The 102418-nt window shown below is 69.5% G+C and carries 94 protein-coding genes and 3 tRNA genes (1 of these 97 only partly in view); 46 read left to right on the top strand and 51 right to left on the bottom strand.

The annotated features are described in order from the left end of the window. Window positions 1-305 carry the 3' end of a hypothetical protein gene (locus tag H036_RS0103730; RefSeq protein WP_017933435.1) on the top strand. It extends 715 nt beyond the left edge of the window, so 305 of the gene's 1020 nt are visible here — the last part of the coding sequence; its start codon lies off the left edge, out of view; the stop codon is at window positions 303-305. A 35-nt stretch (window positions 306-340) separates the two neighbouring features. Here H036_RS0103730 and H036_RS0103735 read toward each other — a convergent pair whose 3' ends face one another. From H036_RS0103735 to H036_RS0103745, 3 genes are read right to left on the bottom strand one after another with little or no spacing between them, the layout of a single operon-like run. Beyond that, a complete protein-coding gene (locus H036_RS0103735; RefSeq protein WP_017933436.1) occupies window positions 341-1324 on the bottom strand; it encodes an adenylate/guanylate cyclase domain-containing protein in 984 nt (327 codons plus the stop codon). Continuing rightward, complete coding sequence (locus tag H036_RS0103740) at window positions 1321-1695, bottom strand: Crp/Fnr family transcriptional regulator (RefSeq protein ID WP_017933437.1); 375 nt, start codon at window positions 1693-1695, stop codon at window positions 1321-1323. The genes H036_RS0103735 and H036_RS0103740 overlap by 4 nt, the downstream gene beginning before the upstream one ends. Before the next feature lie 56 nt (window positions 1696-1751). After that, window positions 1752-2351, bottom strand: coding sequence for a TMEM165/GDT1 family protein (locus tag H036_RS0103745; RefSeq protein WP_017933438.1), 600 nt, complete (start codon window positions 2349-2351; stop codon window positions 1752-1754). A gap of 72 nt (window positions 2352-2423) precedes the next feature. Between H036_RS0103745 and H036_RS0103750 the strand changes: the two genes are divergently transcribed. Beyond that, window positions 2424-3218 (top strand): VOC family protein, encoded by a 795-nt coding sequence (locus H036_RS0103750; RefSeq protein WP_017933439.1) that lies wholly within the window; start codon window positions 2424-2426, stop codon window positions 3216-3218. Between the two features lie 9 nt (window positions 3219-3227). Here H036_RS0103750 and H036_RS0103755 read toward each other — a convergent pair whose 3' ends face one another. Beyond that, a complete protein-coding gene (locus H036_RS0103755) occupies window positions 3228-4109 on the bottom strand; it encodes a prephenate dehydratase (RefSeq protein ID WP_232421788.1) in 882 nt (293 codons plus the stop codon). Window positions 4110-4134: 25 nt separating this feature from the next. Here H036_RS0103755 and H036_RS0103760 point away from each other — a divergent pair, with 25 nt between their 5' ends. Next, window positions 4135-4533, top strand: coding sequence for a DUF4446 family protein (locus H036_RS0103760; protein WP_017933441.1), 399 nt, complete (start codon window positions 4135-4137; stop codon window positions 4531-4533). A 102-nt stretch (window positions 4534-4635) separates the two neighbouring features. Here H036_RS0103760 and H036_RS0103765 read toward each other — a convergent pair whose 3' ends face one another. After that, window positions 4636-6204 (bottom strand): YegS/Rv2252/BmrU family lipid kinase, encoded by a 1569-nt coding sequence (locus tag H036_RS0103765; protein ID WP_017933442.1) that lies wholly within the window; start codon window positions 6202-6204, stop codon window positions 4636-4638. Window positions 6205-6297: 93 nt separating this feature from the next. Between H036_RS0103765 and serS the strand changes: the two genes are divergently transcribed. From serS to H036_RS0103780, 3 genes are read left to right on the top strand one after another with little or no spacing between them, the layout of a single operon-like run. Further along, window positions 6298-7581, top strand: coding sequence for a serine--tRNA ligase (serS, locus tag H036_RS0103770; protein ID WP_017933443.1), 1284 nt, complete (start codon window positions 6298-6300; stop codon window positions 7579-7581). An 8-nt stretch (window positions 7582-7589) separates the two neighbouring features. Next, a complete protein-coding gene (locus tag H036_RS0103775) occupies window positions 7590-8555 on the top strand; it encodes an HAD family hydrolase (protein ID WP_232421789.1) in 966 nt (321 codons plus the stop codon). Further along, a complete protein-coding gene (locus tag H036_RS0103780) occupies window positions 8546-9049 on the top strand; it encodes a GNAT family N-acetyltransferase (RefSeq protein WP_017933445.1) in 504 nt (167 codons plus the stop codon). The genes H036_RS0103775 and H036_RS0103780 overlap by 10 nt, the downstream gene beginning before the upstream one ends. A gap of 26 nt (window positions 9050-9075) precedes the next feature. Here the strand turns inward: H036_RS0103780 and H036_RS0103785 are convergent, their stop codons facing one another. Beyond that, window positions 9076-10077, bottom strand: coding sequence for a sensor domain-containing diguanylate cyclase (locus H036_RS0103785; protein WP_017933446.1), 1002 nt, complete (start codon window positions 10075-10077; stop codon window positions 9076-9078). A 21-nt stretch (window positions 10078-10098) separates the two neighbouring features. On the opposite strand from H036_RS0103785, the gene H036_RS0103790 reads away from it, so the two are divergent. Further along, window positions 10099-10890, top strand: coding sequence for an HAD family hydrolase (locus H036_RS0103790; RefSeq protein ID WP_017933447.1), 792 nt, complete (start codon window positions 10099-10101; stop codon window positions 10888-10890). Window positions 10891-10907: 17 nt separating this feature from the next. Continuing rightward, on the top strand, window positions 10908-11468 hold the full coding sequence (locus H036_RS0103795) for a hypothetical protein (protein ID WP_017933448.1): 561 nt from the start codon (window positions 10908-10910) through the stop codon (window positions 11466-11468). Window positions 11469-11482: 14 nt separating this feature from the next. Here the strand turns inward: H036_RS0103795 and H036_RS0103800 are convergent, their stop codons facing one another. The 3 genes from H036_RS0103800 to H036_RS0103810 are packed head-to-tail and all read right to left on the bottom strand — an operon-like array spanning window position 11483 to window position 16117. Further along, complete coding sequence (locus tag H036_RS0103800) at window positions 11483-12688, bottom strand: MFS transporter (protein ID WP_017933449.1); 1206 nt, start codon at window positions 12686-12688, stop codon at window positions 11483-11485. Between the two features lie 4 nt (window positions 12689-12692). Further along, complete coding sequence (locus H036_RS21735) at window positions 12693-13415, bottom strand: SWIM zinc finger family protein (protein ID WP_017933450.1); 723 nt, start codon at window positions 13413-13415, stop codon at window positions 12693-12695. After that, complete coding sequence (locus H036_RS0103810) at window positions 13412-16117, bottom strand: DEAD/DEAH box helicase (RefSeq protein ID WP_017933451.1); 2706 nt, start codon at window positions 16115-16117, stop codon at window positions 13412-13414. Before H036_RS0103810 ends, H036_RS21735 begins: the two co-directional genes overlap by 4 nt. Before the next feature lie 74 nt (window positions 16118-16191). Between H036_RS0103810 and H036_RS0103815 the strand changes: the two genes are divergently transcribed. The 4 genes from H036_RS0103815 to H036_RS0103830 all read left to right on the top strand — a co-directional run bounded on the left by H036_RS0103815 (window position 16192) and on the right by H036_RS0103830 (window position 20587). Next, window positions 16192-16662: a GNAT family N-acetyltransferase gene (locus tag H036_RS0103815; RefSeq protein ID WP_017933452.1), complete on the top strand. Its 471-nt coding sequence runs from the start codon at window positions 16192-16194 to the stop codon at window positions 16660-16662. Window positions 16663-16683: 21 nt separating this feature from the next. Beyond that, window positions 16684-17166, top strand: coding sequence for a glutathione peroxidase (locus H036_RS0103820; RefSeq protein WP_017933453.1), 483 nt, complete (start codon window positions 16684-16686; stop codon window positions 17164-17166). A 90-nt stretch (window positions 17167-17256) separates the two neighbouring features. Then, entirely contained in the window at window positions 17257-19002 is a 1746-nt protein-coding gene (locus H036_RS0103825; RefSeq protein WP_157416974.1) for a hypothetical protein, read from the top strand. Between the two features lie 94 nt (window positions 19003-19096). Next, window positions 19097-20587, top strand: a complete 1491-nt coding sequence (locus H036_RS0103830; protein WP_017933455.1) for a DHA2 family efflux MFS transporter permease subunit — start codon at window positions 19097-19099, stop codon at window positions 20585-20587. Between the two features lie 76 nt (window positions 20588-20663). On the opposite strand, the gene H036_RS0103835 is transcribed toward H036_RS0103830, so the two are convergent. From H036_RS0103835 to H036_RS0103850, 4 genes are all read right to left on the bottom strand, one after another. Then, a complete protein-coding gene (locus tag H036_RS0103835) occupies window positions 20664-22808 on the bottom strand; it encodes a RecQ family ATP-dependent DNA helicase (protein ID WP_017933456.1) in 2145 nt (714 codons plus the stop codon). Window positions 22809-22949: 141 nt separating this feature from the next. Next, the gene (locus tag H036_RS0103840; RefSeq protein ID WP_017933457.1) at window positions 22950-24878 is read right to left on the bottom strand and encodes a M13 family metallopeptidase; all 1929 of its coding nucleotides are present in this window, start codon (window positions 24876-24878) and stop codon (window positions 22950-22952) included. Window positions 24879-24910: 32 nt separating this feature from the next. After that, complete coding sequence (locus H036_RS0103845; protein ID WP_017933458.1) at window positions 24911-26152, bottom strand: M15 family metallopeptidase; 1242 nt, start codon at window positions 26150-26152, stop codon at window positions 24911-24913. Between the two features lie 52 nt (window positions 26153-26204). Further along, window positions 26205-26954 (bottom strand): maleylpyruvate isomerase family mycothiol-dependent enzyme, encoded by a 750-nt coding sequence (locus H036_RS0103850; protein ID WP_017933459.1) that lies wholly within the window; start codon window positions 26952-26954, stop codon window positions 26205-26207. Window positions 26955-27005: 51 nt separating this feature from the next. Here H036_RS0103850 and ppgK point away from each other — a divergent pair, with 51 nt between their 5' ends. Next, the gene (gene ppgK, locus H036_RS0103855) at window positions 27006-27755 is read left to right on the top strand and encodes a polyphosphate--glucose phosphotransferase (RefSeq protein ID WP_017933460.1); all 750 of its coding nucleotides are present in this window, start codon (window positions 27006-27008) and stop codon (window positions 27753-27755) included. A 92-nt stretch (window positions 27756-27847) separates the two neighbouring features. Here the strand turns inward: ppgK and H036_RS0103860 are convergent, their stop codons facing one another. Further along, a complete protein-coding gene (locus tag H036_RS0103860) occupies window positions 27848-28462 on the bottom strand; it encodes a nitroreductase family protein (RefSeq protein ID WP_017933461.1) in 615 nt (204 codons plus the stop codon). A 103-nt stretch (window positions 28463-28565) separates the two neighbouring features. Between H036_RS0103860 and H036_RS21740 the strand changes: the two genes are divergently transcribed. Beyond that, complete coding sequence (locus H036_RS21740; RefSeq protein WP_017933462.1) at window positions 28566-30377, top strand: phosphatidylglycerol lysyltransferase domain-containing protein; 1812 nt, start codon at window positions 28566-28568, stop codon at window positions 30375-30377. Between the two features lie 461 nt (window positions 30378-30838). Here the strand turns inward: H036_RS21740 and H036_RS0103870 are convergent, their stop codons facing one another. Both H036_RS0103870 and H036_RS0103875 read right to left on the bottom strand, forming a co-directional pair. After that, window positions 30839-31231: a hypothetical protein gene (locus H036_RS0103870; protein ID WP_157416976.1), complete on the bottom strand. Its 393-nt coding sequence runs from the start codon at window positions 31229-31231 to the stop codon at window positions 30839-30841. Between the two features lie 554 nt (window positions 31232-31785). Continuing rightward, window positions 31786-31869: transfer RNA gene (locus tag H036_RS0103875), tRNA-Leu, on the bottom strand. Between the two features lie 167 nt (window positions 31870-32036). On the opposite strand from H036_RS0103875, the gene H036_RS0103880 reads away from it, so the two are divergent. From H036_RS0103880 to pknB, 7 genes are all read left to right on the top strand, one after another. Continuing rightward, a complete protein-coding gene (locus H036_RS0103880) occupies window positions 32037-32732 on the top strand; it encodes an FhaA domain-containing protein (protein ID WP_017933464.1) in 696 nt (231 codons plus the stop codon). Further along, window positions 32725-33207 carry an FHA domain-containing protein FhaB/FipA gene (locus H036_RS0103885; RefSeq protein ID WP_017933465.1) on the top strand — a complete coding sequence of 161 codons (483 nt, stop codon included), beginning with the start codon at window positions 32725-32727 and terminating at the stop codon, window positions 33205-33207. The genes H036_RS0103880 and H036_RS0103885 overlap by 8 nt, the downstream gene beginning before the upstream one ends. Continuing rightward, the gene (locus H036_RS0103890) at window positions 33204-34502 is read left to right on the top strand and encodes a PP2C family protein-serine/threonine phosphatase (RefSeq protein ID WP_017933466.1); all 1299 of its coding nucleotides are present in this window, start codon (window positions 33204-33206) and stop codon (window positions 34500-34502) included. Before H036_RS0103885 ends, H036_RS0103890 begins: the two co-directional genes overlap by 4 nt. Window positions 34503-34583: 81 nt before the next feature. Continuing rightward, a complete protein-coding gene (locus tag H036_RS0103895; RefSeq protein WP_017933467.1) occupies window positions 34584-35978 on the top strand; it encodes an FtsW/RodA/SpoVE family cell cycle protein in 1395 nt (464 codons plus the stop codon). Continuing rightward, entirely contained in the window at window positions 35975-37450 is a 1476-nt protein-coding gene (locus H036_RS0103900; protein WP_017933468.1) for a peptidoglycan D,D-transpeptidase FtsI family protein, read from the top strand. Before H036_RS0103895 ends, H036_RS0103900 begins: the two co-directional genes overlap by 4 nt. Further along, window positions 37447-38982, top strand: a complete 1536-nt coding sequence (locus H036_RS21750) for a serine/threonine-protein kinase (RefSeq protein WP_017933469.1) — start codon at window positions 37447-37449, stop codon at window positions 38980-38982. The genes H036_RS0103900 and H036_RS21750 overlap by 4 nt, the downstream gene beginning before the upstream one ends. Beyond that, window positions 38982-40769, top strand: coding sequence for a Stk1 family PASTA domain-containing Ser/Thr kinase (gene pknB, locus H036_RS0103910; protein ID WP_017933470.1), 1788 nt, complete (start codon window positions 38982-38984; stop codon window positions 40767-40769). Before H036_RS21750 ends, pknB begins: the two co-directional genes overlap by 1 nt. 3 nt (window positions 40770-40772) lie before the next feature. Here the strand turns inward: pknB and H036_RS0103915 are convergent, their stop codons facing one another. Then, the gene (locus tag H036_RS0103915; protein WP_232421790.1) at window positions 40773-41546 is read right to left on the bottom strand and encodes a DUF881 domain-containing protein; all 774 of its coding nucleotides are present in this window, start codon (window positions 41544-41546) and stop codon (window positions 40773-40775) included. Between the two features lie 69 nt (window positions 41547-41615). Here H036_RS0103915 and H036_RS0103920 point away from each other — a divergent pair, with 69 nt between their 5' ends. Continuing rightward, complete coding sequence (locus H036_RS0103920) at window positions 41616-42068, top strand: cell division protein CrgA (protein ID WP_017933472.1); 453 nt, start codon at window positions 41616-41618, stop codon at window positions 42066-42068. Window positions 42069-42273: 205 nt separating this feature from the next. Here the strand turns inward: H036_RS0103920 and H036_RS0103925 are convergent, their stop codons facing one another. Then, on the bottom strand, window positions 42274-42978 hold the full coding sequence (locus H036_RS0103925; protein WP_017933473.1) for a rhomboid family intramembrane serine protease: 705 nt from the start codon (window positions 42976-42978) through the stop codon (window positions 42274-42276). Here H036_RS0103925 and H036_RS25850 point away from each other — a divergent pair. Beyond that, on the top strand, window positions 42959-43123 hold the full coding sequence (locus H036_RS25850) for a hypothetical protein (RefSeq protein ID WP_232421791.1): 165 nt from the start codon (window positions 42959-42961) through the stop codon (window positions 43121-43123). The two genes, H036_RS0103925 and H036_RS25850, sit on opposite strands and share 20 nt — an antisense overlap. Window positions 43124-43186: 63 nt before the next feature. Here the strand turns inward: H036_RS25850 and H036_RS0103930 are convergent, their stop codons facing one another. From H036_RS0103930 to H036_RS0103945, 4 genes are all read right to left on the bottom strand, one after another. Continuing rightward, window positions 43187-43696: a peptidylprolyl isomerase gene (locus tag H036_RS0103930; RefSeq protein ID WP_017933475.1), complete on the bottom strand. Its 510-nt coding sequence runs from the start codon at window positions 43694-43696 to the stop codon at window positions 43187-43189. 98 nt (window positions 43697-43794) lie between these two features. Then, window positions 43795-44154, bottom strand: a complete 360-nt coding sequence (locus tag H036_RS0103935; protein WP_017933476.1) for a DUF3817 domain-containing protein — start codon at window positions 44152-44154, stop codon at window positions 43795-43797. Next, window positions 44151-44966: an SURF1 family protein gene (locus H036_RS0103940; protein ID WP_017933477.1), complete on the bottom strand. Its 816-nt coding sequence runs from the start codon at window positions 44964-44966 to the stop codon at window positions 44151-44153. Before H036_RS0103940 ends, H036_RS0103935 begins: the two co-directional genes overlap by 4 nt. 88 nt (window positions 44967-45054) lie before the next feature. Then, window positions 45055-47226 carry a hypothetical protein gene (locus H036_RS0103945; RefSeq protein ID WP_157416978.1) on the bottom strand — a complete coding sequence of 724 codons (2172 nt, stop codon included), beginning with the start codon at window positions 47224-47226 and terminating at the stop codon, window positions 45055-45057. Window positions 47227-47294: 68 nt separating this feature from the next. Here H036_RS0103945 and H036_RS21755 point away from each other — a divergent pair, with 68 nt between their 5' ends. The 3 genes from H036_RS21755 to H036_RS0103960 all read left to right on the top strand — a co-directional run bounded on the left by H036_RS21755 (window position 47295) and on the right by H036_RS0103960 (window position 51382). Further along, on the top strand, window positions 47295-48434 hold the full coding sequence (locus H036_RS21755; RefSeq protein ID WP_198289879.1) for a S1C family serine protease: 1140 nt from the start codon (window positions 47295-47297) through the stop codon (window positions 48432-48434). A 136-nt stretch (window positions 48435-48570) separates the two neighbouring features. Further along, window positions 48571-50613 (top strand): putative bifunctional diguanylate cyclase/phosphodiesterase, encoded by a 2043-nt coding sequence (locus H036_RS21760; protein WP_017933480.1) that lies wholly within the window; start codon window positions 48571-48573, stop codon window positions 50611-50613. Window positions 50614-50725: 112 nt separating this feature from the next. Then, window positions 50726-51382, top strand: coding sequence for an alpha/beta fold hydrolase (locus tag H036_RS0103960; protein ID WP_157416979.1), 657 nt, complete (start codon window positions 50726-50728; stop codon window positions 51380-51382). Between the two features lie 72 nt (window positions 51383-51454). Here H036_RS0103960 and H036_RS0103965 read toward each other — a convergent pair. The 12 genes from H036_RS0103965 to H036_RS0104020 form a co-directional block, all read right to left on the bottom strand. Continuing rightward, window positions 51455-51530: transfer RNA gene (locus H036_RS0103965), tRNA-Ala, on the bottom strand. A 17-nt stretch (window positions 51531-51547) separates the two neighbouring features. Then, window positions 51548-51673, bottom strand: a complete 126-nt coding sequence (locus H036_RS25855) for a DLW-39 family protein (protein ID WP_017933482.1) — start codon at window positions 51671-51673, stop codon at window positions 51548-51550. A 53-nt stretch (window positions 51674-51726) separates the two neighbouring features. Then, window positions 51727-51800 (bottom strand) — tRNA-Ile (locus H036_RS0103975). Between the two features lie 88 nt (window positions 51801-51888). Further along, a complete protein-coding gene (locus H036_RS0103980; RefSeq protein WP_017933483.1) occupies window positions 51889-52437 on the bottom strand; it encodes a DUF3566 domain-containing protein in 549 nt (182 codons plus the stop codon). Then, the gene (gene gyrA, locus H036_RS0103985) at window positions 52437-55088 is read right to left on the bottom strand and encodes a DNA gyrase subunit A (RefSeq protein WP_017933484.1); all 2652 of its coding nucleotides are present in this window, start codon (window positions 55086-55088) and stop codon (window positions 52437-52439) included. The genes H036_RS0103980 and gyrA overlap by 1 nt, the downstream gene beginning before the upstream one ends. A gap of 21 nt (window positions 55089-55109) precedes the next feature. Beyond that, entirely contained in the window at window positions 55110-57227 is a 2118-nt protein-coding gene (gene gyrB / locus H036_RS0103990; protein WP_081615422.1) for a DNA topoisomerase (ATP-hydrolyzing) subunit B, read from the bottom strand. A gap of 223 nt (window positions 57228-57450) precedes the next feature. After that, window positions 57451-58035, bottom strand: a complete 585-nt coding sequence (locus H036_RS0103995; protein WP_017933486.1) for a DUF721 domain-containing protein — start codon at window positions 58033-58035, stop codon at window positions 57451-57453. Further along, window positions 58025-59185, bottom strand: coding sequence for a DNA replication/repair protein RecF (gene recF, locus H036_RS0104000; RefSeq protein WP_017933487.1), 1161 nt, complete (start codon window positions 59183-59185; stop codon window positions 58025-58027). Before recF ends, H036_RS0103995 begins: the two co-directional genes overlap by 11 nt. Window positions 59186-59249: 64 nt before the next feature. Then, entirely contained in the window at window positions 59250-59906 is a 657-nt protein-coding gene (locus H036_RS0104005) for an HAD family hydrolase (RefSeq protein WP_332308781.1), read from the bottom strand. Next, window positions 59867-60757 (bottom strand): phosphogluconate dehydrogenase (NAD(+)-dependent, decarboxylating), encoded by an 891-nt coding sequence (gene gnd / locus H036_RS0104010; protein WP_017933489.1) that lies wholly within the window; start codon window positions 60755-60757, stop codon window positions 59867-59869. The genes H036_RS0104005 and gnd overlap by 40 nt, the downstream gene beginning before the upstream one ends. A gap of 51 nt (window positions 60758-60808) precedes the next feature. Further along, window positions 60809-61948: a DNA polymerase III subunit beta gene (dnaN, locus tag H036_RS0104015; RefSeq protein WP_017933490.1), complete on the bottom strand. Its 1140-nt coding sequence runs from the start codon at window positions 61946-61948 to the stop codon at window positions 60809-60811. A gap of 443 nt (window positions 61949-62391) precedes the next feature. After that, window positions 62392-62811 carry an organic hydroperoxide resistance protein gene (locus tag H036_RS0104020; protein ID WP_017933491.1) on the bottom strand — a complete coding sequence of 140 codons (420 nt, stop codon included), beginning with the start codon at window positions 62809-62811 and terminating at the stop codon, window positions 62392-62394. A gap of 53 nt (window positions 62812-62864) precedes the next feature. On the opposite strand from H036_RS0104020, the gene H036_RS0104025 reads away from it, so the two are divergent. Next, window positions 62865-63317, top strand: coding sequence for a MarR family winged helix-turn-helix transcriptional regulator (locus H036_RS0104025; RefSeq protein WP_269745902.1), 453 nt, complete (start codon window positions 62865-62867; stop codon window positions 63315-63317). Here the strand turns inward: H036_RS0104025 and dnaA are convergent. Beyond that, window positions 63308-64813 (bottom strand): chromosomal replication initiator protein DnaA, encoded by a 1506-nt coding sequence (gene dnaA, locus H036_RS0104030; RefSeq protein ID WP_017933493.1) that lies wholly within the window; start codon window positions 64811-64813, stop codon window positions 63308-63310. The genes H036_RS0104025 and dnaA overlap by 10 nt on opposite strands. A gap of 542 nt (window positions 64814-65355) precedes the next feature. On the opposite strand from dnaA, the gene rpmH reads away from it, so the two are divergent. From rpmH to H036_RS0104060, 8 genes are all read left to right on the top strand, one after another. Continuing rightward, entirely contained in the window at window positions 65356-65493 is a 138-nt protein-coding gene (rpmH, locus tag H036_RS0104035) for a 50S ribosomal protein L34 (protein ID WP_017933494.1), read from the top strand. Window positions 65494-65516: 23 nt separating this feature from the next. Then, window positions 65517-65852 (top strand): ribonuclease P protein component, encoded by a 336-nt coding sequence (rnpA, locus tag H036_RS24795; RefSeq protein ID WP_081615423.1) that lies wholly within the window; start codon window positions 65517-65519, stop codon window positions 65850-65852. Next, window positions 65849-66121 (top strand): membrane protein insertion efficiency factor YidD, encoded by a 273-nt coding sequence (gene yidD / locus H036_RS24800; protein ID WP_081615424.1) that lies wholly within the window; start codon window positions 65849-65851, stop codon window positions 66119-66121. Before rnpA ends, yidD begins: the two co-directional genes overlap by 4 nt. Window positions 66122-66124: 3 nt before the next feature. Beyond that, window positions 66125-67093, top strand: a complete 969-nt coding sequence (yidC, locus tag H036_RS0104040; RefSeq protein WP_017933495.1) for a membrane protein insertase YidC — start codon at window positions 66125-66127, stop codon at window positions 67091-67093. 43 nt (window positions 67094-67136) lie between these two features. Then, window positions 67137-67616: a Jag family protein gene (locus H036_RS0104045; protein WP_198289880.1), complete on the top strand. Its 480-nt coding sequence runs from the start codon at window positions 67137-67139 to the stop codon at window positions 67614-67616. A 55-nt stretch (window positions 67617-67671) separates the two neighbouring features. Continuing rightward, on the top strand, window positions 67672-68358 hold the full coding sequence (rsmG, locus tag H036_RS0104050; protein WP_017933497.1) for a 16S rRNA (guanine(527)-N(7))-methyltransferase RsmG: 687 nt from the start codon (window positions 67672-67674) through the stop codon (window positions 68356-68358). Between the two features lie 167 nt (window positions 68359-68525). Continuing rightward, entirely contained in the window at window positions 68526-69461 is a 936-nt protein-coding gene (locus tag H036_RS0104055; protein WP_017933498.1) for a ParA family protein, read from the top strand. A gap of 56 nt (window positions 69462-69517) precedes the next feature. Further along, window positions 69518-70492 (top strand): ParB/RepB/Spo0J family partition protein, encoded by a 975-nt coding sequence (locus tag H036_RS0104060; RefSeq protein ID WP_081615425.1) that lies wholly within the window; start codon window positions 69518-69520, stop codon window positions 70490-70492. Between the two features lie 148 nt (window positions 70493-70640). Here the strand turns inward: H036_RS0104060 and H036_RS0104065 are convergent, their stop codons facing one another. Further along, entirely contained in the window at window positions 70641-71960 is a 1320-nt protein-coding gene (locus H036_RS0104065; protein WP_017933500.1) for an aminotransferase-like domain-containing protein, read from the bottom strand. An 83-nt stretch (window positions 71961-72043) separates the two neighbouring features. Between H036_RS0104065 and H036_RS0104070 the strand changes: the two genes are divergently transcribed. Beyond that, window positions 72044-72700, top strand: coding sequence for a GNAT family N-acetyltransferase (locus H036_RS0104070; protein WP_232421792.1), 657 nt, complete (start codon window positions 72044-72046; stop codon window positions 72698-72700). 66 nt (window positions 72701-72766) lie between these two features. Here the strand turns inward: H036_RS0104070 and trxA are convergent, their stop codons facing one another. From trxA to H036_RS0104095, 5 genes are all read right to left on the bottom strand, one after another. Next, a complete protein-coding gene (gene trxA / locus H036_RS0104075; protein WP_017933502.1) occupies window positions 72767-73096 on the bottom strand; it encodes a thioredoxin in 330 nt (109 codons plus the stop codon). Window positions 73097-73183: 87 nt separating this feature from the next. Then, the gene (gene trxB / locus H036_RS0104080) at window positions 73184-74215 is read right to left on the bottom strand and encodes a thioredoxin-disulfide reductase (RefSeq protein ID WP_017933503.1); all 1032 of its coding nucleotides are present in this window, start codon (window positions 74213-74215) and stop codon (window positions 73184-73186) included. Window positions 74216-74324: 109 nt separating this feature from the next. Further along, window positions 74325-76118, bottom strand: a complete 1794-nt coding sequence (locus H036_RS24210; protein WP_157416984.1) for a protein kinase family protein — start codon at window positions 76116-76118, stop codon at window positions 74325-74327. Between the two features lie 14 nt (window positions 76119-76132). Beyond that, window positions 76133-77794 (bottom strand): murein biosynthesis integral membrane protein MurJ, encoded by a 1662-nt coding sequence (murJ, locus tag H036_RS0104090; protein ID WP_017933505.1) that lies wholly within the window; start codon window positions 77792-77794, stop codon window positions 76133-76135. Continuing rightward, entirely contained in the window at window positions 77791-80049 is a 2259-nt protein-coding gene (locus tag H036_RS0104095; RefSeq protein ID WP_017933506.1) for a DUF6049 family protein, read from the bottom strand. Before H036_RS0104095 ends, murJ begins: the two co-directional genes overlap by 4 nt. Before the next feature lie 124 nt (window positions 80050-80173). On the opposite strand from H036_RS0104095, the gene H036_RS0104100 reads away from it, so the two are divergent. Both H036_RS0104100 and H036_RS0104105 read left to right on the top strand, forming a co-directional pair. Next, window positions 80174-81640 (top strand): CCA tRNA nucleotidyltransferase, encoded by a 1467-nt coding sequence (locus tag H036_RS0104100; RefSeq protein WP_017933507.1) that lies wholly within the window; start codon window positions 80174-80176, stop codon window positions 81638-81640. Window positions 81641-81650: 10 nt separating this feature from the next. After that, on the top strand, window positions 81651-82103 hold the full coding sequence (locus H036_RS0104105; protein ID WP_017933508.1) for an SRPBCC family protein: 453 nt from the start codon (window positions 81651-81653) through the stop codon (window positions 82101-82103). 161 nt (window positions 82104-82264) lie between these two features. Here H036_RS0104105 and H036_RS0104110 read toward each other — a convergent pair whose 3' ends face one another. From H036_RS0104110 to H036_RS0104120, 3 genes are all read right to left on the bottom strand, one after another. Beyond that, on the bottom strand, window positions 82265-83272 hold the full coding sequence (locus H036_RS0104110; RefSeq protein WP_017933509.1) for a type IV toxin-antitoxin system AbiEi family antitoxin domain-containing protein: 1008 nt from the start codon (window positions 83270-83272) through the stop codon (window positions 82265-82267). Between the two features lie 271 nt (window positions 83273-83543). Continuing rightward, a complete protein-coding gene (locus tag H036_RS0104115; RefSeq protein ID WP_026145763.1) occupies window positions 83544-84626 on the bottom strand; it encodes an inositol-3-phosphate synthase in 1083 nt (360 codons plus the stop codon). Further along, window positions 84626-85216: a PadR family transcriptional regulator gene (locus H036_RS0104120; RefSeq protein WP_017933511.1), complete on the bottom strand. Its 591-nt coding sequence runs from the start codon at window positions 85214-85216 to the stop codon at window positions 84626-84628. Before H036_RS0104120 ends, H036_RS0104115 begins: the two co-directional genes overlap by 1 nt. 199 nt (window positions 85217-85415) lie before the next feature. On the opposite strand from H036_RS0104120, the gene H036_RS0104125 reads away from it, so the two are divergent. Both H036_RS0104125 and H036_RS0104130 read left to right on the top strand, forming a co-directional pair. Beyond that, window positions 85416-87746, top strand: a complete 2331-nt coding sequence (locus H036_RS0104125; protein ID WP_026145764.1) for a transglycosylase domain-containing protein — start codon at window positions 85416-85418, stop codon at window positions 87744-87746. Between the two features lie 106 nt (window positions 87747-87852). Beyond that, on the top strand, window positions 87853-89286 hold the full coding sequence (locus H036_RS0104130) for a glycosyltransferase family 87 protein (protein WP_017933513.1): 1434 nt from the start codon (window positions 87853-87855) through the stop codon (window positions 89284-89286). Here the strand turns inward: H036_RS0104130 and H036_RS0104135 are convergent. The 5 genes from H036_RS0104135 to H036_RS0104155 all read right to left on the bottom strand — a co-directional run bounded on the left by H036_RS0104135 (window position 89247) and on the right by H036_RS0104155 (window position 94466). Next, entirely contained in the window at window positions 89247-90287 is a 1041-nt protein-coding gene (locus H036_RS0104135; protein ID WP_017933514.1) for an alanine racemase, read from the bottom strand. The two genes, H036_RS0104130 and H036_RS0104135, sit on opposite strands and share 40 nt — an antisense overlap. Then, on the bottom strand, window positions 90284-91420 hold the full coding sequence (locus H036_RS0104140; RefSeq protein ID WP_026145765.1) for a lipid II:glycine glycyltransferase FemX: 1137 nt from the start codon (window positions 91418-91420) through the stop codon (window positions 90284-90286). The genes H036_RS0104135 and H036_RS0104140 overlap by 4 nt, the downstream gene beginning before the upstream one ends. Window positions 91421-91556: 136 nt before the next feature. Next, window positions 91557-92582, bottom strand: coding sequence for an LLM class flavin-dependent oxidoreductase (locus H036_RS0104145; protein ID WP_017933516.1), 1026 nt, complete (start codon window positions 92580-92582; stop codon window positions 91557-91559). Between the two features lie 26 nt (window positions 92583-92608). Then, complete coding sequence (locus H036_RS0104150) at window positions 92609-93397, bottom strand: deoxyribonuclease IV (protein WP_017933517.1); 789 nt, start codon at window positions 93395-93397, stop codon at window positions 92609-92611. Between the two features lie 100 nt (window positions 93398-93497). Continuing rightward, window positions 93498-94466 (bottom strand): serine/threonine-protein kinase, encoded by a 969-nt coding sequence (locus H036_RS0104155; protein ID WP_051068579.1) that lies wholly within the window; start codon window positions 94464-94466, stop codon window positions 93498-93500. Window positions 94467-94510: 44 nt separating this feature from the next. Between H036_RS0104155 and H036_RS0104160 the strand changes: the two genes are divergently transcribed. The 5 genes from H036_RS0104160 (at window position 94511) to rplI (ending at window position 97638) form a co-directional block, all read left to right on the top strand. Continuing rightward, window positions 94511-95758: a D-arabinono-1,4-lactone oxidase gene (locus H036_RS0104160; protein ID WP_017933518.1), complete on the top strand. Its 1248-nt coding sequence runs from the start codon at window positions 94511-94513 to the stop codon at window positions 95756-95758. A 121-nt stretch (window positions 95759-95879) separates the two neighbouring features. After that, window positions 95880-96167, top strand: coding sequence for a 30S ribosomal protein S6 (gene rpsF / locus H036_RS0104165; protein ID WP_017933519.1), 288 nt, complete (start codon window positions 95880-95882; stop codon window positions 96165-96167). Window positions 96168-96245: 78 nt separating this feature from the next. Continuing rightward, window positions 96246-96869 carry a single-stranded DNA-binding protein gene (locus H036_RS0104170; protein ID WP_017933520.1) on the top strand — a complete coding sequence of 208 codons (624 nt, stop codon included), beginning with the start codon at window positions 96246-96248 and terminating at the stop codon, window positions 96867-96869. Between the two features lie 68 nt (window positions 96870-96937). Next, complete coding sequence (gene rpsR, locus H036_RS0104175; protein WP_017933521.1) at window positions 96938-97174, top strand: 30S ribosomal protein S18; 237 nt, start codon at window positions 96938-96940, stop codon at window positions 97172-97174. 14 nt (window positions 97175-97188) lie between these two features. Then, window positions 97189-97638, top strand: a complete 450-nt coding sequence (gene rplI / locus H036_RS0104180; RefSeq protein WP_017933522.1) for a 50S ribosomal protein L9 — start codon at window positions 97189-97191, stop codon at window positions 97636-97638. A gap of 152 nt (window positions 97639-97790) precedes the next feature. Here the strand turns inward: rplI and H036_RS0104185 are convergent, their stop codons facing one another. Together H036_RS0104185 and H036_RS0104190 are read right to left on the bottom strand one after the other, a co-directional pair. Further along, a complete protein-coding gene (locus H036_RS0104185) occupies window positions 97791-98402 on the bottom strand; it encodes a DinB family protein (protein WP_017933523.1) in 612 nt (203 codons plus the stop codon). 9 nt (window positions 98403-98411) lie between these two features. Then, window positions 98412-99755: an MATE family efflux transporter gene (locus tag H036_RS0104190; RefSeq protein WP_017933524.1), complete on the bottom strand. Its 1344-nt coding sequence runs from the start codon at window positions 99753-99755 to the stop codon at window positions 98412-98414. A gap of 497 nt (window positions 99756-100252) precedes the next feature. On the opposite strand from H036_RS0104190, the gene dnaB reads away from it, so the two are divergent. Continuing rightward, complete coding sequence (gene dnaB / locus H036_RS0104195; RefSeq protein WP_017933525.1) at window positions 100253-101641, top strand: replicative DNA helicase; 1389 nt, start codon at window positions 100253-100255, stop codon at window positions 101639-101641. The last annotated feature ends 777 nt before the right edge of the window (window positions 101642-102418 follow it).

Here is a 102418-nt window from a genome sequence, read left to right on the forward strand (position 1 = left end):
TCGCGCGTCGCACGAGCGGCGGCAAGGAGTTCCGTGACCAGGAGTACCTGGATCTCGGCGTCGTCATCGAGCTCGACGGACGGCTCAACCACGACTCGTGGGAGGCCGAGAACCGCGATGCGGCCCGCGACCTCGCCGACCAGGCAGCCGGCAAGGTCGCGGTCAGGCTGCGGTGGCGGCAGGTGTTCGGGACTCCCTGCGACACAGCCGCCCAGCTCGACCGGCTCCTCCGCCGCCGCGGTTGGCAAGGACAGCTACGACGATGCGGCCCCGGATGCACGTTGCCGGCGGGAACCGTGGAGTGAGATGCGCATCAGGTGCGCATTCCGCTCCACGGTCCTCACGTACGCCGCTCCGGCCGCACCACGAACGGCTGCAGTCGCGAGTAGCCCTTCACCGACGTACGCCGCAGACGCGTCACGTCCAGCCCGCCCACGTCACGCAGTGCGTTCGCGGCGTGCTCGTCGACCAGCAGCGCATCCGGCCGGGCGATGGAGGTCAGCCTCGAGGCGATGTTGACCGTCGGCCCGAAGACGTCGCCGAGCCGGCTGACGACCTCGCCGTACGCCAGGCCGGCACGCACCTGCGGGAACGGGCTGTCCTCGTCGGCGCCGAGCGCGCAGATGGCCAGGGCCGTCATGGCGGCGTCCAGCACGGTGTCGGCGACGAAGAGCACCGCGTCGCCGAGGGTCTTGATCACCCGGCCGCCGCGCTCGACGATCAGCGCCGTGCAGGCGTCCTCGAACTCCTCCAGCCAGGCCACCAGCTCCTCCTCGGTCAGCGACTTGCTGCGCGAGGTGTAGCCGACGATGTCGACGAAGCAGACCGCCGAGGGTGCCGCGGGGGCGCCGGAGAAGGCGACCAGGCCGCGGTTGCTGGCCGAGAGCAGGTGCCGGCGCCAGATGTAGGTCTGGAGGTACTCCACCCGCGGCAGCACCTCGCCGGCCAGCATCGCCAGCGACTCGACATCGGTCAGCGCGCGCTCGCGGGCCAGATCGGCCAGCAGGGCGGTCTGCCACTCGGCGAGCCGCGCGAAGGAGCGCCCCCACGTCCGGACCAGCGCCGCCTGCCGGTCCTCGTTGAGCACCCCCTCCTCGCGCAGGTCGGCGCTCATCCGCAGCGCCTTCACGTCGGCCTGGGCGAAGGCGACCACGTCGTCCTCGACGTGGGCGAAGCCGAGCTCGCGCCAGAGCTCGAGGGCGAGGTCGATGCTCACGCCCGCCTGCTCGGCCACCTGCCGCCGCGTCAGGCTCGGCGTCTCCCCCAGCAGGTAGCCCTCGACGAGCTCGACGAGACTGTCGAGCTCGGCCGCCTCCTCGCTCACTGACCGCCGAAGCGCTCGGCCGCGACCTTCTCCAGCGCGTCGTGGAACGACGGCATCTCGACGGAGAGCCGCTGCAGGACCTGCGGGGTGAGGTGGATCAGCTCGAGCGGCGTGAGCGCAACGATCGAGGCGTTGCGCAGCTTCTGGTTGAGGATCGCCGCCTCGCCGATGATGTCGCCCGGGCCGGCCTGCGCGATCTCCTCGCCGTCACGGCGCACGCTGACGGTGCCTTGCAGGATGATGTACGCCTTGTCCGCCGGGGTGGACTCCCAGATCGGGGACCAGCCCTGAGGGAGGTTCACCACGGTGCCTGAGCCGCTGATCTTGGCGATCTCGGCCGGCTTGAACATGGAGAAGAAGGTGTCGCCCACGGATGCCCCTTCGTGTGACTCGGAGTTACAACTCCAACGAAGCATGCCGGTCGGGGCTACGAGGCGACAACCTCCACGAGCGTGTAGATGCCGAGAACCAGGCAGATCCCGGCGCCGATGAAGTGCAGCAGGTGGAGCGAGATCCACCTCAGCAGCTGCTTGCCGACGATCACCGCGAGGCCGCTGACCGCCAGCAGCGCGGCCAGCGAGCCGATGAAGATCGACAGCGGCTCCTTGTACTTGGCGACCAGCGAGATGGTCAGCAGCTGCGACAGGTCGCCCCACTCGGCGGCGAAGAGCACCATGAAGGCGGCGAGGATCTGGCGGGCGCCGTTGGTCGGCTTCGCCTTCTCGGCGTACTCCTCCTCGTCCTCCTCGGCGTTCTGGTGGCTGCGGCCCTCCTTGAACAGCAGCACCGCGCCGGCGAGGAAGATCAGGCCGGCGATGGTGTGGATCAGGTCCTTGGGCAGCAGCGAGGCGACGCCACCCGCGACGACCGCCAGGATCGTCTGTACGGCGAAGGCCAGGCCGACGCCGATCCACACGTAGAGCGGCTTGTACTTCGTGGCCAGCACGAGGGTTGCCAGGAAGGTCTTGTCGGGCAGCTCGACGATGAAGATGGAGAAGAAGGCGAGCGCGATCAGGCCGATGTCCACCGCCATAACCTAGAGCCCGGACTTCACCTTCACCCCATTGAGGTTGTCAGACCTCGGGTGTGAACTGGCCTCATGCCCACTTTCGACTCCTACGCGCAGGGAACGCCCTGCTACGTCGAGCTCACGACCCCCGACACGAGTGCCGCCAAGGCGTTCTACGGCGAGCTCTTCGGCTGGTCGCTGGCCGACAGGCCAGTGGGCGAGAACGGCGAGACCTATGTCACCGTCGCGGTCGAGGGCGATGCGGTCGCCGGCATCTCCAGCCAGATGCCCGAGCTGGCCGGCCACCCCGCCTTCTGGGGCGTCTTCCTGGCGGTCGACGACGTCGACGCCACGGTCGCGGCCGTGCCGACCGCTGGCGGCAAGGTCGACGCCGAGCCGTTCGACGTGAGGGACCTCGGCCGGATGGCCGCGATCCAGGACCCGACCGGCGCGCGGGTCAACCTGTGGGAAGCGCGCAGCGCCATCGGCACGGAGCGGGCCAACGAGCCCGGGACGCCGATCTGGAACGAGCTGGTCAGCCCCGACATCGAGACCGCGACCGGGTTCTACGCCGAGCTGCTGGGCGTGACCTGGGAGGACGCCCCGGTGGCCGAGGACTCGGTGCTGGCGTCCTACAAGATGCTGCAAGTCGACGGCCGAGCCGTCGCCGGGGCGGTCCGGCCGCCGATGGAGGGACTGCCGCCCCACTGGAACGTCTACTTCAACGTCGCCGACGTGGAGGAGAGCGTCGCCAAGGCCGAGTCGCTCGGGGGCAGGACGATGGTCCCCACCTTCGACGTACCCGACGTGGGGCGGATGGCGATGCTCGCCGACCCGCAGGGCGGCAGCTTCTGGCTGATGGGAGCCTCACCCGAGGCCGCCTGAGCCGCTGCGCTACAGCAGCCGACCGGCGCGGTCGGGGCTGGCCGGGTAGACGCCGAGCACCTTGATGTCGGTGGTGAAGAAGGCCAGCTCCTCCAGCGCGCGCTTCAGACCGGGGTCGTCGGGATGGCCGTCGACCTCGGCCAGGAACTGGGTGGCGATGAACTCCCCGCCCACCATGTAGGACTCGAGCTTGGTCATGTTCACGCCGTTGGTGGCGAAGCCGCCGAGTGCCTTGTAGAGCGCCGCGGGCAGGTTGCGCACGTTGAAGATGAAGCTGGTGACCACCGGACCGTTGTTCGCCGGGGCTCGGACGAACTCGCGGGAGAGCACCACGAAGCGGGTGGTGTTGTGGTCCTCGTCCTCGACGTCCTCGGCGAGCACGTCGAGACCGTAGATCTCGGCGGCCATCGGCGGGCTGATGGAGGCCATGCTCGGATCGCCCGCCTCGGCGATCTCGCGAGCCGCGCCGGCGGTGTCGCCCGAGATCACCGGGATCAGGCCGTGCTCGCGGATGATCTTGCGGCACTGGCCGAGCGCGTGCACGTGGCTGTGGACGGTGCGGATCTCGGAGAGCGGTACGCCGGGCAGCGCCATCAGGTGGAACCGGATGCGCAGGAAGTGCTCGGCGATGATGTGCAGGCCCGAGGTGGGCAGGAAGTGGTGGATGTCGGCGACCCGGCCGGCCAGCGAGTTGTCGATCGGGATCATCGCGAGATCGGCCGCCCCCGACTCCACGACTGCGAAGACGTCCTCGAACGAGGCGCACGGCACCGGCTCCAGCTCGGGGTACTCGCGTCGGCACACCATGTCGGAGTTGGAACCGGGCTCGCCCTGGTAGGCGATCCGACGGGCGCGGCCCGTTGGCGGCTGTGTCTTCGGGGTGGGAACCACGGGTCGAAGTCTAGGGTTGGGCACCATGCTGGCCGTGCTGAGTCTCGTCGTCGCGATCCTCGCCCTCATCGGGGTGGCTCTGCTGTGGCGGGAGCGAGCCGTGCAGCGCAATCGGGCCAACTCGGCAGGCGCGCCGCTGCCCGAGGATGTCCTCGGCCTGCGCCAGGAGGTCGCCGCGTTGCGCGCCGAGGGCGCCCAGGCGCTCCGGCACCTGGCGATGGTGCGCTACGACGCCTTCGGCGACATGGGCGGCCACCTCTCCTGGAGCCTCGCCCTGGCCGACGACGCCGGCGACGGGGTGCTACTGACCAGCATCCACGGCCGCAACGACGCTCGGTCCTATGCCAAGACGATCAGCGGCTGGCGCTGCGACGTACAGCTCTCGCCGGAGGAGGAGCAGGCACTGGGCCAGCTGCGTCGTTGAGTCGTTAGTTTTGCAGGCTCGAATCGGGCTTTTTGCAGGGCGAAATGCCCGATTCGAGCCTGCGAAATCCCGGATTCGATGCTGCGGAACTCACGATTCGGGTCAGCGCGGGACGCGCACCAGCAGCCGGGCGTGGAGGCAGGTCATCCGCAGCTCCCGTCCGGCGCCGAGCGAGTCGCCGTCGAGCTCGCGCGGGGTGTCGCGGTCGGCGCGGATGACCACGCTGCTGCCACGCATCCGGTTGACCAGCTCGTCGGTGTGCGGACGCTTGGACAGGATCCGCCAGGCCAGCGGCAGCCAGGACAGGAACCGCTGCGGATGCAGGAGTACGACGTCGAGCAGTCCGTCGTCGATCCGTGCGTCCGGGAGCAGCGGCATCCCCGCGGTGAGGGTGCCGACGTTGCCGACGATGACGGTGCGGGCGCGGTGCTTGGTGGTGGGGCCGCCGTCGATGGAGATCTCCAGCCGGACAGGCGGGAACATCAGTGCCTTCACCCCCGAAAGCACGTAGGCGATCCAGCCGACCCGCTTCTTGATGTCCTCGTTGACGCCCTCCATGATCGCCGCGTCGAAGCCCATCCCCGCCATCACCAGGAAGTGGGTGTCCTCGATGCCGTCGCCGCCGACCTCGACCAGGTCGACCGCGCGGTCCTGGCCGGTCAGGGCGACGTCGATCGCCGCGCGCAGGTAGAGCGGGATGGAGAGGTTGCGGGCGAGCAGGTTGCCGGTGCCGGCGGGGATGATCCCGACCGGGATGCCAGTGCCGGCCAGCTCGGCACAGACCTCGCGGACGGTGCCGTCACCGCCACAGACCATCACCAGGTCCGCCCCGGCGACCGCTGCTGCCGACGCCATCCCGGTGCCGGGATCCTCCACGGTGGTGAAGTGCCAGGTCGGCCGATCCCAGCCCGCCTCGGCCGCCATCGCGGTGACGATCGCCTGGAACTGCCCGACCGACTCGACCTTGATCGGGTTGAGCACCACGTGCAGCGAGCGCCCGCCCGGCACCGAGGCGACCAGCGGCAGCTGGTGCACGGCGTGGCTGCGCGGCACCGGGCTGTAGACGGCCAGCGCGACCAGGACGAGCACCATGCCGAGCAGGAACCCCCCGATCACGTCGGTCGGATAGTGCCGGCCGAGCAGGATCCGGTCGGCCGCCACCGCGAGCACCACCAGGACCAGTCCGGTGTACACCGCCCGGCGTACGCCGGCGCGGCGGACGAACATCGCCACGGTGACCGCGACCGCCCCCGCCAGCGCCGTGGTCCAGGTGACGTGGCCGCTGGGGTAGCCGGGGCCGCCGATCAGGTGGGCGTTCTCCTGCCACGACGGCCGGGACCGGTCGAAGACCCAGGCGATGAGCGGGCGCAGTACGACGGCGGCCAGCGTCGTACCGACCACGAAGATCGCGGCGCGACGGTAGCTCCGGGCCAGTCCGCCGCCCACGATCAGCGCGATCACGATGATCCCGTAGCCGCTGAAGACCAGCTCGATGCCGCGCAGGACGTGGTGCAGCATCCGGTGGCCGGCGGCCCAGTGGGCGGCGTGCTCGGCCCACTGGTCGACGGGCGGGACGCCGTTGACCGCGGAGACGTAGATGCCGAGCAGGACGAAGAGGACCGCGCCGATGGCAGCCCACACCAGGACGGAGCGACGGGGGTGGGCGGACACCCCCTGATTATGCCCGGACCCCCGCGGACAGATCGCGCTGCCCGCGCCTACCTCGCTCTCGCTGCCACGCGCTCGGTCGCCTAGGCTCTGACCGTGATCGACCCGCGCATCCTCCGTGACGACCCCGACCGTGTCCGCGCCTCGCAGCGCAAGCGGGGGGCGAGTGAATCAGCGGTCGACGACGCGCTGGCCGCCGACAAGGCCCGCCGCGAGGCGATCGCGACCTTCGAGAACCTGCGCGCCGAGCAGAAGAAGATGGGCAAGCAGGTCGCCCAGGCCAAGGGCGAGGAGAAGGCTGCCCTGCTGGCCCAGGTCAAGGAGCTCGCCGCCGCGGTCAAGGAAGCCGAGGCCGCCCAGGTTGTGGCCGAGGAGTCCTGGGCCACCGCGCTCAAGGCGATCCCCAACCTGACCGCCGAGGAGACCCCGGCCGGCGGCGAGGACGACTTCGTCCTGATCGAGACCGTCGGCGAGATCCCCACCTTCGACTTCGAGCCGCGTGACCACGTCGAGCTCGGCCGGATGCTGGGCGCGATCGACCTCGAGCGCGGCGCCAAGGTGTCGGGCTCGCGGTTCTACTTCCTCACCGGTGTCGGCGCCGAGCTGGAGTTCGCGCTGATCAACCTGGCGATGGAGCAGGCCCGCGAGGCCGGGTTCACCCAGGTGATCGCGCCCGCGCTGGTCCGCCCCGAGGCGATGGCGGGCACCGGCTTCCTGGACCAGGTCGACGACGGCGTCTACCGGATCGAGGGCGACGACCTCTATCTCGTCGGCACCAGCGAGGTGCCGATGGCGGCCTACCACTCCGACGAGATCCTCGACGCCGCCAGCCTGCCCCTGCGCTACGCGGCCTTCTCGTCCTGCTTCCGCAAGGAGGCCGGCTCGGCGGGCAAGGACACCAAGGGCATCATCCGCGTCCACCAGTTCGAGAAGGTGGAGATGTTCGTCTACACCACCCTCGAGGAGTCGTACGCCGAGCACGCGCGCCTGCTCGCCTGGGAGAAGGCGTTCCTGGACAAGCTCGAGCTGGCCTACCGCGTCATCGACGTCGCCGCCGGCGACCTCGGGCCGTCCGCGGCCCGCAAGTTCGACTGCGAGGCCTGGATCCCGACGCAGGGCAAGTACCGCGAGCTCACCTCCGCCTCCAACTGCACCGAGTTCCAGGCGCGCCGCCTCGACATCCGTCAGCGGGCCTCGACGGGCTCGACCACCGGGACGGCGACGGCTCCGGTCGCGACGCTGAACGGCACGCTGACGGCCATCACCCGCGCGATCGTGGCGATCCTGGAGACCCACCAGCAGGCCGACGGCTCTATCCGGGTGCCGAAGGCACTGCAGAAATGGCTCGGCCGCGAGGTGCTCACCCCGATCGCGGGCTGAGCCGGACCATGGCATCGAGCGAGGCGGACGACGTCCTGGACGAGCGTGCCGGCGACCGGCGGGCGAACGACCGTGAGGCGGACGACCGACGGGCGAGCGACCCGCGGCGGGCCCGCCGGCTGCGCCGCCGTGCGGCGGCCCGCGGCGGCATGCCGGCCGACTGGCGCCCCAAGGTCATCGCCCTCGACATCGACGGCACCCTGCTCAAGTGGGTCGAGGGCACCGGGGCCACCTCGGAGGTGATGACCGAAGCGGTGAAGGAGGCGGTCCGCCGCGCCTACGACGCCGGCGCCCACATCGTGCTGGCCTCCGGCCGCTCACCGCACGGCATGACCCGGGTCGCCGACCTGCTCGACCTGCCCCGCGACGGCGAGGACCGGCTCTGGATCGTCGCGTCCAACGGTGCGGTGATCGTCCGCTACCCACCGCTGGACGTGGTGCACGAGGAGCTCTTCGACGCCGGCCCGGCGGTGCGGGCCATCATGGCGGACCAACCCTCCGCGCTGGTCGCGGTCGAGGAGCGTGGCGTCGGCTACCGGCTCAACGACCACTTCCCGCCCGGTGAACTCAGTGGCGAGATGACGCTGGTCGACGTCGAGGAGCTGGTCAAGGAGCCGGTCTCCCGCGTCATCATCCGCAACCCGGCGGCGAGCGCCGAGGAGTTCATGGAGATGGGCCGGCGGATCGGCCTGCAGGGCATCTCCTACGTCGTCGGCTGGACGGCCTGGCTCGACCTGACCCCGATCGGGGTCTCCAAGGCATCCGGGCTCTCCTACGTCGTGGATCAGCTCGGGCTGGAGCCCTCCGACGTACTCGCGATCGGGGACGGGCGCAACGACCTGGAGATGTTCGCCTGGGCCGGCCGATCGGTGGCGATGGGCCAGTCGATCCCCGAGGTGCTCGAGGCCGCCGACGCGGTGACGCTCTCGGTCGAGGAGGACGGCGCGGCCGTGGAGATCTCGCGGTGGTTCTGAGCCTCGCGGCCATCCGTACCGAGCGACTGGTGCTGCCGCTGTGGAGCGCCGCGGATGTTGCAGCGATCCGCGCCGGAAGCCGGGACGCCCGCGACAGCGACTCGCGCGGTGAGTGGCATCCCGAGTTCCCCCGGCCCGACGACGTCGCGGCCGCCTCGCTGTGGCACGCCGACGACGCCTGGGGACCGCGCTCGATCGCCCGCGGCCGGACGGTGCTGGGCTCGATCGGCTTCTTCGGACCGCCCGACTCAGGTGTTGCCGGCGCCGAGGTGGAGGTGGGCTACGGCCTGGTCCGTGAGGCGTGGGGCTGGGGCTTCGCGACCGAGGCGTTGCAAGGTCTGCTCGCCGAGCTCGACGCCGGCGTCGCTGTGCGCGCCTCTATCCGGCCGGAGAACGCCTCGTCGCTGCGGGTCGTCGCCAAGTGCGGCTTCACCCAGTTGCGAGGCACCACCGACGACGGCGAACTGGTGATGGTCCGGCCCGCTCAGGGTTGAGAGGTCACCTTCCGCGGGCCGAGAGGTCACCTTCCGCGGGCCGAGAGGTCACCTTCTGCGGCGTGAGTGGCCGCTGCGACCTTCTCGGCGTACATCCGCTCGTCGGCGAGGTTGACCAGCTGGGCCGCCGAGAGCTGCGAGTGCGGCCCGACCTCGACGTACCCGATCGCGGCGGAGACACCGCGCAGCGTCAGCTCTTCGAGGATGCGCTTCTTGATCGCCTCACCCGGGATCGGCGGGTCGATGGCGAGCGCGCAGAACTCGTCCCCACCCATCCGCGCGACCAGGTGGCCCTCTCGCGACAGCCCGGCGAGCACGTCGGCGGCCGCCCGGATGTAGGCGTCCCCGGCCTCGTGTCCGTCTCGGTCGTTGACCGTCTTGAGTCCGTTGAGGTCGACGTACGTCATCACCGCGTCGAGGTTGGCGGAGCGCGCGGCGTCGATGGTGGCCTGCGCCGAGAGCGCGAACCCGCGACGATTGAGCAGGCCGGTCAGCTCGTCGGTGGTCGCCCTGACCTTGGCGGCGGTGAGCTCGGCGAAGATGGCGACGTTCTCCATTGCGACCGATGCTGAGTCGGCGAGCGCCTGCAGCAGCCGGACCTCGGCGTCGGTCGGCTCATGCTGATCGGCCCAGTAGTTGCCGATCGCGCCGATCGGGTCGACCGAGCGGATCGGCACCATCGCCAGCGACTTCACGAACGTGGGGCGGTAGGCATCGTGCGGGATGCGCGGATCGGCGTAGATGTCACGGATGGTCGCGGGCTGCCGGTGCAGCATCGCCCAGCCGCTGATGCAGGTCTCCAACGGGAAGCGCATCCCACTCCACAGCGGTGCGATCGCGTCCTCGTCGACGTAGTAGCACGCGCCGTCCTCGCGCAGGATGAAGGTCGCGCCGTCGGCGCCGCAGAGGTCCCGCGCAGCGTGCCGCACGATCTCCACGACCTGCTCCAGCGTGCGCGCCATGGAGAGCTCCTGGACCGCGACCAGGAGGCGGTCCACTCCGTGGAGGGGCAGGTTGCCGGAGATCATCGCCAACAGGATAGGGAGACAATGGCTCTCGTGAAACCCAAGCTCGTGGCCACCGACCTCGACGGCACGCTGGTGCGCAAGGACGGCACCGTCTCGCCGTACACCCGGGAGGTGCTCACGCGGCTCGAGGCGTTGGGCGTGCCGGTGATCTTCGTGACCGGCCGGCCGCTGCGCTGGACCACCCCGGTCTTCGAGCACGTCGGATCACACGGACTGGCGATCGTCTCCAACGGCGCGCTGGTGTGGGACGTCGCCGAGAACGTTCCGCGGTTGTCGCACGCGCTGGAGAGCCAGGTGTCCTTCGAGGTCGCCTCGCGGATCCGGGAGGCCCTGCCCGGCTCGTTCTTCGGTGCCGAGCGGATCGACGGCTTCGCCCTCGAGCCCGGCTTCCCCGCGGGGCGCGAGGAGGCGCCCCAGCAGGAGCTGGCCGAGCTCACGGCCACGCCGATGCTCAAGCTGCTCAGCCTGCACCCCGAGCACCAGCCCGACGATTACGGCAAGCGAGCCCAGGAGGCTGTCGGCGAGCTCGCCACCGTCACCCACTCCTCCACCTTCGCGCTGCTGGAGATCAGCGCGTACGGCGTCACCAAGGCCAGCACGCTGGCGCAGGTCGCCGAGTCGCTCGGCGTCAGGGCCGCGGACGTGATCGCGTTCGGCGACATGCCCAACGACCTGGCCATGCTGACCTGGGCGGGTCGGTCGTTCGCGATGGCGGACGCTCATCCGACGGTCCGGGAGTGCGCCGGCGGCCTCGCGCCCTCGCACGAGGAGGACGGTGTCGCACGCGTGCTCGCCGAGGTGTTCGACCTGTGATCTGGTTCGATGGGCGCATGCGTCGCACCGTTCCGGGCCTCTTCGCCGTGCTCCTCGGCACCCTCGCCCTCGTGGGCGCGCCCGCCACCTCGTACGCCGCCACCGCGTGCACGCCGCTCGCCCCCACGGCAGCGGCGCAGGAGGCCGATGCCGTCTTCACCGGTGTGCTGGCGGGCGCCGGGCAGACCGACGACAGCGTCAAACCGAAGCGATTCACCTACCCGGTGACGGTGCAGACCAGCCTCAAGGGCAGCGCCACGGGCCGGGTCACCGTCATCACCCGCGGCGGCAGCTGCGGCATCGGCCGGCTGCAGCCCGGCACGCAGTACCTGTTCTTCGTCAACGCGCACGGCCAGGCCTGGCTCGCCCCCGGCACGCTCGGCACCACCTCGCAGAACGTGCCGGCCACCGAGCAGCAGGTCGTCGCGGCCCTGGCACCCCCGACCGTGACCTTCGGCGAGCCGAAGGTCGGGGCCCCGGAATCCCTGCGCCGCATCGCCGCACCGGGCGTGGCACTGGTGCTGATCGGGCTGCTCGGGCTGCTGTTCGTGCGGCGCAGTCCGCGCACGCACGTCTGAGCCGGGTCTCGGGGTCAGGCCGCCCGCGCGGTGCCGGCGGCTCGCCGTGACCGCAGGCCCGAGAGCCAGACGCCGAAGCCGAGCAGCGGCAGCACCGCGCCGAGCCAGCACACGCCTGTCCAGCCGCTGCGGCTGTGCACGAAGCCTGTCAGCAGCGAGGCCAGGGTGCCGCCGACGAAGATCGTCGTCATGTAGACGGTGTTGATCCGTGCGCGTGCCTCGGGTCGCAGGCCGTAGACGACGTACTGCCCCATCACCTGGTGGGACTGGACGCCGAAGTCGAGCACCACGGCAGCGATCGCGAGCAGCAGGATCGAGCCGTGGCCGAGGCCGGCGAGCAGGAACGTGGTGGAGGCGAGGAGGAGCGCGATCCCGCTGCAGACCTCGCCGTACCCCTTGTCGGCGAGCCTGCCCGCCACCGGGGCGGCTGCCGCGCCGCCGGCTCCGACCAGCGCGAAGAGGGCGATCTGACCCTGGCTCAGGCCGTGCTCAGCGATCAGCTCGTAGGCGATGGCGGTCCAGAAGGCGGTGAAGGCGCCGAACATCGAGGCCTGGGCCAGCGCCTTGCGGCGCAGCGCGGGCTCCTCCCGCGCGACCTGTACGACGCCGGCCAGCATCGCGCGGTAGCTGGTCCGCTGCGGGGGCCGGTGGGTGGGGAGCGTGCGCCGCAGCACCACGGAGAGGAGCACCATCAGCACGGCCGAGATGAGGTAGATGGCGCGCCAATCGAGGAACTGTGCGACGGCGCTGGCGACGCTGCGCGCCAGCAGGATGCCGAGCAGCAGCCCGCTCATCACCTTGCCGACGAACTCGCCCTGCTGGCCCTCGGGCGCCAGGTGGGCCGCCATCGGCACCAGGATCTGCACCACCACGGAGGTGATCCCGACCAGGACGGACAGCGCCAGGAACGCACCGAAGACCGGCGAGAAGGCCGCGAGCGCTAGCGCAACAGCGGTGCCGAGCAGCATCCTGGTCACGAGCGCCCTGCTCTCCAGCAGGTCGCCCAACGGAACCAGGAAGAGCAGCCCGAGCGCATAACCGGCCTGGGTGAACGTGACGACCAACGAGGCGGTGCCCTCGCTGACCCCGAAGTCGTGCGCGATCAGGTCGAGCAGCGGCTGGGAGTAGTAGATGTTGGCGACCGCGAGCCCACACGCCGCCGCCATCACCACGTTGAGCAGGCGTAGCGAGATGGGCGACTCGGTCGTCAGGGTGGTCACGGACCTACTCAACGGCACCCGACGGTGGATCCATTCCGAATGCTTCGCGCGGATCCTCCTCCTCGCTCGCGTCCGCCTCGGCCAGGAGCAGGGCGGCTCGCAGCGCTGCGTCGGCCGCGATCTCGACCTCCTCGGCCACCCGGTCGCGACGATGCGGCGCGGGCCCCGGCTCGGACGCCCGACGTGCAGTCAGCTCCTCGCGCCCGATCCCGCGTAGTTGCAGCAGCACGAGCGGGTCCTGATCGAGCAGGTCCGTCACCTGGACGAGTACGCCGATGACGTGCTCGCACACATCTCCGTGCCGGCTCGCGCGCTGCCAGTGCGGGCAGCTGCACGTGGCACCGAGCTCGACGCCATAGGGCACCAGCTCGACCCCGGCCTCCTCGGCGTGCTCGACCAGGTCGTGCGGCAGCTCGCCGGACAGCAGGGCGTCCGCGTGGCCGGTGACGACCTCCAGGAAGGCGGCACGGCCGTCCTCGTCGAGCGGCGGCACCGTCCCGGTGATCGTCCAGACGCCCGGATCCTCCGCGACTCCGGCGGCGAACCGGCCGATGTCGACCACCACACCACCGATCCGACCCGAGCGGGCCAGTGCTCGCGCGTGCAGCAGCTGGGTCTCGTCGTAGGCGATCTCCTCCACCGCCCGCCAGAACGCACGGCCCCACCACGACCGCAACCGGCGGGAGGCCCGACGGTGTGGCTCCTGGGGGAAGATCAGAGCGGTCATGTCAGCGCCACCAGGCTGCGCAGCTCAGCGTCGGTGAGCTCGGTCAACGCGGCCTCGCCGCTGCCCAGCACCGCGTCGGCGAGGGCGCGCTTGCGGGTGAGCAGCTCTGCGACCTTCTCCTCGACGGTGCCGCGGGTGATCAGGCGGTGCACCTGCACGGGCTTGGTCTGCCCGATCCGGTAGGCGCGGTCGGTGGCCTGGTCCTCGACGGCGGGGTTCCACCAGCGGTCGACGTGGATGACGTGGTCGGCGCGGGTGAGGTTGAGCCCGACACCGCCGGCCTGCAGCGAGAGCAGGAAGACCGGCGCGCTCTGCGGATCGTGGGGATCTTGGAAGCGCCGCACCATCCGCTCGCGCTCTGGAACCGGAGTGCCGCCGTGCAGGAACTGATACGGCACCCCCGTGGCCGCCCAGTGCGCCTCCAACAGCCGCGCCATCGCGACGTACTGGGTGAAGACCAGCACCGCGCCGTCCTCGGCCAGCACCGTCTCGAGCAGCTCGTCGAGCAGGTCGATCTTCTGACTGCGGCCCGCGATCCGGCCGCTCTGCTGCTTGAGGAACTGGGCGGGGTGGTTGCAGATCTGCTTCAGCCCGGTCAGCAGCATCAGCACCAGACCCCGCCGCGTGGCCGGGTCGGCGCGCTCGATCCGCTCCATCGAGTCGCGGACGAAGGACTCGTAGAGGACCGCTTGCTCGCGGGTCAGTGCCAGCGGGTGGTCGGTCTCGGTCTTCGGCGGCAGCTCGGGTGCGATGCCGGGGTCGGACTTGCGCCGGCGCAGCAGGAACGGTGCGATCAGGGCGGCGAACAGTTGCGTCATCCGCTCGTCGACGCCGGCTTCGATCTGGCTGGCCCAGGCCCGCCGGAAGGCCAACCGGCTGCCGAGCAGTCCGGGCACGCACCAGTCGAGGATCGCCCAGAGCTCGGTGAGATTGTTCTCCACCGGCGTGCCGGTGAGCGCCACCCGTGCGCGGCTGGTGATCGTGCGGATCGCCTTGGCCGTCGCGGAGGCGGCGTTCTTGAGGTGCTGAGCCTCGTCGGCGACGACCAGGTCCCACGGCACCTCAGCGAGGACGGCAGCGTCGCGCCGCATGGTGCCGTAGGTGGTCAGCACGAACCCGGCTCCTACGCCGTCGAGGTCCCGCGCGGCCCCGTGGAACCGCCGCACCGCCACCCCGGGTGCGAACCGGGCGATCTCCGCCTCCCAGTTGCCGAGCAGGCTGGCCGGACAGACCACCAGGGTGGGGCCGGCCGCCCGGTGCAGGTGCAGCGCGACGAGCGTGATCGTCTTGCCGAGCCCCATGTCGTCGGCCAGGCAGCCGCCGAGTCCGAGCCCGGTGACCTCGGCGAGCCACGTCAGGCCACGGCGTTGGTAGTCGCGTAGATCGGCCCGCAGGCCCGGCGGCACAGGGACCAGTGGCGCCTCCACCACGCCGGCCACCCGGTCGCGCAGCCGCCCGATGCTGGCACCCACGACGACCTGCTCGCCCGGCGCCTCCTGCGCCACCTTCTCGGCCACCTTCTCCGGCAGCGTCCCGGTCAGCGCTGTGGCCAGCGCCTCCGTCGCCGTCACCCGCCGCAGCAGCCGCTTGCGTGCCTTGCGGGTGATGCTGGGATGGACGACGGTCCAGGAGCCGCGCAGCTTGAGCATCGGTGAGGCGGCGCTCGCCAAGGCGTCCATCTCGGCCGAGGTCAGCTCTGCGCCGTCGATCGCGAGCTCCCACTTGAACGCACAGGTCTGCTCGACGCCGAACAGTCCGTCCTGCATGAGGTCCTCGTGCGGTGCTTCGCTGCGATCGACGACGACGCGCGCTGTCAGCTCGCCGGTGAGCGAACGCGGCCACAGGACGTCGATGGCACGGCTCTTCAGCGCTCCGACGCCGTCCTCGAGGAGGCTGCCCAGCTCCGCCGTGTCGAGCGTGATCTCGTCGGGGACCGGCAGGTCGAGCAGCCTGTCGAGCACCGGCCACGCTTCCGCGGCACCCCGCAGCGCGACGAGGGCGTGCGTGCGGGCCCTGTCACCGAAGCCGTGCTCCTCCCAGCTCTCCCGCCACAGCCTGGCCAGATCGACCACGTGCAGCGGGTCGTTGTCGTCGTGCGCCTGCGGCACCAGTCGGATCGATCCGCCGACCAGCTCCTCCTCGTCCGCCTCGACGCGCAGGGAGACCGAGACCAACTGCGGCAGATCCGCGCCCGCGGGCGCCGTGACGTGCCGGGCCAGTCGGGCGCGCAGCCGGTCCTGGAAGGCGTCGTCGGTCGAGGAGACCGCACTGGTGACCCCAGCCGGTCGAGAGCCGGGCGCGGGCGCCGCTCGTGGCACCGCATCGGCCACCGCGTCGAGGACGGAGCGGACGATCTCCTCGGCGCCGGTCACGTCGACCTCGGCGTACGCACGGGACCTGGCCAGCATCAGCACCCGGTCCTCGTCGTCGCCCTCGACCACCGCGCGCCAGCCCGGCTCGAGGCCGTCCCCCGGCTCGATGCGGCCGGCGGCGACCAGCCGGAGGCCGAGCATGACCGCACCCGTGAGCAGGGCGACCGAGGGATGCAGATCCTCGCGGCGATGTGCCTTGCTGAGCACCGGGATCGCCGCCGCCATCGGCATCGCGACCGTGCGGCCGCCGCCGAACTCCACCACCGAGGCACGCGGCGGCCGTGCGGCCCGGAAGGCCGCGGCACCGGTGAGGGAGTAGAGCGAGCTCATGGCCAGAACCTAACCGCCAGCCCCGACAGTCCCCATCTCCTCACCGGCCGAGGGGCTGGTGCAGGATGTGCGCCATGACAGCCACGACGCTGCGCTTCGAGCTCGACGACCTCACCCGCCCCTCCGTCCACCGGCTCCTCGAGCAGCACCTCGACGACATGTACGCGACCTCGCCCGCAGAGAGCGTGCACGCGCTCGACCTGGCGGCCCTGCGTACGCCGGAGGTCGAGTTCTGGTCGGTCTGGGAGGGCGACGAGGTCCGCGGGACCGGAGCGCTCAAGCGGCTCTCGGCCACCGACGCAGAGCTCAAGTCGATGCGTACGACGGCGCAGGCCCGAGGCGCCGGCGTCGGCACAGCGATGGTCGATCACCTGCTCGGCCGTGCTCGCTCCGCGGGCTACACGACCCTGTGGCTGGAGACCGGCACCGAGGATTTCTTCGCACCCGCGCGCCGCCTCTACGCCCGGCACGGCTTCGTCGAGTGCGGACCGTTCGGCGACTACTCGCTCGACCCGCACAGCACGTACATGACACGGGCGTTGTGAGCCGGCGCTAGGCTCGCGGACATGAGCATCCTCGACGCCCCCATCGCTCGGCTCGACGGCACGTCTGCGACCCTCGGCGAGCTGACCGGCGGCCGCCCCGCGCTCCTCGTCAACGTCGCCAGCAAGTGCGGCCTCACCCCGCAGTACGAGGGCTTGGAGAAGCTCGCCGAGTCCTACCCGGGCCTTGCGGTGATCGGGTTCCCCTGCAACCAGTTCATGGGGCAGGAGCCGGGCTCGCCGGAGGAGATCGCCGAGTTCTGCTCAGCGACGTACGGCGTGACCTTCCCGCTCACCGAGAAGATCGAGGTCAACGGAGAGGGCCGGCACCCGATCTACCAGGAGCTCACCAAGGCCGCGGACGAGGCCGGCACCGACGGCGACATCCAGTGGAACTTCGAGAAGTTCCTCGTCTCCGTCGACGGTGAGGTGCTGCAGCGGTTCAGCCCGCGCACCGAGCCCGAGGACCCGCGCGTCGTCGACGCGATCACCGCGCTGCTCGACTGAGCACGCCCCCGCGGGGGGCGAACCTAAGGAGTCCCTGGCAAAGCGGGCGCCTCTCATCAGATCGCGCCCGTCATAGTCGACCATGTCAATATGGCACAGGTACGACGGGCACGGGCCGTGCTCGCCTCCGCAACGCTGCTGACGATCGCGTTGGTCGGGGTGCTGCTCGCAGCGCCGTCCCCCTCGGTCGCCGCGACCTCCGAACCGGTCGGCTGCAACGTCGACGTGCTGCCCGGCCAGGCGCGCTGCTACGCGACGATCCAGCGCCCGACCGTCGCGACGACGCCGGGCGGTGTGCGCTCTTTTACGACCGCGCCGGACGTGGCGCACGGGATCACGCCGGCGGACATCGCCACGTTGTACGACCTGCCGCCCGCGTCTGAAGCTGACACGCCCGGCTCGGGTCCCGCCGTCGCACTGGTCGAGGAGGGTGACGTGCCCGAGCTCGACGCGGAGTTGGCCACCTATCGGACCCAATACAACCTCGGCGCCTGTTCCGTCACCTCCGGCTGTCTGTCCGTGGTCAACCAGCAGGGCCGCACCTCACCACTGCCCGCCGCCGACCCCGACTGGGCGTGGGAGACCATGATGGACGTCGAGGCTGTCGCAGCAGCGTGCCCCGCCTGCAAGATCCTCGTCGTGGAGGCCGCCTCGACCTACACGGACGACCTCGACATCGCAGCCGCCACCGCAGCCGCCAGTGCCGATTACGTGTCGATGTCGTGGGGCTCCTCCGACGATGGCCTACGAGCTCGGGACGTGGCGGCCTCCGAACGAACCTTCAGCACAGCCGGCGTCACCTTCGTCGCCGCCACCGGTGACTTCGGGTGGCACACCTACATTCCCGCCGACGACGGCAATCCCCAGGACAGCCTCGCCTGCGGGGCAACCAGCATGCCGTCGACGCCCGGCGACACCCACTCCTGCACCAGCTACCCGGCCAGCTCGACGCACGTGATCGCCGCCGGCGGCACCACGCCGGTGCTGGCGAGCGACGGCAGCCTGTCCGAGCAGATGTGGGGCGATGCGGACGACGACGGCTCCCCGAACGCCGGCGGCGTTTCATCGGGCTGCTCCGGCTGGACCAAGATGAACGCCGCGCAGGCGTTGAACGGGCGCGCCCGGGGTGCGTGTGGCACGGCGCGCGGAACGGCCGACATCTCCGCACTGGCCGACGGCTTCTCGATGTACCACCACGACACCGACACCGACCGGAACTGGTGGATCGGCGGCGGCACCTCGCTGGCCGCGCCCCTCCTGACCGCGATGTACGCCCGGGCCGGCAACCACACCAGCCCGTTCGAAATCTACGCCCGCGCGACCGCCCAGCCCGACGCCTTCAACGACATCACCAGCGGAACGGCGACCCGTGGTTGCCCGATCTCCGATCGGTGGCACCTGTGCAGCGACGGCGTCGGTTGGGACGGACCCACGGGACTGGGCACTCCGCATGGCCTCGAGAGCCTCGAGCCCTACGACGGTCCGATCCTCGACGACCCGATCCCGGCCGACTACCTCGTTCCCATCACCGCCTCCGCCTCGCCGTCGACCTCGCCGTCGCCCGTTGCTCTCAGGCCGATCCGGCACTCCGGCAAGGTCAAGGTCAGCGGCAAGGCACGGGTGCGCGCCAGGCTGAAGGCGGCGTACGGGAGCTTCGACGCAGGCACCACCGCGACCGTCACCTGGCTGGTCAACGGCAGGCCGGTCGCGCACGGCAAGCACCTGCGGGTGAAGAAGGCGTGGCTCAAGCACAGGATCAGGTACGTCGTGACGGCCACCGGGGCCGGTCGCACGCCGCTTTCGCTGACCTCGCCGACGGTGAAGGTGAAGCGCTGACGCGAGCGGCGACCGGCCCGGTTGTGAGGGCTGTCACCTGCTGATCAGGTTTATCGACTCTGAGACTGTCGGTGGTCCCACCTAGTCTTTACGGGTGACCACCGATCTCTCACCTCAGGCCGAGCCCGGCGCCTCGGAGAAGCTCGACGCCCGCGTGCTCATCGTCGCCGGCGTCGTCGTCCTGGGCTCGATCATGTCGATCCTGGACATCACCGTCGTGAACGTCGCGATGGCGACGTTCATGAAGGCGTTCGGCAAGACCCAGGCCCAGGTCGCCTGGGTCGCCACCGGCTACACGCTCGCCCTGGCGACGGTCATCCCCCTGACCGGCTGGGCGGCCGAGCGGTTCGGCACCAAGCGCCTCTACATGCTGGCGATCCTACTCTTCGCGCTCGGCTCGGCGCTGTGTGCGACCGCGCCCAACCTCGAGACGCTGATCGTCTTCCGCGTGCTGCAGGGTCTCGGCGGCGGCATGCTGATGCCTCTCGGCATGACGATCCTGACCCGCGCTGCTGGTCCCGAGCGGATCGGCCGCGTGATGGCGGTCCTGGGGGTGCCGATGCTGCTGGGTCCGATCCTCGGGCCGATCCTCGGCGGCTGGCTGATCGACGTCGCCTCGTGGCACTGGATCTTCCTGGTCAACGTCCCGCTCGGGGCGATCGCCCTGATCTACGCCTGGCGCGTGCTCGACAAGGACAACCCGCAGTCCTCGGAGAGCTTCGACTTCGTCGGCATGCTGCTTCTCTCTCCCGGCCTGGCCTGCTTCCTCTACGGCGTCAGCTCCATCCCGGCCGCCCAGGCGAATCACGGCACCATGTGGACCGCCGGCGTCCTCTGGCCGGCTGTCATCGGCCTGGTTCTCGTGGTCGCGTTCGTGCCGTGGGCGCTGCGCAAGGCCAACATCCACCCGCTGCTGGACCTGCGCCTCTTCCAGGACCGCAACATGAGCGTCTCCGTGATCGCGATCTCGCTGTTCGCGATCGCCTTCTTCGGCGCGAGCCTGCTGCTGCCGACCTACTTCCAGGAGGTCCGCGGGGCCTCGCCGCTGAAGTCCGGCGTGCTCCTGGCACCGCAGGGGATCGGCGCGATGATCACCATGCCGGTGGCAGGCGTGCTGGCCGACAAGCTCGGCGCCGGCAAGGTCGTGATCCCCGGCATCGTGCTCATCACCGTCAGTATGGCCATGTGGATCCCCGTCTCGGACACCACCTCGACCGGCTATCTCCTCGGCGCGCTGTTCATCATGGGGCTGGGCATGGGCTGCACGATGATGCCGATCTACTCCGCTGCGATGGCGACGCTCCGCGATCACACCATCGCGCGCGGCTCCACCCTGATGAACATCGTGCAGCAGATCGCCGCCTCCATCGGCACAGCGCTGTTCTCGGTGCTGCTGACCAACTACGTCAAGAACAACGTGACCGTTCCCGCGACGGACCCCAAGTGGGCCGGACAGATGGCTGAGGCCTTCGGCGCCGTCTTCGTCGTCGCCACGATCCTGGTCGCTGTCGTCCTGATCCCGGCGTTCTTCCTGCCCCGCAGCAAGAGCCAGGAGCTGGGCACCAAGCCGGTCGTCATGCACTGACGCCGACTTTGCAGAAATGGGCGTCGAGTTTGCACCTCCCGGGTGCAGACTCGGCGCCCATTTCTCATGATTCGGCTCAGCTCTCCACGGCCAGCGTCAACGGCAGTACGCCGCCAGCGCCGGCCCGACGGAGCGCGCGAGCCGCGAGCGTGAGGGTCCATCCGGTGACCACCCGGTCGTCGACCAGCAGCACGCGGGCACCATCCGGCACCTCCGCACGCAGCGACGAGCGGCGTGAGACCGCTGCGACCCGCTGGGCGGAGTTGGCAGCTCCGGCACCCGGCGGCACGCTCGGGTCGACCAGCGCGAAGGTGCCGACGATCGGCCGCTGCAGGTAGCGCGAGAGGCCGGCGGCGAGATCATCGACCAAGCTCGGGCGGGTGGCCGACTCCACCGTCACGATGGCATCGATCTGCGGTCGCCAGTCGCCCAGGATCTCGACCACGGCCCGCACGAGAGCATCAGGCACCCGGTCGACGCCCACGCCACGGTCGGTCCCCTCACCCGAGCCGCCCGAGCCCTCACCCGAGCCGCCCGAGCCGCCCGTGCCGCGGAACAGCTCACGAAGCGCCTGGCCGTGACCCAGGTCGGTGAGCCGAGCGATGGCACGACCGGGCTCGGCCGCGTCGGCGATCTTGCCGCGCAGGTCGATGCCGAGGTTGGGCAGCGCCTGGGGCCACATCTTGCGTGGCTCGATGACCACCCCGGGCCGGGCAAGTCGGGCGCCGGCCTCCTCGATCGCGGCCTGCGAAATGTTCGCGGAGAGCTGGATTCCGCCACAGTTGTCGCAGCGGCCGCAGTCGACCGCGTCCGGGTCATCCAGCTGCTCGCGCAGGTAGCGCATCCGGCACTCGCCCGTCGCGATGTAGTCGAGCATGGCCCGCTGCTCGCGGGCGCGCGCCTCCGCCACGCGGGCATAGCGGTCGGCGTCGTAGGACCATGCCTGCCCGGTCGATTCCCAGCCGCCCTGCACCCGGTGGACGGCACCGTCCACGTCGAGCACCTTCAACATGGTCTCGAGCCGGGAGCGGCCGAGCTCGACGTACGACTCGAGGGTGGGTGTGGAGAGCGGACGGTCTGACTCCGAGAGCACCTCGAGGGTGCGACGGACGAGCTCCTCGCGCGGGAAGGCCAGCGAGGCGAAGTAGGCCCAGATGTCGCGGTCCTCGGTGCCGGGCAGCAGCACCACCGACGCGTCGGCGATCGCCCCGCGGCCGGCACGGCCCACCTGCTGGTAGTAGGCGACGGGCGAGGACGGCGCCCCGAGATTGACCACGAAGCCGAGCGCGGCATCGAAGCCCATGCCCAGAGCGCTGGTCGCGATCAGCGCCTTGATCCGGCCCGAGGCCAGATCGGCCTCCAGCGCCTGCCGCTCGGTGGTCTCGGTCTGTCCCGAGTAGGCGGCGACGTGATGCCCACGGGATCGCAGGTAGTCGGCGACCTCCTGGGTGGCCGCCACGGTCAGGCAGTAGACGATGCCGGAGCCGGGCTGCTCGGCGAGGTGATCGGCGAGCCAGGCGAGTCGCTGCTCGATCGTCGGCAACCTGACCACACCCAGCCGCAGCGACTCGCGGTCGAGCGAGCCGCGCAGCACCAGGACACGCTCACCCAGCTGCTCGGCGACATCGGCCGTGACCCGGGCATTGGCGGTGGCAGTGGTGGCGAGCACCGGGATGCCGGCCGGGAGCTCGCCGAGCAAGGTGCGGATGCGGCGGTAGTCGGGACGGAAGTCGTGACCCCAGTCGGAGATGCAGTGCGCCTCGTCGATCACCAGCAAGCCGCAGGTGGCCGCCAGCCGAGGCAGCACAGCGTCCCGGAAGCCGGGGTTGTTGAGCCGCTCCGGCGAGACCAGCAGCACGTCGATCTCGCCGGCATGCACGCCCCGCTCGATGGCCGACCAGTCCTCGATGTTGGTGGAGTTGATCGTCGCGGCCCGGATGCCGGCCCGCTCCGCCGCCTCGATCTGGTTGCGCATCAGCGCCAGCAGCGGCGAGATGATCACCGTCGGGCCGGCTCCCTCGGAGCGCAGCAGCAGCGTGGCCACGAAGTAGACGGCCGACTTGCCCCACCCCGTCTTCTGCACGACCAGCGCCCGACTGCGCTGCTCCACGAGCGCGGAGATCGCCGTCCACTGATCCTCGCGCAGGACCGCGTCGTCGCGGCCGACGAGCGCGCGCAGGTGACCTTCAGCAGCGGCCCGGACGTCGGTGGTGGTGGTCATGCCTCGTGTCTATCAGGCGTCGACGACATTTCCGCTTCCGCTATCCACAGGTGGTCATCAGGCCGCTGGCGAGTCGGTCGAAATGGCCGTCGAGTCCGCACCCCAGGGGTGGGGACTCGACGGCCATTTCTGCGAACTCGGCTACCAGATGCGGACGCGAGACTCCGGCTCCAGCCACAGCCCGTCGCCGGGCTCGGTGGCGAACAGCTCGTGGAACTCATCGAGGTTGCGCACGATGTTGGCCCGGAACTCCGCGGGGGAGTGCGGGTCGACGGCCAGCAGCTGCTGCAGCTGCTCGGGCCGGCGCTTGGCACGCCAGACGTAGGACCAGTTGAGGAACAGGTCGCGCCGCTCCTCCGCGCTCGCCTCGCCGCCGCACGCGATCAGGAACGCCTTGAGGGCGATCGTCAGACCGCCCAGGTCGCCGATGTTCTCGCCGACCGTCAGCGAGCCGTTGACCTTCTCGCCGGGCAGGTCACGCAGCTCGAAGCCGTCGTACTGGCTGATCAGCGCCTTGGTCTTCACCTCGAACGCGGACCGGTCCTGGTCGGACCACCAGTTCTCCATGTTGCCGTCGCCGTCGTACTGAGAGCCCTGGTCGTCGAAGCCGTGGCCGATCTCATGGCCGATCACGGCACCGATGCCGCCGTAGTTCTCGGCGGCGCTCGCCTCGGGGCTGAAGAACGGCTTCTGCAAGATGCCGGCCGGGAAGCAGATCTCGTTGGTGCCGGGGTTGTAGTAGGCGTTCACCGTCTGGGGCAGCATGTGCCACTCGTCGCGATCGACCGGTCCGCCGAGCTTGCCCAGCTCGCGGTCGGTCTCGAAGATCGACGCCGCCTGCACGTTGCCGAGCAGGTCACCGCGCGAGACCGCCAGCGCGGAGTAGTCGCGGAACTTCTTCGGGTAGCCGATCTTCGGGGTGAACTTCTCCAGCTTGGAGAACGCCCGCTGCTTGGTCTCCGAGCTCATCCAGTCGAGGCTCTCGATGGAGGTGCGGTAGGCGGCCAGCAGGTTGGCGACCAGCTCGTCCATCATCGCCTTCGACGCAGGCGGGAAGTGCCGGGTGACGTACTCCTGGCCGACCTCCTCGCCGAGGGCGCCCTCCACCAGCGAGACGCCGCGCTTCCAGCGCTCGCGCAGCTGCGGCGTGCCGTTGAGGGTGCGGCCGTAGAAGTCGAAGTTGGTCTCGACGAAGTCATCGGTGAGGTAGGCAGCGGACCAGCGCAGCACGTGCGCCAGCAGCCACGACCGCCACTCCTCGACCGGGGTCTCCGACAGCACGCCGCTGAGGTGCTCGAAGAACGACGGCTGCCGGACGATCACCTCACCGAGCACCTGCTCGGAGGTGAGCTTGGCACCGGAGAGGTTGGTGACGTAGGCGTCCCAGTCGAAGGCCGGCGCCAGCTCGCGCAGCTGCTCAAGAGTGAGCAGGTTGTAGGTCTTCTGCCGGTCACGGGTCTCGGCGCGCTCCCAGTGGCCGGCCGCGATCTTGGTGTCGATGGCGAGCACCGTCGCCGCCGCTTCGGCCGGGGACTCGGCTCCGCCGAGGGCGAAGAGCCGGGTGAGGTAGTCGACGTACTTGGTGCGGATCTCGGCGAACTTCTCGTCGCGGTAGTAGGACTCGTCCGGCAGCCCGAGGCCGCCCTGGAGCAGGTTGAAGACGTAGCGGTCGGAGTCCTTGTCGTCGGTGTTGACGTAGCCACCGAAGAGGCCGTGACCGCCGACCCGCTCGAACTCGCCGAGGAACGCCGCCAGGTCGGCGACGTCGCGCAGCCCGTCGACCGCCGCGACCAGCGGCTGGATCGGCGCGGTGCCGGCGGCATCGATCGCGGCGGTGTCCATGAAGGAGGCGTAGAGATCGCCGATCTTGGACCCCACCGGGGCGCCCTCGATGATCTCGCGGACCTGTGCCTCGGCCTCGTCGACCAGCACCACGAAGGCGCCGGCACTGGCCTTGTCGTCGGGGATCTCGTAGGTGCGCAGCCAGGTGCCGTTGACGTGGCCGAACAGGTCGTCCTGCGGTCGGATCGCCAGGTCCATGCCCTCGCGGGCGTCATCGAGAGTGGTCACGTCCCGACCCTAGCCGGGCGCCCCGACAAAGATCAGCGCGGCGTGACGATCTTGTTCATCTCGAAGTGCATCGGGTCGGTGTAGTGCCACGTCCCGCCCCACGTGAAGCCCCACTCCTCGAAGATCTGCACGACCTGGCGGTTCATCTGGCCCGCCGTGCCCCGCTCGTTCTGTGGCGCGTCGATGTCGATCGCCAGGCCGAAGGCGTGGTTGGACAGCGACGACGTCCCGGCGATGAACCGCGGGTAGTAGCAGCCGGCGGTCGAGTGGATGGTGCCGGCGAGACCGCGCGCCTGCACCTCGGCCAGCGCCGCCTTGAGCTGGGGGAAGAGCAGCCTGTTGCACGTCACCCGACCCAGGATCGGCACGGTGTCGGTCACGATGTGTGAGGTGACCCAGGCCGGGTCCGGGGCGATCATGCCGCCGCCGAGCACGCGGTAGGTGTAGTGCCCGACCGCCTGGGCGACGGTGCCGACGACGTTGGCGAACTGCCGCACGTCCGGGTCCAGGCCGAGACGGGCCACCACGTCGAGCCGCTGCACCGAGGCCGACGAGCCGAGCAGCTTCTTCAGCGGCTTGGCCACCCGCTCGGGCGAGGTGATCGCGGTGGAGATGATGACCGCGTTGTCCGGCACCATCCCGAGCGACGTGCCCCAGGCGGTGTTGACGACTGCGTCGACGAGGCCCGGGATCTGCGCCGCCCACGCGCCGACGTGGATCTTCGGCGCCGAGGCGTTCGAGCCCATCTGCCAGTAGCCGTTCGCGTCCGGCGGGAGCTGCTTCTTCAGGTCGGGGTTGACCGCGAGCTCCCCGCCCGCGACCCGGTCCCAGACCTCGGTCGAGTCCGCCGAGGCCAGCGGCGTGTAGTTGCGGTAGGTCGCAGGATCGACGGCGACCACGTTGAGCAGCTTGTCCTCGATCGAGACCTCCCCGATGGAGAGCTGCTCGACACCCGTCACCTTGGGGATCGCCTTGATCGCCGCGATCTGTGCGGGCGTCAGCGTCGTGCTCGCCCGCACCAGGATGTCGGCCGAGTGCAGGTCGCCGCTCCGCGGCCCAGGAGCGGGTACGGCGTGGGAGGGGTCGGCCACCGGGACCGTCGAGACGCCCGCTGACGCCGACGTACTGGCCGATGCGCCGGGCGACGTGCTCGCCGACGTGCCCACTGACGGCAAGGCGGCGCCGGACGGGTCAGCGGACGGGTCAGCGGCACCGCACCCGGCCACCGCGACCACCGTCGCCGCGGCCAGGCAGACCGCCACCAGCCTCCGCATCATCGTCCCTCCCGGCGGGACAGCCTACGTGAGGGGCCAGCACCGCCAGACCTCAGACGACCGCCACCAGGTCACGCCAGTCGCCCAGCGGCGTACGAGTCTCCTCCGCGCGGTTCCACAGCCGCAGGTAGAGCTCGGTAGCGGTGCCCTCGAGCACGTGCTCGGCCGCGACCGGGCCGGTGTGGCGCGAGGAGACGACGGGATCGGCACCGACCTCCATCAGCCACCACACGTCGGCATCGCTCGGCACCACCGCGAGGGTGGTGGGCGACGGCGACCTCAGCCGATACTTCGACCGCGGGACGTTGCCCATCACCAGCTCGTCGAGCCCGTCGAGCGCCAGCGCTGCCGGGATCCAGGTCTCCTCCGCCCGCGGCGCGCGGCCCAGCGCCGCCGCCTGCGCATCCACCGCGTGGATGGTGGTCTCGTGGCACTGCCGCCTGGCCCAGAACGCCCGCGGCGGCGGAGCGTCTTGGAGGAAGACGAGTGCCTCGACATCGTCGGGCGTGCGGGCGATCGTCTGGGCCAGCTCGACCACGCCGTCACGCAGCCACTCCAGCGGATCCGGTTCCGCCGACCCTTCGGCCGCCCAGACCTCCGGGTCTGCCTCGGCGCCACCCTGCAGCTGGTCGGCGGCCCAGCGGTGCACCATCCCCTGGTGGGCGACCAGGTCGCGCACCGTCCACCCGGGACAGGTCGGTACGTCGGCGGCCAGCCCCGCGCGGTCGGCGTACCGCACGAAGGCGATCATCGCCTCGCGCAGTCCCTCCAGATGGTCGGCCACACTGAGTTCGGTCGGCATGGGGCTCAGCGTGGCAGAGCGGCGCAACCGATTACTGGGACAATGGTCCCCATGACCTCGACTCATGCATTCGGCATCGACTTCGGCGGCACCGGTATCAAGGGCGCCCCGGTGGATCTGGTGAAGGGCGACTTCTCCGCCGAGCGGGTGCGGATCAAGACCCCGTCCAAGTCGACCCCGAAGAACGTCGCAGAGGTGTTCGTCGAGCTGCTCGCCGCCTTCCCGGACAGCACCGGCCCGGTCGGTGTCACCGTCCCGGGCGTGGTGCGCCACGGCGTGGTCAGGACCGCTGCCAACATCGACGAGGAGTGGATCGGCACCGACGCCGACAAGCTCTTCTCCCAGGCCACCGGCCGGGAGGTGCACGTCGTCAACGACGCCGACGCCGCGGGCCTGGCCGAGGTCCGGTACGGCGCCGCGCGCGACCAGCGTGGCCTGGTCATCGTCACCACCCTCGGCACCGGGATCGGCACCGCGCTGGTCTACGACGGCGTCCTGATCCCCAACTCCGAGCTCGGCCACCTGGAGATCGACGGCCACGACGCCGAGCGTCGCGCCGCGAACTCGGCCCGCGAGCGCGAGGACCTGTCCTGGAGCCACTGGGCCAAGCGGCTGCAGACCTACTACCGAGCCCTGGAGAACCTCTTCGCCCCCGACCTGTTCGTGGTCGGTGGCGGCGTCTCGAAGCAGTCGGCGCAGTTCCTGCCGCTGCTGGACCTCGACACCGACATCGTGCCGGCGCAGCTGCTCAACGACGCCGGCGCTGTCGGTGCGGCGCTCTACGCCTCCGAGCAGAGCTAGTCGCGTGCCGGCTCGATAGTCCTGGACGATCTGCACCCCTGGCGGCCCCAGACCCAACCACTTCGTCCAGGACTACCCGACCAAAGGCGCCCTCACCGCCAGGGCTGACCCCACCGATCGCCGTACACGAACTGCTCGAGCGGCTTGCGGATCCGGTCGCGCCGTTCACGGGCCGCATCGTCCTCGGAGACCTCGTCGTGGTTGCCACGGGCGCCGACTGCGATCCCGGTGAGCAGCTGGAAGTGATCGGGCACGCCCAGCTCGCGGGCCACCGCCTCCTGGTCGAACCCGGCGAACTGGTGCACCCACAACCCCATCGACGCCGCCTGCACCGTCAGGTGGGCGGCGGCCTGGCCGAGGTCGTAGTAGGCGTACGTGGGCCACTTCGGCCCGTTGCCATCCTCGTCCGGAGCCACCTGGGCGAGCGCCAGGAAGACCACCGAGGCTCGCGGCACCCAGCCGGAGTTCCCTCGGGAGAGGTGCTGCACGAGCACGTCATGGGCCGCGTTGCCGCGCTCGGCCACGATGAAAGCCCAGGGCTGCCCGTTGCCTGCACTCGGCGCCCACTGCGCGGCGTGCAGCAAGGCCGCGATCTCCTCGTCACCGAGCTCACGGGCGGCGTCGAAGACGCTCACGCTCCAGCGCTCGCGCAGGTGATCGGTCAGTCCCTCGGCGCCCGGACCGGGCGTGCGCAGCAGGTCGGTCATGTCTCCATCCTGCCTTGTCATGTTGGTTGATCAACAAACATTCCAAACGCGTGGCGTCGGCAGTCAGGTTCCTGGCCCTTCGACTCCGTTACCGTCCCTCCCCGTGACCTGGGTACGACGACTGCTCGCCGCTCTGCGGACACCGCTAGGCATCAGCCGCCTCGTGCTGGTCGTGGGGGCGGTCTCGGTGGCGTCCGCGCTGCTCCCCGCCCTACACGCCCGGCTCCACCTGGTCGACGAGATGGTCCCGCTGGTCTTCCCGGCCGCGGCCACCACCGGCACGGCCGCCATCGGCGTGATCCTGATCGTGCTCAGCCGCGCGCTGCGCCGCGGCAAGTTCCGGGCGTGGGTGCTGGCCACGATCCTCGCCGCCGCCGCGTCGGTGCTGCACCTGCTCAAGGGGCTGGACGTCGAAGAAGCGCTGATGTGCGTGGCACTGACCGGGCTGCTGCTGCGCGCCCGGCGCGAGTTCACCGCCCGCCCCGACCCGCGCTCGCTCTCCCGCGTCCTCGCCGTGCTGCTCGTCGGGCCGGTGGTCGCGGGCCCGATCGGCTTCGTCTGGCTGGCGCTCGATTCACGCGGCCAGGTCCCCGGTACGTCGATGGCCGCGCGGCTGGCGCAGGCGTTCCTCGGCCTGATCGGGATCCCTGGCCCGATCTCGTTCGTCAGCGAGGGCGACTACGACCAGGCCGCGGTCGCGCTGCTGGTGCTCGGCGCAGCGGTGCTGCTCCTCGCCGTACTCGCGGCGATGCGGCCGGCCGGCGGACCGCACCGCCTCGTGGCCGATGAGCAGGGCCGACTGCGCGAGCTGCTGCAACGGTGGGGCTGGCTGGACTCGCTGGGCTACTTCGCGCTGCGCGACGACCGGTCGGTGATCTTCGAGCCCGCGGGCCGGGCCGCGATCAGCTACCGCGTGATCGGCGGTGTCAGCCTCGCCGGCGGCGACCCGATCGGCGACCCGGCCGCGTGGGGCGACGCCGTCCGCGCCTGGCTGGACGAGGCGAAGGCCTACGGCTGGACCCCGGCGGCGCTGGGCTCGAGCGAGCGCGGCGCGACAGCGTTCCACCGTGCCGGCCTGGAGTGCCTGGAGCTCGGCGACGAGGCGGTCGTCCGCACCGGCGAGTTCACCCTGAGCGGGCGCGCGATGCGCGGCGTGCGTCAGGCCGTCGCCCGCTGCGAGCGGGCCGGGGTCACGGTGACGGTGACCCGGATGCGCGACCTGAGCGCCCAGCAGATCGCCGACGTGCAGGCACTGGCCGACCACTGGCGCGATGGTGCCGTGGAGCGCGGCTTCTCGATGGCACTGGGTCGCTTCGGCGCGGTCGAGGACCGGGACGCGGTGCTGGTCACCGCCGCCTGCCCCGAGGGGGTCGTCGGACTGCTGCACCTGGTGCCCTGGGGCACCGACGGCCTCTCCCTGGACCTGATGCGACGCAGCCGCGGCACCGAGAACGGCGTCGTGGAGACGATGGTCGCCGGCCTCATGGCAGCCGCGCCCTCGCTCGGCGTCGAACGGGTCTCGCTCAACTTCGCCGTCTTCCGCAGCGTCTTCGCCCGGGGCGAGCGGCTCGGCGCCGGGCCGGTGCTGCGGATGTGGCGGGCGGTGCTGCTGTGGGCCTCGCGGTTCTGGCAGATCGAGTCGCTCTACCGTGCCAACGCGAAGTACCACCCCGAGTGGGTGCCGCGCTACCTCGTCTTCCGCTCCCCCGGAGACCTCCCACGGGTCGCGACGTCGGCACTGCGCGCCGAGGCGTTCCTGGTGATGCCGACCCTCGGTCGCGGCGGCGAGGCCGTCGCCTCACCGACAGCAGGCGTGGCCGAGAGCGGAGCGACCACCGGAAACGACGAGGAGCCGACGGTGACCACGTACGACACGGCAGCCAGCGGCGGCGGCCGATCCGGCACGACCGAGTAGCTCGGGCCGCCGGTCACCGCCCACGCAGCGCGCCCCGCCTCCGTTGGGGAATGGAGGAGACGGGACGCCCGCTCAGTCTCAGGGCACCGTGCACGCGGCAGCAGTGCCTCATCGGAGGCGAATGCTGGGTAGGAAGTCCCGTTGCGTGGCACCGCCTCGCCGTGATGCGTAAGCGCGACGAGGCGGGCACGTGCCCCAAGTGGGGGGATACGGGACACCTGTCATCAGTGTGACTCCCCCACGCAGTGACGGCCTCACCCCTCGGGGTGAGGGGATGTCTCACCCCGAGCGTTCACCACGCTGATCCGACCGAACAGGTGAAGAACCTGCTCGCGGCGCTCTACCGTATGCCCGCCCCTGACCCGTTCGACGCCTGCTCAGGAGCGGGTTCGGGGCGACCCCCGGAGAGTCGGACCCACGCCGAGGAACCTCCATCTCAAGAGACCTCGACGCCTCTCAGCTCACGACGCGCCAACACCCTCACCTGTGAAGAGCCGGTTATCTGTCTCGATGACGAGGACTGATCGGATCGGGTTGCCCATGAAAAGCGACTCCGAGACGAGCGTCGCGGAAATCACCTGCCCGTGGGCGACGCGAACGGTTTGCAGGTCGTCGAGCGGTCGCGATGAGTAGGCGTTGTTATCGCGACCCATTTTGTTGTCCGGGACCGTCGCGAGCAGTTGCCAATACTCGGCGTAGAGGATCCCCGTTTCGAGATCGACCACCGCTGGCCCCGCTTTCACTCCGATAGAACGTCCGCGCCTGTCGCGCCGCTCCGCCGCGTACTCCGTGACGACAACGCGATTGCCGGTTGGGATCGGAACTGCTTGCGTGAAGTAAAAGGTCTCCTGCACTTGTTGCTCCCCATCTCGAGTTCGCCGCTCACCTACGTCTCAGCCGAGGCGGATGATCTTGTCCGGCCCTAGGTGATCAGTGACCCGCACAGCAGCAGCAAGGATCGATGCTCGACCTGAGGTCGGTTGACGCTCGGGCCACCGATATCTGTTCCTCTTGGCGAGGCGTTGCGGCCGCTGAGCGCGTCGCAAAAGAAAAGCCCCCGAATGCATCATGGCTCATGTCCAAGAGAGGCGAGATCCGGGGTCTTCTGCTGAAGGTGTCAGCCGTTGTGCCTGAGGAAGTTCGTGTCTGCCGGCTGCCGGGGAGGACACGACACCGGGCGGGAGCACGCCCCAGCAGGTCTCGCCCCGCTCAGCGAGCGGCGGCCCGGGTCCACACCCACGCCCACGCCCACGAGGCGCGAGTCAGATCCCTCCGCACAGCGTGACGCCCGCTGGACGGCAGCTCGCGGCACCTGAGGAGCGCCTCGCACAGCGAAGCGGCCGGCCAGGTCTCCCTGGCCGGCCGCTTCGTCAATCTCATCTGGATAGTTTCGCCAACTACCTCTGCGTGCGCGAGGGGGGAGTTGAACCCCCACGCCCTTTCGGGCACACGGACCTGAACCGTGCGCGTCTGCCTATTCCGCCACTCGCGCGCTGATGCACCGGAAGGTTATCCCACTCGCACGATCAGACCCAAACCGGCGGCGCGTGAAGGGGACCCGCAACCGTCGCACCGATACGATCGAGCGGACCCGACGGCCCCGTCGGGGCAACGTGGCGTGCACGAGCACGGGCGAAGGACCAGTGGAGAGGAGTGCGCATGGGCGGCTTGCAGCGGTTCGAACAGCGCCTCGAGTCAGTGATCTCCGGTGCCTTCGCGCGCGCCTTCCGCAGCGCCGTGCAGCCGGTCGAGATCGCCGCGGCCCTGCAGCGCGAGTGCGACAACAACGCGCAGATCCTCAGCCGCGAGCGGCGACTGGTGCCCAACTCCTTCCACGTCGAGCTGGCCGCCAGCGACATGGCGCGGCTCTCCCCCTACGACTCGGCGCTGGCCAGCGAGCTCAGCGAGCAGCTGCACAAGCACGCCGAGGCGCAGGCCTACGTCTTCCCCGGGCCGATCCACATCGACTTCGAGGAGGCGGCCGACCTCACCACCGGCCGGTTCCGGATCCGCAGCAAGGCCGAGGCGAGCGTGACCAGCGACGCCACCGAGACCCAGGTACGCCGGGCGACGGCCTTCATCGAGGTCAACGGCTCCCGGCACCCGCTCCATCTCGGCAGCCTTGTCGTCGGCCGCGGCACCGAGGCCGACCTGCGGATCAACGACCCCGGCGTCAGCCGCCGGCACGCCGAGTTCCGGCAGAACGACCGCCACGTCGAGGTGCACGACCTCGGCTCGACCAACGGCATGCTGATCAACGGGCAGCGGATGACCAGCTCGCTGCTCGACGACGGCTCGGTGGTGCGCATCGGCAACACGGACCTCGTCGTACGGATCGTGGAGACCGATGTCTGAGCTGACCCTCTTCCTGATCCGCATCGCCTTCCTGGCCATCTTGTGGATCTTCGTCCTCAGCGCGGTCAGCGTGGTGCGCTCCGACATGTTCGGCGCGCGGGTCAGCGACGGCGCCGCCACGGCCTCTCCGCGGGCGGCGAAGAAGAGCAAGAAGCAGCCCAAGCCGGCCAAGCCCCGCCGCGGCGCCCCGACCCATGTGCTCGTGGTCGAGGGCCGCAGCCAGGGTGAGCGGGCCGACCTGAGCAAGGCACCCATCCTGATCGGCCGTGGCGCTGACGCCGCGATCGTGCTCGACGACGACTACGTCTCCACCCGCCACGCCCGGATCGCCTCGAGTGGCGACCAGTGGTTCGTGGAGGACCTGGGCTCGACCAACGGCACCTACATCGGCAGTGTGAGGATCAACCAGCCCACCGCGATCGCCATCGGCACCCGCGTCCGGATCGGAAAGACCATCCTGGAGCTGCGCAAGTGACGCTCCGACTGCGGTACGCCGCCGTCTCCGACGTGGGACGGGTGCGCAAGGACAACCAGGACTCCGGCTACGCCGGACCGTGGCTGCTCACCGTCTGCGACGGTGTCGGCGGCGCGGCCCGCGGCGACATCGCCAGCGCCACGGCCGTGGGTCAGCTGCGCCGGCTCGACGCCCCGCCGGAGCCCGACCACACGCCCGACGAGCTGCTCGGCCTGGTCTCGGGTGCGCTGCACCGCGCTCACGACCGGATCGGCGAGCTGGTCGAGGACGACCCGTCGCTCAGCGGCACCAGCACCACCGCCACGCTGCTGCTCTTCGACGGCGAGCTCGTCGCGGTCGGCCACGTCGGCGACTCCCGCGGCTACCTGTTCCGCGACGGCCACATCAGCCAGATCACGCACGACCACACCTTCGTGCAGACCCTGATCGACGAGGGCCGGATCACCGAGGACGAGGCTCGGGTGCACCCCCACCGCAACCTGATCCTGCAGGCGATCGACGGGACCCGCGAGCTCGAGCCCGACCTGTTCGTCCTCCAGCTCCAGGCCGGTGACCGGCTGATGCTGTGCAGCGACGGCATCACCGCCTCCCTCGACGACGGCCGCCTGGCCGACATCCTGGCCACCGGTACCCCCGACTACGCCGCCGTCGAGCTCACCCGTGCCAGCCTTGAGGCCGGCACCACCGACAACGTGACGTGCATCGTCGCCGACGCCCTGGACGTCACCGAGGCCGACGACGACGCCGAGGTCCCCACGCCGCTCCTGGTCGGTGCCGCCGCTGAGCTGCGCCGCCGCGCTCCGCTCGCCACCCGCGCGTCACGGTTCCGCGGCCACCGCAACGGCGACACCGGTGAGCTGGAGGCGATCGCGGCGGAGGACGACGACGAGGTCCCCGCCGAGGCGATCCCCAACGACCCGATCACCGCCGAGACCGAGCGCTACGCGCTGCGCCCGCACAGCGGTGGCCTACGCGCCTGGATCCGCGGGCTGCTCGGCGCCGTACTCGTGATCGGCCTGCTCTGGATCGCGGCCGCGGCCGGATGGGCATGGACGCAGAAGCAGTGGTACGTCGGCGAGCAGGACGGCAAGGTGACGATCTTCCGCGGCGTGCACACCACGCTGCTCGGTCTGGACCTGTCGAACGCCTACCAGTCCACCGACCTCGCCCTGGACAGCCTGCCCGACGCCTACGCCGACCAGGTCCGCGACGGCATCCACCGCGACACGCTCGGCCAGGCCCGCGCCAAGGTGCGCGAGCTCTTGTGCGAGTCGACCCCGGGCAGCAGTTGCTGACATGAGCGAGCGCCAGCGAGTGAATCGTCCAACGCCGCACGCGTGTGCCTCATGCGCGCACGGAGCGAAGCGAGTACGCGCATGAGTGCCCAGACCTGGGCTCGCGAGTTCGTGCACCGGCAGCGCCGGGGCGCGGAGCTCTTCCTGCTCATCCTCAGCCTGGTCGTCGGGATCGGCGGCTACGCCGCCGTCGGGATCGGCGTCGAGCAGAAGGTCCCCGCCGACATCGTCGGGTACGGCGGATGGCTGGCCGTGCTGATCATCGGCGCGCACATCGTCGTCCGCTTCGTGGCCCCCTACGCCGACCCGGTGCTGCTGCCACTGGTGGCGATGCTCAACGGCCTCGGCCTGGCGGTGATCCGGCGGCTCGACCTGGCCGCAGGCGCCACCCAGAACGACGGCTTCGCCAAGCAGCAGCTGATCTGGATGACCCTCGGCGTGGTCCTCTTCGCCGGCACCCTGATCGGGCTGCGCGACCACCGCATCATGCAGCGGTTCACCTACACCAGCGGCCTGGCCGCCGTCGTACTCCTGCTGCTGCCGATGCTGCCCGGCATCGGCAAGGACATCAACGGCGCCCGGATCTGGATCCACGTGGGACCGCTGAGCTTCCAGCCCGGCGAGCTCGCCAAGGTGCTGCTCGTCATCGCGTTCGCGGGCTATCTCGTCCTGCATCGCGACGCGCTGGCCCTCGCCGGTCGCCGCGTCGCCGGCATCGACCTCCCCCGCGGCCGCGACCTCGGTCCGATCCTGGCGATGTGGCTGATCAGCCTGATGATCCTGGTCCGCCAGAGCGACCTCGGCTCGAGCCTGCTGTTCTTCGGGCTCTTCGTGATCATGCTGTACGTCGCCACCGAGCGCCGCGGCTGGATCATCGTCGGAGGCGGCCTGTTCCTGGTCGGGGCGGTTGCCGCCGCCAAGCTGATCAGCCACGTCTCCGCCCGGGTCGACATCTGGCTGCATCCGTTCAACCACTACCAGACCACTGCCGGACCGCACTCGGACCAGCTGGTCGAGTCGATGTTCGGGATGGCCTGGGGCGGACTGCTCGGTCGCGGCTTCGGCAACGGCAGCCCCTACCGGATCTCCTACGCCAACTCCGACTTCATCATCGGCGCGATCGGCGAGGAGCTCGGCCTGGCGACGGTGCTCGCCGTCATCCTCTGCTACGGCCTGATCGTGGAGCGCGGCCTGCGCACCGCGATCATCTGCCGCGACGACTTCGGCAAGCTGTTGAGCGTGGGCCTGGCGTCCTCGTTCGCGCTGCAGGTCTTCGTCGTCGTCGGTGGCGTGACCCGGCTCATCCCGCTGACCGGCCTGACCACGCCGTTCCTGTCCTACGGTGGCTCATCGCTGGTCGCCAACTGGGTGATCGTGGCGCTGCTGCTGCGCATCTCCGACCAGGCCCGCCGTCCGCTGCCCGACCTGTCGTTCAGCGCGAGCGACGAGGCCACCCAGGTGGTGAAGCTGCCATGACCGCGGGGATGAACCGCCCGATCCGCACGCTCAGTGTCTTCTGCCTGCTGCTCTTCGTGGCGCTGATGCTCAACGCGACCTACCTTCAATACTTCAAGTCCAAGTCGCTCAACGACGACCCGCGCAACCGACGGGTGATCCAGGCGGCGTTCTCCCGCCAGCGCGGCGCGATCCTCGCCGGCAAGACCGCCGTCGCGCACAGCGTGCCGAGCAACGACCAGTTCAAGTTCCAGCGGACCTACCCGAAGGGACCGGAGTACGCCCCGCTGACCGGCTACTTCTCCTATTACTCCCAGACCGGCATCGAGCACAGCCAGAACGAGGTGCTCTCCGGGGACGACTCGCGGCTGTTCGTCACCCGCCTGGTCGACCTGGTCAACAACTCCGACCCCAAGGGCGGCAACGTCGAGCTGACGGTGGACCCCAAGGTCCAGGACGCAGCGTGGAACGGGTTCAAGCAGCTCGGCTCCGGCCTCCAGGCGGCGGCCGTCGCGATCGAGCCGAGCACCGGCCGGATCCTGGCCATGGCGTCCACCCCGAGCTTCGACCCCAACGTCCTCGCCGACCACGACCTGACCGCTTCGACCAAGGCCTACGACAAGTTGCTCAAGGATGACAGCCAGCCGCTGCTCAACCGCGCAATCCAGACCACCCTGCCGCCGGGATCGACCTTCAAGCTGGTCACCTCGGCCGCGGCGATGGAGGACCTGGGGATGACGCCGGACAGCAAGGTGAACGGCAACTCCTCGCTCAAGCTGCCGCAGACAACCCACGTCCTGCACAACGAGAACAACGAGTCCTGCGGCGGCAACAAGGTCACCATGACCCAGGCTCTGGACCGCTCCTGCAACGTCGCCTTCGCCGACATCGGGCTCAAGCTCACCGACGCGCAGCTGCGCGCGCAGGCCGAGAAGTTCGGCTTCGACCAGAGCCAGTACCTCACCGACCTGCCCGGCCAGGCCACCAGCCGCTTCCCCAAGGTGCTGACGCCGCCGCTGCGTGCGCTCTCGGCCATCGGCCAGTACGAGGTCGCCGCAACGCCGCTGCAGATGGCGATGGTCTCGGCCGGCATCGCCAACCACGGCGTGGTGATGAAGCCGTACGTCGTCGACCGGGTCACCTCGGCCGACCTCGACGTCCTCGACCAGACCAAGCCGAGCGAGCTCTCCACCGCTGTCTCGGCCAAGACGGCCGGCATGCTCACCGAGATGATGACCTCGGTCGTCGACCAGGGCACCGGCACCCCGGCGAAGATCCCCGGCGTCAAGGTGGCCGGCAAGACCGGTACGGCGCAGAGCACCGCGGAGCGCCCGCCGTACGCCTGGTTCACCGGGTTCGCCCCGGCCGACAACCCGAAGGTCGCGGTAGCAGTGCTCGTGCAGTCCAGCAACACCGACCGCAGCGAGATCGCGGGTGGCGCGCTCGCCGGCCCGATCGCCAAGGCGATGATGGAAGCGGTGATCAACCCGTGACGACCACTGGGCCGATCAACAACCAGCCGAGCCCGGGACGCTACGTCTTCGGCGACCTGATCGCGACGGGTGGGATGGGCGAGGTCTACCGCGCCACCGACACCGCGCTCGATCGTCCGGTCGCGATCAAGCTGCTCAAGCCGGAGTACGCCGACGACCCGGTCAACCGGGCCCGTTTCGACTCCGAGGCACGGCACGCGGCGGCGCTGCACCACCCGCACGTGGCAGCCGTCTACGACGTCGGCGAGATGCCGACCGCGACCGGGCTGCTGCGCCCCTACCTGGTGATGGAGCTGGTCGACGGTCAGCCGCTCTCCAGCCTGCTGCGCGACGGCCGCGCGCTCGACCCCGAAGCTGTGCGCGACCTGCTCGGCCAGGCCGGTGACGCCCTGGCCGCCGCACACCGCGCCGGCATCGTGCACCGCGACGTGAAGCCCGCGAACATCCTGGTCACGCCTGACCGCGAGGTGAAGGTGACCGACTTCGGCATCGCCCGGGCCGCCTCCTCCAGCGCCATCACCGGCACCGGCCAGGTGATGGGCACGCCGCAGTACCTCTCCCCCGAGCAGGCCCGCGGCGAGCAGGCGACCCCGGCCTCCGACGTCTACTCCCTCGGCGTGATGGCCTTCGAGTGCCTGGCCGGACATCGACCGTTCCAGAAGGACACCGCCGTCGCGACCGCGCTCGCGCACCTGCACGACCCGATCCCGCCGCTGCCCGACACGGTGCCCGCCGACCTGGCCGCCGTGGTGACCCGCGCGCTCGCCAAGGATCCCAAGGAGCGCTACCCCGACGCCGCCGCGTTCACCGCGGCGCTGCGCGGCATGGGCGGGGGTCGCACCAACACCCCTGCCTCCGGCGTACCGATCGCAGTGCCGGTCACGCAGCTGGTCTCCCCGACCGACGCGACGGCGCTCACCGGCGCGACCACCGGCATCGGCGCCGCTGAGGAGGACGAGGAGCAGCAGCGCAGCTGGCTCAACATCGCCCTGCTGGTCTTCCTGATCCTGGCGCTGGCAGCCGTCGCGGTCGTCGCGTGGCTGCTGCTGCGCGGCAACGGCTCGCCGGCGCCGAGCAACGACCTGCCCACCGTGACGCCGACCACGTCGGCGCCGGCGAGCTCGGCACCGCCCAGCCCGTCGGCTAGCCCCTCCGAGATCACCCTCGAGGAGTCGTCCTACACCGGACAGAACATCGACGTGGTGCTCAACCAGCTGCGCGCGCTCGGCCTCGAGCCCAGGCCGGTGCAGCAGACCAACGACGGCAGCCACAAAGCCGACACCGTCATCTCCGTCTCACCGACCACCGGCCTGCAGCAGGGCGACTCGGTGACGGTGAACTACTACGGCGCGGCGCGCAAGAGCGCGACGCCCACGCCGACCCCGACGCCGTCGCACGCGCCCACCCACAGCGCGACGCCGACGCCCACTCCGACCCCCACTCCGACGACCTCGCCCAGCGAGGTCACCACCACAGGCGCCGTCGACACCACGGCGCCCAGCACCATCCAGAACACCCCGGGAGCCAGCTGATGGTCCAGCCAGAGCCCACCGTCGTCGGTGGCCGTTACGAGCTCGGTGAGCTCCTCGGTCGCGGCGGCATGGCCGAGGTCCGCAAGGGCGTCGACACCCGCCTCGGACGCATCGTCGCGGTGAAGCGGCTGCGCACCGACCTGGCGAGCGACACCACGTTCCAGGCGCGCTTCCGGCGTGAGGCGCAGTCCTCGGCCTCGCTGAACCACCCCGCCATCGTGTCGGTCTACGACACCGGCGAGGAGCAGACGGCCGACGGCATCTCCCAGCCCTACATCGTGATGGAGTACGTCGCCGGCCGCACCCTGCGCGACATCCTGCGCGAGGGCCGCAAGATCCTCCCCGAGCGTGCCCTGGAGATCACCTCCGACGTACTGTCCGCGCTGGACTACAGCCACCGCGCCGGGATCATCCACCGCGACATCAAGCCGGGCAACGTCATGCTCACGCCGAGCGGCGACGTGAAGGTGATGGACTTCGGCATCGCCCGTGCCGTCTCCGACGCCCAGTCGACGATGACCCAGACCGCGGCCGTGGTCGGGACCGCGCAGTACCTCTCCCCCGAGCAGGCTCGCGGCGAAACCGTCGACTCGCGCTCGGACGTCTACTCCGCCGGCTGCCTGCTCTACGAGCTCCTCACCGGCCGACCCCCGTTCGTCGGTGACTCCCCCGTGTCCGTCGCCTACCAGCACGTGCGCGAGCAGGCCCAGGCGCCGTCGACCCACGACACCGCGCTGCCGGCCGCCGTGGACGCGATCGTGATGAAGTCGCTGGCCAAGGGGCTCGAGGAGCGCTATCAGTCGGCCGCGGCGATGCGCGACGACATCGAGCACTACCTGGCGGGCCGGCCGGTCGACGCCGTCTCACCGGTGCTGGCCCCGGAGCCCTCGAAGCAGGCCGCCGCCACGCAGGTGGTCGCCCCGACCAACGTGGTCCCGCTCGCGGCCGCCGAGGAGGAGGACGAGCGCAGCGGGCCACGCACCGGCCTGCTCGTCGTACTCGCCCTGCTGGTGCTCGCGGTGATCGCCGCAGGCGCGTTCTTCCTGCCGCGGCTGTTCAGCAGTGCCCCCGATCAGGTGCAGATCCCCAACGTGGTCGGCAAGACGCAGGACCAGGCCCGCGAGGCGATCGGCCAGGCCGGCCTCGAGGTCGGCGACGTGAGCTACAAGCCCGACGACAGTGCCGCCGCCGACACCGTGCTGCACCAGAATCCCACCGGCGGCGTGGGGGCCTACGCCGACCCCGGTGCCGAGGTCAACCTGGTGCTCTCCTCGGGGAAGCCGGACGTGACCATCCAGCAGGTCGCCGGCATGAGCTACAAGGACGCCAAGGCACTGTTGGAAGGAGCCGGACTCAAGGTCGATCGCAATGACGTCGAATCCGATCAGCCCAAGGGCCAGGTGCTCTCTGCCAACCCAGCCGTCGGCACGACCGTCGCCAGCGGCACCACGGTGATCCTCGACGTGTCCAAGGGCCCCAAGGCCGTCCCGAACGTGGTCGGCATGATGGCTGACAAGGCTCAGCAGGCCATCCGGGCACAGGGGTTCGAGCCGGTGACGGCCGACGACAACACCTCCACCGCGCCGGCCGGGACCGTCACCAAGCAGTCGCCGCCGGCGAACAGCACCCAGAAGCAGGGCTCGCAGGTCGTCATCTTCGTCTCGACCTACACCGCGCCGCCGTCGACGCCGGCCACCACCCCGACCTGCACGGCACCCGTGACCCTGCCCGACGGCACCCAGACCTGTCCGGCCGACACCTCGACCATCCCGCCGGCCGGGCAGTAGGGATCAGGAGGCCGAGAGCGGCTTGGCGTAGCTCAGGTCGAGCAGGCCCTTGTACGCCGGAGCCCGCACCATGCGGTCGGCGCTGAGATTCCAGCCGATGCCGATGGTGGGGTCGGCGGCCTGCTCCTGGTAGATCTGCAGGTACCTGCTCCCGGAGACGGCGTTGAGCAGCGCCGCCTGGTCGCCGACGGCGCTGATGACGTAGGGCTGCGGGTAGGGCACGCCCTGCAGCTGGACCGTGCTGCCGGAGCACTTGATGCCGGTGGTGGAGATGATCCGCTGGCCCTGGATCGTGACGGCCGTGGCTCCGCCATCCCACAGCGCGTTGACCACCGCCTGGATGTCCTGCTGGTGCACGACCATCTCGTTGGGGTTGCGGGTGGTCTTGTCGATCAGCTCGCGGGGTGCGTCCGAGAGGGTGATGCTGATGCCGGTGCCGCTGACAGCGGTAAGACCTGCCGGCGACTTGAGCCGACCGACACGCTCCTGCGCCTTCTCCACATCGGCGTCGGGGACGGCGTTGGTCAGCGTGGTGACCTGCTTCTGCAGGTCCGCGACCTGGCCCTCGAGCTTCTGGTAGGCGTCACTCTCGCTGCCGGTGAGGGTGGCCAGGTCCGTGTAACGGCCTGGCCGCAGGTCGGTCCCGTGGCTGTTGACGGCACTGACCACGAAGAGCGATCCGCACAGCAGCGCCACCGCCGGAGTGCCGACCCGCCACGCCGTCCTGCGGCGGCGTACGGGCCGCTCTTCGGGGCTTGCGTGGGTTCCCGGAGTCACGCCGACTAGGCTACGCCGCAGCGTCCGAACGGACGCAGTCGTCAGTGCAGTCGAACAGGAGTAGGACCCGTGGCCAAGCTCAAGCTGGGGCGAGACCCGATGATCGCGGAGCGCCCGCCGGTCTTCACCGTGCGATTCGTGATCGCCCTGGTGGCGATCGCACTGGGCATCGCCTGGATCATCTACTACTACTTCGGTGCCCGCGAGGGCCTGTCGGGCAAGCAGCACGGCATCGACTTCATCAGCAACCTGGGCAACTGGAACTACCTGATCGGCTTCGGTCTGCTCTTCTTCGGCCTGATCATCTCGGCGCACCCGGACACGCCGCTGGGCCGCGGTCGCGGCGTGGTGGTCGGCATGCTGGGCTGCTTCATCCTCGGCCTGGTCTGGATCTGCGTCTACTACATCACCTCGAACAACCCCGACGCGCTGTGGGTGTTCAACGACCTGGGCCAGAAGAACCTGCTGGTCGGCATCGGGTTCATGGCGGTGGGCTTCGCCTTCGCCACCCGCTGGGAGTGAGACTTCCCCTCCAGCGGCCCTCCACGGCCAAGCGCCGGCGTCCTGTCAGGACGCCGGCGCTCTCTGTTTCCCGGTTTTCCCCAGCGGGGGATAACCCTGTGGAGGAATTACACGCGTGTAGTTCTCCACAGAGTTACTCACACCTGTGGATCATCGAGAGGTCACTTTCGGGGTGTTGAAAGGTCAGTCCTCGGCGACCGAGTGGTCAGTTGAGCTGCATCGTCCGCACCACCACGGCGACCACGACCACGGCGGCGACCGCTGCGATCCCGGCCCACTGCAGACCGCGCCGGCGTACGCCTGGGGTGTAGGCGAAGACCGCACCGACGGCGAGCCCGGCGACGAAGCCGCCGACGTGGGCCTGCCAGGAGATCTGCGAGTTGCTGAACGTGAGCACGAAGTTCAGCACCGCCACGACCACCAGCTGCTGGATCTGCAGGCCGCGCCGGGCGAAGAGCACGATCAGCGCGCCGAGCAAGCCGAAGATCGCTCCGGAGGCACCGAGCGTCGGCAGGATCGGCGATGCTGCCCAATAGACCAGCGCCGAGCCGGCCAGCCCGCAGAGCAGGTAGGTGATCAGGTAGCGGGCACGACCCAGACCCACCTCGAGCAGCGGGCCGATCATCCACAGCGAGAACATGTTCAACGCCACGTGCAGCAGCTCCTGATGCGTGAACACGCTGGTCAGCAGCTGCCAGTAGGCGCCGTCGGCGACGCCACGTGAGAACGTGCCGCCATGGGCCACGCAGGTGGCCTGGTCGCCGACGCCTGTCCCGAAGCCGGGAAGCGTGCAGAAGCTGTGCGCGTGCAGCATCAGGTCGTACAGGACCGGGGTCGAGACGACCTGCGCCAGCAGGAAGACCACCAGGTTGATCCCGATGAGCGTCAGCGTGACCGGGGCGCCACTCATCCTGAAGGTGCTCGCCCAGGAGTTTCGCGGCGTACGGACGGTGGACCGGCCCTCGGCGAGGCACTCGGGGCACTGGAAGCCCACCGAGGCGGGCGTCATGCACTCCGGGCAGATCGGCCGCTCGCAGCGCTGGCAGCGAATGTGAGACTCGCGCCCGGGGTGCCGGTAGCAGACCGGCACCCCGGGCGCGGAGGCCTCGGGGTGGAGCTCAGCCAACGATCTCGACGGTCTCGATGACGACCGGCTCGACGGGGCGGTCCATCGCACCGGTGGCGACGCTGCCGATCGCGTCGACGACCTTGCGCGACTCGTCGTCGGCGACCTCACCGAAGATGGTGTGCTTGAAGTTGAGCCACGTCGTCGGTGCGACGGTGATGAAGAACTGCGAGCCGTTCGTGCCCGGACCGGCGTTCGCCATCGCGAGCAGGTAGGGCTTGTCGAAGACGAGCTCGGGGTGCGGCTCGTCCTTGAAGGTGTAGCCCGGACCGCCGGTGCCGGTGCCGAGCGGGTCGCCGCCCTGGAGCATGAAGCCCTCGATGACGCGGTGGAAGGTGAGACCGTCGTAGAACGGGCCGGTCTTGCCGTTGCCGGCGTCGTAGGCCTTCTCGCCCTTCGCCAGCCCGACGAAGTTCGCCACCGTCTCCGGAGCGTGGTTGGGGAACAGGTCGATGCGGATGTCGCCCTTGTTCGTGTGGAGGATGGCCTGCTGGTCCGCCATGGGACTCCCTTTCAGGTCGTACGTCGTCGAATGTGCGCTCCCGATCCTCCCACGGCAGCGGTGATCGGGCGCGTACGACCTGACCCGAGGGCCTGTTTTCAGGCCGCGACGAGCTCGGGGTGCTCGCGCTTGAGCTTCTCCGAGACGTAGTGCTCGACCACGAACATCATCACCGGGACCAGGCCGGCGAGGAGCATGACGAGGAAGAAGCCGAGGCTCCAGCCGACCTTGCGGCTGAGCACGAAGGCGACAACCAGGTAGGCCATGTAGAACCATCCGTGCAGGATCCAGATCAGCTCGAGCGGGTGGCCGATCTTGTAGGCGATCGAGTCCGTCGAAACGTTGTAGAGCGTCACGCTCTCCAGCGAACCGGTCAGAAGCACGGACAGAGTGCCGAGGAGGAGGAGGACACCGACGGTCAGCGCCAGCACTCGGTAGGCGGTGAAGAGCTTGCTCACGAGCCCGAGGGTACGGCGTGCTCCTGAGCGGCTTCCTCAGCACCCTCGTCGGTGGCCTTGGGGTGAGTGATGTCGCGCACGTGGCGCCACCACACGTAGAGCGCACCCAGGCTGAAGATCCACCACTCCAGCGCGTAGAGCAGGTTGCGCAGGCCCGTGGTGAAGCTGGCCTCCGGCATCGAGTTCACCTGGGCCGCCTTCAGCCCGGTGGTGCCGTCATTGGTCGCCGCGTCGGCGGCGGGCCAGCCGGGCTCACGGTCGGCGACCACGGCGTACCCGCTGTAGAGGTCCTGACGCACGTGGTTCATCGCATCCGAGATCGCCAGCTCAGGCAGGACGTCGTCGTGGGTGTCGTCGTCGGTCAGGCCGCCGTCCTCCGGCGGCTGCACCCAGCCGATGAGCTTCGCGGTGCCGGTCGGTGCGGCCGGTGCGTCCTTGGGCTCGGCCACCCAGCCGCGCACGACGTAGATCGCGGGCGCGTCACCGTTGGCACCGATCGCCAAGGGGGTGGCGACCCAGTAGCCGCCCTGGTGGCCGCTGACGTAGACCGTGCCGGAGGGGACCCAGGTGCCCTGGAGGATCGCCGGGCGGCCGGTCTCGGCACCCGGGAACGCGTCGTTGTGGCCCAGGATGTCGCTCAGCGGCACCGGCGTCGCGTGCGCGAGCGAGGCGCTCTTGTCGGCCTTGTGGCCCTCGGAGACGTCCCACTGCCACCAGCCGAGCAACAGGGTCGCGATGACGACCACGGTGCCCAGCGCGTGGACGCCCCACAGCCGGGCACTCCACCAGCGGGGGGTCGGGTCGTGCGGCACCCCGCCAGGGTACGTCGCGTGCCCCGCGGCGACCGAACGGGCGACGACCTGCTCACCGTGGGGGAAGATCAGCCGTGGGTTAGCGCGCTCACGAACCGCCGTCGAGACCGTTGAGCCTGAGCACCTGCCCGAAGAGATCGCCCTGGTCGTAGTTGTCGACGGCGACGAAGTTGGGCAGCAGGCCGCGCTCGTGTTGACACTGGTCCAGCCGGGCGCCGAGGACGGCGTCGCTGTTGGCGAGCCGCGAGGCGCTGACCCGGGACAGCGACTGGTTGAGCCAGTGGTTGACCAGGAACAGCGGTGCGGTGGCGGGGCCGCGGTTGAGCCGGCAGCTGAAGTCGGAGGCCTGACGCGCGTCGAACGGCGTGTCCTGGAGCTCCTCGAAGGCCGACATCTGCCACGGGTACCGCGTCCCGCCGCCCTGGTTCTCGTTCATCACGACGACCCGCTGACCCGAGTCGATCATCTGCTCCAGCGTCGGCCAGGTCCCCTCCGCCGATGGCGTGTAGACGTAGGGCATCAGGCCGGCGGCGGAGAACACCTGGGCGGTGGTGGCGGGCGAGACCTCGTCCTGCAGGATGAAGGTGAGTACCTGACGGGGGTGCTGCTGGAGCCACTCCCGGACCTGGACCATCAGCGGCTCCCACTTGGTCGAGCCCAGCACGCACAGCGCATGGCACAGGTACGCCGCCGTCGGGCCCTCGGGAACCAACCCGGCACCCTGCCGCAGCCGCAGTGCGCTCGCGATCACGTCCGCGCCGTACTCGGCCTCGGCCTGGGCGAGCGCCGTGGCATGGGTCGCTTCGGTGTTGGCGATCACGCCCGGGCGCGAGGTCGCCTGGCCGTACCAGGTATCGATGAGGAACCCACGGATCCCGGCGTCGAGCTGGTCGATGACGCCGTCCGGCTGCTCGGCCAGGAACCAGCCGGCCTGGTCCGCCGCCGCCATCGAGTTGTGCGTCGCGGGGAAGCTGACCTGGTCGTAGCGGCGATCGCAGAGCAGCGGCGAGCCGTTGCAGGCGGTCGGGTCGTCGGCCGAGAGCAGGGCCGAGGCCACGCTGCCCGAGCTGTTCCACACCACCAGGCCGGACAGCAGCACCAGTGCCATCCCGACGACGATGCCGATCCTCACCCGGCGCGATCGCTCGTCGGTGGCCGTGTGGTCAGCCGTCTGGCCAGCCGTCTCCGCGGAGCCGTCGGCGGTCCGCTCAGCCGCGTGCTGCCGCCGGCCGTCGGCAGCCGCGAGCAGGCGGGCGCCCGCCTCCCGGGCCAGCGTGGCGAGTCCGTGCAGTGCCAGCACCAGACCTGCGCTGATGGCCGCGATGGCGAGCATCGCTGTCGGCTCCAGCACCAGCAGCACGCCCAGGCCGGTGGCGGCGCCTGCGACGCCGGACCGGGTCCGCGCAGGCAGCTCTTGCCAGCGCATCGTGGTCAGCCACGCGCGCCACGCGGTCACGCCCAGGACCGGTGCCGCCCATCGGGACGCCACGGTCAGCAGGTAGGCGGCAGCTGCCGTGAGCAGGCCGGCGTTGCGCAGCGGGCCGGCGAGCTCGCGCCAGCCCGCGTCGACGAGGGCGCCGTCCAGGGTGTCGGGCGCGGCTCGGGACACCACGAAGCTCACCACCACCGTCGCCAGCGCGAGCGTCACGCCGGTGCCAGCCACGATCACCCCGACCACGCCGAGCGCACGGCGCCTGCGGCCGCGGGACAGCGCGACCACGCCACCGAGGCACAGCATGCTCAGCAACGGGCACAGCCAGCTGAGCACCCGCACCGTCCGCATGCCACTGAGCGCGGACCGGCCGGCACTGCCGGACCCGAACCGCGCCAGCCGGACCTCGATGCCCGTCGGCACGTGCTGCGTGGCGTCGGGCAGGAACGTCCGGCTGACCGCTACCAGCACGGCGCCGACGTCGGCGACCTGCAGCACCACCGTGGTGGGGGCGGATCCGGTCCACGCCTGATGCAGCGGCGCGAGGGCGGTGCGGAAGATCGGCCGGAATGCCGAGCTCCTGATGCTGCTCTGCAAGGCGCCCTCCAGCAGCGGTCGCACCACCACCAGGTCGGGCTGCTGCTGGACGATCCGGTCGGTCAGGTCGACGGCGAGGTGGCGCGCCACCGCCGGGTCCTGCCGGATGCGATCGGCATGCTCCACGAACCGGGAGGTGTCGAGGAGCTGCCGATCGGCCACACCTGCCACCAGGCCGACCAGAAGCGCCACCGCGCCGAGCACGGCCAGAACGCGACGCATCGAACGCACGAGCACATGATGCACCGCTGTTGACACGCGGCGTCCAGGTCAAGATGGTGTGTTCGGAGGGGGCAACGATGACCGACACACCGAACAGTCCCGCACCGTCGCCGACGCCGGACGACCGCCCGCGCCGCAGACCGGCACGCCGACCATCGCCGGTGACGGCCACCCTCGCCATCATGGGCCTGGTCGGCGGCCTCGTCGGCGGCGGCCTGGTCGCGCTGATCGGCTGGTGGAGCGGCTGGGCGACGCACGAGAGCTCCTCGTCGGACGGGTCCTGCGCTGTGGCCACCGTCGCCGAGGACACGCTGCCCTCGGTGGTCACCATCAGCGCCCGTACGTCGTCAGGTGCCGGCACCGGCTCCGGCGTGGTGGCCAAGCTGTCGGGGGTCGACGGCACGGTCGTCATCACCAACGAGCACGTCGTCTTCCCGGGCGGCGCCGCGGCCGGAGTCGTCCCCCAGCTCACGCTCACCTACGCCGACGGGAGCACCGCGCCGGCCAAGCTGCTGGGTGCCGATCAGCTCACCGACCTCGCGGTACTGCAGCCCGCTGACGACGCTCCGAAGGCACCGGCCATCCCGCTCGGCTCCTCCGGCGACCTCCGCGTGGGCGAGCCGGTGGTCGCGCTCGGCGCTCCGCTCGGGCTGACCTCCACGGTGACCAGCGGCATCGTCAGCGCCACCGACCGCTACGTGCGGGTGCCCAGCGACGCCGGCACCACCGCCCACCTGCTCGACGCCATCCAGACCGATGCCGCGATCAATCCCGGCAACAGCGGTGGAGCGCTCACCGACTGCTCCGGCCGCCTGGTCGGCATCAACACCGCGGGTGCGTCCCCGGGTGGGGAGAGCGGCAGCAGTGGTCTGGGCTTCGCCATCCCGGCGGACTTCGCCGTACCGACCGCTGAGCAGCTGGCCAAGCAGGGCAGTGTCAACCGGCCCGCCCTCGGCCTGCAGGTGCAGACGGTGCGGTCCTCGCTGGAGGATCCCGACGCCGAGACCAGGCTGATGATCCAGCAGATCCAGCCCGGCGGGGCCGCGGACAAGGCCGGGCTCGAGGTCGGGGACGTCATCCTGAGCGTCAACGGCACGCCCGTGCACGAAACCGACGACCTGGTGCAGGTGCAGCTGCGCGCCCGTGCCGGTGACGAGCTGAAGGTGACGGTGCTCCGCGACGGCAAGGAGGTGTCGACCACGCTCACCCTGGCCTGAGTCCGATCGGCTGCTCCCGCTGACGTGATCCCTCACCGATCGCACGTACGGCGTTGGCGCACACTTCTCCGATCCTCCGATCAGCGGCCGATGTGGCGCACGACACGTGCACACCCTTCAGCCCCCGGAGAGATGCATGACCGATAGCGAGCTGTTCGAGCCGCTCATCCAAGCGACGGGTGAGGCGGTCTGGGAGCTGTATCCCTCGGGCGAGCTGCGGTGGTGGGAGTCGCCGTACCGGGCCTCGTTGGGGCTTGACACGATGTTCGCCGTCGGCCATCTCTCCGCCCTGATCGAGCGACTGCATCCGGGCGACGCGGACCGGGTCCGCGCTCGCCAGCGGGCCGGGTGGGAGACGCCGGGTGAGGTCTGGACCGACGAATACCGGGTACGCCGCGACGACGGCAGCTACGGCGTCATCGTCGCGAACGGAAGCGTGCTGGGTGACGACGGCGTGAGCACCCGGATGGTCGGCACCATCCGCGACGTCACCGCCGAGCGCGAGGCCGAGCGACGGATGCGGCTGGCCGTCAACTACACCGATGCGCTCTTCCAGAGCCTGCCCGGAGCGCTCTACCACGTGGGGCCGGACCTGGTGATGGTCCGCTGGAACGACGCGTTCGGCGAGATCACCGGCTACTCCGACGAGGAGCTCGGCCAGATGCCCGTCACCGAGTTCTACGCCCCGGAGCATCGATCCAAGGTCGCGGCCGCCATCGACGAGGTCTTCGCCACCGGCTACAGCCAGGTCTCGGCGGACTTCCTGTGCAAGGACGGCCGTCGGCTGCCGTACTTCTTCACCGGCCGCCGCTTCACCCACGCCGGCAAGCTCGGGTACGTCGGCATCGGGCTCTCGATGGCCGAGCAGGTCACCCTGCAGCAGCGCCTGCAGCACGAGGCCACCCACGACGCCCTGACCGGGTTGGCGAACCGGACCCTGCTCTACCAGGAGCTTGCCGCGGCCATCGATGCCGCCTGGACCGGCGGCCATCTCGTCGCCCTGCTCGACCTGGACCTGGACCGGTTCAAGGTCGTCAACGACGGCTTCGGGCACCCGTTCGGCGATGTGGTGCTCCAGGCCGTCGCCCATCGGCTGCGCACGCTGGTCTGCCTCGAGGACACCGTGGTCAGGATGGGCGGCGACGAGTTCTACATCCTCGTGCCGCGCGTGCACCGGGTCCACGACGTCCACGAGATGGCCCAACGCCTGGTCGACTCCTTCGCCGAGCCGTTCCTGGTGGAGGGCCGGCTCATCCACCTGACCGGCAGCGTGGGGATCAGCTTCTACCCGCGCGACGGCCGGACCGGGACCGAGCTGATCGACAACGCCGACATGGCGATGTACTACGCCAAGGCGGCCGGCCGGTCCGCCTACCGGGTGTTCGCGCCGGCGATGGCCGAGACGGCGCAGCGGCGTACGGAGATGGAGATCGACCTGCGCACGGCCGCCGCCGAGGGACAGCTGTGGCTGGCGTTCCAGCCGAAGGTCGACCTCAGCCACGGCACGATCAGCGGATGCGAGGCGCTGCTGCGCTGGGACCACCCCGAGCACGGCTCGATCTCGCCGGTCGACTTCATCCCTGTCGCCGAGGACTCGGGGCTCATCCTGCCGATCGGGGAGTGGGTGCTGGAGAACGCCTGCCGGCAGGCGCGCGCCTGGCTCGACGCGGGGTTGCCGCCGGTGATCCTGGCGGTGAACATCTCGGCCGCCCAGCTCTTCCAGCGCGACCCGGTCGCCTGGGTGGTCTCGACGCTGGAGCGCACCGGCTTCCCCGCCGAGCTGCTCGAGCTAGAGCTCACCGAGTCGCAGCTCGCCCAGGACGTCGAGAAGGCGATCGACGTCGTACGCCGCCTGCGGGAGCTCGGGATCAAGGTCGCGATCGACGACTTCGGCACCGGCTACTCGAGCCTGGAGTACCTGCGCCGATTCGACGTCACCTCGCTCAAGATCGACCGGTCCTTCGTCGACGGGATGCTGAGCGAGCCCGGTGATGCCGCGATCGTGCGGGCGACCATCGCATTGGCGCACGCGTTCGGGCTCTCGGTGATCGCCGAGGGTGTGGAGACCGAGGAGCAGCAGCGTGTGCTAGGCGAGCTGCAGTGCCACGTGATCCAGGGGTACCTGGTGGGCAAGCCGATGCCTGCCGAGGAGTTCGCGGGGCTGCTGGAGGGGGCGTGAGGGGATAGTCCGGGGCGGAAATCATGGGTTACCCGTGGGTAGGGCTGATTTCCGCCCCGGACTATCCCGACGATCACCCATCCGAACCGGTCGTCACTACGAATGACCCAGGATGGCTGATGTGACCTCCCCACTGCCGGACAGCGCAGCATCGTTCTCCGACGTCCGCCTGCCGGCCGACCCGCGCGCGATCGCGCTGCTCCTGCACGGTGGCGCCGTGCACGGCACCCAGCCGGTCAACGGTCGAAACCTGTCGTGGCAGCGCGCCCGGTGGCTGCTGCGCGACACCGCACCGGCGCTGCTCGCGGACGGCATCGGGCTGGTGCTGCTGCGCTACCGGGTCAGGGGCTGGAACGCCACCACCGGCGGCGAGCCCGCGCCGGTCCAGGACGCGCGCTGGGCGCTCGCCGAACTCTCCGCACGGTACGACGTCCCCGTCGCCCTGGTCGGTCACTCGATGGGCGCGCGCACCGCCGTCGCGGTGGGCGATCACCCGTCCGTCCGCGGGGTGGTCGCCCTGGCGCCCTGGCTGCCGCCGGGCGACAGCGTCGTACCGCTTGCGGGGAAGGTGTTGCGAGCAGCCCACGGCGAGCTCGACCGCATCACCTCGCCGGCCGCGACGACAGCCTTCGTCGAGCGCGCCGGTCGGACCGCCGACGCCACCTTCACCGACATGGGACCGGTCGGCCACTACCTGCTGCGCCGGGTGCGGGCCTGGAACGCGTTCACCGTCGCCAGCGTGCGCGACGTACTCGACGGTGGATCGTAGGACGAGCGCCGGAGCACGCTCCCGACTTCGCCCGATACGAGAAGAAGCCGCAGGCTGGCCTGCGGCTTCTCGTGGTGGAGCGTAGGGGACTCGAACCCCTAACCCCCTGCTTGCAAAGCAGGTGCGCTACCAATTGCGCCAACGCCCCGAGGGTGGATCAGCGGATCAGGGCTTTGCCACCGGGTCGGTGACAGCGGCCCAGGTCGCCTGCTCGGCCCGACTCTGGTCGAACTTCTTCTTGGCGACGATGGCACCGGCCGCCGCAAGGGCGATCAGGACGATCTTCTTCACGCGCTTCTCCTTACGAAAAACCCCGGTCCGCTGTCGCGTCCGGGGCTGTTCCGTGGGCCTAGGAGGACTTGAACCTCCGACCCCCACATTATCAGTGTGGTGCTCTAACCGTCTGAGCTATAGGCCCGGGTGGAACGACCTCAGGGTGGAAGCCCCGTCGGTCGAACCGAGGCGAAACACTACCGGAGCGAGCCGCGATGGATGAAATCCACGGCTCAGTTGTCCTCCGCGAGCGTGACCTCGATGCCCCCGATGAGGGCAGCGGCCATGTTGTAGAGGAAGGCGCCGAGGGTCGCGACAGCCGTCAGCAGCACCACGTCGATCACGGCGATCACCATGGTGAAGCCGAGCACCCGAGTGGTGCCGACGTAGTCCTTGACGTTGAACGTCGAGGTGGAGTCGTTGCCGACGATGTCCTCGACGGTGCGGTTGACCGAGTCCCAGACGCCGGCCGCGCTGAGCACCCCCCAGACGATCGCCACGGCGACGATCATCACGATGCCGAGGGCGACCGAGAGCAGGAACGCCGTCTTCATCACCGACCACGGGTCGATCCGGGTGAGGCGGAGTCGTGCCCGACGAGGCCCCCGGGCCGGGCTGGCGGCCGTCGCGGTGGTGGGAGCCGTCGCGTTGCGTCGGCCCTCCTCGGCCGCGGCTGCCAGCTTGTCCTGGACGCGCTTCGACAGGGGGCGTACGGCGGTGTCCTCACGACCCCTGTCCGCGCCAGGACCCCCGGTGGTCCGCTGGGCGGGGCGTTCCGTCATCAGCCGTCAGCTCCCTCGTCAGTGTTCTCGTCAGTGCTCTCGGTCGACTCGTTCGACTCATTCGACGCTGCGTTGGGCTCGATTGTTGCATCTTGGGCAACCTCGACCACTGTCTCGGCGTCGCCCTCGAGCTCCTCGTCCTCGTCTCGGGCCTCCACCGAACGGGCCACCACAGCGACCGCGTCGCCCTTCTTCGGAGACACGAACTTCACGCCCTGGGTGGATCGGCCGGTCGGGCGGAAGTCTGCGTTGATGGGGCTGCGAACAACCTGACCGGTGGCGGTGATGGAGAGCACCTCGTCGCCGTCCTTGACGATGAAGGCACCCACGAGGCTGCCGCGGTCCTCGTTGGCCAGCGCCATCGCCTTGATGCCCAGGCCACCGCGGGACTGCAGGCGGTAGTCGGAGATGCGGGTGCGCTTGGCGAAGCCGCCGTCGGTGATGGTGAAGACGTACTGGACGTCCTCGTCGGCGTCCTCGTGCGCCGCGTCGGCGGCCCGGATGACCGACATCGAGAGCAGGTCGTCGCCGGTGCGGAACTTCATCCCGGTCACGCCGGACGTCGCTCGGCCCATCGGCCGGAGCTGGTCGTTGGCCGCAGGGAAGCGGATCGCCTGACCCTTGCGCGAGACCAGCAGGATGTGGTCCTCGTCGTGCACCAGCTCGGCGCCGATCAGCTCGTCGTCCTCCTCGCGGAAGTTGATCGCGATCACGCCGGCCTGACGCGGGCTGTTGTAGTCGGCCAGCCGAGTCTTCTTGACCAGACCGGCACGCGTCGCCAGGACCAGGTACGGCGCCTGCTCGTAGTCGCGGATCGCCAGCACCTGCGCGATGTTCTCGTCGGGCTGGAAGCTGAGCAGCCCGGCCACGTGGCCGCCCTTGGCGTCACGCGAGGCCTCCGGCAGGTTGTAGGCCTTGGTCCGGTAGACCCGGCCGGCGGTGGTGAAGAACAGCAGCCAGTGGTGGTTGGTGGTGGAGATGAAGTGCTCGACCACGTCATCGCCGCGCAGCGAGGCGCCTCGCACGCCCTTGCCGCCGCGCTTCTGCGTGCGGTACTGGTCCGACCGGGTGCGCTTGGCGTAGCCACCGCGGGTGATGGAGACGACCAGGTCCTCGTCCGGGATCAGGTCCTCCATGGACAGGTCGCCGTCCGCAGCGATGATCTGGCTGCGACGCTCGTCGCCGTACTTCTCGACGATCTCGTTGAGCTCCTCGGCCACGATCGTGCGCTGACGCACGACGTTCGCCAGGATGTCCTGCAGGTCGGCGATCTCGAGCTCGATCGCGGCCAGGTCGTCGATGATCTTCTGGCGCTGCAGCGCTGCCAGCTGACGCAGCTGCATGTCGAGGATCGCGGTCGCCTGCAGCTCGTCGATGTCGAGCAGCTGCATCAGGCCGGTGCGGGCCTCGCCGACGTCGGGGGAGCGGCGAATGAGGGCGATGACCTCGTCGAGCTGGTCGAGCGCCTTGACCAGTCCGCGCAGGATGTGGGCGCGCTCCTCGGCCTTGCGGAGTCGGTACTCCGTACGCCGGCGGATGACGTCGATCTGGTGCTCGACCCAGTTGCTGATGAACTGGTCGACCGTCAGCGTGCGCGGGACGCCGTCCACCAGCGCCAGCATGTTGGCGCTGAAGTTCGTCTGCAGCTCGGTGTGCTTGAGCAGGTTGTTCAGCACGACCCGGGCGACGGCGTCGCGCTTGAGCACGACAACGAGCCGCTGTCCGGTGCGGTCGGAGGTGTCGTCGCGGACGTCGGCGATGCCCTGCACCCGGCCACCATCGGCCAACTCGGCGATCTTCAGCGCGAGGTTATCCGGGTTGACCATGTAGGGGAGCTCGGTGACGACCAGGCAGGTGCGGCCCTTGTTGTCCTCGTCGACCTCGATCACCGCGCGCTGGGTGATCGAGCCGCGGCCGGTCCGGTAGGCCTGCTCGATGCCGGAACGCCCCACGATCAGTGCACCGTTGGGGAAGTCGGGGCCCTTGATCCGCTCGATCAGGGCGTCCTGGAGCTCCTCACGGGTGGCGTCGGGGTGCTCCAGGGCCCACGTGGCGCCCTCGGCGACCTCACGCAGGTTGTGCGGCGGGATGTTGGTCGCCATGCCCACCGCGATGCCCGCGCTGCCATTGACCAGCAGGTTGGGGAAGCGAGCGGGCAGGACGACGGGCTCTTGGGAACGACCGTCGTAATTGGGCTGGAAGTCGACGGTCTCCTCGTTGATGTCGCGCACCATCTCCAGCGCGAGCGGAGCCATCCGGCACTCGGTGTATCGCATCGCGGCCGCTGCGTCGTTGCCCGGCGAGCCGAAGTTGCCCTGACCGTGGATCAGGGGAGCGCGCATCACCCACGGCTGGGCGAGCCGGACGAGGGTGTCATAGATCGCCGAGTCGCCGTGCGGGTGGTACTGACCCATCACGTCGCCCACGACGCGCGAGCACTTGGAGAAGCCGCGGTCGGGGCGGTAGCCGCCGTCGTACATCGCGTAGAGCACACGTCGGTGCACCGGCTTGAGGCCGTCACGGACGTCGGGCAGCGCGCGCCCGACGATGACCGCCATCGCGTAGTCGATGTAGGCACGCTGCATCGAGGTCTGCAGCTCGATCGGCTCGATCCGGCCGCCGGGGGTGCCCTCGGTAGGAGTCTCAGTCATGAGTTGTTCTCTCTAGCTGGATCAGATGTCGAGGAAGCGGACGTCTTTGGCGTTTCGCTGGATGAAGGAGCGGCGTTGCTCGACGTCCTCGCCCATCAGGATCGAGAAGATCTCGTCGGCCTGCGCGGCGTCCTCCAGGGTCACCTGCAACATCAGGCGCTGAGCGGGATCCATCGTGGTCTCCCACAGCTCCTTGGCGTTCATCTCGCCCAGACCCTTGTAGCGCTGCACCGGATTCTCCTTGGGCAGCTTCTTGCCCTGGCCCAGGCCGTCGCGCATCAGCGCATCGCGCTCGGCGTCGGAGTAGACGAACTCGTGCTCGTGCGGCTTGTTCCAGCGCAGGCGGTAGAGCGGCGGCTGGGCCATGTAGACGTAGCCGTCGCGGATCAGGTGCGGCATGAAGCGGAACAGCAGCGTCAGCAGCAGGGTGTTGATGTGGTGGCCGTCGACGTCGGCGTCGGCCATCAGCACGATCTTGTGGTAGCGCAGCTTCTCGACGTTGAACTCGTCGTGTACACCCGTGCCGAGCGCGGAGATGATCGACTGCACCTCCTGGTTGGCCAGGACCTTGTCGATGCGTGCCTTCTCGACGTTGAGGATCTTTCCGCGGATCGGCAGGATCGCCTGGATGCGCGGGTCGCGACCCTGACGTGCCGAGCCACCGGCCGAGTCGCCCTCGACGATGAAGACCTCGCACTCCTCGGGGTTGTTGGACTGGCAGTCCGACAACTTGCCGGGCAGCGAGCCGTTGCCGAGCAGGCCCTTGCGGTTGCGGGCGAGATCGCGGGCCTTGCGGGCGGCGATGCGGGCGGTGGCAGCCGCCATCGACTTGCGGATGATCTCCTTGCCCTCGTTGGGGTTCTGCTCCAACCAGGCGCCGAGCTCGTCGTTGACCACCGACTGCGTGAAGCCCTTGGCCTCGGTGTTGCCGAGCTTGGCCTTGGTCTGTCCCTCGAACTGCGGCTCGCCGATCTTGAGGCTGATGATCGCGGTCAGACCCTCACGGATGTCGTCACCGGTGAGCCTGTCCTCCTTCTTCTTGATCAGGCCCCAGGTCTCGCCCCAGCGGTTGACCAGGCTGGTCAGCGCGGAGCGGAACCCCTCCTCGTGCGTGCCGCCCTCGGGAGTGTTGATCGTGTTCGCGAACGTGTGGACCGACTCGTTGTACGACGAGGTCTGCCACTGCATGGCGACCTCGAGGCTCATCGGGTTGTTGGCGCCGTCGGCGGTCTCTGCCTCGAAGGCGATGATCGGCGAGACCACCGCCTTGCGCCGGTTGAGGTGGTCGACGTAGTCGGCGAGGCCGCGCTCGTACTGGAAGACCTGCTCCAGGCCGCCGGCGGTGCGGTGGATGGCCGCGTCGCCGGTCTCGACCACGTCCGAGCTCTCGTCCTCCTCCACGGCGTCGGCGATCTCCTCGGCCGCCGGGCGGTCGTCGCGCAGCACGATCTTGAGGCCCTTGTTGAGGAACGCCATCTCGCGGAAGCGGGTGGAGATCGTCTCGAGGTTGTAGTCGGTGGTCTCGAAGATCTCGTCGGAGGCAGTCCAGGTGACGGTGGTGCCGGTGCGCTCGCCGTCCTCGAGGGGACGGACCTGGCGCAACGGGTAGTCGGGGACGCCGAGGGAGAAGCCCTGCTCCCACAGGTGGCCGCGGTTCTTGATCTCGAGGTGCAGCTTGGTCGAGAGCGCGTTGACGACGGAGGAGCCCACGCCGTGCAGTCCGCCGGAGACCTTGTAGCCGCCGCCACCGAACTTGCCACCGGCGTGCAGCACCGTCAGCGCCAGCGTCGCCGCGGGCAACTCCTGCCCGGGGGCGGTGTCGGTCGGGATGCCTCGACCGTTGTCGGACACGCTGACCGAGCGGTCGGCGTTGAGCGTTACCACGATCGTGTCGCAGTATCCGGCCAGCGACTCGTCGACAGCGTTGTCGACGATCTCCCAGATCAGGTGGTGCAGACCGCGCTCACCGGTGGAGCCGATGTACATGCCCGGGCGCTTGCGTACCGCCTCCAGGCCCTCGAGCACCTGGATCGCCGAGGCGTCGTACTCGAATCCGTCGGGCGGGGTGGGGGCGGGCGTCGCGGCGCTTGCGTCGGGCTCAGTGGACACGGTCACCTCTAAAGAGTGGGTGCAGGGCATGCAGCGGGTCGACGCAGAGGTCGACCCAAGTCGTCAGTCTACCCGTCAGAGGCCTTGGAGACACGAAGCGCCTGTGGAGACCCGCCGATCGTCGGTGGAAAACGGCTCTGTAGGACGTTTTAAGCCGCTCTGTGGGCTCTAACGGGGCGTCGAATGAGGCCCGGTACGTCCGATGGGGCATCAGGATCGCAGAACAGCGGTTCCGGCGCCCGCCAGCGCGGGGTCAGCCGTAGGTGTCACGCGGGCCTCTGCCACCGCGCACCGAGCGACGACCCTTCTTCCACGTGGGGCCGTTCGGTGCGAGCACTTCGATGATCGTCACCGTGCCGTGGCCGAGCTCCTCGTTGAGGCGCCGTACGAGCGTCGGCGCCAGCAACCGCAGCTGGGTCGCCCAAGCGGTGGAGTCGGTCCGGACGATCAGCTTGCCGTCGGCGAACGACTCCGGCTCGCAGTGCTGGGCGATCTCCTGTCCGACGATCTGGGCCCAGCGACCGAAGACGCCGTGCACCCGCAACGACAGGTCCCAGCCGTGGTCGCCGACCAGCCGGTTGATGGTGGCGTCGAGCGTCTGCGGGTCACGCTCGTCGGGGTGCGCCCCCGAGACCCGACCCTTCTCGTTCGTACGCCGCGAGCGGGTCGAGCGGCGCTTCGCCGGCTTGCCGCCGACCCGGGCGACCGCCCTGGTCAGGGCGCGGGCGAGGTCGAGCCCGTCCGGGTCGTGCTCGGTCGCTTCCCCGGACGAACCGGTGGCCCCTGCCGGCGTGGCGCCCACCGTCTCGTCCGGGGCGCCGGACTCCTCACTGCTCACGGGTCACCTGCCCGCCCGCGACCCGATAGCGAGCGCCCTGCAGCGCCTTCGGCACGTCCTCCGGCACCGCCGCTGTCACCAGCACCTGCTCGGCGCCCGCGACCAGCTCGGCGAGCTGCTCGCGGCGGTCGGCGTCGAGCTCGGCGAAGACGTCGTCGAGCACCAGGATCGGGTCGTCACCGTCGGCGCGCAGCAGGTCGTAGGAGGCGAGTCGCAGCGCGAGCGCGAAGGACCAGGACTCGCCGTGGCTGGCATATCCCTTCACGGGGAGCGGCTCGCCGGCCGCGTGGCCCAGGGTGCAGACCAGGTCGTCACGGTGCGGCCCGACGAGCGAGACGCCGCGGTCGAGCTCGTCCCTCTGCCGACGGGCGAGCTCGGCGAGCAGCACCTTCTCCAGCCCGGGCCCCGTCGAAGGTCGCAGCCCGTTCTCATCGACCAGCTCGAAGCTGGCCTTGTACGCGATCTGGGCATCCTCACGGGTGGCGCCGCGAGCGACGGTCTCGTAGGCCTTGCCGACGTACGGTCGCAGCGCATCGACCAGGGACAGTCGCTCGGCCAGGATCTCAGCCCCGATCCGGGCCAGGTGGTCGTCCCAGACGGCGAGGGTGGAGAGCAGGTAATCCTGGTGACCGCGGCCACCCGAGCGACCGGTCTTGAGCAGCGAGTTGCGCTGCTTGAGCACCCGGTCGTAGTCGGCGCGGACGCCGGCGAGCCTGGGGGAGCGGAGCACCATCAGGTCATCGAGGAAACGGCGCCGCTCGGAGGGGTCCCCCTTGACCAGAGCGAGGTCGTCGGGGGCGAAGACCACGGTCCGGACGAGTCCGACCAGCTCGCGGGTGCGCTGCAGCGGCGACCGGTTGACGCGGGCCTTGTTGGCACGGCCTGGATTGATCTCGATCTCGAGGGTGGCGGTGCGGCCGTCGCGGACCACCGCTGCGCGCACCACCGCCTGGTCGGCACCCGCGCGGACCAGAGGCGCGTCGCCGGCCACCCGGTGCGACTGCAGCCGGGAGAGGTAGTCGATCGCCTCGATGAGGTTGGTCTTGCCCTGGCCGTTGCGGCCCACGAACGCGGTCACGCCGGCCTCGAGTGGCACCTCCGCGCTGGGGTAGGAGCGGAAGTCGTGCAGGGAGAGGTGGGAGACGAACACCCAGCTCCTCCTCCCGCGCGACACCGTCGCAGTGAATCCTAGGCGACCAGACGGGTGGTGCCGGCTACGCGGTGGCGAGGACGACGTCGTGCTCGGCGAACCTCTCGAGCAGCGCCGCCAGGCCCTCGCGCATGTGCCAGTGCACCGCCACCAGGCCCACCTGCCGAGCCGCCTCGACGTTGGGCAGCGTGTCGTCGACGAAGAGCACCTCGCCAGGGGAGGCGCCGATCCGGTCCACCGCGATCTGGAAGTAGGCGGCCTCCGGCTTGGAGACCCCCATCTCCGCGGAGTAGCACGAGACGTCGAAGAGATCGTCATAGCCCAGCTCGGCACGCATGTACGCCGCCCGGCGCAGCGTCTGGTTGGTGCCCAGGTGGACGCCCAGCCCGCTGGCGCGCAACCGGCGCAGCAGCTCGTGGCTCGGCTCCGGAAGCTCGATGCGCTGCCAGACCGTGTCGAAGACGATCTCGGCGTCGGTCGCCGCGCCGTACCGGGCGAGGATCGTGGCCAGGATCTCGAGGATGTCGGCGTCGCCGCGGACGGCAGGCTTCTCGGCCTCGAACATCTCGGTCAACAACGCAGTCGCATGTGCGGATCCGACGAAGCCGACGAACGCGTCCTCCCAGCCGCCCGGCCGGCGCTGCAGCACGCCGTCAGCGTCCAGGAGGACGTGTCGGATGCTCAGGCCTCGGACTCCGAGATCACCGCGTGGCCACCGAATCCGTTGCGCATCGCCGCGATCGCCTTCATGGCCGGGCTGTCGTCCTGCCGGGAGACGAAGCGGGCGAAGAGCGAGGCCGAGATGGCCGGCAGCGGTACGGCGTTGTCGATCGCGGCCTCGACCGTCCAGCGGCCCTCGCCGCTGTCCTCGGCGTACCCGCGGATCTTCTCCAGGTGCTCGTCAGCGCGGATCTGGTCGACCAGCAGGTCGAGCAGCCACGAGCGAACCACCGTGCCGGTGCGCCAGGAGGCGAAGATCTCGGGGACGTTGTCCACGATGTCGACCTTGTCGAGCAGCTCCCAGCCCTCGGCATAGGCCTGCATCATGGCGTACTCGATGCCGTTGTGGACCATCTTGGAGAAGTGCCCGGCACCCGGCGTCTCGCCGCAGTGGACCAGGCCGTCCTCGGTGTGCTCCGGCTTGAGGGCCTCGAACGCCGGCATCACCTTCGCCGCGTCCTCGGTCTTGCCGCCGTACATGAGCGCGTAGCCGTTGCTCAGGCCCCAGACGCCACCGGAGACGCCGCAGTCGACGAAGCCGATGCCCTTCTCCGCCAGTGAGGCCGCGTTGATCGCGTCGTCGGTGTACTTCGAGTTGCCGCCGTCGACGACCAGGTCGCCCTCGTCGAGGAGCCCCTTGAGCTCGGTGATCGTCGAGCGCGTCGGCTCACCGGCGGGGACCATCACCCACACCACCTTGGGCGAGGGCAGCTTCTCGACCATCTCGGCCAGCGAGGCCGCATCCGAGATCTCCTGGTTGCGGTCGTAGCCGACGACCGTGTGACCGGCGTTGCGCAGTCGCGTGCGCATGTTGCCGCCCATCTTGCCCAGTCCAACGAGTCCGATGTCCATGCAGCAGATCCTCTCCAGAAATCAGGAACGTTCCCAATTCAGCAAAGCAGGTCAGGAAAGCAGACGCCTCGGCATCAGCAGGTAGCGGAAGCCGGGGTCGGCTGCATCCTCGGCCGGCTGTCCGCTGATCACGACCGGCTTGGAGGCCTGGGTGAAGGCCAGCTCGACGACTGCCTCGTCGATCGCGCCCAGGCCGTCGAGCAGGAACTGCGGGTTGAAGCCTGTGGTGAGCGACTCGCCGTTGACCGTGGCCTCGATCGACTCCGAAGCCTGCGCCTCATCGCCGGAGCCGGCGTCCAGGGTGATCACGCCGTCGTTGAACTGCATCTGGACGGCGGTGTTGCGCTCGGCGACGAGCGCGACGCGCTTGACCGACTCGATCAGCGAGCCCTTGTCGACCAGCGCAGTCGTCAGGTGCTCGTTCGGGAACAGGCTGCGCACCTTGGGGAACTCGCCGTCGAGCAGTCGCGTCGTCGTACGCCGGATGCCGCCCGCGGCCGCGCCCTCGAAGCCGATGATGCCCTCGCCGGCTCCACCGGAGGAGAGCGCGATCGTGACCTCGGAGCCGCTGGTCAGCGACTTGGCGGTGTCGGCCAGGACCTTGGCAGGGACCAGGGCGGCGACGGTCTCGTCGGGTGTCCGCGGGTTCCACTGCAGCTCGCGCAGCGAGAGCCGGAAGCGGTCGGTGGCGAGCAGCGAGATCGTCGAGCCCTCGATCTCCAGACGTACGCCGGTGAGCACCGGCAGCATGTCGTCCTTGCCGGCGGCTGTCACCGCCTGGACGACGGCGTGCGCGAACTCGGCGCTGTCCACGGTGCCGGTGGCGGTCGGCATGTCCGGCAGCGTCGGGTAGTCCTCGACTGGCATGGTCTGCAGGCTGAACCGAGCCGAACCACAGGTGAGCGAGACGCGCGCGCCGTCGATCACCATCTCGACCGGCTTGGCCGGCAGGCTGCGGCAGATGTCGGCGAGAAGGCGGCCGCTGACCAGCGCCTTGCCCTCGTCGGCGACCTCGGCGCTGAGCGTCGCCCGAGCGGAGGTCTCGTAGTCGAAGGTGGAGAGCACGAGGCCCTCGTGGCCGGCCTCGATGAGGAGCCCTGACAGGACGGGGGTGCTGGGCCGGACCGGAAGGCTGCGGGCAGCCCAGGCGACGGCATCCGCGAATACGTCGCGGTCGACGCGGAACTTCACTTCTGACCTGTCCTCATGAGTCGGCTTTCTGGGATCTGCATCCTGCCACGTCGGGTGTGAGTGCGGCAGTGGCGGGCGGTCTCGGCCGTACCACTTGGTCCTGGCCGGCTCGCGAATCGAGCCATCATCCACAGGTCGAGGGCCGGGAGGAGTTCGACGATCGATCTGCATATATGTAGTTCCGAGTGAGTAATAGCGTCGGTGGAAACTGTGGAGGAATCACGTTTCCGCAGGTGGCGCGGTGCAATCGGCATGCACAGGGGGTGTGGAACTACATGGGGAGGCGCGAGGCTGCCTGTGAGTCGTCGCCGGTTGTCACGGCGTACGACGCGGTCTCCGCGCATCTCACCACTGTGTAATTCATTTGTGCCGACCCGGTTTGTCCACAGGTCGTGGGTGGCCGGGTCGGCACGCGTGCGATCGGTTCAGACGGGTCGAAGAGGTCAGGCGATGGTGAGGGTGACCTCGATGTTGCCGCGGGTCGCGTTGGAGTAGGGGCAGACCTGGTGCGCCTGCTCGACGAGCTGGCGCGCGGTCGCCTCGTCGACGTTGGGCACCGTCACCTCGAGCTGCACGGCGAGATCGAAGCCGCCCTGCTCGTTGGCGTGGAGCGAGACGTCGGCGACCACCTCGGTGTCGGTGGCGTCGGCCTTGGCACGGCCGGCGATGAGCTTGAGCGCCGAGTGGAAGCAAGCGGCGTATCCGGCGGCGAAGAGCTGCTCGGGGTTGGTCGCGCCGCCCGCGCCGCCCATCTCCTTGGGCAGGCGGACATCGAGGTCGAGGATGCCGTCGGTGGACTGGACGTGGCCGTTTCGGCCGTCGCCGGTCGAGGCGACCGAAGCGGTGTAGAGAGGAGTCGTCATGTGCACAAACATATTGTGCGCAATTGAATCATGCAAGAGTTATGCTGGTGCGCATGTCGTACCCACAGCTCCGACTCGACCAGCAGCTCTGCTTCCCGCTCTACGCAGCGGGCCGAGCCGTGACGCGTGTCTATGGGCTGCTGCTGTCCGAGCTGGGGTTGACCTATCCGCAGTACCTGGCACTGCTGGCGCTGTGGGAGCGCACCGAGCCGATGGCTGTCGGTGACCTGGGCTCCGCGCTGAAGCTCGACTCCGGCACTCTGAGCCCGCTGCTCAAGCGGCTCGAGACGGCCGGCCTGGTGCTGCGACGGCGGGATCCTCAGGACGAGCGCCGCGTGCTGGTGGAGCTCACGGACGCCGGCCGCGCGATGGAGGAGCGTGCGGCCCGCGTCCCCACGTCCTTGGGATCGGCGTTGGGGATGACGCAGACGCAGGCCCGCGAGCTGTCCGATCAGCTGTACGAGCTGCTCGACAGCGTGGAGAGCTACCTCTCGGCTCAGGCCTGACGTGCCTGCATCTTCACCCGGTTGGTCAGCTCCGAGACCTGGTTGAAGACCGACCGACGCTCGGCGAGGAGCTGGTTGATCTTGCGCTCGGCGTACATCACCGTGGTGTGGTCGCGACCGCCGAACTGCTGACCGATCTTCGGCAGCGACAGGTCGGTGAGCTCGCGGCACAGGTACATCGCGATCTGACGGGCCATGACGAGGTGTCGGCCGCGCGAGGGGCCGGTCAGCTCGTCGATGCTGAGCCCGAAGTAGGCCGCGGTCTGCGCGATGATCAGCCCGGCGGTGATCTCCGGCTCGCCGCCTTCGGGAATCAGGTCCTTGAGCACGATCTCGGCCAGGGTCATGTCGACCTCCTGGCGGTTGAGGTTGGCGAACGCTGTGACCCGGATCAGGGCGCCCTCGAGCTCACGGATGTTGGTCTGGATCTTGGTGGCGATGAACTCGAGCACGTCCGCCGGCGCCTTGAGCCGCTCCATCGCGGCCTTCTTGCGCAGGATCGCGATCCGGGTCTCCACGTCCGGCGGCTGCACGTCGGTGATCAGGCCCCACTCGAACCGGTTGCGCAGCCGGTCCTCGAGTGCCTCCAGCCGCTTGGGTGCGCGGTCGGAGGTGAGCACGATCTGCTTGTTCGCGTTGTGCAGCGTGTTGAACGTGTGGAAGAACTCCTCCTGGGTCTGGGTCTTGCCCTCCAAGAACTGGATGTCGTCGATCAGGAGCACGTCGATGTCGCGGTACTTCCGCTTGAACCGATCCTGCCGGTCGTCGCGGATCGCGTTGATGAACTCGTTGGTGAACTCCTCGGAGCTGACATAACGCACCTTGGCGCCGTTGTAGAGGCTGCGCACGTAGTGGCCGATCGCGTGCAGCAGGTGCGTCTTGCCCAGGCCCGACTCGCCGTAGACCAGCAGCGGGTTGTAGGCCCGGCCGGGGGCCTCGGCGACGGCAACGGCGGCCGCGTGCGGGAAGCGGTTGGACGAGCCGATGACGAACGTCTCGAAGGTGTACTTCGGGTTGAGTCGGCTCTCGGAGGTGGTGCGCTCGGTCTCGGGCGCCTCGTGGCGCAGCGGCGGTAGCTGGAAGTTCGGCGCCGCCCCGCCGGAGTCCGGCGTGTCGTTGTGGCTCGATCCCCCGAATCGATTTGTCGACAAATCGATGTGTGGCTTAATCGGCGCTACGGGCGCATCGCTGATGGCCGGGGCTGGCGTGGTCGCCTCGAGCGGACGGTCCTCGAGCTCCGGCTTCACGATCGCGGCGATCCGCATCTCCTGGCCGAAGCGCGTGCTGAGGGCGTCCTCGAGCTCGGCGCGGAGTCGCCCCTCGAGCTGGTTGCGGGTGAAATCATTGGGTACGCCGACGAGCACCGTGGTGCCGTGCAGGGCCTCCGGCTGACATGCCGTGAGCCAGGCGCGCTGGTGCGGCTGGAGCTCGGCGACGACGCTCTGCCAGGCCTGACCGAGCTCGTCGTGCTGGCCGTTGTCCGGTGGCGTCTCCACGGTGTCTGCCTTCCCTGTCGGGGCTGTCGTTCGTCGGGGTGCTGGAATCCGTCCACAGCTCTATCCACAAGCTGTGAACCGGTGCCCCATCCTGTGGACAGAGCCGACCGAGACACATCGTCGCGACCGTCCAATGATCTGTTTCGGCAGGTCAGAGAGGTGATCGAAGAAGATCGGCCTTGGATTCAGCCTCTCCCGGACGAGTCCGCCGCGCGATGGCAGGGAACCTCGGTAGGCGCCGAACGTAACCCTGCGGACGACCTAGGGGCAACCCGTCATCCACAGGCATCTGGCACTCTTGTCGAAGTCGCCCCCGACCGGGGTCGCGTGGGTTTGACCCTGCTTCTCGCCAACGCGTACCGTTGGCAGGTCGCTCGACAGTCACGGGACCCACGACGGGCGCCGCATGTCCACGAAGTAGCAGTCGTTCTGCGTGGATGTCCGGTGTCAGCCGATGTGCACCATGGCACCAGGAGACTGGCCGGGGCGATACAGCGCCGGATCCAGAAGCAGCGGAACCATTACCGAAAGAGATTGAGCTCGTGAGCAAGCGTACGTACCAGCCGAACAACCGTCGTCGGGCGAAGACGCACGGCTTCCGCCTGCGCATGCGCACCCGCGCCGGCCGCGCCATCCTGGCGGCTCGCCGTCGCAAGGGTCGCAAGGAACTCGCCGTCTGAGGCCTCAGCCGGCTGTCCCCGCCGTGCTACCCCCGGTACACCGTCTGACCGACCCGGATTCATTCCGGGTCGCGGTGCGTCAGGGGCGCAGAGCCGGATCGTCTCGTCTGGTCGTGCACTTGTGGCAAGGCGACGGGGCGGGTCCGGCTCGTGTCGGTTTCGTGGTCAGCAAGGCTGTAGGCCCTGCGGTGGTCCGCAACCGCGTGAAGCGACGCCTCCGGCATCTCGCCCGGGAGTCCCTTGGGGAGCTCCCGGGCGCTGCTGTGCTCGTGGTGCGGGCGAACCCGGCGGCGGCTGAGGCGACGTACCAGGAACTGGGCGCCGATCTCGACCGTTGTCTCCAGCGGGTGTCATCGTGAAATTCGTTCTCATCGGGTTGCTGCGTCTCTATCGGGCGCTCATCAGCCCCCTCTACGGCCAGGTCTGCCGCTATCACCCGTCGTGCTCGGCCTACGCCCTGGAGGCGGTGCAGCAGCACGGCGCGCTCCGCGGCTCGTGGCTTGCGGTGCGGCGACTCGGTCGCTGCCACCCATGGGCTGCCGGGGGCTACGATCCGGTGCCGGCTCGCAGGCCCGTCCCCTCTTCTTCGCCCCGCACCAGCGCGGGCAACCCGATGCAAGGAGCCTGATCCGTGGGAGCTATCGGCCAGCTGTTCGGCTGGATCGCCACGCCGCTTTACTACGCCATTTCCGGCATTCTGCTGTTCTGGCACAAGCTGGCCACGCTGGTGCTCTCCCCCAGCAACGGCTGGTCCTGGGTGCTGGCGATCGTCGGTCTGACCGTCACCATCCGCGCGCTGCTGATCCCGCTGTTCGTCAAGCAGATCAAGTCCAGCCGCAACATGCAGCTCATCCAGCCGAAGGTGAAGGAGCTGCAGAAGAAGTATGGCCACGACCGTGAGCGTCTCGCCCAGGAGACGATGAAGCTCTACAAGGACACGGGTACCAATCCGTTCGCCTCGTGCCTTCCGCTGCTGATCCAGATGCCGATCTTCCTGTGCCTGTTCCGACTGGTGAACTCGGCCGCCCACGGCGACGCTCGCGGCTTCCTGTCCAGCGATGATGTCGAGCACTTCAGCAACGCCAAGATCTTCGGCGCCCGGCTCGCTGACACGTTCAACGGCACCGATGACACGTCGGTGAAGATCCTCGCGGCGATCCTCGTCGTGTCGATGTGCGCCACCACGTTCCTTACCCAGCGCCAGCTGATGGCCAAGAACATGCCGGCCGACGCGATGCAGGGCCAGTACGCCCAGCAGCAGAAGATGCTGCTCTACGTCCTCCCCTTTGTCTTCGCCATCTCCGGCATCGCCTTCCCGATCGCCGCGATGCTCTACTGGACGACCTCGAACCTATGGACGATGGGCCAGCAGTTCTACGTCATCCGCAACAGCCCCGCTCCCGGTACGCCCGCGGAGAAGGCCAAGCAGGAGCGCGACCGGGAGAAAGCGGCCCGTAAGGCGGCCCGCCACGGTGGCACGCTGGCCTCTGTCGAGTCCGTCGAGCAGCACGCTGAGGCTGCTCCGGACGACACCGACCGTCCTGCTGCGCGTGCGCAGCCGAAGAAGCAGACCCGTAGCCAGCGCAAGGGCAAGCGCTGACCGACCCCCGAGAAGGGATCATGGAGTGACCGAGGAGACCAAGGTGGCCTTGTCTGAGGCCGACCGGATCAAACTGCTCGAGCGAGAAGGCGACGTTGCCGCCGACTACCTCGAGGAACTGCTCGACATCGCGGATCTCGATGGCGACCTGGACATGGACGTCGAAGGCGACCGCGCCGCTGTCTCGATCGTCGGCGCCGACCTGGCGCAGCTGATCGGACAGCATGGCGAGGTGCTGGACGCGCTTCAGGAGCTCACCCGTCTGGCTGTCTACCGAGACACCGGCGAGCGCTCGCGGTTGATGCTCGACGTGTCTGGCTTCCGGGCCAACCGTCGTTCGACGTTGGTGGCTCTGGCCGCGGAGACGGTGACGAAGGTCCGTGAGTCTGGCGAGTCGGTCTCGTTGAAGCCGATGTCGCCGTTCGAGCGCAAGGTCGTTCACGACGCTGTTGCGGCTGCCGGCCTGACCTCTGAGTCCGAGGGCATCGAGCCTCGTCGGTACGTCGTGGTGCTCCCGGCCTGATCCGATGAGTGATGTTTCACGTGAAACACCCTCCGTGCCTGCGGTGGCACGGAGGGTGTTTCGTCTTGACCGACTCCCCCTCGCCGAGGCCTACGCGCAGTTCCTGGCGACTGCTGGTGTCGAGCGCGGCCTGATCGGACCACGGGAGGCCCCGCGACTCTGGGACCGGCACCTGCTCAATTGCGCCGTCCTGGCGGACCTGCTCCCCGACGAGGCGGAGGTCGCCGATATCGGATCGGGCGCCGGCCTCCCCGGTCTCGTGCTCGCGATCCAGCGGCCGGATCTGCGGATCACGCTGATCGAGCCGCTGTTGCGGCGAACAACCTTCCTCAGTGAAGTGGTCGACGAGCTGTCGCTGGAGAACGTCGAGGTGGTGCGGGGTCGAGCGGATGCGCTCCACGGCGGGCGAACGTTCGACGTGGTCACGTCTCGTGCGGTCGCTCCGCTCGGCCGGTTGCTGGAGTGGTCGATGCCCCTCGTGGCCGCCGAGGGTGAGCTGGTTGCGATGAAGGGATCGTCGATCGCGGAGGAGATCGAGGAGGCCCGCCCCGTGCTGCGGCGATTCGGGTGCGCGGAGCCGACGGTGTCCGTCCTCGGCGCGGGCCTGCTGGAGTCCACAACGCTCGCCCTCCGAGTGGCCTGGGCCGATCCCGCGAAGGTATCTTGGCCGTCTGTGCCCGCAGCGACACCACGTCGCGACGGCGGGAAGAATGCTCGATCGAAGCGAAGGAAGAACACGTGACCGAGGGCCTTACGGACCAGGACGGGCAGACCTCGCCGGCAGCGGCCGAAGAGTTTTCCACCGGTTCAGGGGATGCCTCTGAGCGTGACTATCCACAGGAAGGCGCTGTTCCTCCACAGGATGGGTCGTCGGATGTTTCACGTGAAACAGCCACCGGGGGCTTCCGTGTGCGTACCGCTGCGGACCTCGCCGACTTCGCCCAGGTGATCGCTGACGACGAGACTCCCCTGGCGCGCGCTACCGAGAACACACTGCTAGCGCGCTCGAAGTCACAGATGCGTCCGCCGATGCCGCGCCCGTCCGCGACCCGCGTGATGGTGGTCGCGAACCAGAAGGGTGGCGTCGGGAAGACCACGTCGACGGTGAACCTAGCCGCCGGACTGGCGCAGCTCGGCCAGCGCGTCCTCGTGGTCGACCTCGACCCCCAGGGCAACGCATCGACGGCGCTTTCGGTCGATCACTTCCAGGGCACGCTCGGTACCTACGAGCTCTTGGTGGATGACACCGCACTCAACGAGGTGGTGCGACCCTGCCCGGAGATCCCCCTCCTCGACGTCGTCCCTGCCACCATCGACCTGGCGGGCGCTGAGATCGAGCTCGTCAGCGTCGTGGCCCGAGAGGGTCGGCTCAAGAAAGCGCTGCTCGGCAGCGGTCGCGTCGGAGACAGTTCTTTGGGGGAGGACCGCTGGGACTACGTGCTCATCGATTGCCCGCCCTCGCTCGGACTGCTGACCCTGAACGCGCTTGTCGCCGGCGCCGAGCTCCTCATCCCGATCCAGGCCGAGTACTACGCCTTGGAGGGCCTGGGACAGCTCCTCAAGACGGTCGACATGGTCCGTGCGCACCTCAATCCGGACCTCGCGGTCTCCACCATCCTCATCACCATGTACGACGCCCGTACGCGGCTGGCGGCCGGCGTCGCGGACGAGGTCCGCGGCCACTTCGGTGACCAGGTGCTGCGCACCTACATCCCGCGCTCCGTTCGGGTCTCCGAAGCGCCGTCGTACGGGCAGACCGTGATGACCTACGACCCGGGCTCTCCGGGCGCACTGAGCTACCTCGAAGCTGCTCGTGAGATCGCTCGGAAGGGGATGGAAGCGTGAGCAAGCCGGCGCCGAAGCGAGGACTGGGTCGCGGATTGGGCTCTCTGATCCCGACGATGCCCGCTGAGTCGACTGATCCGACTCAGCGCAACCATGACGTCCGGGATGCGGACTTTCCCGCAGGAGCCACGAACAGCGGATTGGCGGGCCAGGGGCCCACTGAGGCCGCGAGAGCCCGTCAGATCGAAGATTCGGCTCTGAGGCCGGTCGAAGGGGCCTACTTCGCCGAGCTGCCACTTACGTTCATCCGGCCCAACCACGTCCAGCCTCGTCAGGTCTTCGACGAGGAGGCGATGGACGAGTTGGTGCACTCGGTCAAGGAAATCGGCCTCCTGCAGCCCATCGTCGTCCGTCGGACGGGCGACGAGGAGTACGAGCTGGTCATGGGCGAGCGGCGTTGGCGGGCCAGCCAGCGCGCCGGCCTGGCCACGATCCCCGCGATCGTGCGCGAGACCGACGACACCGACATGCTCCGTGACGCACTCCTGGAGAACCTGCACCGCTCCCAGCTGAATCCCCTGGAGGAGGCGGCCGCCTACCAGCAGCTGCTCGAAGACTTCGGCTGCACCCACGAGGAGCTGGCGACCCGGATCGGTCGCTCGCGCCCGCAGATCAGCAACACGCTGCGCCTGCTGCGGCTCTCGCCGGCTGTCCAGCGCCGCGTCGCCGCCGGCGTACTGTCCGCGGGACACGCTCGCTCATTGCTCGGCGTCGACGACGCCGCGACCCAGGACCAGCTTGCCCAGCGCGTCGTCGCCGAGGGGATCAGCGTGCGTGCCCTGGAGGAGATCGTCGCGCTGCGTGACATCGACGGCGCGCAGCAGCCGAAGCGTCGCTCGGCGAGGCTGAAGGGTCCGACGCCCGATCTCAACGACTTCGCGGACCGCCTGGCCGACCGGTTCGAGACCAGCGTGAAGGTGGACATGGGTCAGGCCAAGGGCAAGATCACCGTCGAGTTCGCGACATTCGAAGACCTACAGCGCATCGTCGACATCATGGATCCGCGGAATCGTAACGATAGAGCGATCTAGCGATAAAGGTATATGTCGACATATCGTCAGCAACCGAGGACATAGTGGGCGACTTCGGTTCTGTCAGACCGATTTTGAGCGCCACGGCGTGAAGCAGAACGGCCCGGATCCAGCAGGATCCGGGCCGTTTCGCGTCTCTGAGAAGCGCCTACTGCGTGTCGGTGCTCGGGTATTCGGCGCTCGGGGCCAACCGACCACCGATCGTGTCGATGGCACCGAAGGTCTGACGCAGCTCCATCTCCTCCTCGATCACACCGGCAAGGCGCCGTACGCCCTCCCGGATGCGCTCGGGTGTGGGGTAGCAGTAGGAGAGGCGCATCGACGAGGAGCCGAAGCCGTCGGCGAAGAACGCCGTACCGGGGACGTAGGCGACACGCGCTGTGACCGCGCGCGGCAGCATCGCCTTGGCGTTGACACCGGGCGGCAGGGTGAGCCACACGTAGAAGCCACCGGAGGGCACGTTCCAGTGGCAACCCGCAGGCATCATGTCCTCGAGCGCGCTGACCATGGCGTCGCGACGCTCGCGATACATCTCGCGGAACTGCTTGATCTGACCCTGCCAGTCGTGGCTGGCCAAGTAGGCGGAGATCGCCATCTGACTGAACTGCGGGGGGCACAGCGTGGCGCTCTCCTGCGCTAGCACCAGCTTCTCGCGCACCGTGTGCGGAGCCAGCGCCCAGCCCACCCGGAAGCCCGGCGCGAAGGTCTTGGAGAACGAGCCCAGGTAGATGATGTTGTCGTTCGACATCGAGCGCATCGCCGGCAGCGGCTCGCCGTCGAAGCCGAGCAGACCGTAGGGGTTGTCCTCGAGGATGAGGATGTTCTCCTCGGCACAGATCTCGACGATCTCGCGGCGGCGCTCGACCGAGAGGGTCACGCCTGCGGGGTTGTGGAAGTTGGGGATCGTGTAGAGGAACTTGATCGTCTTGCCGGCGGCCCTGACCGAGGCGATCGCAGCGCGCAGCGCGTCGGGCCGCAGGCCGTCGGCGTCCATCTCCGCGTGCACGACGTCGCACTGGTAGGACTTGAAGACCCCGAGAGCTCCGACGTAGGAGGGTGCCTCGCAGATGATGACGTCGCCCGGGTCGCAGAAGATGCGGGTCACCAGGTCAACGGCCTGTTGTGAGCCGACCGTGACGACGACATCGTCCGGGTGGGCCTCGATGCCCTCGAGGCGCATCACGTCGGTGATCTGCTCGCGCAGCTCGGGGATGCCCTGTCCGGAGCCGTACTGCATGGCGACGGTGCCGTGCTCGCGGACCACGCCGTCGATGGCGCCGGCGACGACATCGAGGGGAAGACCGGAGATGTTCGGCATGCCGCCGGCGAGGGAGACCACCTCGGGGCGGGATGCGACCGCGAAGAGAGCGCGGATCTCGGACTGGGTCATCCCGGCCGTGCGCGCGGCATAGCGGTCGACGTAGGGATCGAGGCGATTGCTGCTGCGCGTGGTGGGGGAAGTGTCCATGATCGTTCTAGCATGAAGGATGTCACACGTTGGCGCATCACCGCTTCCCTCCCCGGAGTGAGATGTCACGCAAGATCGTCCCCTTGACACTGGACCGACTGGCCGATCTGGCTGCGCCGTGCCGGACCTGCCTGTTCTGGGAGCTCGATCCCGTACGTCGCAACCGGGTGCCGCCTGCCGAGTCGACGGAGGCCAAGGAGACCTGGCTCAGCGAGGTGCTCCGGGAGTGGGGCTCGTGCGGTCGGGTCGCGGTTGTCGACGACCGTCCGGTGGGGTTCATCGTCTACGTGCCGGCGGCGTTCGCGCCGGGCGCGGAGGCATTCCCGACGGCGCCGGTCTCGCCGGATGCGGTGCTGCTGACGACCGTCTGGCTCGACCCGCAGTACGCCGGAGGCGGGCTCGGCCGGATGCTCGTCCAGGCGATGGCCAGCGACCTCCTCCGGCGCGGGGGGATCAAGGCGGTGGAGGCGTTCGGCGACGTCGGCGCGATGAGCGCGATCGCGCACGGATCGCGGTGCGCGGCGCCAGCGGAGTTCCTGGCGCACGTCGGCTTCAAGACGCACCGAGCCCACGCCACCGCGCCACGCCTGCGGATGGAGCTGACCAGCGCCGTGACCTGGCGCGATGAGGTGGAGGCAGCGCTGGAGAAGGTGCTCGGCGCCGTACGGCCTCATCATCAGCCGCATCCGCGACCGGTGCCGCGTGCCGGTGCGCACTTCGGTCGGACGGATCACCCGTAGACGCAGCGAGGCCCGCACCGAAGTGCGGGCCTCGCTGGTTGCCTGAGCTGCTCAGGCCGTGCTTTCTCAGCCCAGGAAGGGCTGGAGCTCGGCGAGCAGAGCAGCCTTGGGCTTTGCGCCGACGATCGACTTCACGACCTCGCCGCCCTGGTAGACGTTGAGCGTCGGGATGCCGGTCACGCGGTAGTTCGACGGGGTCACCGGGTTCTCGTCGACGTTCATCTTGACGAACGTGACCTTGTCGCTGTGCTGGCCGGCGATCTCGTCGAGGATCGGCGCGACCTGGCGGCACGGACCGCACCACTCCGCCCAGAAGTCGACCAGAACGGGCTTGTCGGACTTGAGGACCTTGGCGTCGAACTCGGCGTCGGTCACGGCGGTGATGTTGTCAGCCATGCGGGCTCACCCTTCGTTGTGGTGTGTGGCGAAGTCTGTATCAGTGGAACAGGGACGGCGCCGGTTCTGTTCCCGGCGGCCGCGGCGTCAGGAGCCGGCCTGGGCCAGCTCGGTCAGGATCTCGGCGTCGCTCTCGGCCTCCGCCTGCTTGGCCGCGGAGACCTCGTGACCCTGCTCCGCGAGGAACCGCTCAGCGTCCAGTGCGGCAGAGCAGCCGGAGCCGGCGGCCGTGATCGCCTGGCGGTAGACGTGGTCGACCAGGTCGCCACAGGCGAACACGCCGGCGAGGTTGGTCGCCGTCGAGCCGCCGCCGGCGCGGGCGGTCAGCACGTAGCCCTCACCGTCGAGCTCGACCTGACCCTTGACGACCTCCGAGCGCGGGTCGTGGCCGATCGCGATGAACAGACCGGTGGCCGGGAGCTCGCGGGTGTCGCCCGTGACCGTGTCGCGCAGCGTCAGCGACTCGAGCCGCTCGGCGCCGTTGATCGACTCGACCACGGAGTTCCACTCGATCTCGAGCTTCGGGTCGTTGAACGCACGCTCCTGCATGATCTTCGAGGCGCGCAGCTCGTCGCGACGCACGATCAGCGAGACCTTCGAGCCGAATCGGGTCAGGAAGGTCGCCTCTTCGATCGCGGAGTCGCCACCGCCGACCACGGCGATGTGCTGCTCACGGAAGAAGAAGCCGTCGCAGGTCGCGCACCACGAGACGCCCTTGCCGGAGAGCTGCTCCTCGTTGTCGAGGCCGAGCTTGCGGTAGCCCGAGCCCATCGCCAGGATCACCGAGCGTGCGTAGTGGGTCTCGGTGGCGGTCTTGACAACCTTGATCTCACCCGACAGGTCGACCTCGACCACGTCGTCCGGGATCAGCTCGGCGCCGAAGCGCTCGGCCTGGGCACGCATGTTCTCCATCAGCTCCGGGCCCATGATGCCGTCGCGGAAGCCGGGGAAGTTCTCCACCTCGGTGGTGTTCATCAGCGCGCCACCGGCCGTCACCGAACCCTCGAAGACGAGCGGCTCGAGGCTGGCGCGGGCGGTGTAGACCGCGGCCGTGTAGCCGGCGGGCCCGGAACCGATGACGATGACGTTGCGGGGCTCGGTCAAGGACGAGCTGGGCATGGACTGACTCCCTGGGTTGGTGACGCTGAGAGAACCGATCGTAGGCGAGAAAGATTCCCTGTCCGTACGGCGGCCGGACGCGCGACTCGACCGGGACGAGGTCGGGCTGTCACCGCCGCGTACCGGTGACCGTGACGTCGGCCACCTCGCCACGGTAGCCGCCCGATACCTTCGGTAGCGAGGTCAGCCAGACGACGAGGTAGCGGCCCTTGGCACCCTTGAGGTCGACCCGTTGACCGGCATGGGTCACTGTCGCGGTGGCGGCGCGCTGGAGTCCGGTCACGCCCGCCGGCTTGGTGTCCGAGACGTAGAGCGAGACACCGGTCGGGCTGCCGTTCATGGTGACCCTGATCGAGTCGATCGCGTAGACGTCCTTCAGGTCGAGGACCAGGCCGACACCGCTCTTGAGCGCCGGCGGCTTCGGACCGAGCTGGGCGGTGTACGTGCTGGTGTGCCAGGCGGTCGACGGCTTGCCGTCCACGGCGTACTTGGTGTCGGCGGGGTCCTCGCTCGGTGGGTCCCCGAGCGGATCGAAGTCGGTCGCGGTGACGCCGCTGATCGCCTTCGCGGTGGTGGAGGTCGGGGAGGCGCTCTGCGAGGGCGTCGTCGTGCCGCCGTTGCCGCCGTTGCCGGAGTAGTCCCGTACGGCGAGCACCGCGGCGACCACCAGGATGAGCACGACCAGGCCGATCGCCAGCGGCAGCCAGCGGCGTCGACGAGGCGGCACCCGATCCTCGCCCCAGGGCCAGTAGTCCTCCGGCGCGGGCGCTGGCAGGGGTGCCGGCGCACCGGACCGAACGGCGGTCGACTGAGGCGTGTCGGCCACCGTCTCGTCCGGGGCGCGGGGGACTCGGGGCTCATCGGCGAACAACGGCTTCGCCGCCGGCGGCTCGAGCGGCGGTGGCGGCGGTGCAGGTGTCGTCCGGGGCAGATGCCAGGAGGAGTCGTCCTCGAAGGACGGCAGCGAGGCCTGGGTGGGTACGTCGGTGTGGCCACTGCGCGCAGCGGTGTCGCCCATGCCGCCCGCGGTATCGGCGGGCTCGGGAGCGCTGTTCTCCGCCGGCAGGCGCAGTGCCGTGGTGATCATCGGACCACCGTTGCGCGCCGGCGGCTGCTCCGCGGGGAGGCCGACGACGTCCGAGGGATCGCCGAGGTAGGCCATCAGGCGCTCGTACAGGTAGGGAGCGTCGAGGATCGGGCCCTCGTGCCGTCCGCGGGCGGACGGATTGAGCGCCGATTCGCAGAGGTCGTCGAGCGCCTTGGGCACGCCCGCGCGCACCTGGCGTGGACGCATCGGATGGCCACCGACCTTCGGCGTCGACGGGACCGCCGACTCCTGCACGCCGGACCAGGTGCCGGTGAGGCAGGCCGCCAGGATCGCGGCCAGGGCAGCGTCGTCGTCCGCCGGCGTACCGGCTGGCATCCCGTAGAGGGCCGCCTCGACGGCGAACCCGATGATCCGCACCGACCCGCCTTCGTCGATCAGGACCTTCTCGGGGTTGAGCCGGCCGTGTGCGTGGCCGAGCCGATGCGCCCTGCCCAGCGCTGCCGCCACCTCGGCGGTGATCCAGGCCGAGCGGCGCGGCGACAGCGGTCCCGAGCGGGCGAGCAGGATGTCGAGCGAGGTTCCGCGACCCCACTCGTTGACGACGTAGGAGATACCGTCGCGCGTCTCCGCGTCCAGGACCCGCAGCAGCCGCGGGTCCAGGATCGAGGCGGAGGCCCGCGCGGCGCTCATCAAGGCCGGCGCTCGAGGGTCGTCCGCGTCGATCACGTGGACGGCCACGGGCCGGCCCAGCACGCTGTCGTGCGCGAGCCAGAACCGGCCGTGGGCCGTCTCGCTGAGCAGGTCGGCCAGCCGGTAGCGCCCCGCGAGGACGTCACCTGGCCGATGCACTGTCATGAACCCGAGACTAGTCAGCCGCGGCGGAGCCGAGCAGACAATGCCGAGATGAATGAGGTCAGTTCGGCGATCCGCAGCACCCGGGCGCCGAGGAAGATCAGGCCCAGGTCGAGGCTGCCGACCACGGCTGTCTTGATCGCGGCCTGCGACCACGACCGCTCGGGCCAGAGGTGGTCGAAGCCGCGGCCGGCGAACCAGGCGACCGTCGTCGCGACAGCAGTCACCAGCAGCATCCTGATCGCGAACCGGAAGAGCAGGTCGGTACGCAGCGGGCCGATGCGCCGGTTGAGCCGGGTGTAGGCGTTGACCGAGCCGACCAGATAGGCCAGACCCCAGGCCGCGGCCAGCGCCGGGGCGGTGTGCTCGGGGTCGACCCGATGCACCAGGGCCACCGCGGCGACGATGTTCACGGCGGCGACCAGGCACTGCATCCAGAAGACCGTCTTGTTGCGCTCGAGGGCGTAGAAGCCGCGCAGCAGGACGTACTGGGCGGTGAAGAAGACCAGGCCCGGTCCGAACATGGCGATGGTCGGGCCGTAGGCCTTGTACTGCGACGCCGAGGCCCCGAAGCCGAACATGATGTGACCGAGGTCGATGGCGAGGACCGGGAGCAGGGCGGCGAAGGGCAGCACGATCGCGAGCGAGGCGCGCAGCGTGCGGACCACGCCGTACGCGAATCCTCGGGGATCGATCGCGACCACCCGTGCCGAGAGTGTCGGCAGGATCGCCGTGGCCAGCGAGACCGTGACGATGGAGTGCGGCACCTGCGTGAGCAGGAAGCTGTAGGAGTAGATGGTGTAGCCGGTGCCGTCCCGGCCACTGCCGCTGGTCGCGAGGATGGTGACCACGGTGTAGGCGATCTGGTTGACCACCACGAAGAGCACCGTCCACACACCCAGGCGCAGGGTGTGGCTCAGGCCGGTGTTGCGGAAGTCGAAGCGTGGTCGGTAGAGGAACCCGGACCGGCGCAGGTAGGGCACCAGCACCAGGAACTGCACGGCGATGCCGGCGGTCGACCCCAGCCCGAGCCACAGCTCCTCGGCGGGGGAGTACGCGCCGGTGCCGGCGGTCCCGAAGTGCGCCATGTAGGTGACCAGGACCGCGACCGAGATGATGTTGTTCGTGATCGGTGCCCACATCATCGGCCCGAAGCTGCCCCGGGCGTTGAGCACCTGGCCGACCAGCACGAACATGCCGTAGAAGAAGACCTGCGGCAGGCAGTAGCGGGCGAAGGCGACCGCACTGGCCGTCTCCTCCGCGCTGTGATGGTGGAAGTAGAGATGGATCAGCCACGGGGCGCCCAGCACCAGCAGCACCGTGACAGCGCCGAGGAAGAGCGCCGCCAGCGTGATCACCCGCTGGGTGAAGGCGTCGCCGCGGTCCTCGTCGTTCTTCAGCGCTCGCACGAGCTGCGGCACGAGCACGGCGTTGAAGACGCCGCCCGCGAGCAGGATGTAGAGCATGTTCGGGATCGTGTTGGCGACGTTGAAGACGTCGGCGCGAGCGCCCGAGCCGATCGCCGCCGCGAGCAGCGCCGCACGGACGAAGCCGCTGAGCCGGGAGAACAGCGTCCCGACGGCCATCACCGCGCTCGCGCCGCCGATCGAGGTGCGACCGACACCGGGCAGCATGGCCGTACGCCGCGCAGGCACCGCCTTGCGCTTGCCAGCGCTCATCGGGGCTCCGCCGGGGTGTCAGCGTCGCCCACGCCGGCGGCCTCGGTCGCCGCGTTCGCGGACGTCGAGGGGCTGGCATCGGGGTCGGTGTCGGGCTCGGGGTCTGCCGGTCGGGTCCCGGCGCGGAGCCGCCGCACCAGCCTGACCACGATCGCGGTGAACAGCAGGCCCAGGCCGCAGCCGATGAAGAGCCAGATGATGCGGCTGACCTGCGCCGTACGGATGGGGAAGCTCGTCTGCGAGCCGAGCGGGATGCCGCCGCTGTCCGTCAGCTGCAGGATCACCGTGTGCACGCCGTTGGTGGTGGCCTTCGCGGTCAGAAGGACACCGGTGCGGCCGTCTGCCGGGATGTCCAGCTTGCGCGGGGCCGAGATGGTCATGCCGTTGTCGGCCACGGAGCGCACCTTGACGGTGATGTCCTGATCGAGGCCGTTGACCACCGTGGCGTTGAACTTGCCGCGATCGCTGGCCAGCGTCACCGACGGCGGCGCCTCCACGGTGACAGTGCGCAACTGGGCGTCGATCGCCTCGCGAGTGCGCTCTGCCGCGGCCCCGCCGGCCCCGCCGCGGGCGGTGTAGGACGCGCTGGTGAGCGCATCGTCGAGCACCGTGGTGCCGACGGCGTTGTTGTGGCTCAGCACGCTCTGCAGCACGCTGCCCGCCTGCCGCAGCCCGTCCACGGCGGCGAACGTGCGTCCCGGCAGCTCGCTCTCGAACTCGGCGTCGGGATAGCGCATACGGGTGGGCTGAACCTCCTGGGCCACCGACGTCAAGGTCGCCCCGTCGATCGAGCTCGGCTGGATCCACCTCTTGTGCAGACCGTCGAAGAAGGCGGTGCTGTCCCCCGCGGGGTTCCACTCGGCAGGCAGTACGGCGATCACCGGGTCGTCGGTACCCAGCCGCAGCGCCGACTGTGCCAGCAGCTCCTGGCGAACCGGGACCAGGCCGAGCTGGTCGCCCGGCGGCGGCCCGCCGGAGGCGACCAGCGAGGACGTGGTGATGACCGCGCGGCCGCTCACGCTGGCGACGGCCGGCACGGTCCCGCTGATGGCCTGGTCACTGAGGAGCAGCTTGGGCGCGCTGGAGCCGACGTTGAGGGCGCCCGGCTGGAGATAGCCGTTGATCGGGGCATCGATCGGGGCGGCGTTGGTGATGCCGAGCGCGGTCAACGCCTCGGTGCTGCGCCGGCGCGCGACGGCGTACAGGCCGGGATCGTGGCGTGCGCTGGCCGCCAGGTCGAGGTCGCCGTAGGGGAGCGCGTAGACGGCGGGGCTGGTCTTGAGCTCGGCGATCAGGCGCGCCAGCCATGCCTTGGCGATGTCGGCGGCGTCGTCCGCGGCGGCTCGCTCGTCGCCGCTCTGCGTCGGACTGGGGCTCGGGGAGGCCCCGCCGGCCGTGTCGCTGCCGTCGGTCGGGGCGATGCTGCGCGGGGGGTTGCCGTCGGCGAGCTGCTTGATGGCGTCGATGACGGCGGGGTCGACGAGCCAGGAGACGGGGTGGCCTGCGGCGAAAGTGAGCACGTTGTCGAGCCGGCCGCCGGTGGAGATCCGCTGCACCCACTTCTCCGGAGCGGCGAGGGTGCCGTCGGGCTGGCGCAGCACCCGCTGCCGCAGCGGTACGACGACGGCAGTCTTCACCGGAGTGGTCTTCTTCCCGGCATCGACCAGCGGCAGGAACGTCCGGGCCCGCCCGTCGGCGGCCTTGTCCCGGCCCGCGGCGTCGGTGCCGAGCACCTGGACGCCGAACCAGTAGACGCCCGGTGCCGTGATCGGGTTGCCGTCGCTGTCGACCAGGTCGCCGCGGGGGATCGTCAGGGAGTAGGTGTCGCTCTGCCCCGGCTGCAGCGAGGCGATGGTCTCGAAGTCGCCGTACGTGGTGATCCGGTTGCCGACGTCCTGGGTGGGGTCGGAGAGCGACGCCTCGGTCAGCTCGGTCTCGGTGGTCAGCGGGGTGCTGCCGATGAAGGCGTGGACGTTGATGTCCTGCCAGGTCTGGGTGTCGTCGTTCGTGATCGTGCCCGAGACCTGCACCGTGCCCTTGGTGGGGTCGGCCTTCAGCGAGGACGGGCTCAGGCTCTCGATCGTCACGCCCAGCGGGTCGGCCTTGGCGCTGGCGGTCCTGCTGTCGGTCTTGTGCACCTGGGCGGCGTGTGCAGCCGTCGTCGGGAGCGCGGCGAGGCCGGTCAGGACGGCGAGCAGGAGCGTGACGACGGTCGTCGCCGGCGCCCACGCAGGGACGGTACGGCGAGCGGGCATGCGGTTGAGGATATCGGCCGGACGGCGGGGCTCCGACTGCGCGATGAGGCAAGGCCGTGCCCGGTCCTTCGCGGACCCGCCGCGAGTGCGCCAGCCACGGGCAGCGCGGCTAGAATCCTCCGTCGTGTCTGATCCGTCCCTCGCTCCCCTCTCCATCGTCGAGGTGCAGCGAGCGGTGGACGCCGAGCTCGACCGGCTGGCCGGGGTGCTGGAGCCGCTGGGTGAGTTGTTCGCGGCCGCCGGACACGAGCTGGCCCTCGTCGGTGGCCCGGTCCGCGACTCGATGCTCGGCCGGCCGGTGAACGACCTGGACTTCACCACCTCCGCGCACCCGGAGGAGACCGAGCGGCTGCTCAAGCAGTGGACCAGGGCGACCTGGGACATGGGTCGCGACTTCGGCACGATCGGTGCCCGCAAGGACGACTGGGTGGTGGAGATCACCACCTATCGCTCCGAGGCCTACGACCCGGACTCGCGCAAGCCCACGGTCGCCTACGGCTCCTCCCTGGCCGGTGACCTCGGTCGCCGCGACTTCACCGTGAACGCGATGGCGGTGCGCCTTGCCGGGCCCGAGGGGGTCGGACGCAGCGTCGAGGACCCGTACGGCGGCGTACTCGATCTTGCGCACCGGGTGCTGCGCACCCCGGGTCGGCCCGAGGACTCGTTCTCCGACGACCCGCTGCGGATGATGCGGGCCGCCCGCTTCGCCGCCCAGCTCGGCTTCACCGTCGCGCCCGAGGTGGTCGAGGCGATGACCGCGATGGCGGGTCGCATCTCGATCATCTCCGCCGAGCGAGTGCGCGACGAGCTGGTCAAGCTGATCTGCGCTCCGTACCCGCGCCGCGGACTCGCCCTGCTGGTCGAGACCGGACTGGCCGACCTGGTCCTGCCCGAGCTGCCGGCGCTGCGGCTGGAGGCCGACGAGCACCATCGTCACAAGGACGTCTACGAGCACAGCCTGACCGTGCTGGACCAGGCGATCGACCTGGAGTCACGGCTGCCCGACGGCGGTCCCGACTTCGTCTCCCGCTTCGCGGCGCTGATGCACGACGTCGGCAAGCCGAAGACCCGCCGCTTCGTCGACGGCGGCGCGGTCACCTTCCACCACCACGACGTGGTCGGCGCCAAGATCACCCGCAAGCGGATGAAGGATCTGCGCTTCTCCAACGACGAGATCGACGCGGTCTGTCACCTGATCGAGCTGCATCTGCGCTTCCACGGCTACGGGACCGGGGAGTGGACCGATTCCGCCGTACGTCGCTACGTCCGTGACGCCGGCGACCAGCTGGAGCGGCTGCACATCCTGACCCGTGCCGACTGCACCACCCGCAACCGGCGCAAGGCCGAGCGGCTCGCGCGGACCTACGACGCGCTCGAGGAGCGGATCGAGCGGCTGTCCGAGGAGGAGGAGCTGGCTGCGATGCGCCCGGCCCTCAACGGCGAGCAGATCATGGCGCTGCTCGGTATCGGGCCGGGGCCGACGGTGGGTGCGGCGTACAGGTTCCTGCTCGAGCTGCGCATGGACGAGGGTGTCCTGTCGGAGGACGAGGCCGCCGCGAGACTGCGTGCGTGGTGGGCTACTCGGGAGTAGGTTCCTCCCCATGAGCGATCTCACTGCCTCTGTCACCATCGCCGCCCCGCCCGCTGACGTGTGGGCCCTGGTCACCGACGTGAAGCGGATGGCTGAGTGGAGCCCGCAGGTCCGGCGCTCCTTCGTGGCCGGCGGTCAGGTCCGGCTGGGCACGCGGTTCTTCAACATCAACCGCGACGGCTGGAAGCACTGGCCCACGACCGCGAAGGTGGTCCGCTTCGCGCCCAACGCAGACTTCGCGTTCCGGATCACCGAGAACAGGACGGTCTGGTCCTTCCGGCTGGAGCCGACCGCCGACGGTGGCACCGTGCTGACCCAGGCCCGCGAGACCCCCGACGGGATCGCCCCGATCTCCCACGCCCTGGTCAAGGTCGGCCTGGGCGGGCAGGAGTACTTCATCGGCTCGCTCGAGACCGGGATGGCGCAGACGTTGCAGCGGATCAAGGTGGCTGCGGAGAACTGATCTCGGGCGCGCTGGTCGGTGTAACACGTCGTCCGTCGGAGTAACACGATGTTCAGGGGGAGTAGCTGCACGTCTAGACAGGCTGCTACTCCCCCTGAACATCGTGTTACTCCCGACGACGTGACATGGCCCGCCCCGGGCCGCGACAGCGATGACGTTGCTCAGGCCGCGCGGCGGCGCTCGACGATGACGTACGGCGCGAGGTCGCTGATGTCGGTGCCCCACATGGCGGTGGTCGCGTCATAGGCACGACGCGCTCGAAGTTTGGCGGCTCCCCGGCCAGGTCCCCAGACGTCGGTCCAGATGAAGCGAGACATCCCGAGGCGGTAGCCGCGGAACCAGTCCTCGCGATTCTTCTCCTCGAACAGAGCATCCTCGGGGGTGAGGAGCCGGCGGCTCGTGTCAGGGCGCTGATACTTCTGGCGACCGTCGAACTCGAACAGGTGTCGCCCTGCTCGAGCATCGGCCCACGCCTCGCGGCGCTCGTCGCGCATCCCGAACTGGGTGTGCACGGGGCCGATCCCGGACTCTTCCAACAGCAGCCGCATCAGCGTTTCCGGCACGGACTCGGAGCCGCCGGAGGACTGCGCCAGGCAGATCACAGCACGTCGGTGGTCCGGCCAGTGCAGCATCGTGTCGAGGATGTTCTCCAGCTCCAACACGGTCGTGCCCTGCCAGCGCACGCGGTCGATGGCCACCTCACCGTACGGCGAGCCGTGCTCGCGCGCGATGTCGATCGCGGTTCGAGCCGGGTCGAGCACTCGAAAACCGTTGGCCTCGACGACGTCGCCCTTGCGGTAGGGCGCTAGATGGTGCTTGATGCCATGGCGATTGTGGGTGCCGACATTCGGGCGCGTGACATGGGTCATCCGGCGCGGTGGTAGCAGCAGACCGAGCCCCAGCTCCAGGGCGGCCGTCTCGTGACTGCGGACGAACGGGACGGTGATCCGAAGGCAGGCCGCGCGGTCGACCAGCCGTTGCCTCCCGGCGAGCGTCGTGGTCGAGGAGACCAGCTCGGCGTCGGCGTAGACGCCGCGCCGTACGACGCACCATCGGCCACTGCGGACGAGTCGGACGATCTCTTCGGTGGTCATGTCGGCTGCCAGGGCCTGGGCCCGGCTGATGAGCCCGTGCTGGTTCGCCATGAGGCCGAGCACCTTCGTCCGCATGGTATGAGCGTCGGTCAGTGGCTGGCCCGTTGCCAGCGCCGTACCTGGGGCTGTGAAGTTCGCGGACTGGCGGGTCGCTGTGGACGAGATTCGGCCGGTCTGGGAGGAGTAACACGCTATCGACTGAAGTGACACGATGCCCAGGGGGAGTAGCAGCACGTCTGGACAGGCTGCTACTCCCCAGAACATCGTGTTACTCCCGATCGCCAGCCAAGAGAAATGACGAAGCCCCGCCTCCCGAATCGGGAGGCGGGGCTGTCGTTGAGCGGTGTCACTCGCCGGCGATGAACTTCTCCAGCAGAGCGCGACCCTCGGTGTCCTCGATCTGAACCGGCGGGCTCTTCATGAGGTAGGCCGAGGCCGGGATGATCGGGCCGCCGACGCCGCGGTCCTTGGCGATCTTCGCGGCACGGACGGCGTCAATGATGATGCCGGCGCTGTTCGGGGAGTCCCAGACCTCGAGCTTGTACTCCAGGTTGAGCGGAACGTCACCGAAGGCGCGACCCTCGAGGCGGACGTAGGCCCACTTGCGGTCGTCGAGCCACTGGACGTAGTCCGACGGGCCGATGTGGACGTTCTTGTCGTCGATCTTGTTGGCCAGCGGGCCGGTCAGGTTCGAGGTCACGGCCTGGGTCTTGGAGACCTTCTTGGACTCAAGACGCTCGCGCTCGAGCATGTTCTTGAAGTCCATGTTGCCGCCGACGTTCAGCTGGTACGTGCGGTCCAGGATGACGCCGCGGTCCTCGAACAGCTTCGACATGACGCGGTGGGTGATGGTGGCGCCCACCTGCGACTTGATGTCGTCACCGACGATCGGAACGCCAGCGTCCTCGAACTTCTTCGCCCAGACCGGGTCCGAGGCGATGAAGACCGGGAGCGCGTTGACGAAGGCGACCTTCGCGTCGATGGCGCACTGCGCGTAGAACTTGTCGGCCTCCTCCGAACCCACGGGGAGGTAGGAGACGAGGACGTCGACCTCGCGGTCCTTGAGGATCTGGACGACGTCGACCGGCTCGGCCGCCGACTCCTCGATCGTCAGGCGGTAGTACTTGCCGAGGCCGTCGAGCGTCGGGCCGCGCTGGACCTCGACGTTCTTGAACGGCACATCGGCCAGCTTGATGGTGTTGTTCTCCGAGGCGTTGATGGCCTCGGACAGGTCCTTGCCGACCTTCTTGTCGTCGACGTCGAACGCCGCGACGAACTCGACGTCGGAGACGTGGTAGTCACCGAACTTGACGTGCATGAGACCGGGGACGGTGCCCGTCGGGTCGGCGTCCTTGTAGTACTCGACACCCTGCACGAGGGAGCTGGCGCAGTTGCCGACCCCCACGATTGCTACGCGAATCGAACCCATCAGGGCTCCTTCCTTTCTGTGGTGGTCACTTCCGCACCTGCAAGACCTGAGGCGGGATTTCGCTCGGCATCGATGAGTCCGGAGAGCCATCGCACCTCCCGCTCCACCGACTCGACACCGTGGCGCTGAAGCTCCCCGGCGTACTGGTCGACTTCCTTCTGCGTCAGCGACAGCTCGCGCTGGACGCGATCGAGTCGCTCCTGGAGGCGGCTGCGGCGTCCCTCGAGGACGCGCAGCCGGATCTCCATGTCGGTGCGACCGAAGAAGGCGAAGCGGATGTCGAAGTTGTCGTCCTCCCAGGCGGTGGGACCAACCTCCGACATGAGCCGCTCGAACTCCCTGTGACCTGGTTCGGTCACCTGATAGACGATCCGCGGGCGGCGCGTGACCGGGGTGACCGACGTGGTCGACTCCTCGATCAGGTGCGCACGCAGCATCTTCTTGAGAGTGGGGTAGAGCGAGCCGTAGGACAGCACCCGACCCCATCCGAGCATCAGATTGAGCCGCTTGCGCAGCTCATAGCCGTGCATGGGTCCCTCGTGCAGCAGTCCGAGGACTGCCAGCTCGATGGTCTCTGCCCGACGTGTCATGAGACCTATCGTAGCGATATATCCGCATGTTGCGAATCCCCGGTACATCGGAGTGTCGCATCGGTGGGGCTCGACGCTCCTCCCGAGGCCTCGACAGGGGGTTGCGGCCGGTCGGGACGGTGTCCGATGAATCTGGGATCCTGCGCCCCCATGCGTACCCTCGTAACGCCCGACCCCGAGATCGTGGAGATATTGACACGTGAGTGGTACCTCGCCCAGTGGCGGTAGACGACGCAACACGTCGCCCTCCGGCACCCCCGCCCAGCGCCCTTCGAGCAAGGGCGGACGCCCCAAGAAGCCGCTGACCCGCAAGCAGCAGGTCCGCCGTGTCCTGAAGTGGTGCGTGCTGGTCGGCCTCGCCGGCGTCGTACTCGTCGCAGGTCTCGCCGTGGTGGCGTACAACAGGACGTCGGTCCCGAACCCCAACGCGGAGTTCAAGACGCAGACGTCCTACATCTACTACGCGGACGGCAAGAACAAGGTCGGCCAGTTCGCGCTGCAGAACCGCGACTCCATCTCCTACAGCGAGATGCCGCAGAACCTGAAGGACGCGGTGGTCGCCGCTGAGGACCGCACCTTCTGGACCAACCACGGCATCGACCCCAAGGGCATCCTGCGCGCGGCGTTCAGCAACGCCAAGGGAAACTCCACCCAGGGCGCCTCCACGATCACCCAGCAGTACGTCAAGGTGCTTTACCTGAACCAGGAGCGCACCTACAAGCGCAAGGCGAAGGAAGCGATCCTGTCGCTGAAGATCCAGCGCCAGATGAGCAAGCAGCAGATCCTCGAGGGCTACCTCAACACCATCTACTTCGGTCGAGGCGCGTACGGCGTGCAGGCGGCGGCGGAGGCCTACTTCAACGTCCCGGCCAGCAAGCTCAACCTGCGCCAGGCCGCGGTGATCGCCTCCGTGCTCAACAACCCGACCCAGTTCGACCCGGCCAACGGTGCCACCCACAAGGAGGCGCTGCAGCGCCGCTACTCCTATGTCCTGGCGGGCATGGCCAGTGCCGGCAATATCACCGCCGCGGAGGCGACCAAGGCGGCCGCGAAGCTGCCGAAGTTCCCCAAGGAGCACGCCTCCAACACCTACGGCGGCCAGAAGGGCCACGCGCTAGCCCTGGTCAAGAGCGAGCTGCTCAAGCTCGGCTTCACCGACGCCGAGATCCAGGGCGGTGGGCTGCGGGTCACCACCACGCTGACCAAGAAGGCGATGGACGCCGCGGCCAACGGCGTCGCGCAGGCCAAGCCCGCGGGCTTCGGCGACAAGCAGCTGCACATCGGCGTCGCGACGGTGCAGCCCGGCACCGGCGCCCTGCTCGGCTTCTACGGCGGTCAGGACTACCTGCAGTCGCAGATCAACTGGGCCGCCACCGGCGGTATGGCCGGGTCCACGATGAAGGCGGTCACGCTGGCCACGGCGCTGGAGGCCGGCTTCTCGCTGAAGTCGACCTTCGACGGCAACTCGCCGTACACCTTCCCCGGTGGTCTCGAGGTGCACAACGAGGGCGAGCAGGCCGGTGAGGCCAACGGCCACAGCTACGGGGCGAAGGTCAACACGATCTACGCGCTGCAGCAGTCGATCAACACCGCGTTCGTCGACATGTCGCACTCGATCCCGAACGGCCCGAAGAAGATCTACCAGAACGCCCTGAAGATGGGCCTGACGCCGGAGAAGGCGAACCCCGACTACCCGGGCATCCCGTCGACGACCAACGACCTCCAGTCCTCCGACTCGCTGATCACGCTCGGCAAGGCGGCCGCGAGCCCGATCAACCTGGCGAACACCTACGCCACCATCGCCGACGGTGGCAAGCGTGCCGGCGTGCACGTGATCAGCAAGGTGACCGACCAGAACGGCACCGTGCTCTACAAGTACAAGAACCACACCGACCAGGCGATCCCGCAGGACGTCTCCGACGACGTCTCCTACGCGCTGCAGCAGGTCGTCAAGGGCGGTACCGGCAAGGCAGCACTGGCACTGGGTCGCCCGGCCGCCGGCAAGACCGGTACGGCGACGGCGCCCAACGCCGACGGCAACGGCACGCACGTCTCCTCCGCCTGGTTCGTCGGTTACACGCCGCAGGCCGCCACCGCGGTGATGTACATCCGCGGCAACGGCCGCGAGGCGCTCGACGGCTGGATGCCGTCGTACTTCGGTGCCGACTACCCGGCCCGCACCTGGACCGCGGTGATGCAGGCCGACATGGAGGGGCTGCCGGTCGAGGAGTTCCCGCCGGCGGCCAACGTCACAGGCACCCCGCCGGACACCAGCCACGCGCCGTTGCCGTCGTACACGCCGAAGCCGAAGCCGTCGAAGAAGCCCAAGCCGTCCAAGACGCCGAAGTCGACCCCGACCCCGTCGCACCAGGTGCAGCCCTCCGCGCCGGCGAGCAGCCAGGCCCCGGTAGGCGGTGGCGGCAACGGTGGCGGCAACGGTGGCGGCAACGGTGGCGGCAACAACTGTGGCTTCGCGTGTACCTCGCAGCCGTCGACCACGCCCGGGCAGACCATCACGGCGACTCCTTAGCTGCACTCTGGGGCGCGCTCCGCGCGCTGGCTCCCGCGCTCGCGGTCAGCGCCAGAGCTCGTACCTCGCTCGCGCTGCCGCTCGCTTGATCGCCTAGGATCCGGGCATGGCTGGCGTCGTCGCACCCGCGCACGAGGACCGCGTCGTTGAGACGCTCAGTGAGTCCATCGGCGGGCCGGTCGGCGAGCATGCCGGCCGGCACCGTTGGTGGACCCCCGTCCGGGTGCTGCTGCTGCTCACCGCCATCGTGATGGCGCTCGGCATGGTGCAGAAGAGCAGCTGCTACAGCCAGACCTGGTCCAACGGGAACACCCGCTACACCCACATGTGCTACTCGGACCTGCCCTACCTCTACACGGGTCGTGGCTTCGCCGAGCTGAAGTGGCCCTACAGCGGCGACGCCACCACCCGCTCGCGCTACGAGGTGATGGAGTACCCGGTCGGGATCGCCTACTGGGCGTGGGGCACGGCCTACGTGACGCACTGGTTGGCGGGATCGCCCGACCTGAGCTCCCGCGCCGCGCTGTCGACCGACAAGCTCTGGGGTGAGCCCGGCGTGCTGCACGAGATCAGGCTCTACGTCTCGGTCAACACCATCGGCTTCGCCGTCGTCGCCCTGCTCGCGTGCTGGCTGATCGCCGGCGTCAACCGCCGACGACCCTGGGACGCCGCGGCCTTCGCGCTCTCCCCGGCACTGCTGCTGACCGGCATGATCAACTGGGACCTCCTCGCCGTCGGCTTCGTGGCGGGCGCGCTGTGGGCGTGGTCGCGCGACAGGCCGATCCTGACCGGCGTGATGATCGGGCTCGGTACGGCGACCAAGCTCTATCCGCTGTTCCTGCTCGGCGGCCTGCTCGTGATCTGCTGGCGCAAGCGACGATGGACCGACCTGATCATGGTGACCGGTTCAGCGGTGATCGCCTGGGTGCTCTTCAACCTGCCGGCGCTGATCAGCGGCGTGGCGCAGTGGAAGGTGTTCTGGTCCTTCAACAGCAGCCGTGGCGCCGACCTCGGCTCGCTGTGGCTGGTGGCGCAGCAGGTCACCGGGCACACCTTCAGCCCGCACACGATCAACGTCTGGTCGTGGCTGCTGTTCGCCGCGTGGTGCCTCGCCGTACTCGTCGTGGGGATGCTCGCGCCCCGCACACCGCGCTTCGCGCAGCTCGGGTTCCTGATCGTCGCCGGGTTCCTGATCGTCAACAAGGTCTACTCGCCGCAGTACGTGCTGTGGCTGCTCCCGCTTGCGGTGCTGGCCCGGCCGCGCTGGCGTGACCAGCTGATCTGGCAGGTCAGCGAGGTGCTCTACTTCGCCGGGGTGTGGTGGTACCTCGGTGGCCTGTTCACCGCCGGCGGCGGCACCGACCAGCCGTTCTACTGGCTGGTGGTCGCGATCCGCGTGGCCGGCGAGCTCTACCTGGTCGGTGTCGTGGTGCGCGACATGCTCTGGCCGCAGCACGATCCGGTCGTGCTCACCGAGGCCGCCGACGAGGAGCGCTCGACTCAGTCGACGATGATCTCGTCGAACGTCGTGGTGGTGTAGCGGACCCGCAGCGGGATCCGCTCGCCGACGTCGGGCACCCGAGCGCCGTGCGGCAGCAGCAGCATCGAGGCCTGCATGTGCGGCGGCTCGGCGAAGACCAGCTGCTGGCCGTCGAGGAAGTACGGCGAGCGCACCAGCCCGACGGCATCCAGGCCGCCGCGAGCGGCCGCGTTCGCACGCGCCTTCAACGAGCCCGCCCCTGTCGGTGCGGTCAGGCCGAGCCCGTGCGCCGTCCCGCCGCTGGCGATGATCAGGTGGCCGGCCCGCAGCGCCGTACGACCCCGGTAGCCGAACGTGTCGCCACGGTCGATCGGGTGCACGTCCTGCACGACCGCCGTGACCTCGAACGCGCCCCGGTCTCCGAGCCACAGCCCGGTGCCGACGCGCGGTCGGATGGTGAGGTCGGCGTACTGCTGACGCAGGGTGGCCAGCTCGGCCGCGGTGAGGTGGCTGACCCAGACCGTGGTGACGCCTGCGCCGATGACGTCGTCCATCAAGGCGCGTGCCTCGGCCAGGTTGGCGCCCTGGGCACCCATCGGAAGATGGATCGCGACGCCCTCGAGCCGCGCGCGGTTGCGGGCCTGGCCGGCCAGGTCCCACAGGTCGGCGGCGGACAGGCCGTGCCGACGCATGGACGTCATCCGCTCGAGTACGACGCGGGCGCCGGGCTGGCGCGCCAGCAGATCGCCGAGATCGGCGGGCCGGGAGACCGTGTGGATGACCCGGTGGGCCAGGGCCGCCTCCAGGGTCGGCTCGTAGGGACGCCACGGGGTGAGCACCAGCAGGTCGCCGTGGAAGCGGCTGGCCGCCTCGGGCAGCTCGGCGTAGGTGCCCACGGCCAGGGCGTCGCTGCCCAGCCACTCCGCGCGGCGGGCGAGGCTGCCGACCGTGAGCCCGTAGCCGTTGCCCTTGGCGACCGGCACCAGACCGGGCGTCTCCTCCAGCACCGAGCGCAGGTGGTCGCGCCAGCGCGTGCCGTCGACAGTCAGTCTGAGTGTCATCGTGCGCGCCTCCTCATGTAGAGGTCGAAGGCCCGGTAGATCATCGGGCGCAACGGCAGGTCCCATTCTCCGACGTACTCGACGGCACGGCCGCCGGTACCGACCTTGAACTGGATCAGACCGACGTGCGAGTCGTCGGCCGACAGCGTCGGGGTGATGCCGCGCAGGTCGTAGACGTCGCAGCCGGCATCGATCGCGTGCCGGATCATCGCCCACTGCAACGCGTTGGAGCCGCGCACCTCGCGCTTGGCGGTCGAGGAGGCACCGTAGGAGTACCAGGCGTGGGTGCCGACCCGGACCAGGATCGTCGAGGCGACCAGGTCGCCCTCGTGGTGGGCGGAGAAGAGCGTGATCCGGTCAGGATCCTCGGCGCTCATCGCGCCGAACATGGTGCGGAAGTAGCTCAGCGGTCGCGGCGTGAAGTGGTCCCGCTCGGCGGTGTGCACGTAGAGGTCGTGGAAGGCGGCCAACGCCTGGTCGAAGCCGTCCTGGGCGGGAGTGACGGAGGTGACCTCGACGCCCTCCTTCGCGGCCTTCTTGATGTTGCGTCGCCACAGCTGGTTCATCCCGGCGAGTACGTCGTCCTCGCTCCGACCCCGCAGCGGGATCTCGAAGGTGTACTGCGGCTGCCCCGCGCCGAAGCCGTCCTCGGGGCTCTGCAGCCGCCACCCGGCGCCGCGCAGCTGGCTGACGACGCGGGCGCCGACCGGGTCCCGGCGGCTGGGTACGAGGTCGCCGAGCCGGCCGACGCCGTCGTCGGCGATGCCCTGCTTGACCTGGTCGGCGCTCCAGGAGGCCGTGGTGACCGGCGGCCCCATCCGCACCCCGAACGCGCCGTTGCGCTTCAGGTACTCGGCCAGCGGGTCCAGCCAGTCGGCGAGTGGGAGGGTCCAGTCCACCGAGGGTCCCTCGGGCAGGTAGGCCAGGGTGTAGCGCTTGAGGCGCGGCACCGGCCGGTGCAGCACCAGGGTCGCGCCGATCAGCTCCTCACCCTCGAACAGGCCCAGCGACTCCGAGCGCCACTCGGTCTTCACCTGGGCCCAGGCGGGGGTCTGCAGGAAGCTCACCGATGACCGGCTGCGGATGAAGGACAGATGCTCCGCTGTGGACAGGGGTCGAACGGTGACACTCACCTGCGGAAGGTTACCTGGGTTGGGAGTGGGGCGGTGGGGCGGCGGTTTTGACCCCCAGGGGTCAGAACCGCAGGTTGATGGGCGAAGCATTGCCCCCCAAGGTGCGGTTTTGACCCCCAGGGGTCAAAACCTCCTCCTACGCCGCAGGCCCCCAGCCCAGCGCCGGCCCCAGCCGGGTGGCGATGTCGGTGAGGATCTGCACGTAGTCGTCGTGCTCGAAGCTGAACGGCAGCGCGAAGGCCACCTCGTCGACCGCCTGGTAGCCCGCATGGGCGCGCAGCGCATCGGCGATCTCGGCGGAGGTACCGACGATGTCGGGGGCGAAGAGCAGCCCGGCCGGACCTTGCGGCTCACGCGTCCGCGGCAGCCGGGCATCGGCGTAGGCCCGGTAGCGGGCGGCCTGATCGGGCGTGGCGGTGTCCGTCGGGATGACCACCAGCCCCTGGGAGACACGGGCCTGCGCACCGGCCGGGTGTGCGGCCCGGTAGGCGTCGATCTGGCGGCGCTGGATGGTGGCGAAGTCGTCCGCGGACCCCTCCGCCTTGACGACCGAGGAGGTCAGCAGGTTGAGACCGTGCTCGCCCGCCCAGACGCAGGAGCCGAGCGATCCTCCGCCGTACCAGACCCGATCGCGCAGCCCGCGCGACTGGGGCTGGATCGAGCGCGAGAACGTCTCGATCCCCATCGTGCCCTCGAAGTCGGAGACGGGCTCGCCGTCGAGGTAGGACAGCAGCCGCTCGAGGCGTCCGTAGGACAGGTCCTCGGTCTCGTGGGATGCGGGGTAGAGGGCGTGCTTGTAGCGGTCGTAGTTCATCGGTGGCCCGACCGAGAAGCCGGGGTTGATCCGGCCGACGCCGTCGACGGCGGAGAGTACGTCGAGGGTGCCGAGGTCCTCTGCCAGGCGGAAGGGGTTCTCGGCGCCCAGCGGGGTGACGGCGGTGCCGAGCTCGATCCGGGAGGTGCGCTGGGTGGCGGCCGCCATGATCGTCACCGGCGAGGAGATGCCGTGCTGCAGGTGCCGGTGACGCAGCCATGCGGAGTCAAAGCCGAGTCGCTCGCCCAGCTCGATCACCTGCAGCGTCTCCTCGATGCCGGGACGCGGGTCGGCGGGGTCGAAGAGCCCGATGGTGAGGAAGCCGAGGCGGCGCAGCGGGCGGTTCATGGCGCTAAGTCAACCATCCCGCTCGACTAAAGCCGCTCGCGGAGCCAGGCGAAGTCGGCCTGGTGCTCGGCAGCACCGCCCGGTGTCTCGCACACCACCGGCGCGTCGGCCGCGCGGACGACGCCGGCCAACAGGTCCGGGTCGATCCGGCCGGCGCCGAAGTTGGCGTGCCGGTCGGCGCCGGAGTCGAACTCGTCGCGGCTGTCGTTGCAGTGGACCAGGTCGATCCGGCCGGTGATCGCGCGGACGTCGTCGACGACCGTCTCGAGCGCATTGCCGCCGGCGTGCGCATGGCAGGTGTCGAGGCAGAAGCCGACCATGTCGGCCTGCTCGCAGGAGGCGATCGCGTCCCAGACCCGACCGATCCGGTCCAGGTAGCGGGTCATGGCGTTGTCTCCGCCGGCGGTGTTCTCGATCAGCAGCGGCAGCTTGAGGTCGGTCGCCTCGATCGCCTTGCGCCAGTTGTCGAAGCCCTTCTCGGGGTCGTCCGACTTGTTCACGTGGCCGCCGTGCACGATCAGGCCCTTGGCGCCGATCGAGGCGGCCGCGTCGACGTGCTGCTGCAGGAGCTTGCGCGACGGGATGCGGATCCGGTTGTTGGTGGTCGCCACGTTCACGATGTACGGCGCGTGCACGTAGAGGGCGATCCCGGCCGCCTCCGCGTCCGCCTTGAGCGCCTCGGCGCCGCCGGCGTAGGCGAACTCCGGGCCCTTGTAGCCCTGCGGGTCGCCGAGGAAGAACTGCACCAGCGGCGCCTTGCGCGCAGCGGCCTCCGCGATCGGATCGGTCTGGTCGACATGGGCACCGATGAGCATGGGAGCAGCCTAGGCGGGAGCGTGATTAGGGTGCAGCATGACCATCGCGCTGATCGCGGCGGCCGCCGCGCTGACAGCGGCCGGGTTCGTGCTGCTGCGCTCAGCCGGCCAGGATCCGCGCCACGGCGGCGCCGGACAGCGCGATCGCCCCGAGGAAGCAGCCGGCGGCCGCCCACAGTCGTCCGGGCGTGCGGACGGCAGGGCCGGCAGGGGGACGTGGCGGCGGTAGCGCGAGCCCGCTCTGCAACGGCAACGCGGCGGCCGGCAGCCGGTCCGGGATCTCGATCCGGCCGTCCCAGGCGGGCAGACCGAGGCCGCGCAGCTCCACCAGCGCCGCCGCTGCGGTCGCCGGCCGGTCCTCCGGATCGTCCCGGGTGAGCGTCGACAGCACCGGTCCCAGGGCTGACGCCGGGATCGCCGCGACAGCCGACGCTGGGTCACCCGTCAACAGCTGGATGGCGACCCTGCCGACGGCGTACAGGTCCGAACGGGGGTCGGGAGGGCCGCCGGCAGCCTGCTCGGGCGCCATGTAGCCGTCGGTGCCGACGCCACCGGGCGTGCGCGTCAGCCGCGGCTCCTCCCGCGTCGCGGCCACCCCGAAGTCGGCCAGCCGCAGGTGCGGGCGATCGTGTCCGGTCGCCTCCAGCAGCAGGTTCGCGGGCTTCACGTCGCGGTGCACCACCCCGGCCGCGTGCACGGCGGAGAGGGCCTGCAGCAACTGATCGAGGAGTACGCCGACGAGCGGCTCCGGGAGGGTGCCGTGGGTCAGCAGCAGCTCGTGCACGGAGCCGCCCCTGACCAGGTCCATGGTCAGCACCACCAGGTCGTCCTCGGCGGCCCACCCGGTCGGTGCCACCACGTGCCGGTGCGGGATCCGCAGGCCCTGCTCGCGAACGAACCGCAGCAGCAGCGAGGTGCCGCGCTGGGTGAGCACCTTCACCGCCAGCCAGCTCTGGGTCCGCTGGTCGTAGGCGCGCCAGACCGACCCCATGCCGCCGGACCCGATCTGGTCGACGAGCACGTAGCGGCCGGCGATCGGGTGCTGCCGGCTGCCGAGCCCGGGCTCCATGGCTGGGAGCCTAGGCCACCCGGGCAGGTCCTACGGTGGTGTCTGTGCGGACCAACTGGGCAGGCAGCCATACCTACGAGGCGACCGACGTCGTCACACCGGCAAGCGTCACTGAGGTGCAGGAGCTGATTGCGGCCTCGCCGCGCATCCGGGCGCTCGGCAGTCGACACTCCTTCACCGATCTGGCCGACACCCCCGGCGTACAGGTCTCGCTCGAGGGGCTGCCCGCGACGGTCGAGGTGATCGGTGACGTGGTGCGGGTGCCGGCCGGCCTGCGGTACGGCGACCTCGCCACCGAGCTGGTGCCGCGCGGCCTGGCGCTGGCCAACCTCGCCTCCCTGCCGCACATCTCCGTGGCAGGTGCCGTCGCGACCGGCACGCACGGCTCGGGACGGCGCAACCAGTCCCTGGCGGGTGCCGTCCGGGGCATGGAGCTGGTCACCGGCACCGGCGAGCTGGTGCGGCTCACCGGCGCTGAGCTGACCGGTGCGGTCGTGGCCATGGGCACGCTGGGCATCGTGACGTCGCTCGACCTCGCCGTGGAGCCGGCGTTCGAGCTGACCCAGGTCGTCTACGAGGGGTTGAGCTGGACGGCGCTGCTGGACCGCCTCGACGAGGTGCTGAGCTGCGCTTACTCGGTCTCGGTCTTCACCCCCTGGGTCGGTGAGGACGTCGGCCAGGTCTGGGTGAAGGCGCGCACCTCGACAGGCTCGGTGACCGGGGAGCCGGTCGAGGTGCTTGTCGACGCGGGCGCGCACGTGGCGACCGAGCAGCGGCACATGATCGCCGGGATGGCCGTCGAGAACACCACTCCGCAGCTCGGCGTCGCGGGTCCCTGGCACGAGCGGCTGCCGCACTTCCGGATGGGCTTCCTGCCGAGCGCCGGGGAGGAGCTGCAGACCGAGTACCTGGTCCCGATGTCGCGGGCCGCTGAGGCGCTGGGCGCCGTACGTGCGCTCGGGGAGGCGATGCACGAGGTGTTGTTCGTGACCGAGCTGCGTACGATCGCGGCCGACGACCTCTGGCTCTCCGGCGCGTACGGCGAGGACGCGATCGCCCTGCACTTCACCTGGCACCGGGATCCGCTCCGGGTCCAGCCGCTGGTCGACCGGCTCGAGGAGGTGCTGCTCCCGCTGGGGGCGCGCCCGCACTGGGGCAAGGTGTTCCGGGCGCACGCCGACGCGCTCGCGCCGCTCTATCCGCGCTGGAGCGACTTCCTCGACCTGGCCGCACGGCTCGATCCTGAGGGCCGGTTCCGGAACGCCTGGACCGAGCGCCACCTGGGGATTTAGGCCGGCCGCTCGGCGCTTGATAGCCTGTCCCGTCTTCGTCTGCCCAGTCGGATGAGGACAACGCACAGCCCTCCTGCCATGGAGAGACCATGGCCGCTGAGTCCGTAGGAGGTGGGAAGCTATGCGTGCTTACGAGGTTGTGGTCATTCTCGACCCTGCCACTGACGAGCGCACCGTCGCTCCGTCGCTCGACAAGTTCCTCAACGTGGTCCGCAACGACGGTGGCACCGTCGAGTCGGTCGACGTGTGGGGCCGTCGCCGCCTGGCGTACGAGGTCAAGAAGAACGCCGAGGGCATCTACGCCATCGTCAACTTGACCGCCGAGCCGGCCACCGTCAAGGAGCTCGACCGTCAGCTCACGCTGAACGAGTCGATCCTGCGTACCAAGGTCATTCGCCCCGGCAAGTGACCCCCTCGTTCTTGTCGGTCCCGTGCTGTTTGATGGGCCGACAAGGACGTAGATCAGAACGAGACCTAGGGAGACGCCATGGCTGGCGAGACCGTCATCACCGTGATCGGCAATCTGACCGACGACCCGGAGCTGCGCTTCACGCCCTCCGGCGCTGCGGTCGCCAACTTCACGGTGGCCTCGACGCCGCGCACGCTCAACCGCCAGACCCAGCAGTGGGAGGACGGCGAGACGCTGTTCCTGCGCTGCTCGATCTGGCGTCAGGCTGCTGAGAACGTCGCTGAGTCGCTGACCCGGGGCACCCGGGTCATCGTCCAGGGCCGCCTCAAGGCGCGCTCCTACGAGACGCGTGAGGGTGAGAAGCGCACCGTCACCGAGCTCGAGGTCGACGAGGTCGGCCCGTCGCTGACCTGGGCGACCGCGAAGGTCAACCGGGTCAGCCGTCAGGGTGGCTCCGGTGGCGGCGGCTTCAACGCCGGCGGTGGCGGTGGTTTCAGTGGCGGAAACGCCGGTGGAGGCGCTCCGCAGCAGGCTCCGGCCAACGACCCGTGGGCGACCCCGGCTCCGCAGGCTCCCGCCCAGCAGGGCGGCGGCTACGGCGGCAACCAGGGCAACCCGGGCCAGGGCGGCCAGGGCGGCAGCGCTCCGGCCAACGACCCTTGGGGAGCTCCGGGCATCGGCTCGGACGAGCCCCCGTTCTGATCAACAGCTCAGACCGAATCCCTCAACCATTCCGACCTAGGTCGGGCTTCTAGAAAGGAAGCACCACAATGGCCAAGGCAGTGATTCGCAAGCCGAAGAAGAAGGTTTGCCAGTTCTGCAAGGAGAAGGCGACCGGTGTCGACTACAAGGACACCACCCTGCTCCGCAAGTTCATCTCGGACCGCGGCAAGATCCGTGCTCGCCGAGTGACCGGCAACTGCGTCCAGCACCAGCGCGACGTGGCCATCGCGGTCAAGAACGCGCGCGAGGTCGCTCTCCTGCCCTACACCTCTACCGGTCGCTGAGAGGAGACGACATCATGGCGAAGATCATCCTGACCCAGGAAGTCTCCGGTCTCGGTTCGGCGGGTGACGTCGTCGAGGTCAAGGACGGCTACGCGCGCAACTTCCTGCTTCCGCAGGGCGTCGCGATCCGTTGGACCAAGGGCGCCGAGAAGGAGGTCGAGTCCATCCGTGCCGCGCGTGCCAAGCGCGCTGCTCGCGACCTCGACCACGCCGCCCAGATCAAGGGCAAGCTCGAGTCGGCCGCGGTCAGCCTCAAGGTCCGTGCCGGCCAGGACGGTCGCCTCTTCGGCGCCGTCACCGTCGCCGACATCGCGGGTGCCCTCGAGGCCACCACGGGCGAGTCGATCGACAAGCGCACCATCGCGGTGAAGAACGCGATCAAGAGCCTCGGCAGCCACACGGTCGCCGTGCGCCTGCACGACGAGGTCACCGCTTCGGTGGCGCTCAACGTCGTTCCGGCCTGATCCACGTTCGGCGGCCGGTCCCTTCGGGGGCCGGCCGCTGCTGCATTTCGGGGGGTTGCGGGCGGAGTAACACGTCGTTGGGTGGAGTAACACGATGTTGAGGGGGAGTAGCAGCACGTCTGGACAGGCTGCTACTCCCCCTGAACACCGTGTTACTCCCAATCGTCGGCAGCCCCCTCGTCAGGAAAGCGCTCCGCGATCGCCGACAGCTTCCTGACGTACGCCGGCCAGTCAGCCTCACCCGGCAGGTTCGTGTGAGTCGCGCTGAGCCCGGCGGCGCCGTCGATCTGCTCGCGCAGGATGTCCGCGTGCCCGGCGTGGCGAGCGATGTCCTCGAGCACGTAGACGATCAGCTGCCGCAGCGCGATCTCGGCGCGCTCCGGCGGCCACCACGGGACCCGACCGACGGTGTCGAGGGGCAGCTCCTCGAGGGTCGCGTCGACGTACTCGCCCACCCGGCGGTAGAGGTCGATCAGCTCCGCTGCGGACTCCTCCTCGGTCGCGTACCAGTCGACCTGCGGGTCCTGGTCGTAGGCGTTGAGGGGGATGAGCTCGGTGGACATCGGCGGCGTGCGGCCGAAGGTCGTGCCGAAGTAGCCGGCCTCGACGTTGAGGCAGTGCTTCACGATGCCGATCAGGCTGGTCCCGGTGGGCGTACGGGGCAGGCGCAGCTCGCGCTCGGAGAGGCCGTCGGCCTTCCACAGCACGGCCTCGCGCGCCAGGCGCAGGTAGCGCTGCAGCGCCTCCTTCTCAGAGTTCGTCATGGCCTGACGCTAGGCCGAGGCACCCGTCACGAGCCAGTGATCTCCGCGCGCCCGGTGGGTGAGCACCACGAACCGGGCCCCCATGAAGACCACCGAGAAGGTCACCCAGACCCATGCCAGCCCGCCGCCGAGCGCGACGGTCAGCGCGAGGACGGGCACGTAGATTGCGAGGACGAGCAGTCCGCCGAGGGCGAGGTAGCGGCCGTCGCCGGCACCGATGAGGACGCCGTCGAGGACGAAGACGACGCCGCAGACGGGCTCGGCGAGCGCCACGATGAGCAGCACCGTGACGAGTCGCTGCCGTACGTCGGCGTCGTCGGTGAAGAGCGCGCCGAGCAGCGGGGACCCGGCCGCGAGTAGTACGCCGCCCGCGACCCCGACGACGACGCCCCACCACACCATTCGGTTGGTCGCGGCACGTACGGCTGCGCTGTCGCCGGCTCCCAGAGCGCGCCCGGTGATGGCCTGGGCGGCGATCGCGATGGCGTCGAGCACGAAGGCCAGGAGCGTCCACAGCGTGAAGGCGATCTGGTGCGCAGCGAGCGCGGTGGCCTGCTCGTGACTGTCGTGCGTCGCGGCGGTGCGGCTGACCGCGAAGGTGGTCACCAGCAGCGCCGCCCGCAGGGTGAGTGTCCGTACCACCAGCGCGACGCCGGCGCGGGCCGCCTGTCGGATGCCGGAGAGATCGGGACGCAGCGAGATGCCGTCCGAGCTGCGTACGACCACGGCGACCAGTGCGAGAGCGGCCAGCAGCTGGGCGCAGAGCGAGCCGAGCGCGGAGCCGCGGATGCCGAGGCCTGCGCCGTACACGAGGAGGAGGTTGAGAACGATGTTCAGCACGTTGCCGCAGATCGCCACCACCATCGGCGTGCGGGTGTCCTGGAGGCCGCGAAGCACTCCGGTGGCGGCCATCATCAGCAGCAACGGGGTGATGCCGACGGCGGCGATGCGCAGGTAGGCGGCGCCTTGGTCGGCGACAGGAGCATCGGCGCCGGCGACCTGGACCAGTGGGTGGGCGAGCAGGACGCACGGGACGGTCACGACCACGCCGATGAGGACGGCCAGCCAGAGTCCGTCGATGCCCTGGGTCAGAGCGCCGCGGGTGTCGCCCGCCCCGAGCTTGCGCGCCACCGCTGCGGTGGTGCCGTAGGCGAGGAAGACGCACATGCCGGTGATGGTCTGCAGCACCACGCCGGCGACCCCGAGCCCGGCGAGCTGGCGGGTGCCGAGGTGGCCGACGATCGCCGAGTCGGCGATCAGGAAGAGCGGCTCGGCGACGAGTGCGAGGAAGGCCGGTACGGCGAGGCGCCAGATCTCCCGATCGGCCTGGTGATCGCGTCCTGGCACCGGCACACGGTAGCGGGCGCTGGCCCGCTTGGGGCAGTCGGCCTAGGACGAAAGGCCTCGTTTTGACGGGCGGTGGAAAACCTGTGCATAGGGGTCTAGACCGGCGCTAAGTCGACAAACACGCAGACCACGCCGAGATGACCGCCGGATGAACGCGGTCCCAGGACCACAATTTCGGTTCCACACTCCCACAGGCGCGTTTCCGCAGGTCAGAGGCATGGTCGGCGTGTCGCTCGGTGTGTCGTGCACAGCAGTCTCCCCAGGCTGTGCACCTCAATCCACGGGTCTTCCACGGGTATCGGCCGGTTATCCCCAGGGCCTGTGGATAAGGGAGTGTCTTTTGGGGGTGATGCCCACGTAAGGTCGCGCTGACCGGTCGGCACGCAGGCTCTGGGGAGCACCCCATCAGGCACCTTCCCGGAACTGTCGGATCTGCCGACTATGGTCGCGAACGCGAGACTGGGAGGTCGGATTTGAGCGTCACCGAGGAGGATGCGCGCAGCATGCAGGAGCCGCCGTTCGACGGGTGGGGCGACGGGCCCGCGGCGTTCGAGCCTGGCGAGCAGAAGCGCGCACCCAACGACCGCACGCCGCCGCAGGACATGGCGGCGGAGCAGTCGGTGCTCGGCGCGATGCTCATCTCCAAGGACGCCATCGCGGATGTCTCGGAGTCGGTCCGCGGCGCCGACTTCTACCGGCCCAGCCACGAGACGATCTTCGACGCGATCATCGACCTCTACGGGCGCGGCGAGCCGGCCGACATGATCACCGTCGCCGGTGAGCTGCAGCGCCGCGCGCAGCTCGAGCGCATCGGCGGCGCCCCCTACCTGCACACCCTCGCGGCCAACGTCCCGATCGCCTCCAACGCGAGCTACTACGCCGAGATCGTCAAGGAGAAGGCGACACTGCGCCGGCTCGTCGACGCCGGCACCAAGATCGTGCAGATGGGCTACGCCGGCGAGGGTGACGTCGACGACATCGTCGACGTCGCGCAGGCCGAGGTCTTCAAGCTCACCGAGAAGCGGTCCACCGAGGACTACGCCCCGCTGTCGGACATCATGGACTCCGTCCTCGATGAGATCGAGACGATCTCCAACCGGGACGCGGGCCTCTACGGCGTACCGACGGGGTTTGCGGACCTCGACGACCTGACCAACGGCTTCCAGGGCGGCCAGATGATCATCGTTGCGGCGCGTCCCGCGATGGGTAAGTCGACGCTGGCGCTGGACTTCTGCCGTGCGGCCTCGATCCACAACAACCTCACCAGCGTCTTCTTCAGCCTGGAGATGAGCCGCGCCGAGATCACGATGCGTCTGCTCTCGGCCGAGGCGAAGGTGCCGCTCAACCACATCCGCAACGGCAACATGACCGACGACGACTGGAACAAGCTGGCCCGCCACATGCCGGCGGTGTCGGCGGCTCCGATGTTCATCGACGACAGCCCCAACATGACGATGATGGAGATCCGCTCGAAGGCGCGGCGGCTCAAGCAGCGCCACGACCTCAAGCTGATCGTCCTCGACTACCTCCAGCTGATGAGCTCGGGCAAGAAGGTGGAGAGCCGCCAGCTCGAGGTCTCGGAGTTCTCCCGCCAGATCAAGCTGCTGGCCAAGGAGCTTGAGGTCCCGATCATCACGCTCTCCCAGCTCAACCGTGGCTCCGAGCAGCGCGCCGACAAGCGCCCGATGGTCTCCGACCTGCGTGAGTCCGGCTCGCTGGAGCAGGACGCCGACATGGTCGTCCTGCTGCACCGCGAGGATGTCTACGAGAAGGAGTCGACCCGCCCCGGCGAGGCCGACATCATCGTCGCCAAGCACCGCAACGGCCCCACGCGCGACCTGGTGGTGGCGTTCCAAGGTCACTACAGCCGGTTCGTCGACATGGCGCACTAGCCGAGTTCTGCTTGTCGAGATGCAACGTAGTTTGACGAGATCGACAGCCGGATAAATTATCCGCTCCACCGACAGTCTGGCCGCCTCCAGTGCGGTAGGTCGATGGAGCCGGGGACCACGGAAAAGCCGACTTCCGTACGCCGGACGCGACCCGAGCGATACGCACTCCGCACACAATCACGCTCGGGTGCAACAGCCTGCTCTGGAACCACAGCCGCGACCTGACTGTGCTGCGACGGGCTAAGTTGTGGGCGGCGGCGTCCGCCCCGGCCTGCCCCGCACAAGGTCGAGCCGGGGTGCGTCACCAGTTGTAGTAGTTGGCTTCGCCACGTCGTGAGGGCTGCTTGACCGATTCGCCGTCCAGGTCTTGGACCGAACCGCCGTTCAGATGATCGGAGCCGCCTCGCGTCCCTCGGTTCTCGATCAGGCCAGCGACGTGTCGGGATCCGGCCAGTTTGCCGCCGGGGTGAACCCGCACAAGTCCCCGTCCTCGACGTGCGTGGATCCACTCTGGTCGCCGAGTACGTCGGCCACGGCATCCACTCCACGTGCAGCGAGCCAGAGTGCTGCCCGACGATGCGGGTGGAAGTGCCTTCCGGGGCTGCGGGGTTCGTTCCAGCATCGCAATGCAGGAACGCGCTTGCCGTGCAAGGTGACCTGCCTCACCGTTTGGGTTCCAGATTGACCTGTCACTCGTCGTGCAGCCGACCCGGTCGTTCTTCCATTCGCTCACTGTTCCGCAGCCTGCTGGGCAGGCAGCCAAAGTGGCGAGAGGAC

The sequence above is a fragment of the Nocardioides sp. Iso805N genome, from assembly GCF_000364605.1.
Lineage (GTDB): Bacteria > Actinomycetota > Actinomycetes > Propionibacteriales > Nocardioidaceae > Nocardioides.

What these genes read in the sequence shown, in the direction of transcription:
- H036_RS0103750 (WP_017933439.1), top strand. Translation starts at nt 2,424, where the DNA reads ATGCCCACTTTCGACTCCTACGCGCAGGGAACGCCCTGCTACGTCGAG.
- H036_RS0103760 (WP_017933441.1), top strand. Translation starts at nt 4,135, where the DNA reads ATGCTGGCCGTGCTGAGTCTCGTCGTCGCGATCCTCGCCCTCATCGGG.
- H036_RS0103775 (WP_232421789.1), top strand. Translation starts at nt 7,590, where the DNA reads ATGGCATCGAGCGAGGCGGACGACGTCCTGGACGAGCGTGCCGGCGAC.
- H036_RS0103785 (WP_017933446.1), bottom strand. Translation starts at nt 10,077, where the DNA reads ATGATCTCCGGCAACCTGCCCCTCCACGGAGTGGACCGCCTCCTGGTC.
- H036_RS0103790 (WP_017933447.1), top strand. Translation starts at nt 10,099, where the DNA reads ATGGCTCTCGTGAAACCCAAGCTCGTGGCCACCGACCTCGACGGCACG.
- H036_RS0103795 (WP_017933448.1), top strand. Translation starts at nt 10,908, where the DNA reads ATGCGTCGCACCGTTCCGGGCCTCTTCGCCGTGCTCCTCGGCACCCTC.
- H036_RS21735 (WP_017933450.1), bottom strand. Translation starts at nt 13,415, where the DNA reads ATGACCGCTCTGATCTTCCCCCAGGAGCCACACCGTCGGGCCTCCCGC.
- H036_RS0103810 (WP_017933451.1), bottom strand. Translation starts at nt 16,117, where the DNA reads ATGAGCTCGCTCTACTCCCTCACCGGTGCCGCGGCCTTCCGGGCCGCA.
- H036_RS0103815 (WP_017933452.1), top strand. Translation starts at nt 16,192, where the DNA reads ATGACAGCCACGACGCTGCGCTTCGAGCTCGACGACCTCACCCGCCCC.
- H036_RS0103820 (WP_017933453.1), top strand. Translation starts at nt 16,684, where the DNA reads ATGAGCATCCTCGACGCCCCCATCGCTCGGCTCGACGGCACGTCTGCG.
- H036_RS0103825 (WP_157416974.1), top strand. Translation starts at nt 17,257, where the DNA reads ATGGCACAGGTACGACGGGCACGGGCCGTGCTCGCCTCCGCAACGCTG.
- H036_RS0103835 (WP_017933456.1), bottom strand. Translation starts at nt 22,808, where the DNA reads ATGACCACCACCACCGACGTCCGGGCCGCTGCTGAAGGTCACCTGCGC.
- H036_RS0103845 (WP_017933458.1), bottom strand. Translation starts at nt 26,152, where the DNA reads ATGCGGAGGCTGGTGGCGGTCTGCCTGGCCGCGGCGACGGTGGTCGCG.
- H036_RS0103850 (WP_017933459.1), bottom strand. Translation starts at nt 26,954, where the DNA reads ATGCCGACCGAACTCAGTGTGGCCGACCATCTGGAGGGACTGCGCGAG.
- ppgK (WP_017933460.1), top strand. Translation starts at nt 27,006, where the DNA reads ATGACCTCGACTCATGCATTCGGCATCGACTTCGGCGGCACCGGTATC.
- H036_RS0103860 (WP_017933461.1), bottom strand. Translation starts at nt 28,462, where the DNA reads ATGACCGACCTGCTGCGCACGCCCGGTCCGGGCGCCGAGGGACTGACC.
- H036_RS0103880 (WP_017933464.1), top strand. Translation starts at nt 32,037, where the DNA reads ATGGGCGGCTTGCAGCGGTTCGAACAGCGCCTCGAGTCAGTGATCTCC.
- H036_RS0103885 (WP_017933465.1), top strand. Translation starts at nt 32,725, where the DNA reads ATGTCTGAGCTGACCCTCTTCCTGATCCGCATCGCCTTCCTGGCCATC.
- H036_RS0103895 (WP_017933467.1), top strand. Translation starts at nt 34,584, where the DNA reads ATGAGTGCCCAGACCTGGGCTCGCGAGTTCGTGCACCGGCAGCGCCGG.
- H036_RS0103900 (WP_017933468.1), top strand. Translation starts at nt 35,975, where the DNA reads ATGACCGCGGGGATGAACCGCCCGATCCGCACGCTCAGTGTCTTCTGC.
- pknB (WP_017933470.1), top strand. Translation starts at nt 38,982, where the DNA reads ATGGTCCAGCCAGAGCCCACCGTCGTCGGTGGCCGTTACGAGCTCGGT.
- H036_RS0103925 (WP_017933473.1), bottom strand. Translation starts at nt 42,978, where the DNA reads ATGAGTGGCGCCCCGGTCACGCTGACGCTCATCGGGATCAACCTGGTG.
- H036_RS0103930 (WP_017933475.1), bottom strand. Translation starts at nt 43,696, where the DNA reads ATGGCGGACCAGCAGGCCATCCTCCACACGAACAAGGGCGACATCCGC.
- H036_RS21755 (WP_198289879.1), top strand. Translation starts at nt 47,295, where the DNA reads ATGACCGACACACCGAACAGTCCCGCACCGTCGCCGACGCCGGACGAC.
- H036_RS21760 (WP_017933480.1), top strand. Translation starts at nt 48,571, where the DNA reads ATGACCGATAGCGAGCTGTTCGAGCCGCTCATCCAAGCGACGGGTGAG.
- H036_RS0103960 (WP_157416979.1), top strand. Translation starts at nt 50,726, where the DNA reads ATGGCTGATGTGACCTCCCCACTGCCGGACAGCGCAGCATCGTTCTCC.
- H036_RS0103980 (WP_017933483.1), bottom strand. Translation starts at nt 52,437, where the DNA reads ATGACGGAACGCCCCGCCCAGCGGACCACCGGGGGTCCTGGCGCGGAC.
- gyrA (WP_017933484.1), bottom strand. Translation starts at nt 55,088, where the DNA reads ATGACTGAGACTCCTACCGAGGGCACCCCCGGCGGCCGGATCGAGCCG.
- gyrB (WP_081615422.1), bottom strand. Translation starts at nt 57,227, where the DNA reads ATGCCCTGCACCCACTCTTTAGAGGTGACCGTGTCCACTGAGCCCGAC.
- gnd (WP_017933489.1), bottom strand. Translation starts at nt 60,757, where the DNA reads ATGGACATCGGACTCGTTGGACTGGGCAAGATGGGCGGCAACATGCGC.
- H036_RS0104020 (WP_017933491.1), bottom strand. Translation starts at nt 62,811, where the DNA reads ATGACGACTCCTCTCTACACCGCTTCGGTCGCCTCGACCGGCGACGGC.
- H036_RS0104025 (WP_269745902.1), top strand. Translation starts at nt 62,865, where the DNA reads ATGTCGTACCCACAGCTCCGACTCGACCAGCAGCTCTGCTTCCCGCTC.
- H036_RS0104060 (WP_081615425.1), top strand. Translation starts at nt 69,518, where the DNA reads ATGCCCGCTGAGTCGACTGATCCGACTCAGCGCAACCATGACGTCCGG.
- H036_RS0104065 (WP_017933500.1), bottom strand. Translation starts at nt 71,960, where the DNA reads ATGGACACTTCCCCCACCACGCGCAGCAGCAATCGCCTCGATCCCTAC.
- trxA (WP_017933502.1), bottom strand. Translation starts at nt 73,096, where the DNA reads ATGGCTGACAACATCACCGCCGTGACCGACGCCGAGTTCGACGCCAAG.
- trxB (WP_017933503.1), bottom strand. Translation starts at nt 74,215, where the DNA reads ATGCCCAGCTCGTCCTTGACCGAGCCCCGCAACGTCATCGTCATCGGT.
- H036_RS24210 (WP_157416984.1), bottom strand. Translation starts at nt 76,118, where the DNA reads ATGACAGTGCATCGGCCAGGTGACGTCCTCGCGGGGCGCTACCGGCTG.
- murJ (WP_017933505.1), bottom strand. Translation starts at nt 77,794, where the DNA reads ATGAGCGCTGGCAAGCGCAAGGCGGTGCCTGCGCGGCGTACGGCCATG.
- H036_RS0104095 (WP_017933506.1), bottom strand. Translation starts at nt 80,049, where the DNA reads ATGCCCGCTCGCCGTACCGTCCCTGCGTGGGCGCCGGCGACGACCGTC.
- H036_RS0104105 (WP_017933508.1), top strand. Translation starts at nt 81,651, where the DNA reads ATGAGCGATCTCACTGCCTCTGTCACCATCGCCGCCCCGCCCGCTGAC.
- H036_RS0104110 (WP_017933509.1), bottom strand. Translation starts at nt 83,272, where the DNA reads ATGCGGACGAAGGTGCTCGGCCTCATGGCGAACCAGCACGGGCTCATC.
- H036_RS0104115 (WP_026145763.1), bottom strand. Translation starts at nt 84,626, where the DNA reads ATGGGTTCGATTCGCGTAGCAATCGTGGGGGTCGGCAACTGCGCCAGC.
- H036_RS0104120 (WP_017933511.1), bottom strand. Translation starts at nt 85,216, where the DNA reads ATGACACGTCGGGCAGAGACCATCGAGCTGGCAGTCCTCGGACTGCTG.
- H036_RS0104130 (WP_017933513.1), top strand. Translation starts at nt 87,853, where the DNA reads ATGGCTGGCGTCGTCGCACCCGCGCACGAGGACCGCGTCGTTGAGACG.
- H036_RS0104135 (WP_017933514.1), bottom strand. Translation starts at nt 90,287, where the DNA reads ATGACACTCAGACTGACTGTCGACGGCACGCGCTGGCGCGACCACCTG.
- H036_RS0104145 (WP_017933516.1), bottom strand. Translation starts at nt 92,582, where the DNA reads ATGAACCGCCCGCTGCGCCGCCTCGGCTTCCTCACCATCGGGCTCTTC.
- H036_RS0104150 (WP_017933517.1), bottom strand. Translation starts at nt 93,397, where the DNA reads ATGCTCATCGGTGCCCATGTCGACCAGACCGATCCGATCGCGGAGGCC.
- H036_RS0104155 (WP_051068579.1), bottom strand. Translation starts at nt 94,466, where the DNA reads ATGGAGCCCGGGCTCGGCAGCCGGCAGCACCCGATCGCCGGCCGCTAC.
- rpsF (WP_017933519.1), top strand. Translation starts at nt 95,880, where the DNA reads ATGCGTGCTTACGAGGTTGTGGTCATTCTCGACCCTGCCACTGACGAG.
- H036_RS0104170 (WP_017933520.1), top strand. Translation starts at nt 96,246, where the DNA reads ATGGCTGGCGAGACCGTCATCACCGTGATCGGCAATCTGACCGACGAC.
- rpsR (WP_017933521.1), top strand. Translation starts at nt 96,938, where the DNA reads ATGGCCAAGGCAGTGATTCGCAAGCCGAAGAAGAAGGTTTGCCAGTTC.
- rplI (WP_017933522.1), top strand. Translation starts at nt 97,189, where the DNA reads ATGGCGAAGATCATCCTGACCCAGGAAGTCTCCGGTCTCGGTTCGGCG.
- H036_RS0104185 (WP_017933523.1), bottom strand. Translation starts at nt 98,402, where the DNA reads ATGACGAACTCTGAGAAGGAGGCGCTGCAGCGCTACCTGCGCCTGGCG.
- dnaB (WP_017933525.1), top strand. Translation starts at nt 100,253, where the DNA reads ATGCAGGAGCCGCCGTTCGACGGGTGGGGCGACGGGCCCGCGGCGTTC.